This is a genomic window from Pedobacter nyackensis (assembly GCF_032678475.1).
Classification (GTDB): Bacteria; Bacteroidota; Bacteroidia; order Sphingobacteriales; family Sphingobacteriaceae; genus Pedobacter; species Pedobacter nyackensis_A.
Map to the genome: position 1 here is coordinate 1 of NZ_JAVTSF010000003.1, position 115,343 is coordinate 115,343.

The following is a 115,343-nucleotide window of genomic DNA, read 5'->3' on the forward strand; positions in this document are numbered from 1 at the left end:
CGCCGACAAACTATAACACTGTATTATTTGTTAATTGTCCTTAACTCACTATTTGTCAGATAGAAAAACTTTAGGCTGCTTAAAAAACATCGTATCTTGCAGCTCCAATGACAACGGAAGCATGGGGCGACAAGCGCAGCCAGCCCTGGTCAGCGGCCCGATCGATCCTGCCTGGGTACGGTTTGGAACAAACAGGTAGATTCCAGGTACCTTCTAGGTACATCATAGGTACCTCATAGGTGTAAACACATACGAAGTACCTGGAAGGTACCACTGAGGTCCGAATGATCTGCCAACGCATACCAGACCAAGCTCCACCAAAACAAATAACAACACACTCATTAACAAACAATTAATTAACAACATCTTCCCCACGTGTCCTTCACAAAAAAGGAATTGTTTATCGCTGTGAGCTGGAAGAGGCGTGAATAAGATGTAAAAAACCAGATATTGCCAATTTGTATCAGGTATAAACTCCTGTATATAGTATATATATACCAATAGAGATTCGGCAATTTTTAGCACAAAAAAAACCTGCAGTAAAACTACTGCAGGGCTATACCTAAATTTAACTACTGTTAATGCAAAAACCAGGTACAAGTTATAAAAAATACGGGTTTGGTAGGGATTTGTACAACCTATCCCCACCTTAAACACGAGTGGATGCCACTTTTTTATCTATACACCCAACTCCTTATCCAGATATTCTGAAACCTTTTCTACTGCGCTATCTATTGTACCGCTCAAAATGGTGATAAACGATCCCCATTTCGCGGTAGCAATTAAGTATTTCAGACAGTCATCCCCATTGTTATTGATGATGATCTCCATATCTGGCTTGACTTCGGTAATCCCTTCTATTAAAATATCGATCAGGTCTTGCTGATTACTTCCACGAAGGTACTTTTCCTGGCAGATCATGATCTTATCGAACATTTGTGCAGAAATACGTGCCGTTTCTTTAATGTCTTCTCTCCTTCTGTCGCCAGTAGCACAAATTACACCAACATGCTCTGTGGCCTCAATAGATTTCAAATAGGTTTTAATTCCATTGAATCCATTTGCATTATGCGCAAAATCGACCATTATTTTGAATTCCTTAAACCTGAATGTATTCATTCTGCCAGGAGTTTGTGCTGCTGAAGGGATAAATGTTTCGAGTGACATACGGATATCTTCAATTTTGTAGCCCCATAAGAAAGTAGCCAACGTAGCAGCAAGCACATTTTGAATCATAAACTCAACGCTACCACCAAAGGTTAAAGGAATATGACTTACCTTTTCGACCCTTATTTTCCAATCGCCTTTTTTAATAGTTATATAACCATTCTCGTAAACTGCTGCAATACCACCTTTTTTACTATGCTCTGCAACGGCAGGGTTATTTTCGTCCATACTGAAATAAGCCACATTGCAATCTGCCTTTGCCGCAATTTTAAGACAATACTTATTGTCGGCATTTAACACTGCCCAACCACTTCTTTTTACAGCGCCAACGATAACTGCTTTTACCTTTGTCAGATCGTCCAGTGTATGAATATCTGATATGCCCAGATGATCTTCCTGTATGTTGGTGACCACACCAATGTCGCAATGGTTAAAGCCCAAACCCGCCCTTAAAACTCCTCCACGTGCTGTTTCCAGTACGGCAAACTCTACCGTAGGATCTCTCAATATAAATTCAGCGCTCACAGGGCCTGTGGTATCACCTTTCATCAACATCGTATTCTGAACATAAATACCATCTGAAGTGGTAAAACCAACCCTGGTACCATTACTTTTTACAATGTGGGCGATTAGCCTGGTTGTAGTTGTTTTTCCGTTAGTACCTGTTACTGCAATAATCGGAATCCTTGCCGATTTACCCGGAGGGTAAAGCATGTCTATTACCGGGGCTGCGACGTTTCTTGGCAGGCCTTCGCTTGGCGCAAGATGCATCCTGAAACCAGGTGCTGCATTTACCTCCAGTACCACACCACCGTTTTCAGGAAGTGGTTGCGTAAGGTTTTCGGCCATAATATCTATACCACAGATATCCAGTCCGATTACCCTCGAAATACGCTCACAGATAAATACATTTTGTGGGTGTACCAGGTCTGTTACATCAATAGAAGTACCTCCTGTACTTAAATTAGCTGTAGATTTCAGGTAAACGATCTCGCCGTTTGCCGGAACAGTTTCTAATGTGTAGCCTTTCTTTTCCAAAAGATCTAACGTGTCCCTGTCAATTCCTATTTCAGTTAAAACATTCTCATGTCCATACCCTCTTCTAGGATCTTCGTTTTCTTTGTCGATCAATTCCTGTATGGTACTCTGACTGTTTCCTTTTACATGAGCCGGGACACGGAGTGCCGCAGCAACCATTTTATGGTCGATCACTAAAACCCTGAAATCATATCCTGTAATAAACTTTTCAATGATGATTTTACGGGAATAGCTTTTCGCATATTCAAAAGCCGCATAAGCAGCTTCTTCAGTTTGCACATTAATAGATGCGCCCTTTCCGTGATTTCCATCAAGGGGTTTAAATACCAGGGGATAGCCTACTTTTTTTATGGCATCCGGCAGGTCCTCAATAGCAGAAATGGTTACGCCTTTTGCGACAGGAATTGCAGAATCCTTTAAAATTCTTTTGGTCTCGTCCTTATTACAGGCGATATCAACTGCAATGCTATTTGTCCTTTCGGTCATGGTTGCTCTAAAACGCACTTGATTTTTGCCATAACCAAGCTGTACCAGTGAGCTCTTATTTAATCTGATCCAGGGAATATCTCTGGAAATTGCCTCATCGACAATAGATCCAGTGCTTGGCCCGAAACGTTCTATTTCCCTCAATTCGCGCATACGCTGTATATCGGCTTCCAGATCATATTCCTGATTGTTGATGAGTGCTTCGGCAATTCTTACTGACGCTTCCGCGGCATATACTCCGGCTTTTTCTTCAATATAACTAAATACAACGTTATATATACCCTCGGTTTTTGTCTGCCTTGTCCTACCGAAACCAGTGTCCATACCAGCGAGGGTCTGAATTTCGAGCGCAATATGTTCGATGACATGTCCCATCCAGGTTCCTTCTGCGATACGTGCCAGGAAGCCTCCGGGCTCACCTTTTGAACAACGATGTGTGTATAAACTAGGGATCAATTGAGCGATACGCTCCCCAAATCCTTCGATCACATTTGTTGGCCGTTGCTCCATCTCTTCTAGATCCAGACGCATCTGGATTAATTTTTTCCTGTTAATTGACCATATATTCGGTCCGCGGAGCACCTGTATGCCTAAAATATTCATGCTGAAAATTATTTTTTTGTGTTGATTGTGACCATATTACGGGAATCACCTAAGGGTATCTTGATACGGTCAAATGGAGAGATTAAAGTATACATATTTTTCTGGATCTATACTATGCCATATCAGAATGTTTATATCTATTTATTTAGGTCAAAATACACATCGAATGTTAAGTAAAAGTTAAGATTAAAGTGTGTTTTTATTAATTTAAAAATGCTGATGTTAAGCCGAATGACCATATATTTGGAAAAAAAGGAAATTAAAGCGGCGAGATGACTCCAAAAGGGAAATTAATAATTATAGGTGGCGCAATAGATACAGGTAGTTTCACCGAAACTACATTTGGATTGCCACAAAACATGAACTTTTTTGAAAGAGGTATTTTAAAAAGGATTACTACAGAATCACTAATGGGTACAGCATCTCGTTTTGAGATCATCACTACGGCATCTTTAATACCTGAAAAAGTAGGCGTAGAATACATCAATGCTTTTGCACAGCTTGACGTTAATAATGTAGGTGTGCTGAGCATCGCTAGTCGTGAGCAGGCTAACGCCAAAGAAAACTGCGCACGTGTAGAGGCTGCAGATGTGATCATCTTTACCGGGGGTGACCAACTGCGTTTATCTTCCATTTTTGGAGGAACTGAGATTCACCGGATTTTACTGGAAAAATATCAGAACGAGCCTATTGTCATTGCAGGAACCTCTGCCGGAGCAGCTGCAAGTTCAAAAAATATGATTTATCAAGGTAGCAGTAAGGATGCCTTATTAAAAGGTGAAGTAAAAATTACAGGCGGACTGGGCTTTATTGATGGTGTAATTGTAGATACCCATTTTGTTCAGAGAGGGCGCATCGGCAGACTTTTATATGCAACTGCGAGCAACCCTGGCATATTGGGGATAGGATTAGGAGAAGATACTGGCCTCTATATATCAAATGGCAATATGATGGAAGCGATCGGATCGGGTATGGTGATTCTTGTTGACGGCAGAAACATGTCGGACACCAACCTGACGGATGTAGAAATGGGACAACCAGTATCTATAAGTAATATGACCGTACATACCATGTCGGACGGAGACGTATATGACCTTAACCTCCATCACCTTACCATTCATCATCCAAGATCAATTTCAATAGATTAACCATAATGAAGATTATTATTCATGGGGGCTTTTTCAGTGAGTCGGCAACCAACCAGGAGACTAAAAAAGCCAAACAGGATGCACTGGCAAGTATTGCAGTACAATCCTATACTTATCTAAAAACCCATACCGCGCTGGAAACTGTTGTTTTTGCGACAGCACTGCTGGAAGACAATGATCTTTTTAATGCCGGCCTCGGCTCACAAATACAAAGCGATGGCAAAGTAAGGCTTAGTGCTTCGCTAATGGATGGCATGACGCAAAAGTTTAGTGGCGTAATCAATATTGAAAACGTGCAGCACCCCATACAGGTATCGGAAAGACTACTTTCTTACAATGACCGCGTACTCAGTGGAGAAGGTGCATTGACATTTGCCCGTAACAATGGTTTTGAATTCTATGATCCCATTACTCCGCAACGTCAACGGGAATACGAAACAAAAAGAGAAGAATCTTTGCGCAAAGGAACCGTGGGTTGTGTTGCTTTAGATCAACATGGCAACCTTGCTGCAGCTACATCTACTGGCGGTAAAGGATTCGAAATTCCATGTCGTGTTAGTGACTCGGCAACCGTGGCGGGTAACTTTGCCAATCAGCATGCAGCTATTTCCTGCACTGGTGTTGGCGAGGATATTGTGAGCGCAGGACTGGCCACAAAAATTGTTACACGTGTAACGGACGGTTTCACCTTAAAGGCTGCCTGCGATAAATCATTTCAGGAATTAGCAATCATTGATGGTTTCGCCGGTGTTATCGGCATCGCTGCCAATGGAGAGGTTTACCATACAGATTCCCATCCTTATATGGTTTGGGCCGCATTTGACGGAGCCTTAAAAGTTTTTAGCTAATCAAAGAATTCGTCTTTTATGTTTACGCATTTTCTTCAACCAGATGATTAATCCAGTGACCGGAAGACTAGCAGAGATGAGACTGGCGGCACAAGCTACAAGCTTGCCGAATAACCCAAACAGGCGACCAGTATGAAGGTCATAATTTGTAGCCTCTACCAGGTCTGCTCCATTAAAATCCTTATAAAGTTTTGCCCTGATTAGCTGGCCATTGGCCTCATCAAAGAAAAACGTATTCTGATTACGTGCCCAACGATAAGGATAAATCAATCGAAGTCTAAGCTCTCCTCCTTTTCTTACGGAAAAACTTGTTGACAAAGCACCGGGGTATTTCTGCGTTATGTCTTCGTACAACTTATTGTAACGTTTAGCTAAAGGATCAATCACAACCGGCTTAGCCGAATCAATCGTTTTACCGCTTGAAAGTTTTGATCCTGTAAAAAAGCTTGCGGCCATTTTTACTTCTTTGAAAGCAAAAAACAATCCAGTTAGTGAAATGACAAGTAATATCCCTGACGCATAGAAGCCAAGCACATTATGGAGGTCATAATTTACTCTTTTAAAGGATCCTTTCCATTTAATGTTGAGAGATTGCTTAATTAAACGACGCTGAGCGGGAAACCAAAGAACTAGTCCCGAAATCAGCATGATTACAAAGATCACTATTGACCAGCGTTGAATGAATTTGCCTGTCTCCCCTAACAATAAGGTCATGTGAATTTCCTTTGTAGTATCCAACCAATCGTGTGAACCTTTATAAACCAATCTCCCATTATAGGGGTCAAAATAGTAAGTCTTCTTTTTCGATCCTATTTCTACAGTGGCGTTTGGCTGATTATTATTAACCCTTATTACACCGATCTTTTCTCCAGGTGCAATCTTTTCAAAGTTTCTGATGAGCTTATCAACTCCTACAAAGGGCTTGTCCTGCAAGGGAACGTACAATCGTTCTTTTTGAGTGGCTGCCCTGATCTCTTCTTCAAAAACATATATACAACCAGTGATACTAACTATAAATACAATGAGGCCGGTACCTAAGCCCAACCACAAGTGTATTTGTCTGATGATATCTTTAAATCTCTTATGCATTCATTAAAAGGAATAACCAACAGCGAGGTTAAATCTGCGTCCGTTTCCTCTCACGTAGTTGATACCGCTACCGTAAAATTGAGAAATACTTGGATAATAAGTTTTATTCAAGACGTTTTCAACACCGAGATTTACCCTCAGTGAAGGAATAAACTGATAACCCGCAGCCAGATTAAACAAATCGAAAGCGCTCACAGGTCCCTCGCCAATTAAGTACTTACCACTGGCATTAGGCTTAAATTTATCTCTACTGCCAATTCTCATCCAGTTTACATCGATGAGCAATTTTTCAATTCCTGAGTATTTTAGATACGCCGTTGTTTTTGATGGTGGTATTCTTGTTGTGTTTAAATAAACGTCCTTAGGGCCATCAAACTTCCCGTCATCGTCCACATCACCTTTTCCTTCCACCTTTGCGTAATTTCCTCCTATGGTCAATGATTCCAACAGTTGATAATCCGCCTGAATTTCGTATCCATAAACCCTTTCAGGAATTCTCTGTGAAATATATTTACCATTAACTTCTAATAGATTTGCCCCTAGTTTTGAGGTACTGTAATAATAAGCTGCGCTTAAGTTAAATTTACCCAGGTTACTACTGAATCCGCCCTCATAGTTATTTACGATAATTGGCTTGGTTTCTAACTGAGCCAGCGTATTACTTTCCGCAGCCCTGAGTACCCTACCCAATTCAAATACCGAGAACGATTGTGCGTAACTGATGAAAGGATTAAAAAATTTAAATTTAGAATACCTTGCTCCAGCGTTAAATACAAGTGCATTGTAATTTAAAGTCCCTCCTTTTACAGCGATGCTTCCTTCTCCGTTTGCTCCTGTTGCCAGGGTATTGAAGTCATCCACATCAATATTGATGTTCTCCATTCTAGCGCCAGCTTTCAGCGTCAGGTCCGTAAATAGATTTGCTGAGGCCTGAAAATAAGGCGCAAAATTTACCATATTCATTTTTGGCACCCAACTTCTACCATCTACCAGGTTTTGTGCAGTTTTATCATTCATCAAATCCAATCCGTAATTGACCTGCATTGGAACAAGGTGACTAATCCTGAATGGCGTGTTCAGACTTACCCTTGCACCTTTTTTAGTAGAAACAATAGCCGACTGTCCACCTTCATAAAAGGAAGCGGAGTTCGAATAAATAGTATAGAAATCCTGATAATACACATTTGCTGTCAAGTCTGTGTTTCCGAATATCTGTTGATTGGTATACTGGAGATTCGCATTGTGATTAAAACGTGTTCCTTCATCTACACCTAACCTGGTTCCAGCCACACCTATTGCAGGAGTAGAACCATAAACACCAGCTTTAGTAATATACCTTGAATCCTGTCTTGAACTAAAATAATTGTACATAAGCTGCAACCTTTGTTTGGCAGTAATGTCGTACCCTAACTTTACAAAACCATTATACGACTTTGTTTCTCCCAAACCGTATTCCGGAGAAATGACCAGGCCTTCTGCATCACGAAACACGCCCGTTTTTTCGAACATGCCACTCACAATGTAGTCGAACTTGTTAACGCGCCCGTAAAATTGCTGAGTTGCGCGATAGCCAACAGTACTATCTCCTTTAAGATTACCTGTTAAGCCTATTTGTGAATATCCACCAAACTCCTTTCCAGTGTTTGCTTTCTTGGTAATGTAGTTAATTAATCCCCCTTCAGCGCCATTACCATATATAGCAGTAGCACCTTTAATCACTTCTACACGTTCAATCACAGAAGGATCAATACTTCTGATATCTCTTCCTCCTGCTCTTAATGGCGTAGACTGAGGGATACCATCAATAAGCACCAGCACATTTCTTCCTCTTAAAGTTTGCCCCGAATTTCCGGTCTGATTGGTAGAAGCACCAAGCCCAGGCACACTATAGGACAGAATATTTGCTAAATTAGGGCTGATAATAGATTGTGTCGCTATATCTTTTGCGGTAAGCACAGTAACGGATGATGGTGTTTGAGCCAGAGACTCAGCTCTTCTACTCGCAGAAACAATCACTTCATGCAAATCTGCATTCGCTTCTGTCAAAATGAAATCAATGGCTGATACATCGTCTGCTTTCACTGATACTTGCTTTTCCTGTACCTTATATCCGGTAATAGATACCTTTATGATTTGGTTCCCTACAGGTACTCCGGTTAAAACGAATTTTCCAGATTTGTCTGAAGTCGACTTTATTTTTAGTCCTTTTACCTGAACATTCGCAAAGGGCACAGCCTGCATCAAGCTATCTGTAACTGTTCCATTTATGGTACCTTTTGTATTTTGAGCAAACAGGTATAAGGGAGAGGTTAATAAAAGAAATAACAGCGCGATGTTAATCTGGATATCTTTCATCAGAGTCAAGTTTATTTGCGCGCAAATATAGGTCTATTTAGAATTAATACAAATAAAAACAAACGAAGTTTAACGAAATATTTGCCGAATTCACCACTAAAATCATGCGAATGACCGACGACGGAAGCCGTGAAGATTAATATAGAAATGCAAGGATTAAAAAAAGAACGAGGAATATAAAACAAAAGGCAGGAGTCCAACCCCTGCCTTTTGTTTTTCGCGCTTAAAAGAAAATCACCTTCTCAGAAGAGACCTAAGGCGCTTTTGCTTCTTCAGCAAAAGATGCCAGGCTCTGAAGAGAACGGTTATTTTCTCCTATTACTTAAACATATTTTTCAATGCTTCCAATTTCAACTGCAAATCACCTTCAGGAAGTGCTTTTTCCTTTTGTCCACCTTTATGCTGTGGTTTTGAAGGCTTACCATGTTGATCAGATCGTAAAGCACCTGCCTGTTTTTTCGACCTGTCAGCATTCCCTCTATGATCGTGTTTTGCTTTAGCAACCAACTCCTTTTTCATAGATAAAGAAATCCGCTTTCTCGCCACATCCACCTCGACAACTGTAACTTCTACCTTTTGGTGTACTTTTACCACCTCATTGGCATTAGAAACGAACTTGTCCGACATCTGGCTGGTATGTACCAAACCATCCTGGTGCACGCCTATATCCACAAAGGCACCAAAATTCGTAATATTCGTTACAATACCCGGCAATTTCATTCCTACCTTCAGGTCGGCAATTTCATTTACCCCATCAGTAAAGCTGAATACCTCGAACTGTTCCCGCGGATCTCTACCCGGTTTTGCAAGCTCCGCAAGAATATCATTCAACGTAGGCAAGCCGATATCCTCACTCACATATTGCTGAGGTTTAATCTGCTTTTGTAATGCTGCATCTTTAACCAGCTGGTTTACGCTACAATTTAAATCTCGAGCCATTTTATGCACCAAAGCGTAGCGCTCCGGATGCACTCCACTTGAATCTAAGGCCGCTTCCGCATCTCTGATTCTAAGGAACCCTGCCGCCTGCTCAAATGCTTTGTCGCCCAAACGAGGCACTTTCTTTAAACTCTCCCGGTTCTTAAATGCACCGTTCTCATTACGATAATTAACGATGTTCTGAGCCAGTTGCGGACCTAAACCAGATACATAAGCCAGCACCTGCTTAGAAGCTGTATTTAATTCTACACCCACAGCATTCACACAACTCATTACCGTATCATCCAACGAAGCCTGTAATTTGTTCTGATCAACATCATGCTGATATTGTCCTACGCCTATCGACTTAGGATCAATTTTTACCAGTTCGGCCAATGGATCCATCAACCTGCGGCCAATAGAAACCGCTCCCCGAACAGTAATATCCTGCGTAGGAAATTCTTCTCGGGCCACTTCAGAAGCTGAGTAAATTGACGCGCCATTTTCACTCACCATCACCACGACAATACCAGGGATATTCAGGCCACGAACAAATACTTCCGTTTCGCGACCTGCCGTACCATTACCGATAGCTACAGCTTCAATTTCATATTTAGTGCAGAGCTCCATGATTTTGTCGCCCGCCTTTCTAACATTCCCTTGTCCCGTATGGGGGAAAATGGTTGTATTTTCTAATAATTTACCCTGCCTATCCAGGCATACCACCTTACACCCTGTTCTGAAACCAGGATCTATAGCTAGTACATTTTTTTGTCCCATTGGAGCCGCAAGTAATAACTGCCGGGCATTTTCTGCAAATACTCGAATCGCTTCTTCGTCAGCTTTTTCTTTAGACAGGTTACGTATTTCTGTTTCCATTGCCGGGCCCAGTAACCTTTTATAACTGTCTTGTACTGCCAGTTTAACTTGTTGTGCGCAATCGTTATTACCTCTAACAAACTGACGTTCCAGAATCACGATTGCTCCTTCTTCCGCAGGCATAGCTTCCAGCTTCAGGATACCTTCGTTTTCTCCCCTGCGTATAGCCAGTACCCGATGCGACGGTGCTGTTTTCAGCGGCTCTTCCCAGTTAAAATAGTCTTTATATTTGATCCCCTCTTCTTCCTTTCCCTTAACAACAACGGATTTAAAGGCAGATTTCTGTTGGAAGTAATTCCTCATCGATGTTCGGGCTTCGACGTGCTCATTTACCATTTCGGCAATGATATCTCTTGCTCCTGCCAAGGCATCGGCTAGTGATCCTACACCCAACTCATCATTTAAAAACTTACCAGCCTCCGTTTCGGGCGATATCTTGCCTTGTTCCAGGATTAATAAAGCCAATGGTTCCAATCCTTTTTTTCGCGCTTCTGACGCTCTGGTTTTACGTTTTGGCTTATATGGTAGATAAATATCCTCTATGGTTGCGATATTTTCGGCGGCATTGATCTGCGCCTCCAATTCAGGACTCAGCTTATCCAACGCAGCAAGGGCCTTTAAAATAGCATCCCTACGCTTATCCAGCTCTCTTAATTGCTGAAACCTATCGCGGATGCTTGCAACCTGCACTTCATCCAAACTTCCCGTAGCCTCTTTACGATACCTGGAAATAAAAGGAACAGTTGCTCCCTCATCCAGTAATTCAATAGTAGCGATAACCTGCTTTTCCGTTACTGCCAGCTCGGCAGCAATGATTTTAGAATGATTGCTCATTTATTTTTGTTTGATCTCCCAACGTACAATTGCAGGCAAAATTAACCCTAACAATTGACATCTCAAATAAATATATTGTTAACAAAAAATCCTGCCGGTATTACCGACAGGATCCTATATCATAATGTGCTCACAAAAGAGACAATAGCTTATTTATTCACGTACAATACTTCCTTTACTGCTTTAATAACTTTCTCTGCGTTTGGCAAACTTGCAGCAATAAGTGTTGGCGCGTAAGGTAATGGTACATCTGCACAAGTAACACGCTGAACTGGCGCGTCTAAGTAATCAAAAGCATTCTTTTGAACGTTAAATGCAATTTCAGAAGAAATTGAAGCCAATGGCCATGCTTCTTCTACAACTACCAAACGGTTGGTTTTCTTAACAGACTCAATAATTGTTGCGTAGTCAATAGGACGTACAGTACGTAAATCGATTACTTCAACATTGATTCCTTCTTTAGTCAACTCTTCAACTGCCGGGTTTACTACACGGGTAAGCATTTTACCGAAAGTTACGATGGTCACATCAGTGCCTTCCTTAACGACATTCGCTTTACCGATTGGCAGGTAATATTCCTCTTCAGGAACTTCACCTTTATCACCATACATTACTTCAGACTCCATAAAAATAACCGGATCCGGATCTAAAATTGCTTGTTTAAGCAAACCTTTTGCTTCGTATGGGGTTGAAGGAACTACCACTTTTAATCCCGGACAGTTTGCATACCAGTTCTCGAAATTCTGAGAGTGCTGAGCACCTAACTGACCAGCATTACCTGTTGGGCCACGAAATACAATTGGAACAGGAAACTGTCCACCGCTCATAGACAACATTTTAGCTGCACCGTTAATGATCTGATCTATAGCAACCAGAGAGAAATTAAAGGTCATAAACTCTACAACCGGGGTCAATCCGTTCATTGCAGCACCTATTGCTATACCGGCAAAGCCCAACTCAGCGATTGGTGTGTCAATCACACGTTTATCGCCAAACTCATCAAGCATACCCTGACTAACTTTATAAGCACCATTGTATTGCGCAACTTCCTCGCCCATAAGGAAAACGTTTTCATTTTTACGCATTTCTTCGCTTAAGGCTTCACGCAAAGCTTCTCTAAATTGAATCTCTCTCATTGTATATTCAAATATTAACTGCGACAAATATAAGTATTGTAATGCAATTATAAAGTAGTGTTTTAATTACACTTTGGAACCTTCAAATCGGCTAAAATAATTTGGCATTTTACATTCCGCACAGAGTTAAATATGGGGAATAAGCAAAACCAGCTTCATTCTCTGTAGGCATGAAAGGTCGTTGCTCATCAAATAGTTCTGAAAGTTTGGCCTCCAGGAAACCTACAAATTCAGATTTTATGCTCTCCAGCTTCTCTCCGTTCAATTTTATTTTTTCTCTTCCTTCGATAAAAAATGTTCCTTCTTTACGCATATTACGGATACTATATAGATTCGGTTCAACCCAATCAACAGCATTTGCTTTTTCAAAAACATAAGTGTAAAACAGGGTCTGAATTAAAGCCTTATTCTGCTTGTTCCCATTGGTATCAAAAACATCTGCCAGATTACTGTATCTTAAAACATCACTGCCCGTTTTATAATCTACAATACGTGTAGTCCCGTTTTTCCGGTCTATCCGATCTATAATCCCATGCAGCGTAATACTTTTCCCGACCCCATTAACCTTAAAGTTAAAACTGACTTTATCCTTTTTTTCAAGTGCCAGAACTTCGAATGGAGCTTCGTTTTCATCATAATCTAAAATCAGGTTCGCATACTCTTCTACGATAGCGAGTACCACCTTCTGCATTCCGTTATGATTAACCTGTAGGCTTACGTTCTCAAACATGACTTGTGCAAAAGCTTTGATCGCCAGCTCTGGAACTCTTTTCCGGTTTGCGGATATGCGTTCCTTTGTGAATATTGGATCTTCAGCCATTAAATCGCCATAAAAAGTTTCCAGCACATAATGCAGCATAGACCCAATATAATTAGCTTCCAGGTTTTCTGAGATCTCTTTCGGTTCCTCTATTTTGGCTACATACTTGTAAAAAAACTGAAGCGGACAATTCACATAAGAAGTCAAAGCCGAAGCCGACAAACCTATTTCCCCGGTCAGGTATTTGTTCAATACCTCCATCACCTTTTCATCTTTCTGAATAACTACGGGTATTTTTTTCTCCGTCGCAATGCTTTGTTTATGCTCAAGATAATTGAATTGATAACCACTTTCATATTCCAGCTGCCTTAAAAAACGCGTAGGCTCACCAGTATTGGTGTCATCGGCCTGCGCATTATACACCAGGCTCACTTTACCTGAACGCTGCAATAGCCGATAAAACATATAGGCTGAAATGGCATCCTGGTTTTCAAGAACAGGTAACCCGTAGGCCCTGCGGATGCTATCGGGGATAAAACTAGGCGACACACTGGTTTGCGGCAATAAGCCCTCATTAACACCTAATATATACACCTGCTCAAAATCAAGATTTCTGCTTTCCAATAATCCCATGACTTGTATGCCCTGAAGTGGCTCTCCAGTTAAAGGCACTGCAATTCCCTGAACGGCTTTCTGAATAAGCGACAAAATAAATGATAACTCCTTTGAACTCGTTAAGCCAGGTAAGTAAGTACTCAATGCATCATGAAGTCTATTCAACTCCTTGATTGTTGCCACAAATAAATCTGCCTCCGTTTGTCGCAATGTCTTATGGGCCAGCTGTTGTTCTAGTATATGTTTAAATATTGCCTGCAAGGTATTCGTGGCTTCGACACTACTTTTCACACGGGTAAAAAATGTAGCCAATAACCCTTTTTGTCCTTGTAGCCTTGTCAGCGGCACCTCCGCCAATTGTTCTGCCAGTAACTTTTGTTGAATCTTACTCCGCATCTGCTCAGTAACACCCGTTAAAGGATGCGATAAAAAAGCATCCACCTCACGGTGATATACTGTGTCTTTGTCACCCTGGATCAACTGGGCCTGTACATTTAACCATAAATCGGCCAAACCAAAAATGGATGAAGCCACCAGTGGATATCCCATCGTCACATTTATATTCACAGCATGCTTTTCCACACCTTCATCATAATGTGTAGGAATTGTTTGTAAAACTGGCAACAGCAAACTCTCATCCGCAAGGATAAGCGCAATTTTACCTGCATTATTCTCTTCTTTTAACAGCGGGTAATCAGCCTTCAGCGCGGTACTCAATATCTTCGCCTGGGCAACCTGCCCCTGTGTTTTATAAACATCTACAGTTTTTGGATTTGCTCGGATCAATGATCTGCTTTCAGCCAGTGCATTGACCAATCCAATAACCTGCAGGTTTTTTCTTAAAAACAACCCAGCTTCCTGCAATGGATCATTTATATAGTAAGTATCTGTATCAAAATAGAATAAGGTTTTGCCTTGGTCCTGCCAAAGCTTAAACACTACAGCTTCAGCCCTGCTCAAAGCGTTAAAACCAACAAACACCAGTTTACCATATGTTTCTGTAAATCCGGGAAGCGTCGCTTTACCTTCAGCAAGCTGCCGGTAAATATTTCCCATGGTCGTTAAGCCCTGCACTTTCAACGCCTCATGATAATCCCGGTACAATTCGGGCATACGTTGCCACATTTTAATAAATTGGATCTGCTGTTTTTTATGCTTCCCTTCCGAATAAGAACTCCAGAAACCTTTTAAAAATTCCTGCTGTTCTTCACTCAGGTAATCGAACTGGTAATCAATTTCAGCAAACTCTTCCATTTGCTCGAACAGCTTACCGGCATTAACAAGGTCATTATCTATCTGCGAAAAATCACTCAAAATAATTCTTGCAATGGGATAAAACTTAGCAGGCTCAATCTTACTCTCGCCGCTTCGCAACGCCAGTTTATTGTACTGCTGATACAAGGTGAAAAACTGCGTAAATACATCGGCGACTTTCAATTCAGACGAAGCTGCAAAAAACTCCTGTATGGTAAAAAAAGAAGGGCTCCAGAACGGTTTATTGATAATTCGTGCCAGGTGGTCCTGAAGGTAGGCAACCGGACGTTTATTGTTAAAAACGATTGCAGCATGCTGTAAATCATCTCCCAGTTTCAAAACCAGATCTTCTGCTACTTCTCTTAAAAACGGTTTCATACTTAAATCCTTCATCCTTTACACCAGTTTCAATTGTCCGCTCAACGCATAAAACAAATAAGTTTTCACATTCGTATAACCCATAGCCATTAGTAAAGACTTATAATGGTCAACCTGTTCCACATGCTTATCACTTTCCTGCTGCGTGAATTTATAATCAATAATAATCACTTCATCACCATTCACCAGCACTTTATCCGGACGGTAGCTTTTGCCTTTTGTATCTATAATACTACGCTCATTTAAGCTCTGCTTACCTTTGCCTAAAATTTCCTGTAAGCCTTTATGCTGTAATACTGAGATAGCCTGTGCTTTTAAAAACGGAAGTTCATCAGCTTTAAAAACCCCATCCAGCAACAGTGTTTTCAATACAGAATCAACAGCATTTACATCACTGGCCACAGCCAGCACTTCATGCAATATGGTACCTGTCCGTCCTGCACTCTCGCCTGTTAACAAGTCTATTTCCCTTCGTTTTAAGTTCGCATCAAAAACCTGGCTCAAACGATCAGAAACCGGATAGAAATCCATTTCAATCTCCTGTACTTTAAGGATTCTCTCTTGTTGAACCGGTACCTCATCGTCAATTAAATACTGCCCCTCGTCCGACAACCGATCGGCATAAACTTTATACAACAGGTCACCAATATTCGTAACCGTATCTGTCTTTTTACCCATTGTATTTATATAGAGATACTCTTTTGAGCGGGTTGTAGCCACATAGAGCATATTTAGGGCATCCATATTATTATACAGCAACTCTTCAAAATAAGGCTTCGCCACACTTGACCGTCCCAATTCTTTATTATATTTTAACGGAATACTATGTAAATGATGATATGGTGTATCTGCCGCCGGCACCCAAAAAATACCATTTGGCTTACCATTGATATCCCAGTTACAAAATGGCAGCATCACTGCTCTGAACGCCAGCCCCTTTGATTTATGAATGGTAATCACCTGAACTGCATCGGTATTGTCCGAAGATGGAAGCGTTTTCCTTGCACCTTCCTCTTCCCAAAAAGTAAGGAAAGCAGCTATACCTCGTTCCCCATGTAAGGCAAAGCTGCCCATTAAATCTCTTAACGCAAATAAATAAGGTAAGTTTGCAACATGCTTTTTTTCATGCAAACCAAAAGCAGCAATTATTTTTTCAAGTAAAGCCGGCAAAGGCTGCTGCATCCATCCTAACCAATTCTCACAAAGTTCAGCGGGCAACAAGCCCGCAAGCTGGGTAAGGTTTTTAAATTTTAACGAAAAGTAATGATGAGGCTCAACTGTCCTTCCCTGTAGCCTTGCAAATAAGCTAATACAGTTTGCTTTAAATAAAGCCGTGTTTTCTGACAGACCGCCCATTACCTGCAGCGTATTGATAATCAGTTTTACTGCACTGTTGTTGTTTAGCAACAAGGCTTCTCCCGAAATCACATCAATGCCATGACCCATCAGTGTTTCCACTGCCGCAACGGCTTCAGAATTAGAGCGAACAAGCACACAGATATCTCTTGGTTTATAATTTTTAACCTTGATAAGTGTGTCCAGCTCTTCAATCATTTTAACCAGCGAGAGGTCTCTAAACGTTGTTTTAGTTAAAGCATTACCTTCCAGGTCGGTCTTCAACACATTAAAACTAATCGTACCTCCAGCCAATGTAAAAGGCGTTGTCTTTTGTGTTGCTTCTGCATATACATCGGTAACAATCCGATCAAAGCCACGTTCCTTCCACCACTGTAATACTGCTGCCACTTCCTGTTCAGCAATAGTACCGTTTAAATTGGTCTGCATTAGTTGTGGCAAATGCTTAAAGAGATAGTTATTAAACTGAATGATATTTTGAGTACTGCGATAATTTTCTTCCAAACTATCTTCCAGCACATTATGAGCTTTAACATCAATTTTTGCCTGCTGATGAAGGATATTCCAATCACCATTACGCCAGCGATAAATAGATTGTTTGGTATCACCAACAATCAAATGGTCAATCAGCTTTCCACTCGGTGACGCAATAGCGTTGCTGAGCAAGGATTTAAAGCTACCCCACTGATTGGCCGAAGTATCCTGAAACTCATCAAAAAGGAAGTTACGGAATCGGTTGCCCATTTTTTCCCAAATGAAAGAAGGGTTGTCATCCGCATCATCTGTAATTCCCTTCAATAATGTCTGCGCATCACTGATGAGTAAATTAGGACTTTCTTCTCTATAGTCTTTCAGCAAAACAGCCATTTCCTGCATTAAACGTAGGTAGTACAAGTTCTTATTAAAAGCCTGGGCTAATACATAACCTGGCAATCCTTCCTGGTAAATCTGTACCAGTTTAGACAAAACAGGGTTTAATTCATTATACGAACTACTTTCATGACCTTTCTGAAACCATTCTTCAGGCTGATCAATCAGTTTTGTCAGTCCACTTATTTTAGACAGATCTCCAGCAGCAATTTTCGAAAGATTATTTAGTGGGGATCTGGATTTACCCTTTAAACTAGAGGTATCGATCCCTTCAACTTCAAAAATCTGTTGTGCTTCCTCTGCCAGTTCTTTTACTTTATTTTCGAAAGTCTCAATACCTAGCCTGGTAACTTTATTATAATCCTTAAACAGGCTATCCAGATCAGCTGCCTCACCCAATTCCTTGATCGCATTTTCGAATGGCTGATATCTTTCCTTAAAGATTTCATTGGTCAGATCAATCAGCTCCTTACGATAATTCCAGCTCAGGTTATTATTGATCCGATCAAGCGCCAGATCAATGATCCATTGTAATAAAACAGGATTTTTGTCAAGCGCTTTATCTAATCTTTCGGCCAGTTCATTTTTTACCTTGTCGTAATTCATTTCCAGACCATAACCTGCATCTAATCCGAGTTCAAATGCAAATCCCCGGATCACTTTTTGTACGAAACCATCAATAGTGCTCACCGAAAAGCGGCCATAGTCGTGCAAAATTTTCCGGTATATTTTATCAGCCCGTTGTTTCAAAACCGCAGCGTCCATATCAGGATGTGCCTTCAAAACAATTTCCCTATAGTCGTTTATCTTTTTTGAAGGATCTCCCTCTGCAAATCCTTTTAATACTTCCATGATCCGGCTTTTCATCTCTTCCGTAGCTTTATTTGTAAAAGTTACGGCCAAAATTTCCCGGTACTTCGTTTCACCAGCTAACAGCAGGGTTAAATAATGTGCTGTTAAACTGAAGGTTTTCCCTGATCCGGCGGAAGCTTGTAATATTTTTAAAGGCTGTTGAGGCATTAGGTAAAGCTATTAATATTTTTAATACCGGCAGACAAAATAATAGTTTAACAAAGACGCTATTATTATCATTGTATTACCATAGTTCACATATAAATACTTAAAATTGTATATAAATTTAAAAAGATGAATCGAATCATATTAGCATTGTTCACATTTCTAATCATATCTGGCGTGAGCTTAGCCCAGGAAAAAAAAGACGCCAATTCAAAGCCTGCAAAAATAGAGATTTACAATCCTAAAGCCGATGCAAAAGCTGAGCTTAAAGCCGCTGCAACAAAAGCAAAAAAAGAAGGTAAACATGTCTTTGTACAGGTGGGCGGCAACTGGTGCGGCTGGTGTATACTATTTCATAAACTGGTTGACGCGACCCCGGAATTAAAAAACTACTTAAACAACAATTATGAAACCGTACTGGTAAACTATAGCCCGGAGAACAAAAATGCCGATGTAATGGCAAGCTTAGGTTATCCTGGCCGTTTTGGATTTCCCGTATTCGTCATTCTTGATGGTAATGGCAGCGTACTACATATCCAGAACTCTGCCTACCTTGAAGAAGGCAAAGGACATAGTGTTAAAAAAGTGATGGAGTTTTTACAAGGCTGGACAGCAGCAGCTATTAAACCAGAAAACAACAAATAATAGCGCTAAATCAGACTTTCTTTTTCTTTTTAGCAGCAATTCTTGGTGGTCTTTCTGCCATCGTAATCGGCTGTCCCAGGAAATCTCTGATGACCACTGATGCGCAAACACCACCAAAAGCTGCTGGTAGATAAGAAACAGTGCCATAGGCAGAACGCTTAAAGTTGCTCCCATCAGTCATCACAAGGGAGTCTTTCATCACTGTTTCAGTAGAAAATACAGCTTTGATCTGGTTATAATTTTCAAATCTTTTTAATCGTTTTCGCACATACTGTGCGAAAACGCATTGATAGGTATCCGGCAACCAGGTCACTCTCAAGAGTGTAGGGTCCATTTTACCCCCTGCCCCCATTGAACTGACAATGGGAATGTTCTTTTCCAATGCTTTTGACAAGAGTATAACCTTTGGTGTAAGGCTATCAATACAATCCATAACATAATCAAAATGTTGCTCCATCAGCTCTCTACATTTTTGAGGTGTTAAAAAATCACGTATAACATGTAATTTAAGTTCCGGATTAATAGCCATTAGACGCTCTTTCATAATATCTGCTTTAGGAACACCATGATTGGTAGATAAGGCCGGTAATTGTCTGTTCCTGTTACTTGGATCAACAACATCTCCATCTACAATCGTCATCTCACCTACTCCTGAACGACATATAAACTCGGCGGCAAAAGAGCCCACACCACCAAGGCCTACAACCAACACATGCTTTTGTTGCAAAATATCGATCCCTTCGTTTCCAATGAGTAAAGCCGAGCGCGATAACCAATTTAAATCAGACATATTAAATAAGCTTTATTTTTTCCCAGCTGGCAAAAATAAGCGCTTTCAACGTTTCAACTGTACAGTTTTTTAAATTTGCTGCCGCCTGGTAAATTTCTTCGATGTTCCTGTCCCCATCATCGGTCTCCAGAAAAAAGACCTCAGTATGCTTAAGCATAGCCGCAGCACCAGAATCCGCATTCAATATAGCAGGGCCAAAAGAAAGATAAAATCCCTTGTCTAGCAACTGCCTGCCCAATTCTTCTTTTTTATTGAAGCCGTGAACAATAAGCGGAACACTTATCTTCATTTCCTTTTTTAAAGCCATCAATTCATCAAAACACCTTACACAATGGAGAATAACCGGCTTATCAAGCCCATTCGCAAGATTTAACTGCTTCCTCAAAATAATCAGTTGATTTTCCAGTTTTTCACCTTTTAACCGATCTAGTCCACATTCACCAATGAGTTTGATCTTTGTTTCCTTTGCCATCTCCACAAACCTGCAATAATCAGCCTCCAGATGCGCCATTGTTGCGAACCAGGGATGTAACCCTACAGAAATCTCCTGACCCGCAGGTAACACGGGCTGCTCCTTTCCGGTTAAAGAAAGACTTAGAATGCTCCTTATTTTGGCATCCTTACACAGCTTATGGGTATGGATATCTAAGAATTGCAAAGCTACATGTTAAAGTCCATCACCAAACTTAAAAAAAGAGCTTGCGGTAACCGGCAATTTGCCGGTAGCAACTACCTGATTTTTTATTACCGAGGCGGCCGCCTTTTGCATAAAATTGTCTTTCTGATAAGCAATGACCAAGCCTTTGCTATTCTCCAATCCGGATAAAGCAGTAAGGTTATAAGGGTTCGCAAATAAGGCAAAAACCGCATTACTTAGCGACATATCTTTAATAAACATCTTCAGATCGGCACTCAATATCATTCCATTGCCCGGACGCGCTCGGGTATCATGGATTCCGATAATAATCTGATCAAATGCTTTAACACCTCGTAACACCTTTGCAATTTCGTCCGCGTTAGCATTCTTGTCTAAAGTATAAAAAACAGCTTTTTTATAATATGCACCAAGTTCATGCTGAAACAAGGTTACTTCCGGTGTACCGATACTGATGATTACTGTCCGTTTTTCTGCATTGAGCTGCTGAATATTTTCCTTACCTCGCAATAAAGTCATGGATGCCTCAGCAAGCTGTTGTAACAGCAGCTGACTTTCGGGACGATTTACTCCCTCAAATACATTATTTTCATCAATTGCTTTTTTAACATTTAATCCAGCCCAATACTTCGCAGCAAGAATCTTTTTTACACTCTGATCAATCTGTGCCATGCTTATTCTATCTTTCCTAATCGCCTTCCTCACCAGTTTAATTGCTCTTGCACTATTTTCTGAAAGTTCCAGAATATCATTACCAGCAATAATACCCATTACATCTGCTTCACCATCCTTAAAATTTTTCACTACACCTTTCATCTCCATGGCATCTGAAATAACGATGCCTTTAAACCCAAGTTCTCCTTTTAAAACTCCGGTGACTATTGGTTTTGACAATGTGGAAGGCATATTGGCCGTACTGTCTAGTGTGGGAATATTCATGTGTGCAATCATTACGCCTGCCGCACCGTCTTTAATTAATTCTTTGAAAGGGTAAAGCTCCAGACTGTCCAAACGTGCTTTTGTAAATTTCAATTGTGGCAGATCATAGTGAGAATCAACATCCGTATCTCCATGGCCAGGAAAATGTTTAATGCTAACCAGCAAACCACCATCCTGCATCCCATCCATATAAGCCGCAGCTTTGGTGGCGACATTATATTTGTTCTCACCAAATGAACGGAAATTGATAACGGGATTTTTCGGATTGTTATTTACATCTACATCAGGAGCAAGATTCATGTGCATGCCGATACGTTTATAATCTTTAGCAACCTCCAGTCCCATTTTATAAATCAGATCCTTGTTCTGTATAGCACCCAATGCCATTTGATAAGGATAGGAGATAGTACTGTCTAAACGCATACCCAAGCCCCATTCTCCATCAGAAGTAATCAACAATGGCACCCTCGCAAGCGATTGATATTTATTAGTTAAAATTGCTTGTCGCCCCGGCCCCCCTTGAAAAAACACCAATCCACCAATACGTTCTTTCCTGATGACCACCCCTACTGAATCTTCATATGCTTTACCAAAATTGGTATGTGCTCTTACAAAGAACATCTGCGCAATTTTTTGTCGTTTACTTAAACCTTTAAATACTGAATCAACCCATTCATTCGGCCCTGCAAGTGTTTCGAGATAGGTTTTCTTTTGCGCCCGGGCACTAAAAGCTATTGACAAAAGGGCTAAACTGACTATGAAAAAATGCTTAACATTCATTAGTGCAACGATTGGTGAACTCTCAAAGTTAAACAAAAGTTCTACTTCAGCCGCTTTAAAAACCTTCCTCCAACCATCAGCCTTCCGCTCATCCTTACAATTGTATCAAATTTGATACAATTGTAAGGATGAGCGGACAATCTCTGTTTTGAATTATATAGATGTTAAAACAGCTAATTAACAGCGCTGTATCAAATTATTAAGCGCTATTCTGTAAAATTTAATTCGCAATCCTCATAAATGGCACATTTCTTTCCTATACACCGGTAACACATATTCCGGAATCCCTATAAGCACTGAGTCTTATGATGATTTCATAACCTTAAAAATATGTCATTATGAAAAAGATAATTATTCTGGCCTTAGGCCTATTTGCAGCAGGTGCTGCCAACGCACAGAGCCCGATTAGATTGGGTATTAAAGGAGGTGTAAATCTTCCAAACATCATTAAAGATGATGGCAACAATGACTTTAAAACTAAAGTAAATACAGGTTTTAATGCTGGTATTACATTAGACATTAACCTTATAAAAGGCTTAGCATTTACACCCGAGTTGTTGTACTCGACCAAAGGTTATAAAGCAGAAACTGTCTTCGGAGATTTTACGCAGACCACTCACTTTATTGATATACCAATTTTAGCGAGTATCAATATTGGCGGAAGTGGCTTAAACCTGGTCGCTGGCCCACAGGTATCATTTTTATTGTCTACCAAAAACAAATTTGAAAACGGTTTAGGTTCTACTGAACAAGAGATTATCGAAAATAACTCAGACAGGTTTAAAAAGAGTCTTCTTGGCGGCTTGATTGGCTTTAGATATGATGTTAACGAAAAGTTTGACATTCACGGTCGTTATGCCCTCGACTTTCAGAAAAACAATGAAGATGGTTCAAGAGAGACTCCAGAATTTAAGAACCAGGTATTTTCTGTAGGAGTTGGAGTTAAATTCTAATCTAAGAGTTACGACACTATATATCCCAATCCATCTACCTATGGAAAACCCCGGCCACTAAATTAGTGCCGGGGTTATTTTTTGCAGTATTTTAGCTCGAGAAGTGCATTGATATTTAAAAAATAGCACAATTTCGTATTGCATCTTTTACTTTCGATAATGATTGTTTATACTTACGTTTTATTACACATTATTGCAATTATAAACTATGAGCAAATTTATTTTATCCTTTGATCAGGGAACGACCAGTTCAAGAGCGATTGTATTTAATAAGGACGGCGGCATTATATCCATAGCGCAAAGAGAATTTGAGCAGATCTATCCTCAACCAGGATGGGTAGAACACAACGCGAGCGAAATATGGACTACTCAGATCTCTGTAGCTACAGAAGCGATTGTAAAAGCAGGCCTTACACCTACTGATATAGCAGCTATTGGCATTACCAATCAACGCGAGACCACCGTGTTATGGGATAGAAAAACCGGAGAGCCACTTTGCAATGCAATAGTATGGCAGGACAGACGTACTTCCTCCTATTGCGATGAACTGAGGCTAAAAGGACTGGCAACAAACATCCAGGAGAAAACAGGGCTTATTTTAGATGCATATTTCTCTGCCACTAAGATAAAATGGATGCTCGACAACGTACCGGGAGCCCGTGAAAAGGCTGCTGCCGGAGAAATTGCTTTCGGAACCATCGACTCGTGGCTGATCTGGAATTTAACAGATGGGAGGGTACATGTTACAGATGTAAGCAATGCCTCCAGAACCATGATCTACAACATCCATACACTTAATTGGGACCAGGAGCTATTGGATCTTTTCGACATTCCTGCAAGTATCCTACCAGAAGTAAAATCATCGAGTGAGGTATATGGAGAAACTACTGGAAATGTTTTAGCAGCAAAAATTCCTATTGCCGGAATTGCCGGCGATCAGCAGGCAGCCTTATTTGGACAAATGTGTACGCATGAAGGAATGGTAAAAAACACATATGGTACGGGATGTTTTATGTTGATGAATATTGGCGATACTCCTACCGTTTCAAAAAATAACCTGGTTACCACCATTGCCTGGAAGATAAATGGAAAAGTACAGTACGCTCTTGAAGGCAGTATATTTATTGGTGGTGCAGTAGTACAATGGTTAAGGGACGGACTGGGAATCATCAGTACTTCCGCAGAAGTAGAACAACTTGCACTTAAAGTACAGGATACCGGAGGCGTATATCTGGTCCCTGCATTTGCGGGCCTTGGAGCCCCACACTGGAACCAGGATGCAAGAGGAACAATTACTGGCATTACCCGCGGAACAACAGCTGCGCACATTGCCAGGGCAGCTGTGGAAAGCATTGCGTTCCAGACGATGGAGGTACTTAAAGCTATGGAAGCCGATTCGGGGCACGCTATAAAAGAGCTAAGGGTAGATGGAGGTGCAACGGCCAACGATATGCTCATGCAGTTTCAGGCCGATCTGTTGGATACGACAGTGATCCGCCCTGAAGTAACAGAAGTAACGGCTTTAGGCGCCGCGTACCTTGCTGGTTTAGCTGTAGGTTACTGGAACAGTATGGATGACATTAGCGGACAGTGGAAAATTGATAAAAACTTTAATGCAGGCGAAGCAGAAAACATCCCTGAACGTATTAAAGGGTGGAACAGGGCAGTCAAAGCCGCAAAAGCCGCCGCAGAAAACTAGTATATTTATAAACGAACTTAACTGAATCAACATGTCTCCTTTTATAGCTGAAATACTCGGCACAATGTTTATGATTTTACTGGGCAACGGGGTTGTTGCCAATGTGGTTTTAAAAGGAACCAAAGGAAATAGCGGAGGATGGATGGTGATTACCACAGCCTGGGCACTTGCGGTATTTGTAGGTGTAGTTATTGCCGGACCTTATAGCGGTGCGCACCTAAACCCTGCGGTAACTATTGGCCTCGCCATTAGCGGCAAATTTAGCTGGCTGCTTGTCCCAAGCTATATTGCCGCACAATTTATTGGCGCCATGTTAGGCGCCTTTATGGTATGGCTTTTATTCAAGGATTTCTATGCTGGAACGGAAGACAAAGGAGCAAAACAGGCCACCTTTTGTACAGCACCTGCGATTCCAAATACGATTTCCAACCTTATCAGTGAGATCATTGGAACATTTGTATTGATATTTGTGATATTTCATTTTACAAATGCAGAAATGGGCGTCGATAAAAATCCGATAGGACTAGGTTCTATTGGCGCATTACCAGTAACCTTATTGGTTTGGGTTATTGGCCTATCACTCGGTGGAACAACTGGTTATGCCATTAACCCGGCAAGAGATCTTGGTCCACGGATTATGCACGCCATTTTGCCCATCGCTGGTAAAGGAGGTAACAACTGGGGATACGCCTGGATTCCGGTTATAGGCCCGATAATAGGTTCTGCTCTTGCGGCAGCCCTTTATCTCTGTGTTAAAATATAGAACCACTTAAATAAACTAACTTTAAAAAAGGCGGTCACATAAAAAATATGGCCGCCTTTTCTGTTACTTAGTCAACAAAGTACTATTCTTTTTAAGTCCGAAGCGAGCAGGCAAATTCGACTGTGTACATACCGCAGCCTTTTTACCTGTTGTCCGTATATGCCTATTCAGCAAAGTCTTACCATTTGAAGCAATTGCATGGTTGATTTCTGTTAAAGAAGGGACCCCGGTTTTCTTCCAGACCGGCTTACCATCGCGATACAGGATTAAGGTAGGTATAGTTGTGATCTGATATGCTTTTATGATTTCGGGATTCGCATCAATCTCGAGCACAAAAGTCTTCACTTTATTTCCGGGTGTATTTGTTAAGGAATCCAATACCGGGATTACCTTTTTGCATGGAGGACAATAATTGGATCCATAGTCGACCAATACAAGATTTTTAGATGTCAGTATACCTTTAAAATCAGCCGGTGTAACCCTGCTTTTATGATTTTCCCGAACCACAACTTCATTCCCTGAACCAATCCAGCTGGCTATGCCTGGTGATAAAACGTATATCTCCCGGAACCCCTCTTGTCTTAATAGTTGTCCAATGCCAGAGGAGCGGCCGCTTTGTATCGAATAAATAAACACTGGCTGATCCTTTTCCAGTTGATTAAAGATCTGCTCGAAACCTTTTACAGACGGATTTACATTTATTGCCCCTTTCAAATGAACCTGATCAAATTCCTCCGCCGAACGGGCATCCAAAATCTGCGGGTTCTTTTGCTCAGCTATTTTTTTGCTGAAGACTGCGACAGTCGTCAAAAACTCTTTCTTTGATTCTCCTGGATTATTTTGAGCATATCCCAATGTAGAGACACCAAATAACCATGCTAATAATATACTTCTGATTGCTTTCATAAATCATGTTGTTTAATATCTTTTATTAAAACCCAAATCCAGCACCTGCAATTGGCTCCTGAACTTTACTTCTTCTAAAATCTTTCATGCTTTTTGGCTCCTTATCTTCGAGCGTTGCAAAATCAACAACTCCTGTCTTTTTTGCCCAATCAAAGTATTTCACGGAGAGTTGACTTACCACATCATGATTTTGCCTCGCCAGATTGGTCGTTTCACCTCTGTCAGCCTCCAGATCGTACAACTCCCAATTGTAGGATGGCCAATGCGAAACTAGTTTCCATTTACCTTCCCTGACTGCTCTGTTTCCTGCACGCTCCCAAAATAAAGGCTTACCTCTCTGTACTTCTTTTTGCTGTCCAAATAAAACAGGGACCAGACTTTTACCTGCCAAAGGATTGGAAAGGACATTATTGTACTTAACAGGATATTTAACTCCGGCCAATTCATAAAAAGTAGGCGCAAGGTCGATAATATGTCCCGTTCCCTTAGCAATAATACCCGCAGGTATTTTAGCAGGATACCAGGCGATAAAAGGTGAATTTATTCCTCCTTCGTACAGGTAATCTTTAAAAGCCAGAAATGGGGTATTTGATAAATATGACCAGTTTTTACTTTGCGACTCATAAGAGCCCGTAGTACCTACCGGCCCACTGTTTTTCCTTGCACTGTTATGCCATTTTACCAGATCTTCAGCTGGCGCCCCATTATCGGAAACAAAGAAGATAATGGTATTATTAATTTCCCCATTCTGTTCCAGCTTTTCCAACACCTTTCCTACGCCCTGATCCATACGATCAACCATCGCTGCAAAGACCTCCATCTTTTTTGCCCATTGTTGTCGCTGGTCATAAGACAGGCGGCTCCAATCATATATATCTTCATCCTTCCTGGATATTTTAGTATCAGCACCAACAATTCCCAATTGTTTCTGACGCTCAAAACGTTCAGTCCTCAGCTGGTCCCAGCCTTTATCATACTTACCTTTGTACTTCGCTATATCGTCTGGTAAAGCCACCAGCGGCCAATGAGGGGCCGTATAAGCCAGATATAAGAAAAATGGATTATCTTTTTTGCTTTCATCATCAATAAACTTCACTGCATTTTTAGTGATCAGGTTAGTCTGGAAATAATCAGACAGTATAAACCCTTCATTATCGGTAACAACGGTCTTCTCTTGCGGAGCACCTGAGCCCGCAGAATCGTTATCACGAGGGTACACATCGCCAAATCCACGCTGCCAGGGCAGACTTACATTGTTTCCGGACACATGCCACTTACCAGATGTAATCGTATTGTAGCCATTTGATTTCAGGACCTCAGCCAGTGTTAAAGATTCAGCATTGATGTACCCCTGGTAAGCAGGCAAACCCAGGTCATTAGAAAAATAACCTACTCCGGCCTTGTGCTGATACTGCCCCGTAAGTAAAGATGCCCGGGTTGGCGCACAGATAGAATTGTTATAAAATTCCTGCAAACGTAAGCCTTGTTTGGCTAGCCTATCCAAATTAGGTGTATTGATTTCTGATCCGTAGGCACCCAGGTCGGAATATCCCAGATCATCAGCCAGAATAAGAATGATATTAGGTTTTTTCTTAGGCTTTTGTTTCGCATGGACCTGTATGGACAATGCTGCAAGTACTAAAATTAAAGTCTTTTTCATGTTATTTCTTATTTAATTTTATTTTTAGAAGCCAGTTCTTACAGGTGCTGAATTCCGTCCCTGTTGTACGCCTCTTAATTTATTGTAATCCACCACGTCATTCTTTTGCGCCCAAACCTGATACTGGACTTTCAGTTTCTGAACGACCTCTGGATGTTGTGCTGCCAGATCAATATTCTCTGCCCTATCCTTTTCAATATCATACAATTCATATTTTCCATCACTGGTAGAAACTAGCTTCCATTTCCCATCCCTTACCGCTTTGTTACCTCCTCTTTCCCAAAAAAGCGGTTCACCCCTTTCTAACTTATCAACTTGCCCCGTTAAAACAGGCACCAGACTTTTTCCTGCTAAAGCATTTGTTGTTATGCCTTTATACTTCGCAGGATACTGCACACCTGCCAGCTGATAAAATGTTGGTGCCAGATCAATTAAATGTGCTGTGCCCTGGGCAATGGTATTAGCCTTAATACTCTTAGGGTACCAGGCAATAAAAGGCGCACTAATTCCTCCTTCGTAAGGAGTTCCTTTATAATTACGAAAAGGAGAATTACCTGTTTGTGACCAGTTGCTATTTTGCACTTCATAAGAGCCTGCCGTACCAACCGGGCCTGTATTTCTTGAGGTGTATAGTCTTAAGTTGTTTCCACCCTGTGCACCGTTATCAGAGATAAATACGATTAAGGTGTTTTCATCCTTTTTAAGTTCTTTGAGTTTAGACAATACACGTCCAATGCCCTGATCTACCCTATCAATCATTGCCGCATATACCTCCTGTCTGGTCTGCCAGTATTTTTGCTCATCATAGGTCAATTTATCCCAGCTTTGAAGTTTATCATCCTTAACCGCGATCTTCTGATCTTTGTCAATCACCCCCTCTTCAATGGCATTTTTATGCCTAAGTGTTCTCAGTGAATCCCAGCCAATACTATATCGTCCTTTGTATTTTGCGATATCTTCCGGCAAAGCCTGCAAGGGCCAATGCGGCGCATTGTATGCCAGATAAAGGAAGAATGGTCTCTTTTCCTCATTTTGCTCATCCAAAAATTCCAGTGCATTGTTTGTAATTTCTTCCGTCAGGTATCTATCCTTTGCCAGGTAATAAGGCTTGTTGTTCTTAAGCAGTTTTACGTCCTCTTTTCCATTCTCATTGATTTCGTAATAATTACTGGCACCTCCGATAAACCCAAACGACTTGTCGAAACCGCGTTGTGCTGGCCATTGATCCTCATCATCACCTACATGCCATTTACCTGAAATGATGGTTGAATAGCCTCCGTTTTTAAGTACTTCAGCTAGCGTTAAAGACTCTTTGTTTAAGAATCCCTGGTAAGCCGGCAACCCAAGGTTTACGTTAAAATAGCCTACTCCGGCCTTATGCTGATATTGACCGGTTAATAAGGATGCACGGGTAGGCGCACAAATCGAGTTATTATAAAACTCCTTTAATTTAAGCCCTTCAGAAGCCAATTTGTTGATGTTTGGTGTTTCCAGGTCTGTCGCACCATAAGGACTTGTATCTGAAAACCCCAGGTCATCGACCAATACCAGGATAATGTTAGGCCGTTGTTTTTTTTGAGCAAACAACGATGCATTTGCAACCAGAGTAAGCGCTATCGCACCTACCATAATTTTGCCAAAGCTGATATATCTTTTCATTGTTTAAATTGTTTTATTGGTGATGAAACTATTTTAGTGAACACGTTAATAATTGACCCAGTCCGGGTGCTGTTTCAGTTTAGAGTTTAGGTTAAGTTCGCGCTGTGGTGTTGGGAAATGAACATGTCTTGGCGCGGCAAGCGTTTTGCCCGCAGCTTTAAGCGTGTTTACATAATAGGTTGGTCCACGGCGAGCGAGATCAAACCAGCGCTGATACTCAAATACCAGTTCTTTTCTGCGTTCCAGAAAAACAGCATCTCTGAACTGATCCTGGTTTAATGCCGGAACGATATCCTGCAGCTTGCTGATATGTGCCCGCTGTCTTACTTTATCAATAGCCCAGTAACTCTGCTCTGTAGGCCCATACTTTTCATTTAAAGCCTCTGCATAAATCAATAAGACTTCGGCATAACGTATGATAGGAAGATTTTTTGAAGACTGGCTCTGACTACCTACTACAGACTCATCATAGTATTTGTGGAACTGGGGAGTTGCCAGAGTATATACTTGCCCATTTACCGGACTGGTTATTTTAGTCACAAAAGTAATGGCCTTTCTGGTGTCACTCTCACTAAAACTCTCGTACAACCCACCTGCAACATGCAGTGCATCAGCATAATCTCCATTAATCCCGGGAACATCTGCGGGAGCGGATCTGCTTGCCAAACTATTTCCCTGGAAGCCTGCATTACCTTTAAACTGCGCAGAAAATATATGCTCTTTCCCGTTCTTTTTTGCTACAGCAAAAACATCTGAAAAATCTTCGAACAAATCGTAACCTTCATGATCAACTACATCTTTGCTTTTAAGAATGGCATTGTCCCAGTCCTTCTGAGTTAAATACACTTTAGAAAGTATGCTTTTCGCAGCACCTGATGTCGCCCTACCTATGTCGGCAGCTCCGTACTCTGCTATTTTTGGTAAATTTTCTGCATCCTTTAAATCTGCTATAATTTGTTTGTAGACATCTGCTTCTGAAGATTTCTCTACAGCCAGACTTTCAGGAGAAAGGGAAGTGGTTTCATGCAAAACCAAAGGCACCGGGCCAAACCACCTAACCAGGTTAAAGTAATGAATTGCCCGCAGGAATTTAGCTTCATTGATTAAGCGGGTTCTTATCTTTTCATTAATTTTTGAAGCCTCGATCAGTGCGATCTTATCAATAGCAATGTTGCTTGCGTTGATGCCATCGTAACTTTGCCTCCATAGCTGTTCCATCCGGTCATTGGAAGAATCATGAGTAAGCCCTGAAATTGCCCTTACATGTGCATTTCTTGCCCGCGGGCCGGCTTCATAATCATCAGTAGCCATTTCCACCCCAATCTGGAATAAACTGTTGTACAGCGCCTGACCGGATTCGTATAGTTTCCGGTATAGCCCTGTCACAGAGGCAATGGCCTGGCTTTCGTTTTGATAAAATTGTTCGGTTACCAGAAATGATTCTGGTTTTTCGTCAAGCGTAGAGCAACCTGCTAAAATTAGCCCGTATGCAATACTGAATAGTATGAGTAATCTTTTCATATGAATTTATGTTGATTATCTAATTTTATAATGTGCAGCAAGCTTAAAAAGCGACTCTTAGGCCTGCAAGAATAGTTTTTGAAGTGGGATAAATACCTGAGTCGGTACCAGGCGAAACGTTGCTTCCCGAAGTAACTTCAGGATCAAAGCCAGAATAATTGGTCCAGGTTAACAGATTTTGCCCGGTAACATATACGCTTACCGAATGCAGGTTCAATTTGTTGGTTAACTCTTTTGGAAGCGTATAACCCAGCGTAACAGACTTAAGCCTCAGAAAAGACCCATCTTCTACAAAACGATTGGAAAAAATAGGTGCGGGGTCTAGCTTTGCACGAGGAATTGTTGTGCTTGGATGAGCTGCTGTCCACCTTTCCAATGCAACTGTTGATGCATTTTGCTGACCAGTAAACATCTCCAGGGTTTGTCGGTTGCCATTGATGATCTTGTTTCCATAAGATCCCTGAAGAAAAACCGAAAGATCAAACCCTTTCCAGGAAAAGTTATTGCTAATTCCAAAGATGAAATCAGGTTGGGCATCACCGATAACAGCCCTATCCGCGGCAGTTGTAAAAGTTCCATCGCCACTTATATCTTTGTAAAGTCTGTCACCAGCCTTTGGTGCCGCACTCCCTGTAAACTTACCTTTGGCTGATTCTTCTCCGGTTTGTAAAATACCATCTGTTACGGTTCCATAAAATGTACCAAGAGGCTTCCCTACCTGTATAATGTAATTTCCACTGATGTAAGAAGAGGCGCCATTACCAATAGTAAGCACCTTGTTCCTGTTGACAGAGACATTCAGATCAGTATCCCAATGGAATTCTCCCGTAAGGTTCTTAGTTCTGATCCCCAGCTCTAAACCTTTATTTTCCACAGAACCATAATTTTGCAGGGAACTGGAATATCCGGTTGTCCAGGGTATCTCTACATTTAACAAAAGATCTGTTGTCTTTTTATAGTACCCGTCTAAGGTTAGCAATAGCCTTTTGTTAAAAAAAGCGATATCCAGGCCTGTGTCATATTGGTAAGTAGTTTCCCAGCCCAGGTTATCATTAGGAATTCTGTTTGCTGCAAAACCAGTCAGCACGCTTCCACCAAGCAGATAATTTAAGCTGTATAATGTTGATAGCGATTGATACTGCCCGATTTCCAGATTTCCTGTCGTTCCGAAGCTGGCGCGTAACTTTAAATCATTGATTTTATCTAGCAAAGGCTTAAAGAAACCCTCATTACTAATTCTCCACGATGCCGCAACGGACGGAAAGCTCCCCCATTTGTTATTTTTGCCAAACCGGGAGGATCCATCCTTACGAAGACTGGATGTTAAATAATATAGATTGTTGTAATTATAATTTACCCTAGCCAGGTAAGAATGTAATACCCAGGAATAAACATCAGAATTCGGCCTGACAAGAGTAGATCCACTTTGAAGACTATTGTAGGTTAAGTCATTTGATACAAATTGCTCAGCTCCCGCTTTGAAGCTCTCGTTACTGGCTTCCTGCTGGGTGAACCCGATCAGTGCATCAAAATTGTGTTTGCCTATACTTTTGTTATAGGTAAGCGTATTTTCGTTGAGCCATGAATAATAGTTCAACGCCCCAAGAGATGCGGATCCATTACTCGTTTTTCCTTCATAAATGGTTGATGGCACGTAGTATTTATCCTTTTGATTGCTGACATCGGCCCCAAGCAGAACTTTAAAGTTTAAGTCTTTGATGATAGAATATTCCCCAAATGCAGCCCCCAGTAACCTGTTTACAGTAGACTTATTGATCGTTTCCTTAAGTGTCGCAATTGGATTAGCAAAAATATTCTCGAAAGGATTACGCAATGTATAACTACCATCCGGATCATATACAGTTGCAGTCGGCGGCATTATAAGTAAAGAGCCAATTATGCCTGAAGGAGCAACGTTAGCATCAGATTTATTTGCCGTAAGGCTGGCACTAACTTTAAATTTATCTGAAGGTTTTGCATCTACATTTGCACGAAAGCTTATCCTCGAAAAATCAGTGTTTTTAATAATTCCATCCTGTTTAAGATAGTTCCCCGAAAGTAGGTATTGTACAGTCTGGCTCCCTCCGCTTATCGACAATTGGTGATTTTGTGTAGGCGCATGTTGGAAGGCCTCCTGCTGCCAGCGTGTGCCCCCTCCCAGTTTATCAATCTCTGCCTGCGCAAGGTACTGATATGCTCCACCTGCAGGTTTCGCATCAAACAGCACCTCATTCCTTAGTATGGCAAAATCCTTCGCACCTAGAACATCAATGGTTTTGAGTACACTTTGGGTGCCAAAACTAGCTTCGTAAGCAATGGTATTCCTCTCAGCCTTTCCTTTTTTTGTTGTAATAATCACAACTCCATTCGCTCCTCTGGAACCATAAATCGCCGTTGCAGAAGCATCTTTAAGGATATCGACACTTTCAATGTCACCTGGGTTGATACTTGCAAGTGGATTTGTAGGTGTACCACTTAGCACTCCTGTAGAAGAAGAACTATTGTATACGGGGAATCCATCAATCACATATAAAGGTTCGTTTCCTCCCTGTATGGAAGCCCCGCCCCGAATTCTGATGCTGACTCCACCACCAGGCTGTCCGGAGGTCTGTGTAACCTGTACACCGGCAGCTGCACCTTTCAAAGCCTGGTCAATAGAGGTTACAGGCTGTTTTAATGCAGACTGAGATACGGAAGACACTGCCCCTGTAAGGTCACTTCTTTTCTGTGTTCCATAACCTACTACAACTACACCGTTGAGTTCATTTACCTGTTCTTTTAATTCAATTGTGATGGGCGTTCCGTTGGCGATAACACGAAGCTTTTCATAACCTATATAACTTATGATTAGGGTATAGGGAAATTTCTGTCCGGTCACGAAGTCGAACTTACCCCGACTGTCAGTTTGTACCTGGTGGGTAACCCCTTCAATCTGAACGATTGCTCCTGGTATGGGTTCTTTCGTTTTCTGGTCGACTACCGTACCACTTAATGTGGAATTGATTAGAGGCTGTATCTGTGCAAATGAAAGTGTAGGGGTAACAATAATTATTAAAAGGAAGCTATTGATAAACAACACTCCTTTCAACAAGGCATAAACATTTATTAAATGCTTAGCCTTTTTAAAATTTTGCATAATTTTAAAAAGTTTTAATTAATGATCTATTGATTAAAGCAGCTGGCATTCAGTAAGTGATTGGCGTTGCGTACTGAGTGCTCATGATAAAGGCAGGTTAAAGCCTGTCTTTATCTTTTCATAAAAAATGTAAGGTTAGTTGTTCTGATTAGCAACAACAACAGATGGGGAGTCCCATCATATTTAAAGAATATGGAGCGCTAATATTTCTGAAGAGTAATTTTTTTTCCATGTGATTTCTAAACTTTTTATAAACGATTTACACTGCAAATTTAGAATCATTTATCACAATATCAAAATTAATCTATAGAATTAGTAGTCTTTTTATTTAAAGCCCGTTTAAACTGAGTGTAAATCACTTTTAATAATTTAACGATAGGTTATTTACAACTAAAATACTGTTAACACCGCCTTCAAATAAATTAGCATAAGCGCTTGAAGCAAAAACGATTGTAAGATGGGTAACAGGTTCGCCAGCTAAAGCAAATAGCCCATTCTCCGGGAATTGATACCCTGGGGTTTCAGCAGGCAGATTTCCATATAACAACGGGATGGTAATACGCGTAAAAGTGCTCGCGGAATCGCCTGACCGAAACCAAGCCGTAGCTATTCTCTTATTCACGTTGTTATTTCTATTTTCGAGTAATAAATAGATATCGCAGCTATCTTTTTTTACGAGTTCCTGCCCCCTTCCGTTTTTATATGGTGTACCCGGAGAATATTTAAAATCTACACTAAAACTTTTTGGCCTTGCCGTAAAAGCAATTCCAAATTTAGGAGAGTTAAGCGGATTGCTGATATCGAGTGTAAAAGTTCCCGTAAACAACGTTGCAGCCCCCATACGTTGTCCTGTGACTTGCCCAAGAACACCTAAGTCTCTGGTAACCATTTGGGCAGCAAAATCGCCACTACTCACCTCAACAGGTGTTGTATTGGCGGCTCCTAAAGTAACAACACCTGCATTTCCGGTAGCCCAGTCTGTGTTCATATCCATGCCTGGTTGTTTATAGTTCTTCCCTGGCGGAGTATACCAGCTATCAAAGTTGGAATTGGTAATTTGAGGTGTTGCAGATTGGCGGGTTACTTCAACCTTATAAACGGCAATGCTCCCGTCTTCAGCAGTTACAGTGTAATTAACCGGATTTGTAAAGTCCTGTGGTATATTTACGCCAGGTGTAATGTGGGCAAAAGTAGAGAGCCTTATAGAGTCGGGATACAGCTTTGTTAGATCAGATGCTGCATCAACAAGAAGCTTTATCGTCAGTTGATCATGGTCAATAACCGTTGTAGCCGATTGCCCTGGCATTGTAAAATAAAGAACCTTCTTATAAGTTGATTTACCAAAATATGTTTCCTTTACACAGCCGGAGAGGAAGATTCCAACAGCAATTATTAAAAACGATATGGGCCTGTAAACGTGTAAACTCATAATGGTTTTATTAGAAGTAAGTAGAAAAACCAAAGGCAACTTTCAAAACGTTTATTTTAAAATTAAGATCTGTTGTCGCCACTTTTGAGTCGGGCATATCAGAAATCCGGCTTCGTTCAACGGTCCGTTTTACCCCAAAAATGTCGACTGTCGTTTCAAATGCAAAATTCTTAACAATAAAAATAATAAGTCCTGGTCTCAGCCCAATACCATAGGTATTCCTCGTCGTATAAGTACGTGTTAAAATATCATCTGTAGTACTTTCCTTTACCAAATGATCAAATAAAAACTGCAGCTCGGTTTGATTGATGATATAAAACCTATTCTTGTTGTCGAGGGGGATAAAGTTCTTAATATAGGGCCTGATCCCATAATCATTTGAGAAGCTTTTGTTAAATGTCAATCCACCATCACTCTTTTTAATGATATTATTGTCCTTTGATTCTCCATAAGAAAGGCCTAAACCAACACCAAGGTCTTTTTTGATAATGTATCCTCCATCGGCTCTAATATCCCAGCTATTTTTCTTCTGGTCGATATAGTTTACAAGGATATTATTATCATTAACGGCATTTCTACTACTCAAAGAAAAGGTTAGAATAGAAAACTTCAACCCTTTACTAATGCTGATTCCATCTGGTTTCTCATTTGAACCACCTTTTTCCTGGGCATATAAAAAGGACTTACCAAGTAAGCTAAATAAAAAGATGAAGAGGAATTTCGTAGGCTGCAATTTTTGACTTTTTTATAAAACAGATATTGACACCATTTGTTTAGTGCAGTGGCAAAAAATAAATACGATCGCCATTAAAGAAGCTTCTAATTAGCGGGTTCCTTTTGCAATTTTGTTATAGTATTAAGCTATTTTGGCGAAGACAAGATTACGTTATACTTTCCACGGCATTATTTACTAATTTGTCTAGACAAATAAACCAAATGTAGTATCACAATGAAAAAACTCAAAGGCATTATATGTTTAATCACACTAGGTATATTTATATCTAGCGCTTACTCTTGCATAGGGCAAAGTAAAACAAAGCTGTCAAAAAAACCACTCGTCGTATTTGTAACTGGTGATCACGAGTATAGCGGAGAAGAAACGCTGCCGATTATCGCTGCAGAACTGGAAAAAAATTACGGGATGCGTACCATCGTGTTAAAAGCTGCTCCGGATCACAATTCCGAAGAAAATATCCCGGGATTAGATGCCTTAAAAGAAGCAGATCTGGCGATATTTTATTTACGCTGGAGACGTTTACCAGAAGATCAGGTGAAGTATATTGACGATTATCTGAATTCCGGCAAACCGGTAATGGGCTTCAGGACAACTACACATGCTTTTAATTACCCAAAAGGACATCCTCTTGAAAGATGGAATGCTTTTGGTGAATTTGCATTGGGGGCTCCTCCGGGATGGGGAAAAGGAGGCCATACGCATTATGGCCATAACTCTAGTACTGATGTCTCCATCGTACCTGCACAAGCCAAGCACCCCGTGTTAACGGGGGTAACGCCAAACTTTCATGCCCGTTCATGGTTATACCGTGTGTTGCCAGACTATCCTTCCAAAGGATCTACCTGGTTGATGATGGGGAAGTCCGTAAATCCAGATAAGGCAGCCATAGAAAATCCCGTTGCATGGACCTGGAAAACTGCTGCTGGAGGAAAAGTGTTTACCACGACCCTCGGCCATCCCGAAGATTTTAAAGAAGAAGGCTTTCAAAGACTGGTTATAAATGCCATTCACTGGACAGTAGGAAAGCCAGTTCCGAAAAAATGGGCTGGGAAAATGGACATAAATGTTCCATACAGACAGTAACAAGATATTATTTACACAATTTTAACCTCAAACCAAATACCGAACACATTTATGGAACTTTCGATACACAACTGGATGCGATCCGAAACAATAGAAACTACTATTCGCAGAGCTTCCAGTCTGGGTTATACTAAACTTGAAATTGCAGGAAGCCCTGAGCATTATGACACCAATCATGTAAGAAAACTATTAAAGGATCATGGATTATCCTGCTGGGGTTCAGTTACACTGATGTTGGAAGATCGCAACCTGGTTGCTAAGGACGAAGCCCAGCGGGCAAAATCGGTCCAATATGTAAAGGATGTGGTTCGAATGGTGAAAGAACTAAATGGACATATGGTTTCGGTGGTACCAGGTACCGTTGGAAAAATAGTACCTGACGGAAGACCAGAAGAGGAATGGCAATGGGCCGTTAATTCGCTGAAAGAAATATATGAATATACAGAAGCCTCAGGTATATTAATTGGGATAGAACCTATCAACAGATTTGAAACTTATTTCATTAACAGGGGCGATCAGGCATTAGCCCTGGCACAAGCTGTAGGCCCTAACTGTGGGATATGCCTGGATACTTTCCACATGAATATTGAAGAGGACGATATATACGAAGCGATCAGAAGAGCAAAAGGAAAACTGGTAGGATTTCACGTTGCAGACAACAACAGAATGGCCCCTGGAATGGGTAATCTGAACTGGAACAAAATCATCGATACACTTCAGGAGGTTGGATATAATGATGTATTATCAGTAGAATTTTGTTCACCGCTAGACCGTACACCTGCCAACCCTTACCCCAACTCTATTGATGAAAACCCTGAAAATCTATCTCAGGAACAGAAAAAATTCTTAGAAGATCATGGTAGTGCTTCAGTCTCTGAAGAGTTTTACACCATGCTCACAAAAAAATCTTTCGATACCTTATCAAGCCTGATCAATAGGCATTAAACAACCTTCATAACCATTAAAAAAACAAATTGAAAACTGATGAAAATAACGAATGTAGAAGCATTTTGGCTACGTTGTCCAATTCCGAAAGAAAAGCAACACTTTTCTGATTATGGATTACTAACCAATTTTGACATGACGCTTGTTGTAATTACAACAGAAGATGGCCTTCAGGGTTTTGGTGAGGCCAAGGCTGCTGTTGGATCTTCAGGAGTATGCGCCTCTATTGTAAGCTGTATCGAAAATGAGCTTAAACCTATTTTACTAGGCAAAGACGCCAAAAATATAAATCGACTTTGGGAAGAGATGTATAATGGCACACGCGATCATTATGCCCTTTCAAGAGGCAGAAGGTTTCCAATTCTGGGAAGAAGAGGCCTAACCGTTTCCGCCATGAGTGGAATTGACACAGCATTGTGGGACTTGAAAGGAAAAGCATTAAACGTTCCTGTTATGGATTTACTAGGAGGCGCTTGTCGCGACCAGATGCCTGCTTATGCCAGTGGTGGTTGGGCTGATGCCGAAAACATAGGCGCGCAGTTGAATGGGTATGTGTCTAAAGGTTTTAATGCCGTAAAGATGCGTGTGGGTATTATGGATCAGACTGTCCAGAATAGTATTGATCGCGTAAAAGCAGCGAGAAAAGCATTAGGTCCTAATATAAAACTCATGGCTGATGCACATGGAACCTTTAGTGTTCCTGAGGCTAAGCAATTTTGCCGCGGCGTAGAAGACTGTAATCTGTACTGGTTTGAAGAACCTATTAGTCCTGACAACAGGCATGGAACTGCAGAAGTAAGAGCAAGTACAGCCATTCCAATAGCTGCCGGGGAGAGTGAATACACCGCCTTTGATATTCGCGATCTGCTTGAAGTAAGAGCCCTGGATGTGATACAACCTGATGCAGCTATTATTGGAGGGATTTCAGAGACGATGCGTGTAGGGCATCTTGCAGCCGTTAACCAGCTTGAACTGGCACCACACTGCTGGGGTTCCGCATTCTCATTTATGGCCGGACTAAATGTAGCTTTTGCTTCTCAATCCGCAACCATTATTGAATTTTCACTAGGTGGAAACCCAATGATGTATGATTTAGTAAAGGAGCAAATTGAAGTTACAAATGGCGTAATTGGTGCGCCAACTGCCCCTGGACTAGGCCTAACACCAAACTGGGATTTTGTAAAAGAATTCAAACAAAAAATTTAAAAAAGCTAGTTAAATTGTATCTATAAATTTTCACATATGGCACGTGCAATCAAAATTAATCACGTTACACTAATTGTCGATAACCTGGAAAAAGCGACTGAGTTCTACCAAAATGAACTAGGTTTAGAACCCCTTGCAGCCTTTAGGTTTGACTACCCTGTTATGTTTTTCAAATTTAACGATGAACAGCAACTTCATCTTTCCGAATGGGAAGATAAAACCTCTTTTCGCGGACATATCTGCGTACAAGTTGATGATTTTAACAGCATTTTCTTTCGTATGAAAGAACTTCAGGTTATTGATATAAATCCTTGGGGGAAGGTACGAAAATTACCAGACGGAGCCATGCAAATGTTTGTACGCGATCCTGCCGGTAACCTTGTAGAAATTTCGTCAACGCCAGGAACTGATGTTGATCCGCTGATATTTCAGGATGAACTTTATGAAGAGGGATTATATGTGTCCAATAGAAATGATTTTAGAGGATATAAATCTGATGACGCCACTTTATACCATAAATAACGAAATACTATTAGATGAAAAAAAGTGTTTTACTGCTTGAAACTATAGCTGATGAAGCCTTAACCATTCTTCAGGAACATGTGAATGTACTTCCTGCGTATGATGATGATGCTTTAAAAGACATGTTAGGGCGCCATGAGATACACGCAGTAATTACCCGTGGAAAAGGTCAGGTCAATAAAGCATTAATGGAAGCCTGCCCGGATTTACAGGTAGCCGCAAGATGTGGAGTTGGGTTGGACAATGTAGACGTACAGGAAGCTACAGCCCGAAACATTATGGTGATCAACGCTCCAGGTTCAAATGCAGCTACAATTGCTGAACATACCTTATCTCTGATGTTGATGCTCATGCGTAACCTATACGAGTCGGTTGCTCAGGTTAAACAACACAATTGGAACTGGCGCAATCAGTACTCCGGAGATGAACTAAATGGAAAAACGCTGGGAATTCTTGGATTGGGAAACATAGGAAAACGTGTTGCCAGACTCGGAGAGGCATTTGGCATGAATGTACTGTATTGGAACAGATCCGTTCAAAATGTACCTTATACTCAGTTATCCATGAATGAAGTACTCCAACAATCCGACGTAGTGAGTCTTCATTTACCTTTTACTTCGGAAATAGGCACAATAATAGGAGAGCAACAGCTTGCATTAATGAAGCCCAATTCCTTATTGATTAACACGGCTAGGGGAGCACTTATTGATCATGATGCACTTGTAGATGCGTTAAATGAACGGCGGATTTCAGGATTCGCGGCAGATGTATTACCAGAGGAACCTCCTGCCCAGAACTCACCTATCCTGAATCATTCCCGTTCTATCATTACACCACATTCAGGCAGTCTTACGGCTTCTACCTACAGACAGATGTGTGTGCTCACCGCAAAAAATGTGGTAGCCGTACTTACAGGCAACCAGCCTGACACCAATAGCATATTCAATTTCAATTCACTTAACGCCCGCGTTTAGTGAGTCCTCGGAAAACGTTTAGAAAACATTTTCCGAGGATTTTATTTATTTCGCCTCTAAAGGATATTGTTTAAGCAATTCTGCAGGTGAGTAAAAGTCCTTTTTATCTTTCGTCGCATTTCTTATTGCTTTTACTTTCTCCGGAGATACAGATGATGCTTTGTTACCAAAAGAGTTTCTCACATAGGTCAGTACCGCCGCGACTTCATCGTCTTTTAACATACCTCCAAATGGAGTCATGGGTACTTGTCCTTCATATTTCTTCCCTTTAACCACCATTGGTCCGTGCAAACCTTTTAACACCAGTTTAATTAGACGATCCTGGCTTCCAGTTACCCATCTTGTCCCTGCAATTGGCGGAAAACCAGACGACGGCAAACCTTTACCATCCGGCTGGTGACAAGTGATACAAAATCCTTCTCTGGCAAAGATTGCCTTTCCCTTTACATAAAGTGTACGTTCTGCACCTGTAAAGGTTGTTGCTACTTTTTCTACTTTTTTCTCTACCCCAGACTTTCCGTTTAAATGCGCTACAGCCATATCATAAGCAGGCTTCATCCAATCGTCAAGTGTATTTTTACCTGCTTCCATTACAATAGGCAAGCCTTTTTCTGCGGGCAGCCAGGAGGCGGCAGTGATCACTTCAAGACGTACTCTACCATGCGGATCATTGGCCGATTGCATTAATAAATCCTCTTGATCCAGGACTTGATGTCCTGTATACCTCAATACTCTTATTGCAGCAGCCCTTGCATGATAATCTTTAGCTTTTAACAACTGACGGAGTAATGGCTGATCGACTTTATTTAGCCCCCAGGTCACCCAAAGTGCCTCCAAAAGATGATGCTCATACTTAGCGTCATTTTTATCTAATTTCGCTATCCAGACTTTTAGCTGAGGAAGCACCTCCGAGGCTTTGCGCCCTCTTAACTCAGCACGGGTGCGATAACGAGCTCTGTACTCTGGCAGTTTAAGATTATCCAGAAGTTCCGAAATTTCGGCATTTGCAATTTTGGCCGGCTTTACCAAAGGACGGGAAGGATAGGTAATCCGATAAATCCGTCCATGCACATGGTCTCTTAACGGATCCCGCGCATTGTGTTGCATGTGTCCGATTAGAATATTGTGCCAATCTGCTACATACAAAGAACCATCAGGAGCAATCTCCAGGTCGACTGGTCTAAAGTTTTTATCCTCTGATGTATATAGATCCTGTCTGTGTCTACTTTTATAACCCGTTCCATCATCAGTCAGCGTATGCTCTTTAGTACCTAAAAACCCGATGGTGTTATTGATTAGAAAATCACCTTGCAGCTCATCAGGGAAGTGACGGCTAGAAATAAATTCGAGACCCGAAGTAGGACGTACGCGGTGCTCGGGTTGAAGCAAATCTCTCGATTCGGTTGTTATCACTCCGTATCTTGGTTTTATTGTAGCTGGCATCATCCAACGCACATCAGGCCCAGATGTTGCAGCATAGAAGTTCTGCCCCCAGTCATCAAAAGCAATGCCCCATGGATTTGGCACATAAGGCTGAGCAGTACGTTCCAGATGACGGCGCTGTGGGCTATAACGGAAAAACCCGCCATTAGTCGCTCTGACAGGTCCGTAAGAGGTTTCAATATTAGAATGCAAAAATATCCCTTCCCCCATATATATAGCACCAGAAGGATCAACCGTAAAAGCATGTATATTGTGATGGGTATCATGATCGTCGAAACCACTTAAGAGGATTTCTCTGGTATCTGCCTTATCATCGCCATCCGTATCCTTTAGCAGCATAAAGTTGGTCCCTTGCGATAGATAAACTCCATCATGTGTAATTTCAAATCCTAATGGCAGGTGTAAACCATCGGCAAAAACAGTTTGTTTATCAGCTTTACCGTCGTTATCCGTATCTTCTAAAATAATCAGTTTATCATTTGGCTTAGCATCTCCAGGTTTATAATGAGGATAGCTAGGCATAGTTGCCACCCATAAACGCCCTTTGTTATCAAAAGTGATCTGGCATGGATTAGCCAAATCCGGGAACTCCTTTTCCGACGCAAAAAGATCTATCTTAAATCCAGGGGCTACATTAAACTTATTAAGTGCATCCTTGCCATACAAATACTCCAAACTCCCATTTTTACCCGGGTTATAATTTGTTTTGATGACTGGAACGGGAGTCGTTTTTTTATCGGCCGCCGCCAGATCCATTTTTTTGCCAGTCAGCGCTTGCCAAATCGCTGTATCCCTTATTGCAGTCATCTCACGGATCTTAGCCGTTTCAGCAGGATAATTTTCCGGACCAAAGGGATCATATCTCCGTCCAAAAGCATGTACTCCATTTGGCATCTTAATATCATTATGCCACATCCAATTCTTCTCTTCCACTGCTGCACGAACCAGGGCACGATTTTCTTCGGCCTTTGCAGGACTTTTACCAAAAACCAGGTCAGCTAACAGCGGTGCAAAACGGGCATACCCTTCATCGCTAAGCTGAGATCCGTCGATAGTCAGTGATTTTCCCGAAACATCAAACCATTTCTTCGTAGGTGAATAGACATCTACAAAATGTACGTTATTGTCGGCCGCTACAACTTTCATCGCCTCGGCATACAAAGCTAGATTCACGTTTTCCTTTTTCCCGTTAGGCAAATCGAATTGTTTTGAAAGATCCTCAAAAGCAATTGGTGATACAATAGCTAATTGTGGTCTTGTCGTACCATTGTATTTTTGGTTGAGCGTGTGTTTAATAAAGGCATCAAGTTCTCTTTTATAATTCGCCAGACCTTTTGCACCTTCAAATGACTCATTATAACCAAAGAATGCAATAATCACATCTGCTTTCAGTCTGCCAAGCCACTGATCTTCAGTTTCAAAATGCCCCTGACTATCTGATGGCTGAGCCAATTCTGTCTGAAATTTTTCGGCTCCAGGAAAAGCCCAGGGTGAAACCCTGCTAGCGTGCGGTCGGAAACCTGGCGTATTCCCGCCATCACACATATTTCGTATGTAGAGATTGAAATCCGGATAACGTAAATGCAGCTCGGTTTCAAAATACCCATAATTCATCATTCTAGAGCCCAGATTGTTCCCTATAAGGACAATACGCGCATCTTTTTTTAATTGTAATGAAGGAGGGCTTGATAATGTGAATTGCAGGGTGGTAAACGCAACTACTGCTACAGCTAGAACTTTGAAAATACCTTTGGTACTACTTTTTACGAATTTGAGCATCTAAAATCTTATGATATAGGTTATTATAACTAAACATAGTTATTTATACCTTAAAAGTAAAATCTTAATAAAGGAATAAGTTGTATTTGGGATCTTACCAAGTAAATCCGGGATTAGTGTAAAGCCGTGCAAGGGCCTTACACATTAATAATGCACTTATTCAGTTGACATAACATCAGTTAGGTTGGCTGAATAAATACATCTTTTGAGCTTACAGATTATTGACTTCAAAACCACCATAACTGATCATTTCGGCGTTATGTGAGACAATCAGATTAAGATTTAATCTTTCAATAAGCGCTTTGGCCTGAGTGATATTTCTGTGCATATCATTTATGCCTCTAACTTCGATACCTTTAGCCAACAATTTAAACTTATTGGGTTCAAATTTATCAATGAACTTTTGCAGGTCTGAACTAATCTTTATTTCTTTTTTTTCCATGTTAAATCTCATCTTGCTATTACTGCAAAACAAGACAAACAAGTTTAACTTAATGATTGGATCATGTTATCTTTTTCCCTAAACTAAAAATGTCCGTATCATGAAGTTCATGATACGGACATTTTTTACAACGTTAATTTGATGAATTTACTCTCCTTTTTTCATTTTATCAAGCGTCGCCTGATAATCACCTTTTTTCTCTGCCGGCACTAAATTCACCGCCTTTTGCTGCATGGCAATTGCTTCATCTTTTTTACCCAGCTTGTAAAGCAGATTTGCATAGGTATCTAAAAATGCAGGTTCTTTTTCCTGTGTTTCTTCAACACTGCGCTTACTCCATGCCATCGCAGATGCAACGCAATCAGCGTCTTTACAGTTTTCAAAAACTGCCCAGGCAAAATTATTCAACATTTCTGCATTTACCTCTGAGCCATATTTTTTCATATAGTCCAGCACTGCAGGTTGAAACTTATCCCACTTTTTTGTTCCCTGGTAAAACTGAACTTTCAGCAGATCTGTTGACTTTCTCATATCAACCGTAGGATATTTAGCGTTAGCTGCTGTAATCAGAGAATCTATATTTGCAGTTGGTTTTCTTAATCCGGGATAAATATGCTCATTAAGAATAACCTTACCCAGGATTTCATTTGCTTTTCCTTTTCCAAGAACAGCATCCACTCTTTTAGGCTCTTTTAATATCAACGCAAAGCCTTTGCTTTTACTGTCTTTTAGGTATTTACTTAAAAACTCCAAATTCGCTTTTGTATAAGGGTCTTTTTGTGTTGCCAGATAAGCAGCTGCGAATTTTGTGGCATTTTCTTCATCATATGCAGCCTCGGCAATAGCAACCAGTTCTTTTAGTTCCTCTGGAGATGGATTAGCTGCGTTGTATTTTTTTAACATTGTATAATACTGCGTTTCAGGGCTCAATGCCTTTGTCGCTTTAGCTATAAACCCATCCGCATCTCCACCACCAACAATTCTGTGTACCAGTTCTCCCTGGGGTGAAAAAATCAGAAATGTAGGATAAGCTCTTATTTTGAACTCCTTGTCTATTAATTCAGCGTCTGCATACCAGCTTTTCACTTCTTCGCTGTCGTCCTTTGTTTTGTCGAACTGGACTTTTACGTTCACAAAATTTTTATTGAAGAAATCGCCTACTTTTTCCTGAGGAAAAATTGTGCTGGTCATGTACTTACATGGGCCGCACCAAGTAGTAAAACAATCCACAAAAAGGTATTTGTTCTCTTTTTTAGCTTTTTCTTTTACTTGCTGCCAGGAAAGTCCATGTTCAAAATGAGTCCCTTTGTCTTGTGCTGACCCCAGGAAAGGAATAAGCAGGAATAATAAAATTAGTTTTTTCATGATTTTTTGATTTGTCGGTTTTTAAAATTAAACAAAATCAAAGTAAAGACTTTCAGCATACTAAAGATTTTACAAAAACCTCTTTAACAAAATATTAACGGTAGATTTTTATGGATCAATTTATTCCAGAATGGTACGACATCAACAAAAAAGGTCTTTAGATTTTATCTAAAGACCTTTTTATTTTTACTGCGGAGAGCCAGGAACTTGAACCCAAGCCTTGAAGCACATTTAAACCTCGATTTTCAGTTTTTTTTTAAAAAGTGCCACGAATTCGCCACGATTCTCCACAACCCCTCCAATTTCTTCATAAGATGCCCTACCCACCTCTCTTTTCATTCTAGCATCAATCTATTAACGCCGCAAATATACAGAAAGCTTAGAATTTCCAACCTATTAATTTTTAGACTCTTGGGATAATTTCAACTTAAGCTGTTTCATATCCTGACTAATTTGTCTATCTAACACCTTAGCATAGTGTTGAGTTTGTCGAAGAGAACTATGCCCCAGCATTTTCGAAACTGTTTCGATCGGCACACCATTTGCCAAAGTGATAGTGGTAGCAAATGTATGTCTGGCCATATGAAATGTAAGCCGTCTTGATATTCCACTAAGTGCTGCAATTTCCTTTAGATATTCGTTTGTTTTTTGATTACTAAATATCGGAAGTAGGCTATCGGTCCTAAGGCAAAATTCATCCCTTTCATACTGATGTAATATGGATTTGGCTTCCTCCAATAAAGGTAACCTAATGATTACACCTGTTTTCCTTCTCTTTATTGTAAGCCATAACTCATTATCAAAGCCGTCCTGAATAGATGCAGATTTTAACATTCGGACGTCTGAATAAGATAGACCCGTATAACAACAAAACAAAAATACGTCCCTAACGAACTGCAATCTGTCCACTGTAAATTTTCTAAGAGCAATACTCCGCAATTCCCTGGGGCTCAATGGAACAATAAGAACTTCAGATTTTCTTATTTTATATCCCTCGAATGGATCAGATCTGAGAAATCCCTTCCTTATTGCATAGTAAATAACTGTTTTTATATTCGACAAATATTTTAATGCAGTATTATTACAGCACTTCTTTTCCACCCGAAGCCACAGGTCGTAACCCTCTATAAATTCATAATTTAATGATTTAAGAAGTATATCTGTCTTATCATATTTAGCTCTTAGGAAATCTCGCATATGCAGAGAGGCGACTTCGTATTTCTTAACTGTCGTTAGAGTACATATCATTGCCAGAGCTCTATGCTTCATGTTTTTAAGAAATGTTGCAAAAATCGTCATTAATGTGATTTGTTCCTCACCTCTTCCAAGCAATGTTTGCTTTATCGCTTGGGCCGACACTGCTATTCCACTGTCTATCATCCGGCTCCTAATCTCATGACATCTGACAGATATCGTGTCCAGTATATTGTTTAATGAAATGGCATCTTCTTTTCTACCTCTTGCTCTGTTTTTACTTCTGTCCCATCTCCCAACCTCCCATTTTCTTCTGGTCGAATATTCTGTTGTACTACCATACATTGTTATTCTCAAATAGACATAACGATATGCATCGTCTCTATTTTTTGGGCGTTTCAGAAAAAAACTCAAACCGATGCCTTGCACTGACATATTGAAAAAATTAACACCACATTAATTTACGAATTTTTATCCCTTTAGAAGAGACTTAAATCAATAATGATGGATTACTAGCAATAGGCAACTTTAAAGCAATGGTTGAAATCCTTCATATCCTTGTGCCTTCAGTATTGCCGCAGTTTCCTCCCTATATCTTTTGACAGCTTCGGGATCAAAGTACCGCGTTTCAACGCAATTACCATTTTCCTGAAAGGTCGTGCCCATGCAATACAGGCTCGAAAGAACGTGCGGCTGGTATGTACCATTCAAAAGAGCAAGGATGTCAAATGCAAATTCTGAAAAATATCTCTCCGAATAGTTCAACAAAAGGCTGAAATGTGCATCTTCTCTGTATTTTAGGGACTTTGATGTTGCCCAAAAAGCCAGCGAGGTATTAGTATCTGCCTGGGAGGCAATATTTTCGTTTCGAAAGAATATCTTCCCAGCATCTCGCTTGTATTCCGTTTCCGCACGGAGTATGATGCCACCGAAAAATCTCCGAATCATTGTAGCCTCCACTAGTTCATCCATCGCCGCAAAATCCTTTTCATCTTCTTTTCGAAGCTCGAAAAAGACAGTTGCACAGAAAAAATTCGCCGGAAGATATAGTTTGCCTCTACTATTTGGTGGATCAACGCGTGCCAATAATGGTTTTAGCTTTGAAAGCTGTTCGACTGCTTGCTTAACGGACTTTCCATTGAATGAGGATTTTACTTCTATTACCGCACGAACATATTCTACCGGGATCGCAAAAGATTTTCCTTGTTCCGAAGAATCTGGATTGTCCTCAACCCATAAAACAGGGGACTCTAACTGGTCGTATATAATCACATCGTAATGCACCATGTACTCGGAACTAGAGATCCCAGGCGAGATGATGAACCCTGAGGTAACTCCATATCGCTTGGGTAAGAATTCGCTCAACCACCTTCTAAATTCGGCTTCGGCGACAAGACCATGCCTGGTCTTTACCTGCCTATTGCTTTCTTGTTCCTTTGCTATGTCATAAGCCATAAGCATTTTAGTTCTAGCAGTCAGGAATTGTTTCCAGCCTTGGGTTGGCATCTTTACCTGTAGTAAAGGTTGGTTCTTTTCGTTAGCCATGGTCATTGATTATAATTTCTAATTTACGGATTGATCGATAAAAACCGGCAATCAGAATCTATTGCCCTTGCGGATATCACTAACAACAATTTCCTTTAACTCGTATTGAGATAATTCCAGAAAGCTTCCGAAGCTTTTGAAGAGAGAATAATAGTCCGTTTCAACGTCTGCATCTGCAAGTATTTTAATCATGCTACCCGGCAGACTAAAAGCGTTGTTGAAAGAATCGAAATTTTTAGGTTTTGCGGTAAGGGCATAATAAAAAATCTTATAGATGCTTTCCCGTATATCATTTTGGGTAAATTGACGAAATTTTTCAGGTTCGGGTAATGCAGTATAGTTGCTATTGGGTGTTTGCGCGATCTCAATCAAACTTGGTTTTTTATGGTTTTTCGAAGTTTTGTGTCTCTTTGTTCGTTCGTAATATTCTGGTTTATAAGTTTCAATCTGCAATCCTATTTTCTTTAACAGATTAATTTCCGGGGCATTACTTTTAACACGAACCTTAAAGTTAGCCCAGGTAAAATCCCTTTTAAGTAACCATAGTTTATTTGATTTGATTGCATTAATAATACCGCTAAGCTCTATACTTTTACTGTACGAGTGATAGCGCATTTCTTCCCCTAGCTCATAATAAAAAACTTCTTGGGGAAGTACATCTATAAATTCTGTCGGCAGAAGAAACCAAGATATTTTCAAGTCCTTAAAGTCAAATTCACTAAGCAACTGGTCTAAAAAACCTATTCCCTTTTCCTCAATATAAGATCCTAATAACCATCGGTAGCCTTTCTCTGAAATGGCTTGTATTTCTTTTATTAAACGAACACTATCTCTCCAGTCCGCATATCCTTTATCTTCGAAAACAGCCAAAGCCCATGGTATATTCAGTAAAGTATAGTCATGCCTTTGATAATATTTTGTCCAAAACGCTGATATGGATGCAATGTCAATACTACGATTTTGGTATAAGGAAAGACGCATAAAATCTAACAGTCCTTTCCAAGTATCAAAACTTCCTTTTGACTTGTTTTTTTCTAAGTACTCTCTCAGAGACAATTTCATGAAATCATTTTGATTTCCGCATTCTCCCATAGCCAACAACCTTTTTCGTGCGGCTTCCAGAATCCATCTTGCATAATAATCTTGATATCCACCTTTAATAACAATCGGCTTTAAGAGATCTTCCGCAGTTTTCTCACTACCTTTCATAAAATTATCAATAGTAGCAAAGAACACTTTAAAATTGTTTCTTTGATCAAAATTCACATAAAGATCCGCCAAAATGTAAGCTAAATTATCTTGGTAATTCACGTAATCTCTATTCTCGATTATGCGTTGGATACTTTTTTGAGAAAGGGGTCGCATATAAGGACGAAAGAAAGCTTTTTCTTCCAGTAGTTCATTTTCGAGTTCCTGATAAAATCTTTGAATATCATACATATCATCACTCTTCAGGTTTTCCAGAAATGACCCATCGCTCGTTTTCAAATAGTAAAGCATACCATAGAGATACCTGTTACTAGTAATACTCTCTTCGTTATAACCATTTTTGAATAGTGTTTTTAGATACGTGTAGTTGAATCCGTTAAGCGTTGATGTATGGTCACGTATGACGAGACAAAAGATTAATGCGAGATCATAATACTGATTAATATTAAGATCTTCTGGATCAAGGCTAATTAACATCTCTCTTATATGACCGTAAAACTCCCTGGTTGCTTCATAGTCAATCATGTCACTCATTTGAATTTGAAAATATTCAAGCGATGCATATTTTATTACAATTGACTTTATTTGTTCAACTGAAAAATCAAAATGGATTAGTCGTGACTGAAAACATTTTTCACCCGACATGACGGAATTATATGCTAGACTTAATACCTTTTGCGAAATAGCTGAATAGTTGATTTTTGTATTTCTTAGATAGGTAAGCAAGCTGTCATGAAACAATGTAACCCTATTAAGGCGAAGATCAAACAGGTACGGACGTTCATCTATAAACTCATGAACAATTGACGCAGTTTCCTCTCCAAGGAAAAGATCAACTTCTGATCTCATGATGTAAGCACTGGTACAAAGAAAAAGAGCTAGAGCCTGTTTTCCATTTTCCTTTCCAACTATTTCGTCATAATAACTATTGACATCCGGAAATTGTCCAAAATCGGGAATTTGCCCGTATTTTTTATAATGTTCTGCAATGTACCTTACCAATATAGGATAACCATTGGTTATTGAATATATTTTCTCCGCATCGCCATATTCATCGAAATGATATAGTTCCTGGAGAACTTGTTTAGTTTGGTTAAAGTTCCAGTTTCCCAACAACTGCTTTTTCCATTCTAGCTGCCGTTTTAAAGGCCTGCTCAGTACAATGATATCGGAGCTTTCTTTCAATTGATCAAAGAATAGAATATAGCGTTCCAGATCACTTCTGTTATAGTTCTCGACGTGATCCAGTCCGTCTATGACAACAGTTGATCCAAGCTCTTTTATTTTATTTATAATATCGTCTTCCGTACGGCTGATGTAGTCCGTAAATAGTCGCTTTGATATATCTACGAGGAAATTTTCAAACATTAAACGTTCCTGTTTATGTGTGTCCTGATTGGACGTCCAGAAACGATAAACAATCGTACTGTCTATCGTATTGATTAGATGGTTCACCAAATGGCTTTTTCCAATTCCTGGCTTACCTTCAATCAACAATAACTTCTCATTACTAAGTATAGCTCTTGCCACATCAACAGTGGGTTCGGTAAGCTTTGTACTGTAAAAATTGACCGTTGGCAAATCCTGTCTGGATATTTTGAATTCTCTTTTATCCAGTTTATCATCAAGAAACTGATCAATAATATTCCTTCTCCAACGATCCACTTTATATAGCTCGTCAACAACTTTATCAATCTCTATTCTGCTAAGTGAAACGATATGCACACCATGATGTAGCTTTGAACTAAATCCCAGGATCTCATTATCGACATCTACGTCAATACCTTTAAAGAAGATAATGTTTATGCCGGTAGAAAGCCTGTGTAATTTACCTTGAATCTTTACACTGTCGCCACTTATTACTAAATCATTTAATGAAACATTCTCAAAATCTTTAATCTGAAAAAAGTAGTTTTCACCACCTACGACGACATTAACATCATCAAATTTATGCTCTGCATCAACCTCAATTTCTAAACGTTCAATTGTTCTCCTTGCATCCATTAAAGAAAGCAACAGAGAAGTAACTCTATGCTGGTAGGTGTAACCAATTAAAGCATGTTTCATTTTGTTATACTAATTAATCTTTTGGCTAAGTTCTTTTATCGCCTTAACAGAAGGTTCCCCGTATATAGGATGCTCAGATAAATTACGCAACAAATCCACATCGACTAAACTCCCTAATCTTTCTAACAAATATATTGCTTTGGTATTCGCATCATTTCCATGACTGAAATTTTTGATGTTCTTTTGCCAATCTAAATTTTGTAACGCGAACCTACAGACATCAATTATAGCTACTTGCGATTGATCTTCAATAAATACAATTGAATCACTTTCAAAAATATTTCTAAAACTTGCTTGAAGAATGTTATGCCGGCATTCATACAAAGTGTCAATCACGTAAATATTTGATGAATCAAAGAACATAGATTCTGCCTTCCGAGAAAAATCTTTTACTTGTTGAGCGGTCAAATCTTTTCGATTGTTCCAATAATATAATTCCGCTGCTGCGAAAAGAGATTTTTCAGCGATTCCATCTTCCGCTGCGAACCTACTGACTAATGGGTAATTGTATTTTGCCAATATAATATGCGAAAGTAGAAACACTCGAATAGAATCCTGTGGAAAAGACTTTTCAATAATTGGATTTTCTGTCCAGTTTGAAATTAGAGGGCATATCTTCTCTTTAAGTAACTTGAACGCCTCAACAAAGAGTATTGTTCCAAAAAAAACACTAGTCTGACCTTTGAGGGCCATTTGATAAAAAAGTTCTTTTTTACTAACCTCCAAATTTGAAATCGCAACCTGATAGGCATAATCATAAGGGTGATCAAATTGACAGTTGTAGAGCCCATTCGCCTCTCGCCAGTTATCCTCTGAATTTACATCATTTAAAATTTTATCAATCTGTTCAGCAACTGTTGGGATATAACTGTTTGCATCTTCCTCTAATGCCCCGATTTGCGAAAGTGCATCAAAAATACTGGTAGACATCCAGGCATCCTGAGTTTCACTATGCATACTGTTTAGGGCCTCTATAAATTCTTGTCGCTCTTCTTCTGTTCTATGGAAATAACTAGCCCTATCAAGAATTTCATGTATCAATTGAGACGGAACACTTTGCCATTTGTTTCTTATTACATCTAAAGCATACGGATATAAATACTTAAGTCTTTCGTCCCATCGCAACAATACTAAGATGAAATAGAACTCACCGTAGTTCAATGACCTATTCCTAACCAGTGTCTGAACCATCTCATCTGTAAAACTTGCCTCATTATTAAATGTCGCAAATCCAGAATGTAGACCAGAAATAATGGAAGCCATTGCTGTTTTTGAACTTGATATCCCAATGTATGTTGCCGAAAAAGTTCCATACCTAACACTAATACCTTGTTGTTTGCCTTCTTCCCATAATTTTTTAACCGCAGCTTGCCTTCTCCCATCCATTATACCAACCAAGCTATAAAACTCCTGTAAAAATTCCCCCTGGACCAGCCTATACGGGAGCAAATTAATTAAAGCATATTGCTCATTGCTCCAATCCAACAAAGTAGCTTTGATAAAGCCTATGCCAGCGACCTCCTCTTTATTTAATTCATATTCGACTTGTGTGATTTCTTGATCTATTCTTTTTAAGATTTCAGTTAGCTTTCTTTCAATCCATTTTTTACAATATTCGCCACCATCACCCTGACACAGAGCATTTAATAAACCTATGTCTGTAATACTCTCCAGAACTTGATCAAGTATACAGGAATCATCTATAGACCCGATGATCAATAGTTTCTTATCGTAATTCCTTGGAGAGTTGATTTGAGCAATAATTGACGGCGCATCTGGTGAAAAACGAATTACACTTTCCGCAACAAAGAAATTGAAGAACATTTCGTGACCAAAACTGACTTTACCCAAAGTTCTATCTAGAATTTTTATTGCCAAACACGCATCATAAATAGGCTGTGAAATGGTGTTAGCCCGTAAAATATCATCTATTCTTCGTTCTGGTAAACTGAAAGATATACCATCAGATAGCATCCGAGCAATATGTGCTAAAAACAAAAAAACATTGGATTTTTCTTCACCAAGTTTCTGTCCAATAAAGGCCTCGAATAAAGTAAAGCGGCTTACAGCATTAATATCATCAACTGCAATTTCGCCAACCATTTTGGCTTCAAGAGCACTAGACACAGTATTTAGTATAGGATCCAGTTTAGTATTAGCAAATTTACCACTATAGACAGTGGCAATTGCTCTTTTCGTTTCAAATGAAGGGTAATCAACATCAATTTGTAATAGCCCAAGAGGATCAAAAAGCGAGTCTTGCTTTTGGCTACTAATTAAAATTTTTATTTGGTAATCATTTTTTAACTTTTCAAGCTCTAGCAATAATTTTGGCTTTTTTGTAGGTTCACACTCGTTAAGACCATCAATGATAAATAACACTGGGAGTTTTAAGATCCATGATGTTTCAAAAAGGTCTGTGCCTGAACTGAATCCAAAAGCGGTAATAGATTTTTCAAATAAGGAATTTAAGTCCGTTTCATAATATTTACTTTCCAATATTATAGCAATCCCTTGTTCAAGAAAGTTAACTGCTAGTTTTCTTGAAAGAATGGATTTCCCACAGCCAGATGGTCCTAAAATCAATATCCCATCATTATTTAAAATGATACTTTTCAAATCATTTGTCGAAATTTCAGCAGTATCCATTTTGCATTCGAATTGAACAAATTCATTTAAGGAATCCTGATGAATACCGGTTAAAATTCGTTTGTAGAATGTGAATTTATCTAATGGAGAATTAAAATCAACAACTAACTTTTTATCATTGTTTTGTCTAAAGGAATTGTCAAATTCTCGTCTTAGTAAGTTTTTGATTTTATTAAATCTTTCCTCCTCCTTATAATAAAGTTGTTCGATTAACTTTATTAAGTCTTCTGGATAATATATGTCAGTTTTTGGATCAAAAATTTCCATAAAACCCGCAAATTCTTTTACGTTTTTCCTAACATTCTTTTTGTTGTTTATGATTAGAAACCGAATACCGTTTGGAAAGCGATCCTTAAACTTTTTGTCTTGGAATGTCTTAAGGCTAGATAACACCTTAGTATTATCAGTTTGCGAAGTAACTTGAAAAGCTACCATAGCCTTCTCGTCATCCCCTAAATCTATGCCAGGATAGTTAACTTTTTGCTTATTAAGATCACGAAGCTCAAAATCAAATATCAAATTGAGTAAGGATAGTGCTGTCCCTTCAGAGATTTTATTAATATTAAAATAGCCTGTAGTATTTGCAAGAACAACTTCTGTTACCCAAGTGGTGAAATATTTTCTTATTTCAAGGAAAGCCTTTTCTGAATTTGGCATTGTGGTGAGCATTATTTAAATAGCAATGAAATTGACCAATCTCGACAAATCGCGAGAGAATTATAAATATAAAGAAATGATTTTCCTCGACAAGTTTCACTTCCAATAATATGCATCAAATTGATGCCAATAGCTAGGGAGTCGGCAGTAATTCTAGTTTTTCTAAATCCTTCTGTTTGGGAACACGCTTTCTATTTTTCCTGTCAAGAATAGCTGTGCCCTCAACTTTAAGAAACTTTCCAAGTTTCTTGTTGCGAAGTCCATTCCGCCGACGATAAGCCTTCAGACACCCTGAAAAAAGCAATCTCGTTAAATTCTAATGGAGACAGCCAAACGTAAGCTGCTTACAGGAAATAGAGAAAAGAAAAATAAATAATTATATATTTATACTAATATTTAATAACGCTCAATGACTTTAAGAACCATACGAATTGCCAATGTGAAGGGGATTGCTGATCGAACTTTTTCCCTTAATATCATCCCCAATAAACCGAGCCTGCTGTATGCACCCAATGGCTTCGGCAAAAGTTCTTTCGCCATAGCTTTCGATTCACTTACGGGGCCCAGACTCTCATTGCATAAAGATCATTACCATAAGGGAACTGATGCAAATCTACCTTCACTGTCCATTGATTACCAAAAAACGGATGGTACCGTTGCGAACCTACTTGCCGACAGTACCACTAATACCATTAAAACTGAAATAGATTGCTTTGTTATCAACAATAAAGTAAGGCCTAAAAGCACACCAATGCAATTTAATGGTAGGACTCAGCATACTGCATCATTAAATATTGATACAATAGAACTTATTGGGTCTATTCCGGTCGATACTGACTTGGGGTACAATGTAGGAGCTATTCGTGGTCGTTTTGGAAACAACGGGAAAGTATTGCCTAATCTAGAACCTGCCCTAGCCAAACGTGCTTTCGTCGTGATATTTAATGACGGTATTAGACATTTATCGAGACTAACACAGATTCGGAATTCTGAGGCTATTCAAAGTTTCAAAGATAGAATAAATCAACAAGTTGGCACATCCGATCAGATTTTGAACTGGATAGAAGCCAACGAGCTTGCAGTCCTAGATGAAATATTGCCATTAAAGGAATTAACCGATCAGATTATGGATTTGGATTTAGGTTACACGCGGAGGGCTGAACGCGTCCTTGCAGTCTTGGAAATGCTTGATCTGTATTCGGGAAACACAGCCAACTTCAAACCGGCTTGTGACCGCAAATTATATATACAGGAGAAAAAATCTTACATTGAATCATTTAAGGCTTTTAACTCTACATGGAAAGATATACGACCACGGGAAAAAGGGGGTAAGCTCATTATTGAATTCCCGAAAGCGCATAATATATCCAATGGCCAACGTGACATCTTATGTCTGGTCGCCTTACTGGAGGTTGCGCGGCGCAAGCTAAAGAAGGATGCTTCGATCCTGATTATTGATGAGGTATTTGATTATCTGGATGAAGGAAATCTCATAGCAGCCCAGTATTATGTTACCGAATTCATTAAGGACTTTAAAAATCAGGGACGTAGAATCTATCCGTTAATATTGACCCATCTCAATCCAGGTTATTTTAAGAGCTATGCTTTTAGTAAAATGAAAACATACTATCTGGATACCAGAACAGCAACTGTCAGCCTAGCATTTAAAAACCTTATCATACACAGGGAAGACCCCACAATCGCAGACGAACTTTCGCGATGCCTTTTACATTATCATACCGATAATATTAACAAACGCGCTGAGTTTACGGCATTAGGATTACGGCCTACCTGGGGAGAAGGAACTAATTTTATAAATCATCTACAGGCAGAGATGAATAAGTACCTTACTGATCAACCGGATTATGATCCGTTTGCGGTATGTTGTGCCTTACGTAGACGCGTTGAAGAAAAAGTCTACCAGAATATCCCAGGGTTGGTGGAAAAGGATACCTTTTTAGCTACCCATCAAACAAAAAATAAACTGGAATATGCCGAGAGCATAGGTGTTTCTGTACCTGAGTACTACTACCTATTGGGAAATGTATATAATGATGGTTTGCATTGGAAAACAGATAGAGACAATGAATCACCACTGAAAGCTAAACTCGAAAACGGTACGATCCGAAAATTAATAAACGATATTTGTGGATAGAGCAGATCACTTAATTTATCTAAAAAGAAGCATATATCACTAAGAAAAGCTGTCAACTCCCAATTCCTGATGAAACTATTCCATTTTAAGCAATTTCCCCAGTCTTTTCAGCTCGTTTTTCTGCGGAGCATGCTTCCCATTTTCCCATCCATCTACAGTTGAAGCATCGACTTCAAGAATCTCCCTAGCTGTGCGTGTGTAAGCCCATATAGGCTTTTATTTTGCCCTGAAGTGGGTCATATCGACCTCAAACGGCAGATACCCCAGAAACTTGGTAATGTGAGGTAAAAACTGAATTTTAGGCTTACTCCGGTTTTTTCCCAATTTATAATGCTGTCTTCTGAAAACCCCGAAAATTCTCGCCACGTCCTTTGGAGCAGCTTTAGCTCCATTCGCTTCTTCTTTATGTGATCCCCCTATAGAAACAGGTTTTTTAGGGTAAATAACAGGCATTGGTTTTAAAATTTGACGTTCAAAACGCAAAAAAGGCGACGCAACCTCATACATGCGTTGCCTTTTTTGCGTGACATAGAAAGGCACGCAAGCGTCATTTTAACCTGAAAAAGACGCCCAGAATGACGCACGATTCGGATTGCTAAATACAACAAACTCTCCAACTACTTTTAAGGAAAACCCATCTTAAAGCACTTTAAATGCCTATCCAGATCTAGGTTCGAATTTTTTCACCCAGTAAAATCGATCGATCACCCTACAACACGAAAAAACAAATAAACAACTGAATTAAAGACAGTTACAAAACAAATTAAGCATAAAAAAACCGCCTTTTGGGCGGTTATTATTTTCAGCGGAGAGCCAGGGATTCGAACCCTGGATACCCTTTTGGGGTATACACACTTTCCAGGCGTGCTCCTTCGACCACTCGGACAGCTCTCCGTTTTGCAGATTGCAAAAGTAGAAAAATTTTTGAATGCTAAGGAATTTTAATCAATAACAGTAACTTTTAACATATTCGTTTTGCCTTTACGCTCCATTGGGATCGCAGCTGTATTGATAATTACATCACCACTTTTGATCAATTTCTTAGCCTTAAGCAAGTTATTTACATCCTGAATTGTTTCGTCCGTACTTTCGAATTTATCATAATAGAATCCTTGAACACCCCACAATAAACTCAGGCTGTTTAACAAACTCTTATTGCTGGTGAAGATGTAAGTATGTGCTTTTGGTCTGTGACTAGAGATTTCAAATGCCGTATATCCACTTAAAGTCATTGAAACAATACCAGCAGCATTGGTTTGTTTAGATAAGAAACATGCTGTATCACAAACTGCATCACTTAAGAAACTATCCGCTTTTGGCTTCAAAAACTTCTCCGGATGGAAAGGATAATTGTTTTGCTCAATATTTTGAATGATTTTCTGCATGGTCTCAATAACGATCAAAGGGAACTCTCCTACAGAAGTCTCTCCGCTTAACATTACTGCATCAGCACCATCTAGTACAGAGTTCGCCACATCATTCACTTCAGCGCGTGTTGGCCTTGGTGTAGTAATCATACTTTCCAGCATTTGAGTTGCTACAATTACAGGCTTCGATGCTGCACGACATTTTTGAACGATCATTTTTTGCAACAATGGGACTTCTTCCATTGGCATTTCAACTCCAAGATCTCCACGGGCAACCATGATCCCGTCAGATACCGCAATAATCTCATCAATGTTTGCGATTGCCTCTGGCTTTTCAATTTTAGCAATTACACGAGCACTTTTTCCTCTTTCTTTGATGATATCTTTTAATTCGATGATATCTTCTGCATTACGAACAAATGAAAGACCGATCCATTCTACATCGTTTTCGAGAACAAACTCAAGATTTTTACGGTCTTCAATTGTAAGTGAAGGAATAGAAACTTTTGTATTTGGAAGATTTACGCCTTTTCTTGAAGTCAGAATACCACCATGTACAATTTCACATACCACCTCGTCAACAAGGTTTGTTTCCAGCACACGCATTTGCAATTTTCCATCATCTAACAAGATAATCTCTCCTGCTTTAACGTCTTTCGGGAAAGATTCGTAAGTTATATAAATTCTTTCTTCGTTACCGATACACTCCTTTGTAGTAATGATAGTTTTAGCGCCATTAACCAACTGAATACCACCATCTTTAACAATCCCAATTCTAATCTTAGGCCCTTGCAAATCCGCAAGAATACCAACATTATAACTGTATTTTTCATTGATGTTTCTAATGGTATCCAGAACTTCCTGGTGATCTGCCTGCGAACCGTGAGAAAAGTTCAAGCGACAAACATCCAGTCCTGCATTAAACATGCTATATAAAACTTCTGGTTTAGCTGAAGCGGGGCCTAACGTGGCTACGATTTTTGTTCTAGAATGAAATGGTTTCATTGAGTTATTTAAATTTATTACAGACCAACAAAACGAGCGTTTATCAATACAGAAAACCGATGCCAGTCTGATTTATTAAAGTTATCTGTTTGGTTATGTAAAATCAAATATAGTGTATTTTGTACACCTTCAATATAAAATTTACATTACTAAATTTTCTTTCGATTTCAACTTCAAAGGATCTATCTGCGCAGCCACCTGAATATCAGGAAGTTTATTCAATCCGGAAATAATATAATTCAAGTCTTCCTTATCAATATACTGATGAATAATCATAAAAAAATCAACCTTATTCATCTCCGGAATTAAAAATCCTTCGGCATTTCTATTGTTAATTATGTAATACTCTATCTCTCCCTGCTCTACAAAAAAATAATATTTGGAAAAAGCCAGTGGCTCTTCGTCGATATTAAAATAAACTTCATGGTCGTCTATCTTTTCAAAATCAAAATTTAGTCTTGTATTAATTTGATGACACAGCACATAATCCTTTAAAGATGCGGTAATAGCAATTAATACAAAATCGAGATCTAATGAAAGTTTTAGGTAAGTTTTGTTCAAAACAGAATATTTTACTGAAATACGAAATTATAAAACTAATTTTACATTGATGTTCAAAATAAAAACATTAAAATTGGAAGAGAAATAAAAACATTTGAAATGTGTAAGAATTTATTTTTCTTTGCACTGAATTATTTAACCATTAAATTATAACATTATGTCTGATATTGCTTCAAGAGTTAAGGCTATTATCGTTGAAAAATTAGGTGTGGATGAAAACGAAGTTACACCAGAAGCTTCTTTCACTAACGACTTGGGTGCGGATTCTTTAGATACAGTAGAACTTATTATGGAGTTTGAAAAAGAATTCAATGTAGCGATTCCTGATGATCAGGCTGAGACCATTGGTACAGTTGGTCAAGCAATTGCTTACTTAGAGAAAAACGTTAAGTAAAAATACGGTTTCCGTATAATCCGTATAAATGGAATTAAAAAGAGTAGTAGTTACAGGGTTAGGTGCACTCACTCCAATTGGCAATACCATTCCAGAGTTCTGGGATGGTTTGATTAATGGGGTGAGTGGTGCCGGCCCTATTACGGGTTTTGACACGTCAAAGTTCAAGACAAAATTTGCATGTGAGCTTAAAAACTTCAATCCTGAAGACTTTTTAGATAAAAAAGAAGCCCGCAAGTTAGATCCATTTGTTCAATACGCCATCGTTTCAACTGACGAAGCTGTAAAAGATGGTAATTTCGACTTTTCACAACTGGATACCAATCGTGTAGGGGTAATCTGGGGTTCCGGAATTGGTGGATTTAAGACTTTTCAGGATGAAATGAAGAACTTCTTTTTAGGTGATGGCACGCCTCGCATAAATCCGTTCTTTATCCCGAAAGTTATTATTGACATAGTTCCAGGTCATATTTCTATAAAATATGGACTTAGAGGCCCAAACTTTGCAACAGTTTCTGCCTGTGCTTCGTCTACGAATGCCATGATTGATGCTTACAATTATATTCGATTGAATATGTGTGATGTCATCATAAGTGGGGGTTCTGAGGCGATCATTAATGAGGCTGGTATTGGTGGATTCAATGCAATGCATGCCCTTTCTACGAGGAATGATGATCCTAAAACAGCTTCCAGACCGTTTGATAAAGACCGTGATGGTTTTGTTGCCGGCGAAGGAGCAGGAACAATTATTTTGGAAGAACTGGAACATGCTAAAAAACGTGGGGCCAAAATCTATGCTGAATTAGTAGGCGGTGGAATGAGTGCTGATGCGAACCATATTACAGCACCTCATCCTCAGGGCTTGGGCGCCAGAATGGTGATGCAGAACGCTTTAAACGACGCGGGATTAACTACAGCTGATATTGATTACATCAATGTACATGGCACCTCAACTCCACTAGGCGACATTTCAGAAAGTAGAGCTATCGTGGATTTGTTTGGTGAAGATGCTTACAAGCTGAACATTAGTTCAACGAAATCTATGACGGGACATTTATTGGGTGCCGCAGGTGCAATTGAAGCTATCGCTGCAATTCTTGCAGTGAAAAATGATATTGTTCCTCCAACCATTAATCACTTTAATGATGACCCGGAATGTGATCCGAAATTAAACTTCACTTTTAACCAGGCGCAAAAACGCACCATTCGTGCTGCTCAAAGCAATACATTTGGTTTTGGTGGTCATAACGCGTCTGTAATTTTCAAAAAGTACGAAGAATAAGTCGCTTTATATGGAAGCGACGGTAGTTGCTCCCTTTAATTTTTTAATATTTAATGCCATTATTTGATCTCTATAAGCTTTATCTTTCACCTGATAAAGTCTTTATAAGAAAGTTAAAAAACATTTTAGGCTTTGTGCCTGGAAATGCTATTTTGTATAAAATGGCATTCAGGCACAGGTCTGTGGCAAAAATCTTAAAGAATGGAAGCAGGAGTAGCAATGAACGCCTGGAATTTTTAGGTGACGCCATACTCGGCTCCGTAATCGCAGAATTACTCTTCAAAAGCTATCCGTATAAGGAAGAGGGCTTTCTGACCGAAATGCGCTCTAAAATTGTAAACCGGGCTAACTTAAATCAACTCGCCCGGAAGATGGGGTTTGATCAGCTCATCGTTTTTGATCAAAAGGCTGTAAATGTGCAAACCAAACATCATTCGATGCTTGGCGATGCCTTTGAGGCGTTAATAGGTGCTATCTACTTAGACAAGGGCTATAATTTCACTAAAGATTTCCTACTCAAAAGAATCGTAAAACCTTACATCGACATTCATACACTTGAACTTACAGAAACTAATTTCAAAAGTAAGCTCATCGAATGGTGTCAACGTCACGGGAAGGATATTACCTTTGATATGGTTCAAAATGAAGAAGGAGAAAGCGCTAAATTATTTACCATTCAAGCCGTTATTGAAGGTGAAAGTTACGGCATAGGTCGTGATTATAACAAGAAAAATGCCGAAAAACTAGCGGCAGAAAAAACCTGCGAAGCCCTTTCAATCTAATCTTTCTTAGTTTTTTCTAAGCGTATCTGTATACTTCCTATACGAATCCCTAATGTGTTTGATCGCATCATACTGCGTCCAATTTTTCGCTTTTTCATACTCAGGACGATAATCGAGCATAAATTTTTCCAGATCCTGTCCTTTCAGATCAGTATTATTTTGGATTAAAAACTCATTAAAGAATCCGTCAATTTGACTTTGTTGCAATTCCGTTTCATAATAACGACCGAACCTTCTTGCATTCTTTGGCGTCCTCCCAATCAATTCATAAACTGCCGTTAAAGGTTTAAAGAGAAAAGCCAGAAATGGCGGTTTCCCCTGATAAAATGAACCTTTATTTTTATAGTCACGTTTCAGTTCCTGTAATTCCTGTTTTTTTGATTGTCCACTGATATCTACCTGTCTCAACATCCGTCCTCTTTCCAGGTAAACAATCATATCCTTACTTCCTGTAACAACAACTTCCGCATCCGAAAAATCTCTTTTAGTCACCAACAGGGTATCGCCTGCTATAGCTTTAATCTGGAACAATCCGAAATCATTACTGGCAACTTTAAAACCTGAACGTTTATTTGCAATCTCTGCTCCTGCTATTCTATTTGATGTGCCTTTTTCGAATACAACTCCTCCCAATACAAAATCCTGCGCAAAAACAGCGGGAGTCGCACTTAGGAAAAATGCGCAAAATAATAAAATATTTAGTGGAGAAAACTTCATTACAGATAAAATAATGATGTAAAACTAACCATTGTTTATCAAATACCTTAGTTAAAAAAAGTTAAATGGGTAGGAAAAGCCAATAAATTATATCTTTGCACATGATAAAATCAATGACAGGATATGGCCTGGCCTCTACAGATCATCAAAATGTAAAATTCGCAGTAGAGATAAAATCCTTAAACAGTAAGTTTTTAGAACTCAATCTAAAACTACCTAAAGCCTTTTCAGACAAGGAATTGTTATTACGCAACGTTTGTAGCAAGGAAATCGAACGTGGTAAAGTAAGCGTTTCAGTAAATATTGAACGTGGAGAAGAAGCTTTAAAAGGTGCCACCATCAACGCCGACCTATTGAGTAAATACTATAAGCAGTTGGAAGAAATTAACATCAGCTTAGGTGCAAATTCAAACAACCTTTTACAGGCTGTACTTAACTTTCCCGATGTAATCAGTTACGTAGAGGATGAAGTGAGCGAAGGTGACTGGGCTATTTTAAACAACACTTTCATTAAAGCTTTAGAAAACTTCAATCAGTTCAGAGAAACAGAAGGTAATGTTTTAAAATCCGACCTGGAGCTTAGAATTAAAAACATCCTTGAGTTGTTTAATCAAATTGAAGTACTAGAGCCTCTAAGAATTCCGCAGATTAGAACCCGCTTAAATCAATTTTTAGAAGATAACGTTGGAAAAATCAATGTTGATCAGAACCGTTTAGAACAGGAATTGATCTACTATATTGATAAATTAGACATTACTGAGGAGAAGATCCGCTTAAGAAGTCACTGTGATTATTTTACAAGTACTTTAAAAAGTAAAGATGCCAACGGCAAAAAACTTGGTTTCATTTCTCAGGAAATTGGTCGCGAAATTAACACTATGGGTGCTAAAGCCAATGATGCTCAAATCCAACAGCTGGTTGTAGGCATGAAAGAAGAACTTGAAAAGATTAAAGAACAATTATTAAACGTTTTGTAAGTACCAATGAAACAAGGTAAACTCATTATATTTTCTGCACCATCAGGAGCAGGTAAAACGACTATCGTTAAACACCTACTTACGAAGTTTCCGTTTCTAAGTTTCTCCATATCGGCTACCACCCGCGAATCTCGTGGTGATGAAGTAAATGAAAAGGACTATTATTTTATATCTAAGGAAGATTTCCTTCACCGGGTTGCCCGCCAGGAATTTGTAGAGTTTGAAGAGGTATATAGTGGAACTTTTTACGGCACATTAAGATCGGAAATCCAACGTATCTGGGATAATGATCAACATGTTATTTTCGATATTGATGTGGAAGGCGGCTTACGATTAAAAAGAAAATATGAGGACGATGCATTGGCCATTTTTGTACAACCACCGTCGTTAGAAGTATTAAAAGAACGTTTAACCGGCAGAGGCACAGATAGTGCAGAAAAACTACAGGAACGCTTTATTAAAGCTGAAAAAGAGCTGGCTTACGCTGATAAATTCGATGTGATCCTAAAAAACTACGATTTACAAACAGCTTGTCTTGAAGCAGAAAAATTAGTAGGAGACTTTTTAAAGAAATGAAAACAGGACTCTTCTTTGGTTCATTTAACCCCATTCACATTGGCCATTTAATTATTGCCAATTATATGGCTGGATTTTCCGGACTTAAAGAAGTGTGGCTGGTAGTCTCTCCACATAATCCCCTAAAAAATAAAAACAGTCTTTCGAACATGTACGACAGGCTGGAGATGGCAAGATTAGCTACAGAAAACTCTGACAAGATTAAAGTCAGTGATATTGAGTTTAACCTTCCTCAACCCTCTTATACCATTGACACTTTAGCTTATTTACAAGAAAAGTATCCCGGTAAAGAATTTGCACTAATAATGGGGGCCGACAACCTGGCCTCCTTTAAAAAGTGGAAAAACTATGAAGTCATTCTAAAAAACTACCAGATCTACGTTTATCCAAGACCCGGGTTTGACCTTACGGAATGGGTAAACCATCCGTCAGTCACTATTACGGAAACACCGCAAATGGATATTTCTTCTACTTTCATCCGTAAAGGGATTGCCGCTGGTAAAAATGTACAGTATTTTGTCCCTGATAACGTACTGTCTTTTATAGACAGCAAAAGCATGTACCGTTAAGTTCTATATATCAAAAATATAGTCGGCTTTTTATGAAGGTCGATCCTTTCCTGACGCCACTGACCAACAGACATAGTTTTCACATACTCATCTTCTCCAGTTAGGTTACAAGCCACACACAACAAGGTTTGCGCAGCAGTATTTTTAAGAATATCCTCAAACAGGTGATTGTTACGAAAAGGCGTTTCAATAAACATCTGAGTTTGTTTTTTAGTCTGTGCCAACTGTTCCAATTCCTTAATGCGCTTTCCTCGTTCTACTTTATCTATTGGCAGGTAACCATTAAATGTAAAGCTCTGTCCGTTGAATCCGGACGCCATTAAAGCCAGTAAAATGGAACTTGGCCCCACTAATGGCACCACCTTAATTCCGCGTTTATGCGCTTCCAGAATAACTTCAGCACCAGGATCAGCTACGCCAGGACAACCCGCCTCACTCATCAACCCTACATCTTTACCCGTCATCAGTTCTTTAAAATAAGGCACCATAGAATCGTTGCGCTTATGTTTTCCATAATCATGAATAATGAGGTCGCTCTGAGGAATCTTAATTCCTGCTTCCTTTAAAAACTTTCTTGCTGTTTTTTCATTTTCAACGATATATGTACTTAGTGTGTTGATGGTATCACCCAAAAATGCAGTAAAAGATTTTTGAGCAGCATTATCTGCAAGCGGAACAGGGATTAGAAATAAAGTACCTTTTGTCATTCTCAATTGTGATTTTACCTACAAAATAAGAGAATTATTTACTGTAAAGCGCATAATTCCTGATATAAATAGTGTAGATGATATGTAATCTTAACCTATAAATACGTTATACACTTATAAAAAACGTAATTTGTATAAATTATTTTTTAATTAAAATCGCCCATAACATTAGTTTAGCAAATTTAATTACGACACACAACAACATCGCAATGTAATATTTTAATAGACAATTTAATCTTTTAACATATTTTGGAACTCAAATTGATACAATAAAAGCGTTAGGTAAATTTTAATACACACACAAATGAAAAACATGATCAAATTACCGGCAATTGTATTTGGGCTAATGCTCTTACTAACCGGCAGCACACAAAAGGTTATGGCACAGGGAGAGGATGTATCTATGCAGTCTTTCTATGATGAGTTGTCTCCTTATGGCACCTGGATCCAGGACCCTCAGTATGGATACGTATGGAGACCAGATGTAGAACAAGGGGATTTCAGGCCTTATTATACAAATGGACGCTGGGCAATGACCGAGTATGGAAATACCTGGGTTTCAAATTATGATTGGGGTTGGGCTCCATTTCATTACGGAAGGTGGGTTTACAACCGTTACAACCAATGGGTTTGGATTCCGGATACTACCTGGGGACCAGCATGGGTAAGCTGGAGAAGTGGTGGCGGATATTATGGATGGGCACCGATGGGCCCGGGCATGAATATCAATGTAAACATCAATATTCCTGATCTATGGTGGGTATTTATTCCTCAAAGAAATATTTACTATGATAGTTTCCCCAGATATTATTCGCGTAGAAATGTAACAATAATACATAATACGACTATCATTAATAACACTTATGTAAACAACAGACGCACGTACTATACTGGCCCAAGGGCTGATGATATCAGGCGTGCTACCAATAGAGACGTTAGAGTTTACAATGTGAACAATACTGGTCGACCAAGCAGAAGCAACATTAATGGAAACAGTGTAAACATTTATACCCCAAGACCAAGCAGAGGTAATACAAATGCAACTGCCAGGCCGAGAGAAGCCATAAGGGGCGAAGGTTATACTACAATCAGAGGAGACAGATCTTCGGCTTCAACAGGCGGGACAAGCCGTCCTTCAAGGGGAGATTCACAATGGAATAATAATGACCGTGGTAACGTGAATCCTTCCAGAGAGAACAACAGGCCAGAAGCGACAACTGGAGCAAGAGAAGGAAGACCTGTATTTGACAACAACTCAAGGCCTTCCAGAGGGGAGAACCGTGAAAATAACGGAGGAACACAACCAGTTGATCGCGGAGAACGTGGAAACAGAACAGACCGTGGAGAGCGTCCTGAACGCGCGGAACGTCCGGTTCAAAGAGCAGAGGATCCAAATCCGCAACAACAGCCTCAAAGGCCTGAATATACTCGTCCACAACGTCAGGAACAACCTCAACGACAAGAAAGACAACCGCAAGAACAAAGAGCTGAGACTCCCCGCCCTCAAAGACAAGAACAACCACAACGTCAGGAAAGCAGACCGGCTCCTCAGCCACAACAGCAAAGACCTGAACGTGTACAACAAAGTGTTCAACCTTCCAGAGGTGGCGAGAGCAGAGGTAGTCAAGGCGGTGGGAGATCTGAAGGATCTAGGCCGACCCGTGCCGGAAGGGGTTAACCAACCAAGCTAATTTTGGAAAAACCGACGATTTTAATCGCCGGTTTTTCTTTTATATATTATAATTATCTTTGCAGCCGCGTCAAACGCACAGGCTTAATTCTTTATGATTCACCCAGAAATAGAAAAACGAAAAACATTCGCCATCATTAGTCACCCCGATGCCGGCAAAACAACCTTAACAGAGAAGTTCCTGCTATTTGGAGGCGCCATCAATACGGCCGGAGCCGTAAAACGAAACAAGGCGAACCAAAGTAACACTTCCGACTTTATGGAAATAGAAAAACAGCGTGGAATCTCTGTGGCGACTTCTGTGATGGGATTTGAATACAGCGATAAGCGTATCAATATTTTAGATACACCCGGTCACAAAGATTTCGCCGAGGATACTTACCGTACCCTATCTGCCGTAGATAGCGTTATCCTCGTAGTTGATTGTGTAAAGGGCGTGGAAGAGCAAACAGAAAAATTAATGTCTGTATGTAGAATGCGCAATACCCCCGTAATCATTTTTATCAATAAAATGGACCGTGAAGGTAAAGACGCTTTTGATTTATTGGACGAGATAGAAAGTAAATTAAATATTAGCCTTTGTCCATTATCATGGCCAATTGGTCAAGGACATACCTTTAAAGGTGTCTACAGCATATATAACAAACACTTAAACCTGTTTGAGCCTGATAAATCAAAAATCAGTGCACCTGTGATTGAAGTTAGCGACCTGAACGATGAGAACCTGACTAAATTCTTAAAGCCAAAAGAGCTTGAAGGTTTAAAAGGCGACCTGGAACTTGTACATGGCGTATATGGCGATCTGGATAAGAGCATGTATACAGAAGGCTTACTTGCTCCGGTATTCTTTGGTAGCGCCATCAATAACTTTGGGATCAAAGAACTGCTTGACACTTTTATTAATATCGCACCAAGTCCGAAAGGCCGTGAAGCTGAACAACGCGAGGTAGCAGCAGAAGAAAAGAATTTCTCTGGCTTTGTTTTTAAAATCCATGCTAACCTTGACCCAAAACACCGCGACAGAATTGCCTTTTTAAGGATTTGCTCGGGCAAGTTTGAAAGAAATAAATTCTATTATCACACCCGTCAGGATAAGAAGCTAAAGTTTTCTAATCCGATGGACTTCATGGCCAATGAAAAAAGTATTGTAGAAGAAGCATGGCCAGGTGATGTGGTTGGTCTTTATGACAGTGGAAACTTCAAAATAGGCGACACGCTTACTGAAGGAGAAAAACTTCAATTCAAGGGCATTCCCAGCTTCTCTCCTGAAATATTTAAGGAATTGGAGAACAGAGATCCATTAAAAACGAAACAACTGGAGAAAGGCATACAGCAACTTACTGAAGAAGGTGTAGCGCAATTATTCATCATGCAACCCGGAAACCGTAAGGTGGTTGGAGCTGTTGGTGAACTTCAGTTCGAAGTAATTGCTTTCCGTCTGGAGCATGAATATGGTGCGAAAGCAGCCTTCAGGATGTTAAGTTATACCCGTTCAAACTGGGTAACATCAAAAGACAAAACTAAACTGGCGGAATTTCTGAAAAGGAAACAAGCACATATTGGTGAGGATAAGGATGGTAATGCGGTTTACCTTGCCGACAACGAATTCATGATCAATATGACAATGCGGGATTACCCGGATATTGAATTCCATAAAACATCAGAATTTAAATAAGAAAAATTAAATACACAAAAAGGCCGGACGATTACTAATCATCCGGCCTTTTTGTGACCAATAAAACATATTGTTAAGCCAACAGCTTTTTTATCGCCTGATGTGTTTTTTCAAATTTAAACTGCGAGAGTACTTCTGTCATCATTCCTTCAATTTCGGTATTGCAAAGATTCCCTATACTGCCTTCATGTGTGTGGTTAACCGCTTTTCCAGGAGAAAAAGTTCCTTTGTCAATAGACTCACCAACAATTTTATAGGCCTCTCTAAACGGAGTCCCGTTTAAAGCCAGCTCATTTACCACCTCTACACTGAATAAATAAGCATACTTTTTATCTTCAAGGATATGATCCTTAACAGTAATATTTTGCAGCATAAAAGTGGTCATTTCCAAACACTCGTTTAAAGAGGTAATTGCCGGAAAAAGGTTTTCTTTTAGCAATTGCAGATCACGGTGATAGCCTGAAGGCAGGTTCGTAATCATCAAAGCAATTTCATTAGGCAAAGCCTGAATCTTGTTGCAACGCGAACGGATCAACTCAAACACATCCGGGTTCTTTTTGTGTGGCATAATGCTCGATCCAGTTGTCAATTCATCAGGAAAACTGATAAAACCAAAATTCTGATTAATGAACAGACAAACATCCATCGCCATTTTTGCTAATGATGCCGCGACAGAAGACATAGCCTGCGCCAATACCCTTTCCGTTTTTCCCCTACCCATTTGTGCATAAACCACATTATAGTTTAAACGTTCAAAGCCCAGCAGCTGTGTCGTCATCGTCCTGTTTAAAGGGAATGAAGATCCATAACCCGCAGCAGAGCCCAATGGATTTTTATTACAGATTTTCCAGGCAGCCAGCATCATCTCCATATCATCAACAAGACTTTCCGCATAAGCACCAAACCAAAGTCCAAATGAGGAAGGCATAGCGATTTGCAAATGTGTATAGCCTGGCATCAGTTTATCCCTGTGCGTATTACTCAATGAAATCAGCTGCTCGAACAATACATTTGTATTGCCCACCATCTCTTCAATACAACTTCTGAAATACAACTTCAAATCAACCAATACCTGATCATTGCGGGAGCGTCCGCTATGTATTTTTTTACCAGCTTCACCAATACGTTGTGTCAGTAACCACTCCACCTGCGAGTGCACATCTTCAACTGTATCTTCAATTACAAACTGTCCTGCTTCTATTTCTGCATAAATATTTTTAAGTGCGGCCTGAATCTCCACAAGTTCATCGGCGGTAAGCAGACCAATACTTTCCAGCATTTCTACATGCGCCAATGAGCCAAGCACATCGAAAGCAGCCATCTGTAAATCCAGTTCCCTGTCTTTACCCACCGTAAAAGTTTCAATATCCTTATTTACGTCAATGTTTTTTTGCCAGATTTTCATTTATCTAATATTTATATTCTATTTCCCTTTTATTACGGGTTCCAACATTTTTATATAGAGCGCTATTCCCTCTTCGACCTCGTTCACATAAACATATTCATCAGCCATATGCGACCGTGCAGAATCACCAGGCCCAACTTTTAAAGAAGGAATACTTAGCAGCGCCTGATCTGACGTTGTTGGAGAGCCATAAGTAGTTCTGCCCAAAGCGACGCCCGAAACAACTATCGGATGTTCCTTATCAATAGAAGAAGGTTTTAACCTTACAGAACGGGGCTTCACATCACAATCTACATTTGTCCGGATGATCTTTAATACTTCTTCATTTGTATAAGCATCGGTCACCCTCACATCAACTGTAAAATTACAAGTGGCAGGTACCACATTATGCTGAGATCCGGAATTGATAATTGTTACCGACATTTTTAAAGGGCCAAACATTTCAGACACCTTTGAAAAGCGATAGCTTCTGAACCAGTCAATATCTTTTAAAGCTTTATAAATGGCATTATCTCCTTCTTCGCGTGCAGCGTGCCCCGCTTTTCCATGCGAAGTACAATCGAGCACCAGTAATCCACGTTCTGCAATAGCCAGGTTCATTTGGGTCGGTTCGCCAACAATCGCAAATTCCAGCTCACCAAGATCCGGCAAAACGTATTCCAAACCATTGTTACCTGATATCTCCTCTTCTGCTGTTGTTGCCAGACAAATGTTATAAACTAAATCTTCCGACTCATAGTAATACAAAAATGTCGCTACAAGCGAAACAAGACATCCTCCTGCGTCATTACTTCCTAAGCCATACAATTTACCATCTTCAACAGTGGCATCGTAAGGATCTCGTGTATAGCCCGAATTTGGCTTTACTGTATCATGATGTGAATTTAAAAGCAAGGTAGGTTTAGCTGCGTCAAAATATTTATTGTAAGCCCAGATGTTGTTTAGCTTACGGTTTGTCTTAATATTTCGCTCTTGCAAAAAATGTTCAATTGCATCAGCTGTCTTATCCTCTTCTTTGCTAAAGGACTGGATACTGATTAATTGTTTCAGTAAGGCTATACTATCCTTTTGCAGTTGCTCAATCCCCATATTATTCTTTTGTATATAATGCTCCGGCTTTAACCGCCGAAAGCTTAATTCCTTTTATTAAAGATGAACTGAAACCATTGTGTTCCATTTCATTTAACCCGGCAATAGTACATCCTTTAGGTGAAGTTACCTTGTCTATCTCCTGCTCCGGATGCGATTGCATTAACAACAATAAATCTGCAGCACCTTTTGCCGTTTGAACAGCCATTTTCAAAGCTTCATCGGCGTGAAAACCTATCTCCACCCCACCTTGCGAAGCGGCTCTGATCGCTCTTAAAAAAAAAGCAATACCACAAGCGCAAAGCGCGGTTGCGGAAGTCATCAGGTCCTCATTTATTTTGACAACAGAACCTACTGTTTCAAACATGCGGGTTACTTCCTCCACGTTCTCCGCAGTTGCATTATCAGTAGCCACACAAGTCATCGATTGTCCGATTGCAATTGCAGTGTTCGGCATTGCCCTGATCACCTGTACATCATCTCCAAGTTTACTTCGGATATCTATACAGCTTACACCAGAAGCAACAGAAATAAAAACGTGTTTTTTTGCATCAACAACATGGTCAATCTGCGACAACAAACTATTCAATTGTTGTGGTAATACCGCTAAAACAACGATATCTGCACCGGCAACCACAACTGCATTATCAGCACTTACCACAAATCCTTGTTCGGACAGGCTACTTAAACCCGAAATATTTCTTCTCGTTAAACTGATCTGACCCGGTTCGGCATAGTTAGATTTCACCAATCCCTTGGCTAAAGAAACACCAATGTTTCCACTTCCTAAAATTGCAATCTTGCCTTTAAACTTGTTCATAATTACTTGATTAATCTGGTTCCGAAATTATTTCCGCTAATTTGTGGTAATTCATCTGCTTTACCAATATACACCGCCGACACTCCACTTTTTATGGCTTCAAAAGCATTATGCAATTTAGGGATCATTCCTCCCGAAACCACACCTTCATTCTTTAAAGTATCAAATTGCTCCATCCTGATCTCGCTCACCAACGAGTTGTTATCATCAATGTCGCGCATTACACCACGTTTTTCAAAGCAGTAAACCAATGAAGTTTCGTAAGACGAAGACATTGCAACAGCCACAGCCGAAGCGATCGTATCGGCATTGGTGTTCAAAAGCTGAGTATCTCCATCATGTGTAATGGCACAAAGTACGGGTACCAATCCTGCATTTAGCAGACTGCTCAATGTTTCCGTTGAAACCGATGACGCATCAAGGTCGCCCACAAAACCGTAGTCGATATCCTTTATGGGTCTTTTTACCGCTTTGATCACATTACCATCTGCACCAGTAAGCCCGATTGCATTACAGCCTTTTGCCTGCAATTGTGCTACCATATTTTTATTGATCAGTCCGGCGTACACCATCGTTACGACCCGTAATGTTTCGATATCCGTTATACGTCTGCCATCAACCATTTTTGCTTCTACTCCCAGCGACACGCCAAGTTCAGTTGCAATCTTTCCACCACCGTGAATTAAAATCTTATCTCCGGGGAGTGCTGTAAAATCCAGTAAAAACTGATGTAGTTTCTCCGAGTTGTCAATTACATTTCCCCCAATTTTAATTACACTGAGCTTCTTCATATTATAGCTTTTCTAAAATTTGTTTCAATACTGCTTGCGCTGCCCACAACCTATTCCCTGCCTCATGTATAACCAATGAATTAGGTCCGTCCAGTATTTCCGAAGAAAGTTCCAGATCACGGCGTACTGGCAGGCAATGCATTACCTTTGCATCATTAGTATCTTTTAATTTATCGTTGTTCAACATCCAGCCTTCCGGATAAGGAAGTACTTTACCATAGTCTTTATAGCTGGACCAGTTTTTCACATAAATATAATCTGCACCAGCTAAAGCTTCATCCAGGTCATGCGTAATATAAGCACCTGGCGTAAAATCTTCATTCAGTTCATACCCAACCGGCTGTGCAATGGTAAAGTCAAGCATTCCATCCTCCTGCGCTTTGCACATCCATTCTGCGAACGAGTTAGGCACAGCTTGTGGTAAGGCCTTGATATGTGGGGCCCAGGCCAAAACAACTTTAGGTTTAGCAGCACCTTTCCAGGTTTCTTTTATAGTAACCAGATCTGCCAAACTTTGCAAAGGGTGACGTGTTGCACTTTCCAGGCTCACCACCGGAACGTTACAAAACTTTATAAACTTATTGAAGAAATCCTCATTATAATCCTCATCCCGGTCCCGCAACTTAGGAAAAGAACGTAAGCCCAGCACGTCACAATACTGCCCCATTACTGCTGCAGCTTCCCGAATATGTTCCACTGTGGTACCGTTCATTACAATACCATCCTGAGTTTCCAATGCCCATCCTTCTTTGTCCATGTTCATCACCATCACATTCATCCCTAAGTTCAGGGCTGCTTTCTGGGTGCTTAAACGGGTACGCAAACTTGGGTTTAAAAAAACCAGACCAAGGGTTTTGTTCTTACCCAGATGCTGATGGGCATAAGGGTTTTCCTTAAGTGCCAATGCGTCTTTTACCAATTGGCTGATGTCGTGCACATCATTTACTGAGGTGAATTGGTTCATCCTTTTAAAGCAGTTTTAAAATCATTTAAAAATTGATCAGCCTGATCCTTAGTTAAATTCAAAGCGGGCAATAGCCTGATTACATTAGGTTTTGCCTCACCGGTGAAGATCTTATATTTAAAAAGAAGGTCTTTTTTTATGTTTGATAAGCTTTCAGGTAAATCTATACCGATCATTAAACCACGTCCACGCACTTCATTTATTCCTTCTATTTTTTTCAACTCATCAATCAGATAAGTACCAACCTCAGCTGCATTTTTCAGCAAGTTGTCCTGATCAATAATTTCCAGAACTGCCAAAGCAGCAGCACAAGCCAAATGGTTACCACCAAAAGTAGTACCCAACATCCCATGCCAAGGCTTAAACTTAGGCGCAATAGAAATTCCCGCTACCGGAAATCCATTACCCATACCTTTTGCCATGGTGTATATGTCCGCATCAACACCTGCGTAATCATGCGAGTAAAACTTACCCGTTCTGCCATAACCGCACTGCACGCTGTCGGCAATGTAAAGCGCATTATATTCATCACAAAGTGAACGGATCTTTTGCAGGAAGCTAACCGAAGCTTCTTTAATTCCGCCAACACCTTGTATACCTTCAATAATAACCGCAGTAATTTCATTCCCAAACTCCGCAAAAGCATTGACTAAAGCCGCTTCATCATTATGTGGAAGGAAAACTATATTGTCAGTCTCATTTACAGGTGCAATAATTTTAGGATTATCGGTAGCCGAAACCGCTAACGAGGTTCTGCCATGAAAAGCACCTTTAAAAGCAATTACCTTTTTTCTTCCGTTATAAAACGAAGCCAGTTTCAGCGCATTTTCATTTGCCTCGGCTCCTGAATTGCATAAAAATAATTGGTAATCGGCTTTTCCAGACACTCTACCCAGCTTCTCGGCAAGTTCAACCTGCAGCGGGATTTTAACGGAGTTGGAATAAAAACCAACTTTGTTTAACTGATCAGTTAAACGGGCAACATAATGTGGGTGAGTATGACCGATAGAGATCACTGCATGACCGCCATACAGATCTAAATATTCCTGTCCATTTACATCCCATACAGTACTTCCGGATGCTTTGGTAATTTCTATATCATTGAGTGGATAAACGTCGAATAAGTTCATTTTTTAAGTTTTTAATTGATAAATGGAAAAAGTTACTGAAACCATTTCAGTAGTAATGAGCAATAGCGCACCGGGTTTAATTAAAACGCCGATGCTTTAAGCCGCAGTCCTGTACCCTCTTCCAACCCAAAAATTAAATTCATATTCTGTACAGCCTGTCCACTTGCACCTTTTAAAAGGTTATCAATTACACTTACAATAAATAGCTTACTACCATGCTTTTCAACATGCACCAATCCTTTGTTTGTATTCACAACCTGCTTTAAATCAATATTCTTTTTGCTCACATGCGTAAAAGTATGTGCTGCATAATAATCTTCATAAATACGTTGCGCTTCTTCTGCTGTGAGGTCACTTTCCAAATACATGGCTGCTAAAATACCCCTGGTAAAATCACCACGTTGCGGAATAAAGGTCAACACCTGATCAAAAGCACCATCCAATTTTTTCAGGCTTTCACCAATCTCGTTCAAGTGCTGGTGTTCAAAGGCTTTATAAACGGATAGGTTATTGTTGCGCCAGCTAAAATGCGAAGTACCTGATAAACCTTGCCCGGCACCTGTAGACCCTGTCGTAGCATTAATATGCACTTCACTTTTCAATAGCCCTTTTGCCGCCAATGGCAGCAAACCCAATTGAATACAAGTTGCAAAACAACCAGGATTAGCAATATAGCTGGCTTTCTTAATTTGTTCACGGTTCAGTTCAGGCAGTCCATAAACCCAATTGGTTCCTGCATTGGCTTTTAATCTGAAATCCTGACTTAGATCAATGATCTTAATACTTTTATCGATGTCATTCGCCTCAAGGAACTTCTTCGCATCTCCGTGTCCAACACATAGAAACAACACATCAATAGCTGAAGAAAGCTCAGCAGTAAAACGAAGGTCTGTATCACCAAACAAGTCGGTGTGTACATCAGAAATCAGGTTTCCGGCATTGCTATTGCTATGAACAAACTTAATTTCAACAGCGGGATGGTTAATCAGGATACGAAGCATTTCGCCTCCTGTATAACCCGCACCACCAACTATACCTGCTCTAATTTTCATCACCGTTCACTTTATGCCAGATCATTACCTGGTTGCCAAAAATCTTAGAAAATCCTTTTACATCTTCACCGCTCCAGGCATTGTTCATTTCGCCGTAGCTACCAAATTTATTACTCATTAAATCATGTGCAGACTCAATTCCAATGATATTGAAACGATAAGGTAACAGTTCTACAAACACTTTTCCACTTACTACTTTTTGTGTATCTGCTAAAAATGCTTCAATATTGCGCATAATCGGATCATGAAACTGTCCTTCGTGCAACCAGTTACCATAAAAAGTAGACAATTGCTCTTTCCATGAAAGCTGCCACTTTGTTAATGTGTGTTTCTCAAGCGTATGGTGTGCTTTAATAATCACAATAGGAGCCGCAGCCTCAAAGCCAACACGTCCTTTTATACCTATAATCGTATCGCCCACATGAATGTCCCTGCCAATACCATAAGGCTGGGCAATGGCCTGTAGCTTCTGAATGGCAACAACAGGACTTAAACTCTCACCATCAATGCCCACCAGCTCACCTTTTTCAAAAGTAAGTTCCAGTTTACGCGGTGTAGTCTCCGAAACCTGTGTCGGCCATGCCTCTTCAGGTAAAGTTTCATGAGAAGTCAGTGTTTCTTTTCCACCAACAGAAGTTCCCCATAAACCTTTATTAATAGAGTATCTTGCTTTTTCAGCACTATACTCCACACCATGGGCGTTCAAATATTCTATTTCCGCTTCGCGGGATAATTTTAAATCTCTGATTGGCGTAATGATTTCAACGTTAGGGATGATGATATTAAAAATCATATCAAAACGCACCTGATCGTTTCCGGCACCTGTACTACCATGAGCAACATAATCAGCACCAATCTTTTTCACATAGTTGGCTATCGCTGTTGCCTGGCTTACACGCTCTGCACTAACAGAAAGCGGATAAGTAGCATTTTTCAAGACATTACCAAACACAAGGTATTTAATACAGCCGTTATAATAATTTGTAGTTTCATCAACCACTGCATGAGAAGCTACACCAAGGGCGTAAGCACGCTTTTCTATTTCCTTCAGCTCTTCATCAGAGAAACCACCTGTATTTACAATTACAGAATGAACTTCAAGTCCACGATCCTGAGCCAGGTAAATGCAACAAAACGAGGTATCCAAACCTCCGCTAAATGCTAAAACAACTTTCTTCTTCATCTTATATAACAGCTATTTAAATAAAATACTAAACATTAAAAACAGGGATTTCATTCCCTTTTTACCCTGGGGCCTTGTCTTCAGGATCAACCTTTGCTTGATACGCATAAAACGTTCATACAACTTTGGCTTCTTATGCAATTCTTCGGCAAACTTCTTTGCTACATCGTGCTTTTGCTCAACCGGATCGTACAACATCGCTGTACACATACAGTTTTTACGTTCCTTCATTTTTAAAATTTCGAAGTTAACGCAGCTCTGGCATCCTTTCCAGAACTCTTCATCCTGAGTAAGTTCCGAATAAGTAACTGGCTCATACCCAAGATCAGAATTGATCTTCATTACAGCCAGACCAGTTGTTAAACCAAAAATTTTAGCTTTAGGATACTTTTGACGTGAAAGCTCAAAGATCTTTTCTTTGATGGCATGTGCTAATCCTGCCTTACGGTATTTCGGACTAACAATTAGGCCTGAGTTGGCCACAAACTGTCCGTGGGTCCAGGTTTCGATATAACAAAATCCTGCCCATGAGCCGTCCTTATGGAAAGCAATTACTGCTTTACCATCGGCCATTTTATCTGCTACATACTCCGAAGAGCGTTTAGCGATACCTGTACCTCGTGCTTTGGCCGACTCAGCCATCTCTTCACAGATTTCTTCTGCAAAGACACGATGTTCAGGAAGTGCAACCTGCACTATAAAATCGTTTATATTCATTAATATGATAACGAAAAAATATAAATGTTCTGATTAATTGTTTTTTGAGAGGCAATCCTCTTCGTAAATGACCTGGTATTAGGAATTTACTCAGATCCGCGGCGTATAGGTTTGCCGGTTCGTAGTCACAAAAAACACGGGTTGTAAACGTTCAATAAACAGACTTCTTGAAGCAATGTTCTTTGCTTCAACAATAGAAAGTTTATGCGTTGCGTGTTTGATCATTTTCTGTTTATAATAATTATTTGAATGAGTTGAGGCGCAAAGGTTTAAATAAATATTGAGTTGTGCAATACGTTTTTTATTTTTTTACATTTTTCAGTATTTTTTTTTGATAAAAAAGCCATTTAGAGCATCTTACAATCCGCCCCTCATATTTTAATAATAAAAAGCTCATTTTAATTTAACGCCGAAATCTGAAATAATGTGACAACAGATCCGAACTTCCCTCCATCATCCCGATAATCATGTCGGCACCAATAACCGAAAAAGTAATACCATTCCCACCAAAGCCCAGCAGAAAATAACTATTCGGAAATTTCGGATGCGTGCCAATATAAGGCAAGCCGTCCTCTGTTTCTCCAAAAGTTCCGCACCAGCAAAAATCTTCAATAAATGCAATATCGGGAAGATACTTTCTTAACGTTTTAACCAGTTTATCTTTCTTTTTGCCAAGCAATAAATCGCGCCTCGTTGCATTTTTGAAGTCAACATCTTCCCCACCGACCAGCAAACGTCCATCTGCTGTCGTACGCATATACAAATAGGGGTCGTCAGTATTCCAAAACAATGTTTTTTCACAAATGGCCGGATGTTTATCTTCCCTCTCGCTAATCATAGCATAGGTACTTTTCAAGTTCACAATTTTGTCGGGCAACATCCCCTGGGTTTCATAGCCAGTACAATAAATGATTTTTTTAGCGGTGACCTCTGCCCCTGTATGCATCAGGGCACGAATACCATTCTTTTCGTATTTAACTTTTTTCAATTCGGTTTTATCAAACACACTTAAGCCCCTGTCCACATTGTAATGCAATAGATCATGAGTCAGACAAAAAGCATCCACACTTCCTCCATCCTCAGACAAAATACCTCCCTCACCAATTATTCCATAGATAGCTCCCAATTCTTCCCTATTGAGCCACTTCACATCAAATCCAGCTACCAAACGGGCCTCATATTCTACTTTTAACCATTTTACATCTTTACTGTTTCCTGCAAAATAAACCGATTCCTTTTTCTCAAACCCACAGGTCGACTTAATTTCTCCCACCAAATCTTCCAGCTTATATATCGCATCCCTGCAGGCCATATAACTTGCAATTGCTCCCTGCTCACCAATCAATTGTTTTAGCTTATACAGCGGCACATCTATTTCGTATTGGAGCATAGAAGTAGTCGCAGATGTACTGCCATTCGCAACCTCCCTCTTATCAATCAATAACGTCCTATACCCCTTTTTTATGGCCGCATGTGCCATTAACGCCCCTGTTATACCTGCTCCTACAATCAAAATATCAACATCCAGATTCTCTCTTAAAGAAGGGTAAGAATGTTTCATCCCATTTTTCACTAACCAGAAAGGCTCATTTGAACGTACATCCATAATTTTAATCTTGCTTTTATAACAGCGAAGCACTCCATCTGTTTGATTTTACCACTTTCACACGCAACATATTTCATCTGTTTGCATATATTTACCTAACACAATGAAACCTAAAAGCCCCCGACACCCTTTACATGAAGAAGTGCCTGATCATCCTATGTCTGATAATTCCACGAACGGTCTTATCACAAGACCTTAGTCTTGCCAAGTCCATAGTCGACACCCTCACCTCCAAAACCATGTGGGGAAGAGGATACACCAATAATGGGCTTGAAACTGCAGCCAGTTACATCAATGCGCAATTTGAAACCTATGGTTTAAGTCCGATGAACGGGCAAACCTTTAAACAATCTTTTTCCTTTCCTGTAAACACATTTCCAGGCAATATGGAGCTGCGCATAAATGGCAAATCATTTACCGCAGGGCGAGACTTCATCGTCATGCCGGAAAGTATAGGCCTTAAGGCCAGTGGAAAACTGGAACAAAAAGACAGCAGTGTATTTATTTCTTCCGCCAATAGAATCGTAATGGTGCTAAAAGATAAACTAACCTGGTCTGTCAGCAATAAACAGGCAGACTACACAGGAATTGAGATACTGAAAGCCCTTGTGAAGGATCCCGAAACCATTGATATCAATATAGAAAACCAATTTATCCCTGATTTTAAAGCCGAAAACATTATTGGAATGGTAAAAGGGACGAAAGTCCCCGACTCCTTCCTGGTATTTACAGCGCACTATGATCATTTGGGCGGAATGGGCCGCGACACCTTTTTCCCTGGCGCGAACGACAATGCAAGCGGGGTATCGCTATTACTAAATATGGCCCGCCACTACGCAGTAAACCCAGCCCCCTACAGTATGGTTTTCATTTGTTTTGCGGCGGAAGAAGCCGGCTTGATCGGGTCAAAATATTTTACCGAACAGCCACTTGTTGATCTCAAAAAAATCCGCTTTCTCATCAATATGGATATGGTTGGCACAGGAGAGACAGGGATTACGGTAGTCAATGCAAGCTATTATCCGAGAGAATTTGACCTCATCAATCAAATTAACAAAGACCATAAATACCTTGTTCAAATCAATTCCAGGGGCAAATCAGCAAATAGCGACCATTACTTTTTTACCGAAAAAGGAGTCCCTGCATTTTTCATTTATACCACCGGCGGAATAAAGGCCTATCATGATGTGAACGATCAGCCTGGCACACTTCCTTTTACAGAATACAACGACCTGTTCAACCTGTTTGTCGACTTCAACAAGAAAATAGTAGAATAGCTCTTTTTCATTTTAATCAACCTATTTTAAACCAATTTCCCTTAATTTCGTTGTTATATAAAAAACAACCTGATTATGTTCGATAAATTGATGGCGGCACAACAAAAGGCCGATGAAATAAAAAAACGTCTGGATACCATTTCTGTTTTTGGTGAAGTAGAAGGAGGCGCCATACGCATTACGGCTACCGCTAATAAAGCAATAACCGCAATAGAAATTAATGAAGATTTTTACAAACAGGCCGACAAAGAGGAGCTGGAAGAATTACTTTTAACAGCGATCAACAAAGCTTTAACACAGGCAGATGTAGTAAGTGCTACAGAAATGCAAGCCGCAACCAAAGATATGCTTGGTGGCCTGGGCGGTATGTTTGGACAATAGTCTTTTTTAACCTTAAAAATAAAGATGAAGTATACTTATTATGGTCAATCTTGTTTCCTCCTGGAAGCAGATGGCAAAAAGTTCCTTTTCGATCCTTTCATTAGCCATAATCCATTGGCAAAAGATATTGACGTAAAAAGCATTGAGGCAGATTATATCCTGGTGAGCCACGGTCATGGTGACCACGTTGCCGATCTGACGGTCATTGCCAATCAAACCAACGCTCAGGTTATTGCCATGGTAGAAGTAGCCGACTGGATTAAAAAACAAGGTGTAAAAAATGTTACTGATATCAACTTTGGCAAATCGAAGTTCGACTTTGGCACCTTAAGAACGGTTTGGGCAGTACATTCAAGCAGTAATCCCGATGGTAGCTATGGTGGAAATCCTGCAGGGTTTGTATTAGAGCTGGAGGGAAAAACTGTATACTTTGCCGGAGATACTGCACTTACCTTGGAAATGAAGATTCTTGCAGACCTCTATAATCTGGATTACGCCATTCTGCCTATTGGAGGACATTACACCATGGATGTTGACGATGCATTGGTTGCGACTAAGTATCTTGACTGTGATAAGGTAATTGGGGTACATTACAATACTTTCCCACCAATACAAATCGACACTGAAGAAGCTCAGGCTAAATTTAAAAGAGAAAATAAAGTCTTGCTTTTGCCCCAGATAGGTGAGACTATTGAGCTATAAGCATCTTGAACTTCAATAAGTATTTAAAAAGCTAGTATAGGATAGCCTCTTTTTATCCTATACTGGCTTCAAATGCCAAGCCTTAGGTTTTGTAAAAGCACGCAACCCCTGGTGCGATAATGTGGCTCCTACACCTGAATGCCGTCTGCCACTCCATGGAAGGCCGGCACTTACCCTATCACAGCAATTCCAATACCCCGTTCCCGAATCCATCTGAGAAAGGATATGCTTTGCCCTATCCATGCTTCCCGAATAAACGGAGGCAGTTAAACCGTATACGGTATCCTGCATCAGATAAACGGCTTCGGCATCGTCATTCACCTTCATAATACCAATAATGGGGCCAAAACTCTCTTCCTGCATCACCTTCATATGATTGGTTACATTTAACAGCACAGTAGGTTCAAAATAATTACCTTTTTGCCCCTTTCTTTTGCCCCCAGTTAAAAGTACAGCACCATGTTGTAACGCTTCCTTAACCTGTTGCTCCAATACTGTTATTTGTTCTTTTCTTGTCAACGCCCCAAGATAAACACCAGCTTCTGTTGGCGCACCTACTTCCCAGGATTGCACTTCCTTCAAAAAGGCAGCAATATAATCGTCGTAAACTTTTTCCTGCACATAAATGCGTTCCACTGCACAGCAGCTCTGACCGTTATTATAAAAAGCGCCATCAGCTGTCGCAGTGGCAACAGCTACAATATCTTTTACATCATCAGCAACATATAGTGGATCTTTCCCCCCGAGTTCAAGCTGGCAAGGCACCATCTTTGGAGCCACCCGCTCATATATATACTTCCCGGTTTTATAAGATCCAGTAAAAAAGTATCCGTCAAAATTCATATCCAGCAAGTGTTCGCCAGTCTCTTTTGCCCCTATAGCCACCTTAAATACATCATCAGGTAATCCGGCTTGCTTTAATAATTTTTCTATTTCCAGTCCGGTTAAGGTTGCATACTCCGAAGGTTTGTACATCACCGCATTTCCTGCAATTAGTGCAGGCACAAAAACGTTTACGCCCACCAGATAAGGATAATTCCAGGCCGATATGTTACACACAACACCCAATGGATCATAAGATATCTGTTCCTTCAACCCTGGCGTATCCGCTACAATTTCATCGGAAAGATACTGCAGTGCATGATCCAACATCCATCGAACCCTTCCTCTTGCCCCGTTGATCTCATTACGGGATTGCGATAACGGCTTGCCCACTTCCGAAGTCAACACCACAGCGAGGCGTTCTACTTCCAATTCGAGTAGCTCGTAAAACTTTTCGATGATCGGCAAACGTTGCTCCAGACTTCTTGCTGCCCAGTTTTTTTGCCCCATCTTAAGCAAATTGCGCTTGTGGGCAAGCGACTTTCTATCATCTTCCGTTACTGTTGCTATAATTTCTTCTGTTGCGGGGTTAATAATGTTCATCGTTTATGACTTTTGACTTCCTTAATAAATTGTTCTTTAATTTTTTGTGACAAAGGATTGAGTTCCTTTTCTTTCATTCTTTCTGGATGCCATTGTACAGCGAGCATAAAAGCCTTATCGGTTTTATCTTTAAATTCCAATGCTTCAACCAGGCCCTCTTCAGTGTCGGAATTGGCACTAACCATTAAATTACTGCCCAGATAATTTGGATCAACCCCTTGATGGTGGGCGCTGTTCACTTCTCCTTTTTCTATACCGGCTACATTATATAACAAGCTATTCTTTTTAATATTTATCCCGTGAATTTTGTCCTGGGCACCCTTTTTATGGATCTTATTTACCTCTTCGCCATTGTCTTCAAATACTTTTCCTCCCTCCAGGATATTGATGTATTGCATCCCCCTACAAATACCCAACACCGGCACCTTTGCCTTTTGCGAATACTCATAAATCAATCGTTCAAACTCATCCCGCTCAGGCAAAAACGTATCCGGTTTATGAGGATATTCTTCTGCCCCGCCGTATATAGCTGGTAGTACATCAATACCCCCCGTTAAAACAAAACCATCGCATTGCTCAAAGTCGTTTGTATTATTTTTATGAAAAGAAAGCTCAACAAGCTCAACCTCAGCAGATAATTCCTCTGGCATAAACCAATTCCAGTAATTCTGAAAGTTAGTTTCAGTATAGCTTATTCCAATCTTTTTTTTCATTTAGGCTTGGTATTATTTCAGGGGAGCTTCTCCAGACAATGTTATTTATAATTTAAAGCGCCTTTAGATATAGTTGTTTAAAATCTTCCCGGCTTACTGGTTTAGGATTATTAGGGTGTGCAAAATCGGCAAGGGCCAAATCTGCAAGTGTCTCTATATGTTCTGATTTGACGCCAATATCTCTTAAATGATGGGGTATACCTACCTTATCATTCAATTCAAAAAGATAATTCACTACCGCTTCTCCAGTTTCTTCTCTTAACTCCAGACTTCGGGCTATTCTCCTGAATTTATCTTCAAAACCAGCAATATTGAACTCCATTCCATACGGAATATTTACTGCATTAGCCAGACCATGGTGTGTATCAAGTAATGAAGAAAGCGGATGTGCAAGGGAATGTACCACGCCAAGTCCCTTTTGAAAAGCAATTGCCCCCATCATAGAGGCCATTAGCATTTTGCTCCTGCTTTCAATATCTGGTTTATTTGTTGCCTTTTCCAGGGAATCCCTTATTAATGAAATACCCTCAAGCGCTATCCCATCACATAGCGGGTGTAGATTTTTTGCCAGAAATGCTTCCATATTATGTGTAAGCGCATCCATCCCGGTTGCAGCGGTAATAAATGGCGGTAAATCCATTGTAAGTAAGGGATCGGCAAATACAATCTGCGCCATCAACTTAGGAGAGAATAAAATCTTTTTCTGGTGTGTTTCATCATCAGCAATAATTGCACTCCTCCCCACTTCACTTCCAGTTCCTGAGGTAGTCGGAACGGTAATAAAATGAGGGACATCACTGGTTACATATATGTCGCCACCGATCAGATCATCATATTTAAACAAATCTTCACGATGGTTTACGCGTAACACAATTGCCCTGGCCACATCGAGTGCTGCACCACCTCCAATACCAATTATGCTATCTCTGGAAGTACTATCCCACACATCCGTTCCTCTATACACATCAGATTTTAACGGATTTTTATGAATGTCGTTGAACACTTCAACGGAAATATGATGGGCCTGCAAATCTGCGACAATAGCTCTAAAAAATGGCAAAGAAGCTACTGTCGGGTCGGTAACGATCATTGGCCGCTTTAATCCATTCTTTTGCAAATAGGCAGGTAATTCCTTTATAGCTCCGGCCCCAAAACGAATAGTGGTTGGAAAATTATACTGGTATACTTTATCGAATGTCATATATGCTTACTTATTAGTCAATTAATCCCTGATTTAAATAATTTCAAAGTAGCGCTTAAGCTCCCAGTCTGTTACCACTTTAGCGTACTGTTTCCATTCCCACTCTCTGGTTAATGTAAAATGCTCAACAAACGGATCTCCAAATAGTTCTTTTGTCACCGTCGATTGCTTCATTTTTTGAGTAGCTTCATGAAGATTGGCTGGTAATACGCCATTTGAAAGATCTTTGTAACCATTTCCTTGAGTAGCTTCCTTTTCCAGCTTCATATTGTTTTTAATACCATACAGTCCCGCAGCAAGGCAGGCAGCCAAAGCCAGATAAGGATTGGTATCAGAACCCACCACTCTTGTTTCTAAGCGTGTGGCCTTAGCATTACATGGCAATGCCCTCAAAGCAACTGTCCTATTGTCAATACCCCAAGTTAAGGTGGTTGGAGCCCAGGCACCTTCAACCAGCCGTTTATAACTATTAATAGTCGGAGCAATCATTGGGAGTATCTGTGGCAAACAATATAATTGCCCTGCAATATAGCTTTTCATCAGGTCACTCATCTTATGCTTATCTTTTTCATCATAAAACAAGTTATGAGTTGAATCCTTATCCCATAAACTTTGATGTACATGTCCGCTGCAACCCGGCAGGGTTTCGGTGACCTTTGCCATAAAAGTAGCCATAATACCATGCTTATAGGCAATTTCTTTTACTGCAGTCTTGAACAACACCGCCTGGTCTGCTGCCTGCAAAACAGGAGCATACTTAATAGCTGCTTCATAAACTCCCGGCCCCGTTTCTGTATGTAATCCCTCGATAGGTATTCCAAATTTGCAGAGTAGATCAAAGAGATCTGTCATGTATTCATTTTTTAAGGAACTGCGTAAAATGGAGTAACCAAACATTCCCGGGCTTAGGGGGGTAAGATTTTGATAGCCCTTTTGATGTGCCGTTTCTGGTGTCTCTCCAAAATTAAACCACTCGAATTCCTGTGAAAAGTAGGGCGAGAAACCACTTTGTTGGGTATCTGCTAATACCTTTCGGAGTAATTGCCGCGGACAAGTATAACCTGGCGTTCCATCCTCATCAACAAAGTCACCAAGAAAAAAAGGAATATCATTTTCCCATGGAATTTTACGGAACGTACTTAGGTCAAGTTTTACCAAAGCATCCGGATAGCCGGTATGCCAGCCTGTAAATTTCGTATTATCGTATGCGACGTCAGCCATATCCCATCCAAATGTAACATCACAAAAGCCTAATCTTCCTTCTACTGCAGAAACAAACTTTTCTGAAGAGATATACTTACCTCTTAAAACACCATCAATATCCGCAACGGCGAGTTTCACTTTCCCTGATGGATGCTGTTTTACATACGCTAATATTTCTTGTGTTGTCATTCAATGGATGGTTTAAATATTCTATACAGCAAAAAAGTCACTATCAATATGGAGAAATAAATAAGTCCAAGTTTAAAATTGAAAACCAACATTGCAATAATGGATACTATTGCAATAATTAGCGAAATGATTGGAAATACAGGATAAAAAGGAGCCCGAAAGGGTCTCGGCAGTTCCGGCTCCTGCTTTCTCAAAATGACGATGGAAATCATTGAAATAATATACAGCGTAAGCGCTCCAAAAACAGATACAATAATGATCTCTGATGTTTTTCCTGAAAGTAAAGCGAGAATCCCGATAACCATATTTCCTATCAGGGCGTTGGCGGGGGTATTAAAACGCGGTGATATTTTACCAAGAAAGGAAGGGATGTTATGCACCCTGCCCATTTCATAAGTTGATCTTCCCGCAGCAAGTATTAGTCCGTGAAAAGACGCAATCAACCCAAACAGACCGACTGTGATCAGCAGATGGTACATCAAGTGATTGCTTCCTGTTATTTTCGCAAGTGCCAAAGGAAGCGGAGAATCTGATGTTTCTCCACTTATTCCGTTTTTATAAACTATAGCTTCCCATCCGGCAATGCCGGTCGCTGCAATAAATATTAGAATGCATAATATTGCCAATGTAAAGATAGCCCATCCAAATCCTTTGCTGATATCCCTTTGCGGGTTCTTCGTTTCTTCAGCCACATTGGCAATCCCTTCAATCCCCAAAAAAAACCAAATGGCAAAAGGGATAGCAGCAAACACACCTCCCCATCCATTGGGCATTGCATTATGGGTAAGGTTTGCTATCTCAAACTGTGGCAGGGCGATACCTGAAAATAAAACTAACTCACCTACAGCGAACACAGTAATGATCACCTCAAAAGATGCCGCTGCTTTTACACCATATACGTTGAGGCCCGTAAATACAAAATAAATTGCGACAGCACTGGTTAGAATAGGTACCTGAGGAAAAAAAGCATTGAAATAAGCACCAATTGCAAATGCGATGGCTGGCGGAGCAAGTATAAACTCTACAATTTGAGCAATTCCAGCTATAAAACCGATATTTTTCCCCATTGCCCTGTTTGCATAATCAAAGACCCCGCCTGCCTTAGGTATTGCACAGGCCAGTTCCGCATAGCTGAATGTAAAAGTTACATACATGACCATGATGACAATAGTAGCCATAGCCATCCCGCCTGTACCACCTTTCTCCAGCCCGAGATTCCATCCAAAATACATACCCGAAATGACATACCCAACTCCAAGCCCCCAGAGCATAAAAGGGGTGAGTGTTTTTTTTAAACCCTTGTTTTCGGTCATTTGATGATTTCGGCTACATGATTACAAACACAAGATAATTAACTCTTTAACAGAGACACATAACCAAAAGCACGCCTAAAGAGCTACCATTTAGGTAAACTAATCTATCAAAATAAAATTAATATTTTACAATTTATTTTGGATTAACCATCAACAAAATTTTGACCATAACATATTTACCCCTCGCCGCAATCAACGAAGATAAACACCTGATTCAAAATTAATTAATGTGCTTCCAGCCAGTTATCCCCCTCACCAATCTCTATTTCAATTGGCACAGTAGTTTTGATCGCCGTCTTCATTCTATGCGCAATAATTTTCTTCATGGCTTCAACTTCTGTTTTCAGCACATCAAAGACCAACTCATCATGAACCTGCATTGTCATTTTAGATTGCAGCCTTTGCTCTTGCATGTCTTTGTGAATATTAATCATCGCCACCTTAATCATGTCCGCAGCAGAACCTTGTATAGGCGCATTGATCGCATTTCGCTCTGCAAAACCACGAACAGTCTGATTCGCAGAATTAATATCGCGCAAGTACCTTCTTCTACCCAAAATGGTTTCTACAAAGCCATTCTCTCGGGCAAAATTCATTGTATCCGACATGTAACTTTTTATTCCCGGATACTGGGTAAAATACTGCTCTATAATCGCCGCCGCTTCTTTTCTTGGTATTCCTAAATTTTGTGAGAGTCCAAAAGCCGACTGTCCGTATATAATACCAAAGTTTACTGCTTTTGCATTTCTACGCTGTGTTGAATCCACATCTTCTATGGCAATCCCATAAACTTTAGCTGCTGTTGCAGTATGGATGTCTATACCTTTGTTAAATGCTTCCAGCATATTTTCCTCCTTACTGATCTCGGCTATGATACGAAGCTCAATTTGCGAATAATCGGCAGAAAGCAACACATGGTTTTCATCCCTTGCAATAAAGGCCCTACGTACCTCCCTGCCCCGTTCAGTACGGATAGGTATATTTTGTAGATTAGGATTATTTGAGCTTAACCTTCCCGTTGCTGCAACAGCCTGGTTAAAACTGGTATGTACACGTCCGGTTTTAGGATTTACCAGTAAAGGCAAGGCATCCACATACGTCGACTTTAATTTTTGCAACTGACGGAAATCCAGAATGTCCTGTACGATATCACTTTTATGAGCCAAAGCAAGCAACACATCTTCTCCTGTTTGATATTGTCCTGTTTTAGTTTTTTTAGCTTTAGGATCAAGCTGTAATTTATCAAAAAGCACTTCACCTAGTTGCTTAGGCGACGCAAGGTTAAACTGAACCCCGCATTTATCGTAAACATTCTGTTCAAATTTTCTGATATCCAGCTCAAGCTCCTTAGAGTAATTGATCAATGTATCTATATCAATTCTAACACCCTCTTTCTCAATATCTGCTAGCACATATATTAAAGGATTTTCTACTTCTGTTGCCAGCTTTTCTGCATTCAAGGTCTCCAACAGAGGCTTAAATACGTTGGCTAATTGCAAAGTAACATCAGCGTCTTCAGCGGCATAGTCTACTACCTGCTCTACCGGAACGTCACGCATATTACCTTGTGATTTACCTTTAGCACCAATTAGCTTTGTTATAGAAATAGGGGAGTAATTCAAATAATTCTCTGCAAGCACATCCATGTTATGTCTTGTATCCGGATCTATCAGGTAATGCGCAAGCATGGTATCAAATAGTTGACCTTTTATATTCACGCCGTACCATTTCAGTACCAGCATATCATATTTAATATTCTGACCTATTTTAACGATACCTTCATTTTCAAGCACAGATTTAAATTCATTAACCAGTTGTTGCGCTTCTTCCCTAACAGCAGATACGGGAACATAATAACCTTCTCCAGGTTTAACACTAAACGATAGTCCTACCAATTCAGCAAGATTAGCATCTGTCCCGGTTGTTTCCGTATCAAAAGAAATCCTTTCCTGTTGTTGTAAAAGATCAACCAATGATTTACGCAATTCCGGTGTATCGGCCAGCATATATTGGTGAGGTGTATTTTCTATTGTGTTGAGCGGCACCGTAAATTCCGAGGTGGGTGGCGGTGGAGGTACGACTACAACCTCTACCTGCCGTATGGTTGTTTCTGTCACATTTCCAAAAAGATCGGTTTGTTGCGACACTATTGTGGATGATCCCCGACTAAAGTCTTCACCAAAAACCCGTTTACCGATAGTCCTGAACTCCAGTTCTGCAAACAGCGGCTCCAGTAATTCGCGGCTTGGCGCTTCCAGTTCCAGTGATTTTTCATCAAACTCAACCGGAACATCCAATATAATTGTCGCCAGCTTTTTCGAGATTATACCCTGCTCAGCATAGGTTTCTACATTCTCCCTTTGCTTTCCTTTCAGCTCGTGCGAATGCGCAATGATATTTTCCACAGAACCATATTGCTTAATCAGTGACTTGGCTGTTTTTTCACCGATACCTGGAATACCCGGAATATTATCTACCGCATCACCCCAAAGGCCTAAGATATCAATTACCTGCTCTACCTTTTCAATTTCCCATTTGGCAAGCACTTCTTTTACCCCCATTATTTCCATTTCGTTCCCCATCCGTGCAGGTTTATAAATGAAAATATTGTCGGACACCAGCTGTGCAAAATCCTTATCCGGCGTCATACAAAATACCTGGAAGCCATTTTTTTCAGCCTCTTTAGCCAAAGTACCGATAATATCATCGGCCTCATAACCATCTTTGGTAATCACCGGGATACGGAATCCCTCTATCAGTTTAAAAATATAAGGCAAAGCGGCCGAAAGATCTTCAGGCATGGCTTGTCTATGTGCTTTATAAGCTTCGAAATCAGTATGTCTTTCCGTAGGTGCTTCTGTATCAAAAACTACGGCGATATGAGTTGGGTTTTCCTTTTTAAGTACTTCCATTAAAGTATTGGCAAATCCCATCACTGCCGAAGTGTTAATCCCCGTTGAAGTGAACCTTGGATTTTTACTCAATGCAAAATGCGCTCTGTAAATCAACGCCATACCGTCAAGAAGAAAAAGTTTTTTCATATTTTCTAAATCATGTTACCCCGATAAAGGTACTAATACTCCGACATATTGATCCATGATCAGTAAATTTTATGCTTATTTGAAAAAATAAGCCTCCGGGTAAAAACCTAAAAACTACACCTTCTGCTTAAACATCAGCTGCCTACAAAGCTCGTATCTCAGTTATAGAAAGCTTGGTAAGCTTCGCGATTTTTTCAATTGTAAACTTATCTTTCTTCATTTCACGGGCAATATCTAATGCTTCCACATGACGCCCTTGCACTAAGCCTTGCTCCAGCCCTTTTTCAATTCCTTGTTCAATACCTTGTTCCAGCCCTTTCTCGAGCCCTTGTATAAGTCCTCTTTGTATTCCTTCTCTTAAACCTTCTTCAATTGCTTCTTCCCGGTAAATCAGTGCTACCGTCTCTCTAATTCCTGGCATATTTATTTGTCCTCCTGTCAGTTTTATGATCTCCCGATCAAATTTATTATTTATCTCATCACTCTTTACAAAGAGTATATTCTTCAAAAACAGAACAAAGTCCTCTATCTGTTTCTTTGTATATTTACCACTGGCAATCAACCTGCGGGCAATAATCGATCTTTCTTTATTTAGCGCCTCCTCGGATATCTTCTTTTCCAGATGAGCCTTCTTCGCCGCCAGGACTACCAATGCAAAAGGATTGTCCCAATCCAGCAGTCCCTTATCACTGTGCTGAAAAATCTGATAAGAATTATACCTATATACTATTTCGGTACCCAACAGGCTATAGTTATAAGCCGAAGGGTGACGTTGATCTGCCGAGCCCGTAAATACTGCGAAGGCGACAACAGGTTTATTAAATCTATCAATCGCCCGGTAATAATACTCAAACATCCGATAGCTGAACCTTTCATTACTCTCCCCTTGAATTTCCAGATGAAGCAGGATCCATTGCTCCTCCCCATCAAACCGGTACACCCGGGCCAGCATATCCGTTGTTTTTGTCCCACCATGCAGCAGCCTGTCTGGTGTAATTTCAAGCAACTCCTTATCTACAAAATCCACTCCCCTCCCCATATCGAATATATCATCAGCATCTTTAAAGAAAAAACGTAGCAAATGCGCAAAGCAATCCTGAAACGCAGCCTTTAATAAGGAGTCATGCTTTTTACGCGGCACTTCTATTTCAACTTTGGCAATTTCTCTGCTTACACTTTCTGATTCTTCTGACATCTTCAGCTGTTTAAGTATGTAAACAAACGTAGTAAGATCAGAAATAGAAATCCTTACCGATCTGAAATTCAGCAAAATCCCTTAAAAAAACAGTCTATCCCCATATAATATATGTTTACACACAAGCTTCATCCCACGCTACAAAATATTATTCCGCACAACACAAAGCTTAAAGAGCCCAGGCACCCACAATCCCAAACAACAATTCCAACAACAAAATTAAATACGACAATACTCACTAAAAACTTTACTCTCCGTCCATAACAAAAACAGAATAATTTCCGTTATTTGATCATGATGAGAAGTATAAAAACATTTGCTTTAATGCTGATCCTTTCTATCGCAGGAATTGCGGCAAAAGCACAAGATGCCATAGTTATTTCGGACGGCAACTTTGTAAGGGGCACCATACAAGGCGCTGATTTTTCAACCGTAATACTTAAAAATGATGATAATGGCACCCTTACACCATACAAAGCAAAAGACATTAAGGAGTTCCTGTGGAATGGAGACACCTATGTAAGTAAACCCATTGTAGTAAAAAAACGTATGGAAATTGGCTTTTTTAAACTAATTGAGCAGGGAACAGTAAACTTATATAGTGTAGGTGGCAGTTCCGCTGTCGAAGAAGTTCAACCAAAAAAAGCACGCATACGTCCGAGTATAGGTATAGGTGGTGGCACAGGAGGTTTTGGCGGACTGGGAGGTGGTGTAGGCATTACCATTGGTGGCGGCAGAAACAGGGACGAAGCTCAGCCCAAACAAGCAAAACCTACAGCCTATTTCTTAGAGCGTTTTGGCACAGGACCAATGGTAGAGTTACCAGTAAATGCAGGGAATTCCGATAGCAAAAATCAGCAGATTAAAAGTGTATTACTACAAAAGCTAAGCAATGATGAAGACCTTGCCGAACGCATAAAAGCTACAGAAACCTTTGACACCAAGCTGATCAGGGCTTTTGTCGCTGCTTATAACGACATGCACAAATAATTACCTGCAGATACAATCCGCTATATGGTCGTTCACCATCCCGGTTGCCTGCATGTGTGCATAGCAAATGGTGGTGCCAAAAAACTTGAAGCCGCGCTTTTTCATATCCTTACTAATTGCATCGGATATTTCAGTTCTGGCGGGCACATCCGCTAAGGTAAGCACCTTGTTCAAAATCGGCTTTTTACCGGGGATATAGCCCCACATGTAATCCGAAAAAGACCCAAATTCCTTTTGTATGGCCATAAATAACTTTGCATTGGTTATGGCCGCTTTTACTTTTAGCTTATTTCTGATGATCCCGGTATCGTTCATCAACCGTTCTTCATCTGCCTCAGTAAATGCAGCAACTTTCTCCACGTCAAAATCGGCGAAAGCCCTTCTGTAACCATCTCTTCTTTTTAAAATGGTGATCCAGCTCAGACCGGCCTGTGCGCCTTCAAGAATTAAAAATTCAAACATCACCTTATCATCGTAGACAGGCTTTCCCCATTCTTCATCATGGTATTTAACGTACATCGGGTCAGTTCCACACCAACCACATCTAACTTGTTCTTCTGCTAAATTTCCCATTTTACAATTCAATTAACGGATCCCAGAAATGCTTTTTAAAATTTTGTATTTTATCCCCTTTTACAACAATCCCCTCCTGCTCTAATAATTCCTGCATCAGATCAGGCGTTTCAAAATGGAACTTTCCGGTCAACAAACCTGCGCTGTTTACCACCCTGTGAGCCGGAATCGGTGGATGCGCAAGTTGCGCATTACTCATTGCATAGCCGACCATGCGTGCAGATCCTCCGGCACCGAGGCTTTTGGCAATAGCCCCATAAGAAGTTACCCGTCCTTTAGGGATCAGTCTTACCAATTCAAAAACCTGGTCGTAAAATGATTGTTCCATTGCCTTAGCTGTTTTTACCCAAAGGGGATTTATTCCAAAGAGAACTGTATATAGTTAATGCTCTTGTCGTGTTTTAAATAGATACGCTCATAATGCGTTTTGATAGACAATACCGCATCATAAAACTCCGATTTATACAACTGGTCTGTTTTTTTATGAATTTTCAAACCTAGTTCTTCTACTTTTTCTACTGTATAAAGGTATAAGCCATCATTATCCGTTTTCAAATTAATTTTACCTCCCGGTTTTAAAAACGTCTTGTACTTATCCAGAAATCCAGGAAAAGTAAGGCGCTTCTTTTCGCGACTTTCCTGTGGTTGCGGATCAGGGAAAGTAATCCAGATTTCATCCACTTCATTTTCAGCAAAAAAGTCCATGATATCCTCAATCTGAATCCTCAAAAAAGCCAGGTTGGCAATACCTTCATCCATTCCTGTCCTTGCACCTCTCCAGATCCTGTTACCTTTAAGGTCTACTCCAATAAAATTCTTTTCCGGGAAAAACTTCGCCAGGTTAACGGAATACTCACCCTTACCACATGCCAGTTCCAACACAATTGGATGGTCATTTTTAAAATGTTGTGATGCCCATTTACCCTTTAGTTCTTTGCCAGCTTCCAGCTGATAAACATTCGGAAAAGTATCTATTTCGGCGAACTTTCTTAATTTATCTTTACCCACTACGTAATAATTTTTTATACAAACTTAGACAAATTGTATTTTATACTCCTCGTCCTCCTGAATTTAATTTACCAGGGTTTATCCGTGTTTTGCTTTAAAGTGTTACGCCCCGTCATCCCGGCCCAGGCTAGGATCTCTCAATAGCAATAGTCGCCTTCTCTTTCGAGGCCCTGACCTGCGTCAGGATGACGACAGTAGAAAGCGTACTTTTTAAGGAGCCTTAATCTCAGTATGACCACAAGAATTAGTATTTTTGCAGCATTATTTAGGTATACGTGGAAAAAAACGCAAGAATTTACGTTGCAGGACACCGGGGAATGGTTGGTTCTGCTATTTATAGAAAACTACAAAAAGAGGGTTACACCAACCTGATTGTAAAAACTTCTGCTGAACTTGACTTACGCGATCAGCAGGCGGTTACCGATTTCTTTAACGCTGAGCAACCTGAATACGTTTTTCTGGCGGCAGCGAAAGTAGGTGGAATTATTGCCAACAATACCTACCGTGCCGACTTCCTCTTCGAAAACCTAAGTATACAGAACAATGTCATTCACCAGGCTTACAAAACCGGTGTTAAGAAATTGATGTTCCTTGGCTCAAGCTGTATCTACCCTAAGCTGGCACCTCAACCCCTAAAAGAAGAGTACTTGCTTACGGGCCCCCTCGAAGAAACCAATGAACCTTATGCCATTGCTAAAATTGCAGGTATCAAAATGGCCGATGCTTACCGTGCACAATACAACTGCGATTTTATTTCTGTAATGCCAACTAACCTCTATGGTTATAACGACAATTATCATCCGCAAAACTCCCATGTATTGCCTGCATTAATCCGTAAATTTCATGAAGCCAAAGTAAATGGCAGTAAGGAAGTGAACATCTGGGGGTCTGGTACACCAATGCGTGAATTCCTTTTTGCAGATGACCTGGCTGAAGCCTGCTACTTCTTAATGCAGAATTATAGCGAAGCTGGATTAATCAACATTGGAACCGGCGAAGACCTGACCATAAAAGACCTTGCCCTGCTCATCAAAAAGACAGTAGGATTTGAAGGAGAATTAACCTTTGACAGCAGCAAACCTGATGGTACACCACGCAAATTAATGGACGTATCCAAATTACACGCGCTAGGCTGGAAGCACAAAGTGGAACTTGAAGAAGGCATTCAGCTGGCTTATCAGGATTTTTTAGCTAAAAATAGTTAAAATTGATACATTTGCTAAAGACAAATAAACTTTAGCTATATGACATTAGTTCAACTGGAATACATTGTAGCGGTTGATACCTACAGGAGTTTTGTAGGCGCTGCCGAAAAATGTTTTGTGACCCAACCTACCTTAAGTATGCAGGTCCAGAAACTGGAAGAAATGCTCAATGTTAAAATATTCGACCGCAGCAAACAACCTGTAGTTCCAACAGAAATTGGTACCCAGATCATAGAACAGGCCCGCCTGGTCCTACAGGAAAGCCAGAAGATAAAAGAGATCATCAGCGACCAGCAGCAGGAAGTCACCGGAGAACTTAAGGTCGGTATCATCCCCACCGTTGCCCCATATCTTCTGCCTAAGGTTATCGCTGCAATGATGGAAAAATACCCTGATCTGAACCTGGTCATCTGGGAATACACTACAGAAGACATCATACATCACCTGAAAACAGGAGTACTGGATTGCGGAATCATGGCTACGCCCCTGGGCGATAATGGTGTTGCCGAGACGCCACTTTATTACGAAAACTTCGTTACCTATATCAGCAAAAACAGCAAGCTACATAAAAAGAAGGCTATAGATGCAGACGACCTGGAAGATGAAAACATCTGGTTGCTAAATGAAGGACATTGCATGCGCTCGCAGGTATTAAATATCTGTCGCTCTACCAAACAAAACAGGCTTCAGGGCTTAACTTACAATACTGGCAGTGTAGAAACACTCATCAGAATGGTCGACATGAACAATGGCGCCACCTTATTACCAGAATTGGCTTTAGAAGAATTAAGCAGCAGGCAACTCAGTAAAGTAAGACATTTTAAATCTCCGGAACCAGTAAGAGAGATCAGCCTGGTCACCCATAAAAATTTCATCAAAAAAAGAATGTTAAATGCATTGAAGGAAGAAATTTTGGCTGTTGTCCCAAAAACGATGAAGCAGAAGAAGAAAAAAGATGTTGTCGGAATATAAAGTATAAATTAGGAGATCTGCTCAAGGGATGCATTTACATAGTACATCCAGATATGAATGGTATCTCCGTCAAAGTTGTCATGTCTTCATTACAAAACGCTGAAGCTGCAAAGTTTTCCCATTTGATGTTTACCATACTGTTTACCGAAGCATGGATCCGTTTGCCTGTCACTTGGCGCATCTTTACTTGACTCTGGCAAACTTCTCAGCACCTCCATGCCACGCCAGGTTAAACCAACTACGGTGCCTGGAAAATAAATCTCTGACCCCACTTCACCATTCTAAAATCCCAAGGTAACTACCTCACTATAAATATCAATGGGAATCATTTAAAATTGGCATGAGGGAATCACCTTAGCGCGGTAAAAGAAAACCTTAACCAATCTACAATCAACCCTATTTCAACACAACACCGTCCTGAATAGAACTAAATATCTTCCCATAATCCTGCACCTCACTGCGCTCGCCCATGCTGATCAGAAAAATTACCTTCTTCGAAGAGGCCTCAGGCGCTTTTGCCCTTCCGCAAAAGATGCCCAGCCTCAGAGAAGAACGGTTATTTTTCCCTTTTGTCATCCCAATGTTTTTATTTTTCGCACTTCAAACTTTTTAACAACATTCTCCGTTATAGTTGCAGTTTGTTTGGTTTAGGTTGATCTGTGGTGGATCAACCATCTTATAACAGGGATAGTCGCTCGACTTATCCCTGTTTCTTTTTTAAGACTACTTTAACTTTTTCGATTTAATATTTCGACAATAATATCCAATAAAGATACCGCTCAAGTATATTTTATTAATTCTAGCTTATTTAAACTATAACCACACGTTTAAATACGCAATTTTGTTTGAAATACCTCTTACAAACCCTTCCTTTGGCACAGTTTTTTCTAATGGCTGTGTTAATCATTTTTAACACAATTATTTCACTATGAAAAAAGCAATCATCTTACCTATTTTATTATTATTCACAGTATTAGTTACTTCATGCAGCAAGGACAAAGACAAAGAACCAGAAGGAACAGATAAATCCGCTCAGGTATCACAAACTTATCAGGGCAAATTATCAGTGGGTTCTGCTGATTTCAATAACGTAAAAATTAAAGTAACCAGAAAAGCGGCTAATGAAGTTGCTATTGAGCCAGTAAGCGGACAAGCATATGGCACTTTCGCAACTTTAACATTTTCAAACTTCTTATATTCAGATGCGACTAAACAATACGCATCTTCTTCTGGAAGCAGCAGAGTGGTAATATTCTCTTTCCAGTCTAATTCAGATATAGAAATGTCGCTGGTAAATAACTTTCAGGATGCAGCGTTCAGTTTTGAAGGCACAAACGTAAAATAACATTCACCATCCCTGTTAAAAGCCACGTAGTCTCTGCATTACGTGGCTTTTTTTATAAATAGATCTTATCCCCTAAACTATTCGGTGTCATTTTTGTTTATATTACAAACACATCAAGTGCAATTGCGGCACATGATAAATAATAAGAATCAAAACTAGAATTACGATGAAGAAAGAAACCAAAATAATTGCAGGTGTATTGGCTGGTGCCGCCTTAGGCGCAGCTATAGCGTTAATATTAACCTCTGATAAAAACGGAGAAATGAAAGATAAAATGTCCGACTGGTTTTGTGACCTCTTAGACGCATCAAAGGAAAAACTGGCTGATGTAACCGACCAGGTAAGAGACACCATTTCAAAAGTAAGGGCATAATTTAGATTAATGAAGATCGCTTTTCATGGGGCGGCCCGTGCCGTTACAGGTAGCAAACACCTGATTACATTAAACAGTGGCACCCAGGTTTTATTAGACTGCGGCCTTTTTCAAGGGATGGGCGACATCACTGATCAGCTAAATGAATCATTTGGTTTTGACCCTACCCGGGTTACTTACCTTATTTTATCCCATGCACATATAGATCATTGCGGCCTCCTGCCCCGTTTGGTGGCAGAAGGCTTTAGCGGACCTATTTTCTGCACGCCTGCAACCAGGGACCTTGCTGAAATACTGATGCTTGATTCAGCTAAAATACAGATGCAGGATGCAGAATATGCCAACAGGAAAATAAAGCTGGTGGAAGATCAGGAAATGCCGCTTTATACAGATAAAGATGTGCAGCAAACCCTACAGCAATTTAAAACCATCCCCTACGAGCAGGATTTCAAAATAAACGAACAGCTATCGGTACGTTTTACCGATGCCGGTCATATTGTGGGCAGTGCTGCTGTACACTTGCAGATTGAGGAAGATGGTAAGCAAACCCGCATTACTTTTAGTGGTGATGTTGGACGATACGGCGACCTGCTATTAAAAAGTCCACAAACTTTCCCACAGGCAGATTACATCATCATGGAATCTACTTACGGCGATTCTTTACATGCCGACCTGGAACCGATTGAAAACATGCTGGGCAAAATAATAACCCAAACCTGCATTGAAAAAAAAGGCAAGGTAATTATCCCTGCGTTTAGTGTTGGCCGCACACAAGAGCTATTATATGCCTTAAATGCATTGGAACTAAAAGGCATACTTCCCGATATTCCATATTATGTGGATAGTCCACTTTCGCTGGAGGCAACCGAAGTTTTAAAAAGCCATCCGGAAGTATACAACAACGGCGTAAAAGAAGTCCTAAAAATTGATCGTGACATTTTTGGTTTTAAGGGCCTGAGGTTCATCGAAAGTGTAGACGAATCTAAAGCCTTAAACAACGACCCACAGCCTTGCGTTATCATCTCTTCGTCGGGAATGGCAGAAGGCGGAAGAGTAAGGCACCACATCAGGAACAACATCAGCGACCGCAAAAACACCATTTTAATGGTGGGCTATGCCAGTCCCGGTTCATTGGCAGGCAGATTAATGGCCGGCCAGAAACGAGTATGGCTTTTTGGTCAGGATTATGATGTGATTGCTGAAATCAGGTCTATCAAATCAATGAGTGCTCATGGTGATTACGAAGATCTTTTACAATTCCTTTCTGTACAGGACCCTAAAAAAGTGAAACAGGTATTTTTAGTGCATGGTGACTATGATGTACAGCAAAAATTTGCGCCACGCGTAATGAATGCAGGATTTAAAAATGTAGCCATCCCGGAGTATCATCAGGAATTTGAGCTTTAAAAGCATTCTCTTTTCTATCTTTGCGGCATGGACGTTTTTGGAGAAGCCTTAAAAGATCAGTTTTTAAAACCACCCGCAGAAACCTTGTGGGTACATAATTCTTACGATGAACCTGAAGAAATGCCAGTCGACATTTACTTCAGAAATGAAAAGGAGATGCCTGAACTGGAACTTAAAGCACTTGACCTTTGTAAAGGAAAAGTACTGGATGTGGGTGCCGGTGTAGGTAGCCATGCTTTAATTCTTCAAAAGCGAGGCTTCGACGTTACCGGTATGGACATATCTGCCCCAGCGGTAAACATCATGAAACAGCGGGGCTTAAAACAGACCATGGAAGGTAATATCCTTACCTATCAAATACCCGATGGGGAGAAGAAATACGATACCCTTCTTTTTATGATGAACGGAATTGGTCTTACGGGATCTATTCCCGGATTAAAATCTTTCCTTAATCAAGTTAAAAGTTTAATTAATAAAGACGGTCAGCTGGTCTTCGACAGCTCCGACCTTTCATACCTATACCTTGAGGTTCCTTTTCCTGAAAACGGTTATTATGGCGAAGTAAGCTTCAGGTATGAATATAAGAGTATTAAAGGCAACTGGTTTAAATGGATTTATGTAGACCAGAAAACACTTATTGATATCGCTAAAGCCACGGGATGGCACGCAGAGATCATATTTGAAGACGATTCAGATCAATACCTGGCAAGGTTGACCCTTGCCAGATAAAGTCAATAATTATGCTTTCTCTTCCCAGATTGCAGCAATATTAACGATCGTTTCAACTGCTTTTTCCATATCCTGAACCGATGCCCATTCCTGTTTACCATGGAAAGCATGCTCTCCGGCAAAGATATTAGGACAAGGCAAGCCCATGAACGACAAGCGTGAACCATCGGTACCACCTCTGATACTTTGTTGCTTTGGCGTAACCCCTGCACGTTTTATAGCTTCAACACCATACTCAATAATCTGAGGGTGCTGGTCCAGCACCTGCTTCATATTGCGGTATTGCTCAGTAATCTTTAATTCATACGATGAGTTTGGAAAATCCTCAATGATGTTCTGCACCGTAGCATCTAACAACTCACCATTGGCTGCAAGTTCCTCATCATTAAACGCACGAAGAATAAAGCGTGCCTCAGCTTGCTCCACATTACCGCTAATGCTAACCGGATGGATAAAACCCTCTTTCAACTCTGTTGACTCAGGAGAAAGACAATCTGCAGGCAATGAACTAATCACATCTGATAATATTTTAATTGCACTCTCCATTTTACCTTTGGCAAAACCAGGGTGTGCACTTACACCGTTAATGGTCAATACCGCACCATCAGCAGAGAAAGTCTCATCTTCAATAGAGCCTAAAGTCTCGCCATCAATGGTATACCCAAAATCGGCACCGAGTTTTTTGATATCCACTTTATCTACACCACGACCAATTTCCTCATCAGGCGTAAATAATATTTTAATGGTACCATGCTTAAATTCAGGATTCTGCATAAAGAATGCTGCTGCCTCCATAATTTCCGCCAGTCCGGCTTTATTATCGGCACCTAAAAGCGTAGTACCACTTGCGGTAATAATATCGTTACCAATCTGATCTTTCAGATCACGGTGTTCCTTCATTTTTAAGACAATAGAATTGTCATCCGGCAATACCAGGTCCTGTCCCTGATAATTCTCGTGAATGATTGGCTTTACATTAAAACCACTGCAATCAGGAGAAGTATCCATATGCGAGCAGAAGCAAATTACAGGTACTTTCTTATCTGTATTTGAGGGAATGGTTGCATATACGTAACCATACTCGTCCAGGTGCGCATCAGCTATGCCAAGCTCCAGCAATTCTGCTACCAGCACCCTACCTAAGTCTTTTTGTTTCTCGGTTGATGGGATAGTTGGCGACAGCGGATCAGACTGGGTATCTATCTGTACATATTTTGTGAACCTGTTTTGAAGGGATTTGTTTTTATTTATATATTTTAGCATACTCTTATAAAACTCCAAAGTTATATAAAGATTATAGTTTTGTCTACACACTTAAATAAGAAACGCTTGAAATCAATTTTAATCTCCTTCCTGGCACTACTAACCTGCTTAAAGACCAATGCACAATCAAATTTTTACAAAATGACCATTGGTGGAGGGGCAGGACTTACGCAATCTTTTACGGATGTGGCAAAACACGACTTTGGCCTGGCCGGTTATGGGACATTTGATTACAACTTCACACCTTTCTTAAGTTTAGGATTTGAGGGACAGATGGGCGAAATTAATGGAGGAGATGTATACAAAGACCCCTACAACAGACAATTCATCAACAGGTACAAAACCTTTAACTTAAATGGAAAAGTATCCCTCGGAGCATTGATTAACTATGAACGAACCGGTTTTTCGAATGTCATTAAAGGTCTATACGTAGGTGCGGGGGCTGGTGTTGTAATGAATAAAATGCGTTTCGTTGTCCGGGAGAACCCCGAAAGCGGTTATATATACCCAGGATACGACAGTTCAAAAGACCTGCTGGTCCCTTTAAATCTGGGCATTAATTTTAATATTAGCAATAAATATGGCTATTACAAATACGCGATTAACGTAAATTACCAAAGCAACATTACATTAGGCGAAGGTTTGGATGGCTACGACGACTCGCCTGTTAAATTCAAAAATGGGTACACCGATATTTACAACTATTTTTCCATCGGTTTAAAATACCATTTCGGCTCTATAGGCCTTTCTACCAAAACACTTTATTAAACTGAAATCATTACCCATGGAATACCTAATCAATACCCCGGTTGCCTCTATCATCTTCATATTAACAATTGCCACCAGCATATATGCTTTTAATGACCATGCATTGTATGGCAAGTTTATGCTGCACCCTTACAGTGTATCGCGCAGGGACAAGCTGTACACCTTAATTACCAGCGGATTTATTCATGCCGACTGGATGCACCTGATATTTAACATGATCACATTTTTCTCCTTTGGCTTTGCACTGGAAAGATATATTGGCTCGTTAAATTTTGGAATCATTTATTTTGTGAGTCTTATTGCCAGTGATATTCCTTCAGTAATTAAGCATAAGGATGACATGTGGTACAACAGCTTAGGAGCTTCGGGAGCAATTAGCGCGGTTTTATTTAGCTGCATCTTATTTTTCCCTTTCTCCACCATGTATATCATGCCAATTCCTATTCCTATCTGGGCTATTGTATTTGGTCCTTTATACCTGGTGTACTGCGTTTATGCGGCTAAACAAGCGGGAGATAACATTAACCACGACGCACACTTTTTCGGTGCACTATCGGGCTTAATCTTAACCGTTCTATTGGTTCCCGGTACCATTCCCGGTTTCCTGAACCAGATATTGGCTAAGGTCAGTTAATGGGTTTCGGGCAAGGAAGCTGGTTCAAAATAGCTCATGGGCCTTGTCGGATCTTTAATAATTTCGAACAAGGTATGTCCCCAAGGCTTCCAGAAATCCTGTAACACCTGTGCATAGGTTTTATGCTGCCAGTGGTCGAACAACGATTTGTTCAATGTTCCCCTTAGCGGCATTGCATCAATATAAATTGCACCTTCAACTGGCATAATCGCATATTCCGGCAGGCGGTTAAACAAATAGGCAGAGTAAAAGAAACGGGCGCAAAGCTCTTCAAACTGAGGCGCCGATAAAGCCGAACTCCCAATCTGATCAAGCAGTTCCTGGTGGTATTTTTTATTGGTACCATTATCCTGCAGACAAGCAATAATCCCAAAATCTTTGAGTTTTAAAGAGAAAGTTAGTGTATTGATCTCGTCCCTGAAACTGAACGCAGTATCCTTGTCTTCCAATGGAACCACAACAATAGACCATGGTGTAAAATCTTCAAATACGACTTCACGGTATATGCTCTGGATCATGGTATTCAGGTTGCCAAACTTATGCATCAGGCCCTGCGACATATTTACGCCATCATCACTCAATTGCTGCAAACGAACCGCAGCATTCATCTCTATATAAATCAGACTGTATATAAACTTGCCTATCCATTTAAACAGATCAACTTCCTCCAGCTTAGATACCCCTTCATAGCCCTGGGCAAAAGCCGCAGCAATTTTACCTTCCAAGGGCTGCACAAACTTGGTTAGCACTTCAGTACTGCAAGGCACTTTTAGTGTATTATACGACCTTACACTTTCATCAAGCAATTTAATCTGCTCCTCGCCACTAAAATTTGCCACTTCAAGCAGCCAGGCAGGTAATATATTAATTTCCTCAATCGGCGACTTAAACAGGTCTCCGCTTAAAAAGCAGTTTCTGTACTTAAAATCAAAGTTTTTAAAGGGCTGGTATATCGTGCTATTCATACTGGGCACAATATTAGGTATATTATTTTTACATTCGCCCTTGCTCACTTTTTTTAACTTTTATATTACCATTGTTGCACTATGAACATTGCCTATACCGCATATAATCTTGAACTGAAACATCCTTTCTCCATCGCAAAGTTCTCCCGGACAAGTACTCCGGTTATGCTCATCAGGCTAACTTATAAGAATCCAGCGAGCACAAATAACGATGAGTGCATTGAGCAGGTCGACGGTTACGGTGAAGCTTCAATGGTGCCTTACATGGGAGAAAGTGTAGAAACGGCTACTGCATTTCTAAAAAAGATAGACTGGAACCGCTTTACCTTTCCTTTTAACTTTGAGGAGATCATCGTTTATCTGGATAGCATTGATAAGGGTCAACCGGCCATAAAAGCAGCTATAGATATTGCGCTGAATGACATCAACGGCAAATTATTAAATAAAGCCTGCTATGAAATTTATGGTGCTGATCCTTTAAAAATGCCACTTACCTCATATACCATCGGAATTGACAGTCCAGAGGTGATTAAAGAAAAAGTTGCCACTGCAAATGGCTTTAAGGTATTAAAAATTAAACTTGGGAGAGATAACGACAAAGAACTGATCAACACCATAAGAACAGTGAGCGATTTACCTTTGTACGTTGATGCCAACCAGGGCTGGACAAACAGAAAACAGGCCATTGAAATGATTTACTGGCTACACGACCAGGGTGTACAACTGATAGAACAGCCTATGGACAAAGCCGATCTGGATGGTAACGCCTGGCTTACCGGCCGCAGTCCTATACCGATTTTAGCAGATGAAGCCGCGCAACGTTTAACCGATTTAGATGGTTTAAAGGGTGCTTACCACGGCATTAACATTAAGCTAATGAAAAGTGGAGGCATGTACGAAGCACATCAGATGATCCTGAAAGCAAGAACTTTGGGAATGAGGGTATTGATTGGCTGCATGAGCGAAACCTCCTGCGCTACACTGGCAGGCATGGCTTTGGCACCATTGTGCGATTGGGCTGATCTTGATGGGCCATGGCTCACGAAAAACAACCCTTTTAAAGCGCCCGAAATGATTGAGGGGAAAATACAGCTAAACGACGGGCTGCCGGGTTTAGGATTGGAAGGGATAAACCCTTCCTTATTTACATCCTGATTGTCTTCGTCTACTTCCTGTTTTTAAGACTAGCGCGGACTTCTTTTGCCAACTGTATTTTTAAGTAAATAAAAAAAGCTCCGGTAACCAGAAACAGGGGGAGAACTAAATACTTTGCGTTGTTATAAGCCCACACCATTCCAATAATGGAAAGAATAATGCCCAGGTTATAAAAAACGTTTATTGCGATCTTCTTTATCATGTTTAATAAACTGGCATATTTGGATCAAATGCCTCCTGCCATGCCAGGATACCGCCTTTTAAGTTATATAAATTGGTTAAACCCAACTGGTGCTCTAATTGCATCACTGCTGCAGCACTTCTTTTACCGCTTCTGCAATGAATTATTACCGGCTTGTCTTGCGCAACCTGGTCTGCCTCAATTAAAATACCTCCTAAAGGGATGTTCAAGCCATTAAGGTTTGAAGTCTCGTATTCAAACGTTTCCCTAACATCAATCAGTTGAAAATCTTCATTATTGTCGATTTTTTCTTTCAGCTCCTGAACGGTTATTTCTTTTATCATGTCATTCGATTTTTTCAAAGATAATTAAATCGAATGTCATCCTAAGACTCTTGTATCTTAAAAGATACAAAAAAGCGGTTAGGGCAATTTTTTAGGCTGCCGTCATGCTGAATTTATTTTGCTTCGCAGCTACTTCGTGGTCAGCATCTCGCACTTGCATGGCTATGGTTCAATGCTATCAAATAAGTCAATCCACATAGGATTTATACTGTTAATTATGTTTACCTTCCAGGCTCTTTTCCAATTTTTGATTTGTTTTTCTTTAGCTATTGCCTCTTCAATAGTGCTGAACTGTTCATAATAAAGTAATATACTACAATTGTACTTTGCTGTAAACGAATCAGGATAGTACTTATCCTTATGTTCTTTAATTCTAAAGTACAGATCAGAAGTTAGTCCAGTATACAAAACGGTATGGCTTTTATTGGTTAAGATATATATGCAGCCTCCTCGTTCCATTAAGTGAATATAACGATATAATCTTTCTCTTGAGGGATGCTGAAATAAATTCAGCATGACGAGACGCTTAGCTAACTACTAAAATTCTGTAACAACTAAGTGGCCTGTGCGTTTAATAGTTAGTCTTTATTAACTTTGATTTTTTACATCATGAATGCTATATCCCGTTTTTTCTGGTTCTGCTCCGGGGCGCATATTTCAACCCTGGAAAAACACCCTACAGAACACAATAAATACATAGGTATTGGTGCAACTATATTCTTTACAGGATTGTTCGCAGCATTATCCGGTGGCTATGCCATGTACTTTGTTTTTAAGGGGGACACAGGGGCCGTAATATTCGCTTTGTTATTCGGCATCATCTGGGGCCTCGCCATCTTTAATATGGATAGATATATCGTATCCAGCATCAACAAAAGCGCCAGCACCGCTAAACAAATTTTACAGGCCACGCCCAGGATCTTGCTGGCCATTATGATCGGAATTGTCATTTCAAGGCCTTTAGAACTTAAAATATTTGACAAGGAAATCAAAGAACGCCTTAAAGTAAGTTACCTAAATAATCAACGCTCAAAAATTGATACCCTTAACGCTGCTTTCGGGAACAAATACCTCATAGAAATGGGTAAGCTGAATGACGCGAAAGCACAGAGAGACTCTATGGCTAGTGCAATCAAAGCAGATCGCCAGAAACTGAACTTTGAAATTTTCGGAAATAAAACCACCGAAACCTCGGGTGTAATGGGCTACGGACCTTATGCAAAAAGAAAGGAAGCTGAATTAAAACAAAGGGAAAAAGACCTGGATACTTTAACAGCTGATGTGCGGAACCTCGAAAAATTCATTGATGACAGAAAACAGTTTGATGGCCTTATGACGGAGAAACTTTATACTGGAAAACAATTGGACAGCCTGACCAGTATTGCCGGCTTTGCCGACCGCAATTGGGCACTTGGACAACTTAACTTTAACAAGGATGGTAGCCGGGATACCAGCACTGCCCTGGCGGTAGCTTTTATCGGTTTATTATTTATATTCTTTGAATGTCTCCCAGTTTTCGTAAAATTGATGAGCAGCAGAGGACCGTACGACAGATCTATAGATAATATTGAAACGGCCCAGATATACGAGTCAGATAAAGATAAAGACTTTGAAATTACTGTAATTGATGGGGTACATGATACCCGGATAAGCACCGAAATAGAAAAAAGAATAAACAAACTGAAAGAACAATGAAGAAAACCCTTTACACCTTAATAGCCCTATTGTTTACACAATTTGCATGGGCACAGAACATCAACAAAATCATCAGCAGGGAATATGTAGACCACCTGATCAAAACGCTAAGCAGCGATGAAATGGAAGGCCGGGCTATCTATACTGCAGGAATTGACAGGGCCGCCACTTTTATTGAATCGGAATTTAAATCTATTGGATTAATACCACTGGAAGGCGAAACCGGGTTCAGACAAACATTTGAAAGAGAAGGGAAGCCCTTGTTTAATGTTGCAGGTATGATTCCAGGTAAATCTAAAACCAAAGAGCTGGTGGTATTTTCTGGTCACTACGACCACCTGGGGATTATAAAAGGAGATGAGCAAGACAGTATAGCCAACGGCGCTGATGATGATGCATCGGGCATTACCGCAATGATTGCCCTGGCTAAATATTACAAAGCACTAAACAACAATGAGCGTACACTGATTTTTGTTGCTTTTACCGCTGAAGAATCAGGAGGTTTTGGCTCCAGGCACTTTTCAAAAAAATTAAACCCGGATGATGTGGTGGCGATGTTTAACATTGAAATGATCGGAAAAGAAAGCAAATTTGGAAAAAATGCAGCATTCATAACTGGTTTCGATAAGTCTGACTTTGGCAAAATATTGCAGAAGAACCTGAAAGGAACAGAATTCACTTTTCACCCGGATCCTTATATCCGTCAGAACCTGTTTTATAGAAGTGATAATGCCACCCTTGCTGCATTAGGCGTCCCGGCACACACCATTAGTACTGATCAGATTGATATTGATAAATTCTATCATACCGTAAAAGACGAATACAGTACTTTAGATACGGAGAATATACTGGCGACTATTAAAGCCATTGCAAAAAGTGCAATCAGTATTATAAAAGGTACAGATACACCAACCAGAATACCAAGATTGGTTGAAGCGCACGACTAAAGCGCCTTCTGCATTACATAATCATTCATCAGGAAACCGTTGCCAATATCAAGGTCAACGGTTTCTTTTATGGTAAACCCCGCTCTTTCATAAAAAGCAGTAGCCTTATTATCGCGGTTCACATTTAGCTCGAGCGATACGCCCCCCGCTCTCCTTACCAGATTTACAACTTCGTTGATCAGTAACTTACCTACACCCTGTCCATGCGTTTCAGGCAGCACATATAACTTGTGCAGTTTAAAAATATGATTAGCAGGATCGACATTAGAGAAAACGGCAAAACCAAGGTCTTTGCCATCCTGCTCAGCCATCAGAAAAGCATATCCTTGTTCAAGCTGAGACAACAGCTCGCCTCTATTGTACATCTTTTTGAGCATATAGGTGATCTGCTCCTCACTAATGATGCTGCTATACGCTTCGGGCCAGGTTTTATTGGCAATATTCTGAATGCTTGGTATGTCCTCTTCCTTCCCTTTCCTCAACAAAATCATAATACTTCACTGATAAATAAATACTCCGTTGTAAAACTAAACTCAACAAAACCATCATTCAACACCACAAAATCACCATTCTCCTCCTGCTTAAGATTGCTGGTTTCAAAATATGACATCACCTCAATTTTAAAAACACTGCCTTTAGGCTTCCACACCTTAAAGCCTGATTTTATGCCATAAGCTTTTTCAGTTGCCGTAAAGACAACAATATTAATTTCGGCAATGTAACTCCCCAGCTCTCTTAAATTACTTTTAGTATCAATTACATTCACAGCCTGGTATTGCTCGGCAATCAGGAAGTCAAGAACAGCATCCAGCGCTTCGGTTTTTACCTCAATTTCTTTAGTATTCTCCTGAAAGTTCTGCAGTCCGGATGAGTTTACAACAGCATCCACCTTTAAGCCCATACTAATTACTTTTTCGTACTCAGTATCATTAACGATCAATGTTGGGCTCCACTCTAACAGCTGACCTAAATATTCTTCGCTGAAAGCACCTAATTCGTGAATATAAAGTGCTGGTTCTTGCTTTTCTCTGATGATATGGTGTGACGACATAAAGCAAATATATTCTAATATTAGAATAATCAGAACAAAACAGATGTCAAATACATATCATTCCAAAGCTCAGATCAGGATTTTCACTAAAGCTTTAGAATTTTACATCATAGTTTTTCATCGGACTTGTTTCTATCGACTTTATGCTATCCTTATATTTTACTTTACAAACTCCTCCATTCCTGGCATATATTTTTGCAGTTGTCAGTTTACCACCCTTCCAGGCCATATCTACCACAAAACCTCCACGAGCAACCATACCTTTAATCTCACCATCAGGCCATTCAACCGGCAATGCTGGCAAAAGTTCAATATATCCCTGATGACTTTGCAACAACATTTCAGCGATACCAGCGCCACCACCAAAATTACCATCGATCTGAAAAGGAGGGTGAGCACCAAACAAATTGGCATAAACGCCACCGCCGCCCATTTTTATCGTTGCATCATTTCCTACAAAACGCATGAGCTTTTTCACAGCATCATAGGCTCTTTCGCCATTTTGCATCCTTGCCCATAGATTAATACGCCAGGTGATTGCCCAACCTGTTCCATCGTTTGTCCTGATCTCCAGCGACCTCCTTACAGCGTCGGAAAGTGCTGGGTTAGCTGTACTGGTGATACTGGTACCAGGGTACGCGCCAAACAAGTGCGACAAGTGTCTGTGACGAGGATCCTGATCTTTCCAATCGTGATACCATTCCTGCAGGTTACCCTCTTTACCTACCTGATAAGGATATAATTTTTCCAGTGCCTCTTTTACCTTTTTCTGGAAATCAGGGTCTACGCCCAAAACAGCTGCCGATTTAAGATAATCCGTAAATAGTTCTCTTATCATACTAAGGTCAGCTGTACCTCCATAAACAGTCTCCCCGCGGTATCCCTTATCAGTAATGTACACATTTTCAGGAGAGGTGGAAGGTGCAGTAACCAGGTTTCCTTTCTTATCAGGAGTAAGAAAATCAAGACAGAACTGAACCGCGCCTTTCATCAGTGGGTATGCCTGATTCTTAAGATAAACTTTATCAGGATTAAAAGCATAGTGCTCCCATAAATGGGTTGACATCCACACTCCTCCCATTGCCCAGTTTGCCCAACAAGGGTCTCCCTTTCCTGAGTCGCCCACAGGATTTGTCATTGCCCAGATATCACTATTGTGGTGACAAACCCAGCCATTTGAATTATAATAGTTTTTAGCGGTGAGGGTACCCGTTTTGGCCAGACGCTCTATAAACTTAAACAGCGGCTTATGCATTTCACTCAGATTTCCTGTTTCCGCACCCCAATAGTTCATTTCAGCATTGATATTTGTGGTATAATTACTGCTCCATGGCGGTCTCACAGCTTCATTCCATAATCCTTGTAAATTGGCTGGAAGACCACCGGATCTCGACGAACTGATCAATAAATACCTGCTATACTGATAAAACAAAGCAATCAGGCTGTTATCCGTCTTTCCCGTTGCGTAGCGATTGAGCCGGTCTATAGTTGAAAGTTTTTCGTTTTCAGTATCTCCCAATTGAATGGAAACCCTGTCAAAGTATTTTCTAAAATCCTTTACATGTGCCTCCTTCAATTTTTGATATCCCTTGTTCAGCACATTTTTAAAATAACCGTTTGCTACTGCATTTTCATCTTTACCTTCTAAAGCCGGATCCTTATCAAAGCCATTAAAGCTGGTCGCCATAGAAAGCACCAATACTGCTTCCGTTGCATTACTAATAACGAGGGAAGTATCTGATGTAGCCTGCTTACCATCCGTTTTCAGCACCCTCAATACCGAAGTAAACCGCATTGCATGTAGCGTGTCGTTTACTACTGCATTCGGAATATTTCCTCTATAATTGGGCTCTGTATGGGTCGGGGCCCAGCCTTTCATCGTCAGCACATTATTTTTGCCCCTGCTTTTTGCAATTAATTTACTATTGAAACTGGCAGAAAAATTAAGCTTGTTTTTACCTTTTGCAGTTAACCTGAATACCACTACCTGATCGGGCTGCGATATAAAAGTTTCACGGGTATAAGTCGTGCCATCCAGCTGATAATTAACCGTAGAGATCGCATTTTGTATATCCAGTTCTCTTTTATAACCGGTAACCTCCCCTTTATGGTTGAAATTAAAAAACAAATAACCCAATGGCATATATGCTTCCGAAAAGGGGCCTTGCATAAACCGTTGTAAACTATCTGCTTTTTTATAATTTTCAGCAAACAGCGCCTCCCTGATGGGGGCCAGATAGTTTTTGGCCTCAGGATTTATCTTCGCAGCATCAACAGGCTTGCCAGACCATAAGGTAGCTTCATTTAAAGAAATTCGCTCCTGCATCACACCACCATACACCATTGTACCCAAGCGGCCGTTACCTAAAGGCAAAGCCTCCTCGAACTGGTTCGCTGGTTTTGTATACCATAATTTTAGCGCTTTATTTTCTTGTGAATAACATTCACCTGAGATCAGGATAAAGGCTGTTAAAGCAAAGAGGCATTTGATTTTCATTAGTATATATTTTATTTTTTATGGGTTATGAAGCTATCTGATTTAAAATCCTTTCCGTCCATTTTATCCAGTTTTATAGTCGGCTTTTCAATATCAAATTTGTTTCCTTTAATAACCACGCCAGTACAGGCGATTAAATTAAATGCAGGACGAGCGTTGCCCTTTGGCATAAAGTCAGACTGCTCCACTTTGTTATTGATAAAACTTAAGCCTTTAGTACTTCGTGCCGAAAGCAGCGGATAATCATATACCTTGAAGGTATTATTTTCTATACGGATATTCTTATGCACATAGTATCCTGGTACCAGCTGATGATTTTGAGGATTAATATTGATCACGTAATTATTCGGAGCGGAATTAAACCCACATTCTATAAATTGGTTATTACGGATGGTCACATCATTTACAGGTCCTGATTCATACCAGCCCTCAGCATCGTTCTCAATTAGAATAGCATGCATTCCGGTTCTGTAATACACATTGTTTTCTATTAGCACTTTACGCCGCGTTGTGATCAGCGTACCACGGGAAATGGTTCTTTCGAAGCGCGAATTTTTAATTGTCACTGAAGGTGTCCAGGTTACATTTTCAAGCGCATCTCCAGGTTTCAGTTCAGCAGAAAAAGGCTTCTGCATTTCAACCAGCATTTCTCTTTCAGAAATCAGTTTTGCTGATTTAATGACCCCTTGTGCAAAAATCTGCAATGAATTACTATGCAGGTAAGCCACAGTATCTCCCGGTATAAATGCATCGAAACCATAACTCTGATGATGCATGAAGCGCAACTTCAAGGTCGTAGCAGATACAACTTCTGTAACCCTCAAATGTGTACCATGTACGTTTACCGGATCATCATGCATGCCATTAAACCTACAGTTACTGATGGTAATCTGTCCTTTGCATCCAGAGAAATGCATTCCATCTGCCGAGGAAGCAATAACCCGCCCGCTACCTTTTTCCGGCTCTACATAAACACTATCGTAAGTCAGGTTCTCTGAAAACTGAGAAACAATCCCCAGACCATGCATTGAATTCATGTGTACGTTTTGCAGTCTGATATTCTTTGACCTATAGTTGAACGCACCAACGTAATCACGATAGGTATCCCGAACTGTTAACACATCATTTGGCCTGGCCCTGAATTTTGAAAAATCACCAGTAAACTTTACAGTATTCGGATCAATTTTTTCAGCCTTACTTGTTAAAAAGGGATCCCATTTACTATAAAACATAGTTCCATCCGCAGGTCGTACCAAAATAGCGTGATAATTTCTGGTAACCCACT

97 protein-coding genes and 1 tRNA gene (1 of these 98 running past the window's edge) are annotated in these 115,343 nt (G+C 40.1%); 35 read left to right on the forward strand and 63 right to left on the reverse strand.

From position 1 onward, the window contains the following. Window positions 1-79: 79 nt before the first annotated feature. Entirely contained in the window at window positions 80-226 is a 147-nt protein-coding gene (locus R2Q84_RS10985) for a hypothetical protein (RefSeq protein ID WP_316816590.1), read from the reverse strand. A 452-nt stretch (window positions 227-678) separates the two neighbouring features. Then, a complete protein-coding gene (gene cphA, locus R2Q84_RS10990; RefSeq protein WP_316816591.1) occupies window positions 679-3,294 on the reverse strand; it encodes a cyanophycin synthetase in 2,616 nt (871 codons plus the stop codon). Between the two features lie 272 nt (window positions 3,295-3,566). Between cphA and R2Q84_RS10995 the strand changes: the two genes are divergently transcribed. Together R2Q84_RS10995 and R2Q84_RS11000 are read left to right on the forward strand one after the other, a co-directional pair. Then, the gene (locus tag R2Q84_RS10995) at window positions 3,567-4,442 is read left to right on the forward strand and encodes a cyanophycinase (RefSeq protein WP_316816592.1); all 876 of its coding nucleotides are present in this window, start codon (window positions 3,567-3,569) and stop codon (window positions 4,440-4,442) included. Between the two features lie 5 nt (window positions 4,443-4,447). Beyond that, entirely contained in the window at window positions 4,448-5,290 is an 843-nt protein-coding gene (locus tag R2Q84_RS11000) for an isoaspartyl peptidase/L-asparaginase (RefSeq protein WP_316816593.1), read from the forward strand. Here R2Q84_RS11000 and R2Q84_RS11005 read toward each other — a convergent pair whose 3' ends face one another. From R2Q84_RS11005 to R2Q84_RS11030, 6 genes are all read right to left on the reverse strand, one after another. Next, a complete protein-coding gene (locus tag R2Q84_RS11005; RefSeq protein WP_316816594.1) occupies window positions 5,291-6,379 on the reverse strand; it encodes a PepSY-associated TM helix domain-containing protein in 1,089 nt (362 codons plus the stop codon). A gap of 3 nt (window positions 6,380-6,382) precedes the next feature. Further along, window positions 6,383-8,734, reverse strand: a complete 2,352-nt coding sequence (locus R2Q84_RS11010) for a TonB-dependent receptor (RefSeq protein ID WP_316816595.1) — start codon at window positions 8,732-8,734, stop codon at window positions 6,383-6,385. 318 nt (window positions 8,735-9,052) lie between these two features. Next, a complete protein-coding gene (locus R2Q84_RS11015) occupies window positions 9,053-11,365 on the reverse strand; it encodes a Tex family protein (protein WP_316816596.1) in 2,313 nt (770 codons plus the stop codon). A gap of 149 nt (window positions 11,366-11,514) precedes the next feature. Beyond that, window positions 11,515-12,501: a pyruvate dehydrogenase complex E1 component subunit beta gene (locus tag R2Q84_RS11020; RefSeq protein WP_316816597.1), complete on the reverse strand. Its 987-nt coding sequence runs from the start codon at window positions 12,499-12,501 to the stop codon at window positions 11,515-11,517. Window positions 12,502-12,610: 109 nt separating this feature from the next. Further along, a complete protein-coding gene (locus R2Q84_RS11025; protein WP_316816598.1) occupies window positions 12,611-15,508 on the reverse strand; it encodes a PD-(D/E)XK nuclease family protein in 2,898 nt (965 codons plus the stop codon). An 18-nt stretch (window positions 15,509-15,526) separates the two neighbouring features. Continuing rightward, on the reverse strand, window positions 15,527-18,754 hold the full coding sequence (locus R2Q84_RS11030; protein ID WP_316816599.1) for a UvrD-helicase domain-containing protein: 3,228 nt from the start codon (window positions 18,752-18,754) through the stop codon (window positions 15,527-15,529). A 126-nt stretch (window positions 18,755-18,880) separates the two neighbouring features. Between R2Q84_RS11030 and R2Q84_RS11035 the strand changes: the two genes are divergently transcribed. Beyond that, on the forward strand, window positions 18,881-19,396 hold the full coding sequence (locus R2Q84_RS11035) for a thioredoxin family protein (protein ID WP_316816600.1): 516 nt from the start codon (window positions 18,881-18,883) through the stop codon (window positions 19,394-19,396). A gap of 10 nt (window positions 19,397-19,406) precedes the next feature. Here R2Q84_RS11035 and R2Q84_RS11040 read toward each other — a convergent pair whose 3' ends face one another. The 3 genes from R2Q84_RS11040 to R2Q84_RS11050 are packed head-to-tail and all read right to left on the reverse strand — an operon-like array spanning window position 19,407 to window position 22,560. Next, window positions 19,407-20,186 (reverse strand): tRNA threonylcarbamoyladenosine dehydratase, encoded by a 780-nt coding sequence (locus R2Q84_RS11040; RefSeq protein ID WP_316816601.1) that lies wholly within the window; start codon window positions 20,184-20,186, stop codon window positions 19,407-19,409. A gap of 1 nt (window position 20,187) precedes the next feature. Beyond that, complete coding sequence (locus tag R2Q84_RS11045; RefSeq protein WP_316816602.1) at window positions 20,188-20,844, reverse strand: TatD family hydrolase; 657 nt, start codon at window positions 20,842-20,844, stop codon at window positions 20,188-20,190. Between the two features lie 9 nt (window positions 20,845-20,853). Then, entirely contained in the window at window positions 20,854-22,560 is a 1,707-nt protein-coding gene (locus tag R2Q84_RS11050; protein WP_316816603.1) for a glycoside hydrolase family 3 protein, read from the reverse strand. Between the two features lie 338 nt (window positions 22,561-22,898). On the opposite strand from R2Q84_RS11050, the gene R2Q84_RS11055 reads away from it, so the two are divergent. The 3 genes from R2Q84_RS11055 to R2Q84_RS11065 all read left to right on the forward strand — a co-directional run bounded on the left by R2Q84_RS11055 (window position 22,899) and on the right by R2Q84_RS11065 (window position 25,975). After that, complete coding sequence (locus R2Q84_RS11055) at window positions 22,899-23,513, forward strand: porin family protein (protein WP_316816604.1); 615 nt, start codon at window positions 22,899-22,901, stop codon at window positions 23,511-23,513. 208 nt (window positions 23,514-23,721) lie between these two features. Then, window positions 23,722-25,212 (forward strand): glycerol kinase GlpK, encoded by a 1,491-nt coding sequence (glpK, locus tag R2Q84_RS11060; protein ID WP_316816605.1) that lies wholly within the window; start codon window positions 23,722-23,724, stop codon window positions 25,210-25,212. 31 nt (window positions 25,213-25,243) lie between these two features. Beyond that, window positions 25,244-25,975, forward strand: a complete 732-nt coding sequence (locus R2Q84_RS11065; RefSeq protein ID WP_316816606.1) for an MIP/aquaporin family protein — start codon at window positions 25,244-25,246, stop codon at window positions 25,973-25,975. 63 nt (window positions 25,976-26,038) lie between these two features. On the opposite strand, the gene R2Q84_RS11070 is transcribed toward R2Q84_RS11065, so the two are convergent. The 7 genes from R2Q84_RS11070 to R2Q84_RS11100 form a co-directional block, all read right to left on the reverse strand. Further along, window positions 26,039-26,881, reverse strand: a complete 843-nt coding sequence (locus R2Q84_RS11070; RefSeq protein WP_316816607.1) for a thioredoxin domain-containing protein — start codon at window positions 26,879-26,881, stop codon at window positions 26,039-26,041. A 25-nt stretch (window positions 26,882-26,906) separates the two neighbouring features. After that, a complete protein-coding gene (locus R2Q84_RS11075) occupies window positions 26,907-28,541 on the reverse strand; it encodes an arylsulfatase (protein ID WP_316816608.1) in 1,635 nt (544 codons plus the stop codon). Between the two features lie 24 nt (window positions 28,542-28,565). After that, complete coding sequence (locus R2Q84_RS11080; protein WP_316816609.1) at window positions 28,566-30,200, reverse strand: arylsulfatase; 1,635 nt, start codon at window positions 30,198-30,200, stop codon at window positions 28,566-28,568. 45 nt (window positions 30,201-30,245) lie between these two features. Beyond that, window positions 30,246-31,721 (reverse strand): RagB/SusD family nutrient uptake outer membrane protein, encoded by a 1,476-nt coding sequence (locus R2Q84_RS11085; RefSeq protein WP_316816610.1) that lies wholly within the window; start codon window positions 31,719-31,721, stop codon window positions 30,246-30,248. A 43-nt stretch (window positions 31,722-31,764) separates the two neighbouring features. Then, the gene (locus R2Q84_RS11090; protein WP_316816611.1) at window positions 31,765-34,857 is read right to left on the reverse strand and encodes a TonB-dependent receptor; all 3,093 of its coding nucleotides are present in this window, start codon (window positions 34,855-34,857) and stop codon (window positions 31,765-31,767) included. A 361-nt stretch (window positions 34,858-35,218) separates the two neighbouring features. Further along, window positions 35,219-36,286 (reverse strand): PCMD domain-containing protein, encoded by a 1,068-nt coding sequence (locus R2Q84_RS11095; RefSeq protein ID WP_316816612.1) that lies wholly within the window; start codon window positions 36,284-36,286, stop codon window positions 35,219-35,221. A gap of 10 nt (window positions 36,287-36,296) precedes the next feature. Further along, window positions 36,297-37,019 carry a hypothetical protein gene (locus R2Q84_RS11100; RefSeq protein WP_316816613.1) on the reverse strand — a complete coding sequence of 241 codons (723 nt, stop codon included), beginning with the start codon at window positions 37,017-37,019 and terminating at the stop codon, window positions 36,297-36,299. A 216-nt stretch (window positions 37,020-37,235) separates the two neighbouring features. On the opposite strand from R2Q84_RS11100, the gene R2Q84_RS11105 reads away from it, so the two are divergent. The 5 genes from R2Q84_RS11105 to R2Q84_RS11125 are packed head-to-tail and all read left to right on the forward strand — an operon-like array spanning window position 37,236 to window position 41,752. After that, complete coding sequence (locus tag R2Q84_RS11105) at window positions 37,236-38,105, forward strand: ThuA domain-containing protein (RefSeq protein ID WP_316816614.1); 870 nt, start codon at window positions 37,236-37,238, stop codon at window positions 38,103-38,105. A gap of 51 nt (window positions 38,106-38,156) precedes the next feature. Next, entirely contained in the window at window positions 38,157-39,050 is an 894-nt protein-coding gene (locus R2Q84_RS11110) for a sugar phosphate isomerase/epimerase (RefSeq protein WP_316816615.1), read from the forward strand. 39 nt (window positions 39,051-39,089) lie between these two features. Next, window positions 39,090-40,256 (forward strand): mandelate racemase/muconate lactonizing enzyme family protein, encoded by a 1,167-nt coding sequence (locus R2Q84_RS11115; RefSeq protein WP_316816616.1) that lies wholly within the window; start codon window positions 39,090-39,092, stop codon window positions 40,254-40,256. Between the two features lie 36 nt (window positions 40,257-40,292). Beyond that, complete coding sequence (locus R2Q84_RS11120) at window positions 40,293-40,778, forward strand: VOC family protein (protein ID WP_316816617.1); 486 nt, start codon at window positions 40,293-40,295, stop codon at window positions 40,776-40,778. Between the two features lie 14 nt (window positions 40,779-40,792). Continuing rightward, window positions 40,793-41,752, forward strand: coding sequence for a hydroxyacid dehydrogenase (locus R2Q84_RS11125; protein WP_316816618.1), 960 nt, complete (start codon window positions 40,793-40,795; stop codon window positions 41,750-41,752). A gap of 45 nt (window positions 41,753-41,797) precedes the next feature. Here R2Q84_RS11125 and R2Q84_RS11130 read toward each other — a convergent pair whose 3' ends face one another. The 7 genes from R2Q84_RS11130 to R2Q84_RS11160 form a co-directional block, all read right to left on the reverse strand. Next, window positions 41,798-44,974 carry a PVC-type heme-binding CxxCH protein gene (locus R2Q84_RS11130; RefSeq protein ID WP_316816619.1) on the reverse strand — a complete coding sequence of 1,059 codons (3,177 nt, stop codon included), beginning with the start codon at window positions 44,972-44,974 and terminating at the stop codon, window positions 41,798-41,800. A gap of 211 nt (window positions 44,975-45,185) precedes the next feature. Continuing rightward, window positions 45,186-45,416: a hypothetical protein gene (locus tag R2Q84_RS11135; protein WP_316816620.1), complete on the reverse strand. Its 231-nt coding sequence runs from the start codon at window positions 45,414-45,416 to the stop codon at window positions 45,186-45,188. Window positions 45,417-45,563: 147 nt separating this feature from the next. Then, window positions 45,564-46,781 carry a thioredoxin family protein gene (locus R2Q84_RS11140; protein ID WP_316816621.1) on the reverse strand — a complete coding sequence of 406 codons (1,218 nt, stop codon included), beginning with the start codon at window positions 46,779-46,781 and terminating at the stop codon, window positions 45,564-45,566. A 396-nt stretch (window positions 46,782-47,177) separates the two neighbouring features. Further along, entirely contained in the window at window positions 47,178-48,410 is a 1,233-nt protein-coding gene (locus R2Q84_RS11145) for a site-specific integrase (RefSeq protein WP_316816622.1), read from the reverse strand. A gap of 93 nt (window positions 48,411-48,503) precedes the next feature. Next, the gene (locus R2Q84_RS11150) at window positions 48,504-49,520 is read right to left on the reverse strand and encodes a DUF6602 domain-containing protein (RefSeq protein ID WP_316816623.1); all 1,017 of its coding nucleotides are present in this window, start codon (window positions 49,518-49,520) and stop codon (window positions 48,504-48,506) included. Between the two features lie 51 nt (window positions 49,521-49,571). Beyond that, complete coding sequence (locus R2Q84_RS11155) at window positions 49,572-52,796, reverse strand: hypothetical protein (RefSeq protein ID WP_316816624.1); 3,225 nt, start codon at window positions 52,794-52,796, stop codon at window positions 49,572-49,574. 9 nt (window positions 52,797-52,805) lie between these two features. Further along, on the reverse strand, window positions 52,806-56,102 hold the full coding sequence (locus R2Q84_RS11160; protein ID WP_316816625.1) for an SMEK domain-containing protein: 3,297 nt from the start codon (window positions 56,100-56,102) through the stop codon (window positions 52,806-52,808). 409 nt (window positions 56,103-56,511) lie between these two features. Between R2Q84_RS11160 and R2Q84_RS11165 the strand changes: the two genes are divergently transcribed. After that, a complete protein-coding gene (locus R2Q84_RS11165) occupies window positions 56,512-58,257 on the forward strand; it encodes a hypothetical protein (protein WP_316816626.1) in 1,746 nt (581 codons plus the stop codon). A 216-nt stretch (window positions 58,258-58,473) separates the two neighbouring features. On the opposite strand, the gene R2Q84_RS11170 is transcribed toward R2Q84_RS11165, so the two are convergent. From R2Q84_RS11170 to R2Q84_RS11185, 4 genes are all read right to left on the reverse strand, one after another. Beyond that, window positions 58,474-58,764 (reverse strand): hypothetical protein, encoded by a 291-nt coding sequence (locus R2Q84_RS11170; protein WP_316816627.1) that lies wholly within the window; start codon window positions 58,762-58,764, stop codon window positions 58,474-58,476. 299 nt (window positions 58,765-59,063) lie between these two features. Next, window positions 59,064-59,151, reverse strand: a tRNA-Ser gene (locus R2Q84_RS11175). A gap of 47 nt (window positions 59,152-59,198) precedes the next feature. Beyond that, window positions 59,199-60,629 carry a pyruvate kinase gene (pyk, locus tag R2Q84_RS11180; RefSeq protein WP_316816628.1) on the reverse strand — a complete coding sequence of 477 codons (1,431 nt, stop codon included), beginning with the start codon at window positions 60,627-60,629 and terminating at the stop codon, window positions 59,199-59,201. 141 nt (window positions 60,630-60,770) lie between these two features. After that, complete coding sequence (locus tag R2Q84_RS11185; protein WP_316816629.1) at window positions 60,771-61,190, reverse strand: IPExxxVDY family protein; 420 nt, start codon at window positions 61,188-61,190, stop codon at window positions 60,771-60,773. 157 nt (window positions 61,191-61,347) lie between these two features. On the opposite strand from R2Q84_RS11185, the gene R2Q84_RS11190 reads away from it, so the two are divergent. Genes R2Q84_RS11190 through rnc form a run of 3 tightly spaced genes read left to right on the forward strand, consistent with a single transcriptional unit; the run spans window position 61,348 to window position 63,648 of the window. Next, window positions 61,348-61,584, forward strand: a complete 237-nt coding sequence (locus tag R2Q84_RS11190; protein ID WP_008241990.1) for an acyl carrier protein — start codon at window positions 61,348-61,350, stop codon at window positions 61,582-61,584. A 28-nt stretch (window positions 61,585-61,612) separates the two neighbouring features. Further along, window positions 61,613-62,866: a beta-ketoacyl-ACP synthase II gene (gene fabF / locus R2Q84_RS11195; RefSeq protein ID WP_316816630.1), complete on the forward strand. Its 1,254-nt coding sequence runs from the start codon at window positions 61,613-61,615 to the stop codon at window positions 62,864-62,866. Window positions 62,867-62,919: 53 nt separating this feature from the next. Further along, window positions 62,920-63,648, forward strand: coding sequence for a ribonuclease III (gene rnc / locus R2Q84_RS11200; protein WP_316816631.1), 729 nt, complete (start codon window positions 62,920-62,922; stop codon window positions 63,646-63,648). Between the two features lie 6 nt (window positions 63,649-63,654). On the opposite strand, the gene R2Q84_RS11205 is transcribed toward rnc, so the two are convergent. Next, the gene (locus tag R2Q84_RS11205) at window positions 63,655-64,365 is read right to left on the reverse strand and encodes a hypothetical protein (protein WP_316816632.1); all 711 of its coding nucleotides are present in this window, start codon (window positions 64,363-64,365) and stop codon (window positions 63,655-63,657) included. A gap of 113 nt (window positions 64,366-64,478) precedes the next feature. Between R2Q84_RS11205 and R2Q84_RS11210 the strand changes: the two genes are divergently transcribed. Genes R2Q84_RS11210 through nadD form a run of 3 tightly spaced genes read left to right on the forward strand, consistent with a single transcriptional unit; the run spans window position 64,479 to window position 66,487 of the window. Then, the gene (locus R2Q84_RS11210; RefSeq protein WP_316817175.1) at window positions 64,479-65,342 is read left to right on the forward strand and encodes a YicC/YloC family endoribonuclease; all 864 of its coding nucleotides are present in this window, start codon (window positions 64,479-64,481) and stop codon (window positions 65,340-65,342) included. Window positions 65,343-65,348: 6 nt separating this feature from the next. After that, window positions 65,349-65,918, forward strand: coding sequence for a guanylate kinase (gene gmk / locus R2Q84_RS11215; protein ID WP_316816633.1), 570 nt, complete (start codon window positions 65,349-65,351; stop codon window positions 65,916-65,918). Next, the gene (gene nadD / locus R2Q84_RS11220; protein ID WP_316816634.1) at window positions 65,915-66,487 is read left to right on the forward strand and encodes a nicotinate (nicotinamide) nucleotide adenylyltransferase; all 573 of its coding nucleotides are present in this window, start codon (window positions 65,915-65,917) and stop codon (window positions 66,485-66,487) included. Before gmk ends, nadD begins: the two co-directional genes overlap by 4 nt. Here the strand turns inward: nadD and R2Q84_RS11225 are convergent. Continuing rightward, the gene (locus R2Q84_RS11225; protein WP_316816635.1) at window positions 66,484-67,194 is read right to left on the reverse strand and encodes an SAM-dependent methyltransferase; all 711 of its coding nucleotides are present in this window, start codon (window positions 67,192-67,194) and stop codon (window positions 66,484-66,486) included. The genes nadD and R2Q84_RS11225 overlap by 4 nt on opposite strands. Window positions 67,195-67,498: 304 nt before the next feature. On the opposite strand from R2Q84_RS11225, the gene R2Q84_RS11230 reads away from it, so the two are divergent. After that, window positions 67,499-68,872 (forward strand): DUF6600 domain-containing protein, encoded by a 1,374-nt coding sequence (locus R2Q84_RS11230; protein ID WP_316816636.1) that lies wholly within the window; start codon window positions 67,499-67,501, stop codon window positions 68,870-68,872. Window positions 68,873-68,978: 106 nt separating this feature from the next. Further along, entirely contained in the window at window positions 68,979-70,559 is a 1,581-nt protein-coding gene (locus tag R2Q84_RS11235; protein WP_316816637.1) for a peptide chain release factor 3, read from the forward strand. A gap of 73 nt (window positions 70,560-70,632) precedes the next feature. On the opposite strand, the gene argH is transcribed toward R2Q84_RS11235, so the two are convergent. From argH to R2Q84_RS11290, 11 genes are all read right to left on the reverse strand, one after another. Beyond that, window positions 70,633-71,964 carry an argininosuccinate lyase gene (argH, locus tag R2Q84_RS11240; RefSeq protein WP_316816638.1) on the reverse strand — a complete coding sequence of 444 codons (1,332 nt, stop codon included), beginning with the start codon at window positions 71,962-71,964 and terminating at the stop codon, window positions 70,633-70,635. Between the two features lie 18 nt (window positions 71,965-71,982). Next, window positions 71,983-73,053 (reverse strand): M20 family metallo-hydrolase, encoded by a 1,071-nt coding sequence (locus tag R2Q84_RS11245; protein WP_316816639.1) that lies wholly within the window; start codon window positions 73,051-73,053, stop codon window positions 71,983-71,985. Between the two features lies 1 nt (window position 73,054). Beyond that, a complete protein-coding gene (proC, locus tag R2Q84_RS11250) occupies window positions 73,055-73,873 on the reverse strand; it encodes a pyrroline-5-carboxylate reductase (RefSeq protein ID WP_316816640.1) in 819 nt (272 codons plus the stop codon). A 2-nt stretch (window positions 73,874-73,875) separates the two neighbouring features. Further along, window positions 73,876-74,664 (reverse strand): acetylglutamate kinase, encoded by a 789-nt coding sequence (gene argB, locus R2Q84_RS11255; RefSeq protein ID WP_316816641.1) that lies wholly within the window; start codon window positions 74,662-74,664, stop codon window positions 73,876-73,878. A gap of 1 nt (window position 74,665) precedes the next feature. Beyond that, window positions 74,666-75,628, reverse strand: a complete 963-nt coding sequence (locus R2Q84_RS11260) for an acetylornithine carbamoyltransferase (protein ID WP_316816642.1) — start codon at window positions 75,626-75,628, stop codon at window positions 74,666-74,668. Further along, window positions 75,625-76,758: an aspartate aminotransferase family protein gene (locus R2Q84_RS11265; protein WP_316816643.1), complete on the reverse strand. Its 1,134-nt coding sequence runs from the start codon at window positions 76,756-76,758 to the stop codon at window positions 75,625-75,627. Before R2Q84_RS11265 ends, R2Q84_RS11260 begins: the two co-directional genes overlap by 4 nt. A gap of 80 nt (window positions 76,759-76,838) precedes the next feature. Then, window positions 76,839-77,810, reverse strand: coding sequence for an N-acetyl-gamma-glutamyl-phosphate reductase (argC, locus tag R2Q84_RS11270; RefSeq protein ID WP_316816644.1), 972 nt, complete (start codon window positions 77,808-77,810; stop codon window positions 76,839-76,841). Beyond that, on the reverse strand, window positions 77,800-78,993 hold the full coding sequence (gene argG, locus R2Q84_RS11275; RefSeq protein WP_316816645.1) for an argininosuccinate synthase: 1,194 nt from the start codon (window positions 78,991-78,993) through the stop codon (window positions 77,800-77,802). The genes argC and argG overlap by 11 nt, the downstream gene beginning before the upstream one ends. A 12-nt stretch (window positions 78,994-79,005) precedes the next feature. Further along, window positions 79,006-79,710 (reverse strand): GNAT family N-acetyltransferase, encoded by a 705-nt coding sequence (locus R2Q84_RS11280; RefSeq protein ID WP_316816646.1) that lies wholly within the window; start codon window positions 79,708-79,710, stop codon window positions 79,006-79,008. Between the two features lie 90 nt (window positions 79,711-79,800). Continuing rightward, on the reverse strand, window positions 79,801-79,935 hold the full coding sequence (locus R2Q84_RS11285; RefSeq protein WP_262711001.1) for a hypothetical protein: 135 nt from the start codon (window positions 79,933-79,935) through the stop codon (window positions 79,801-79,803). A gap of 178 nt (window positions 79,936-80,113) precedes the next feature. Then, entirely contained in the window at window positions 80,114-81,316 is a 1,203-nt protein-coding gene (locus R2Q84_RS11290; RefSeq protein ID WP_316816647.1) for an FAD-dependent oxidoreductase, read from the reverse strand. A 134-nt stretch (window positions 81,317-81,450) separates the two neighbouring features. Here R2Q84_RS11290 and R2Q84_RS11295 point away from each other — a divergent pair, with 134 nt between their 5' ends. The 3 genes from R2Q84_RS11295 (at window position 81,451) to R2Q84_RS11305 (ending at window position 83,676) form a co-directional block, all read left to right on the forward strand. Continuing rightward, the gene (locus R2Q84_RS11295; RefSeq protein ID WP_316816648.1) at window positions 81,451-82,593 is read left to right on the forward strand and encodes a M28 family metallopeptidase; all 1,143 of its coding nucleotides are present in this window, start codon (window positions 81,451-81,453) and stop codon (window positions 82,591-82,593) included. A gap of 75 nt (window positions 82,594-82,668) precedes the next feature. Next, a complete protein-coding gene (locus tag R2Q84_RS11300; protein ID WP_316816649.1) occupies window positions 82,669-82,974 on the forward strand; it encodes a YbaB/EbfC family nucleoid-associated protein in 306 nt (101 codons plus the stop codon). A gap of 24 nt (window positions 82,975-82,998) precedes the next feature. After that, a complete protein-coding gene (locus tag R2Q84_RS11305) occupies window positions 82,999-83,676 on the forward strand; it encodes a metal-dependent hydrolase (RefSeq protein WP_316816650.1) in 678 nt (225 codons plus the stop codon). Between the two features lie 57 nt (window positions 83,677-83,733). Here R2Q84_RS11305 and R2Q84_RS11310 read toward each other — a convergent pair whose 3' ends face one another. From R2Q84_RS11310 to R2Q84_RS11340, 7 genes are all read right to left on the reverse strand, one after another. Continuing rightward, window positions 83,734-85,101 (reverse strand): aldehyde dehydrogenase family protein, encoded by a 1,368-nt coding sequence (locus R2Q84_RS11310; RefSeq protein WP_316816651.1) that lies wholly within the window; start codon window positions 85,099-85,101, stop codon window positions 83,734-83,736. Beyond that, window positions 85,098-85,814 carry a gamma-glutamyl-gamma-aminobutyrate hydrolase family protein gene (locus tag R2Q84_RS11315; RefSeq protein WP_316816652.1) on the reverse strand — a complete coding sequence of 239 codons (717 nt, stop codon included), beginning with the start codon at window positions 85,812-85,814 and terminating at the stop codon, window positions 85,098-85,100. Before R2Q84_RS11315 ends, R2Q84_RS11310 begins: the two co-directional genes overlap by 4 nt. A gap of 52 nt (window positions 85,815-85,866) precedes the next feature. Continuing rightward, window positions 85,867-87,015, reverse strand: a complete 1,149-nt coding sequence (locus R2Q84_RS11320) for an iron-containing alcohol dehydrogenase (RefSeq protein ID WP_316816653.1) — start codon at window positions 87,013-87,015, stop codon at window positions 85,867-85,869. Window positions 87,016-87,048: 33 nt separating this feature from the next. Next, a complete protein-coding gene (locus tag R2Q84_RS11325) occupies window positions 87,049-88,407 on the reverse strand; it encodes a glutamine synthetase family protein (RefSeq protein WP_316816654.1) in 1,359 nt (452 codons plus the stop codon). Then, window positions 88,404-89,720 carry an ethanolamine permease gene (eat, locus tag R2Q84_RS11330; RefSeq protein ID WP_316816655.1) on the reverse strand — a complete coding sequence of 439 codons (1,317 nt, stop codon included), beginning with the start codon at window positions 89,718-89,720 and terminating at the stop codon, window positions 88,404-88,406. Before eat ends, R2Q84_RS11325 begins: the two co-directional genes overlap by 4 nt. A 224-nt stretch (window positions 89,721-89,944) precedes the next feature. Beyond that, complete coding sequence (gene polA / locus R2Q84_RS11335; protein WP_316816656.1) at window positions 89,945-92,761, reverse strand: DNA polymerase I; 2,817 nt, start codon at window positions 92,759-92,761, stop codon at window positions 89,945-89,947. A gap of 142 nt (window positions 92,762-92,903) precedes the next feature. After that, window positions 92,904-93,956, reverse strand: coding sequence for a hypothetical protein (locus R2Q84_RS11340; RefSeq protein WP_316816657.1), 1,053 nt, complete (start codon window positions 93,954-93,956; stop codon window positions 92,904-92,906). A gap of 294 nt (window positions 93,957-94,250) precedes the next feature. On the opposite strand from R2Q84_RS11340, the gene R2Q84_RS11345 reads away from it, so the two are divergent. Next, window positions 94,251-94,946, forward strand: a complete 696-nt coding sequence (locus R2Q84_RS11345) for a hypothetical protein (RefSeq protein ID WP_316816658.1) — start codon at window positions 94,251-94,253, stop codon at window positions 94,944-94,946. On the opposite strand, the gene R2Q84_RS11350 is transcribed toward R2Q84_RS11345, so the two are convergent. The 3 genes from R2Q84_RS11350 to trmB are packed head-to-tail and all read right to left on the reverse strand — an operon-like array spanning window position 94,947 to window position 96,527. Beyond that, entirely contained in the window at window positions 94,947-95,519 is a 573-nt protein-coding gene (locus tag R2Q84_RS11350) for a DNA-3-methyladenine glycosylase I (RefSeq protein WP_316816659.1), read from the reverse strand. Window position 95,520: 1 nt separating this feature from the next. Continuing rightward, window positions 95,521-95,847: an MGMT family protein gene (locus tag R2Q84_RS11355; RefSeq protein WP_316816660.1), complete on the reverse strand. Its 327-nt coding sequence runs from the start codon at window positions 95,845-95,847 to the stop codon at window positions 95,521-95,523. 29 nt (window positions 95,848-95,876) lie between these two features. After that, window positions 95,877-96,527, reverse strand: a complete 651-nt coding sequence (trmB, locus tag R2Q84_RS11360; protein ID WP_316816661.1) for a tRNA (guanosine(46)-N7)-methyltransferase TrmB — start codon at window positions 96,525-96,527, stop codon at window positions 95,877-95,879. Window positions 96,528-96,802: 275 nt separating this feature from the next. On the opposite strand from trmB, the gene R2Q84_RS11365 reads away from it, so the two are divergent. Next, on the forward strand, window positions 96,803-97,732 hold the full coding sequence (locus R2Q84_RS11365; RefSeq protein WP_316816662.1) for a GDP-L-fucose synthase: 930 nt from the start codon (window positions 96,803-96,805) through the stop codon (window positions 97,730-97,732). A 39-nt stretch (window positions 97,733-97,771) separates the two neighbouring features. Further along, window positions 97,772-98,704: a hydrogen peroxide-inducible genes activator gene (locus R2Q84_RS11370; RefSeq protein WP_316816663.1), complete on the forward strand. Its 933-nt coding sequence runs from the start codon at window positions 97,772-97,774 to the stop codon at window positions 98,702-98,704. 89 nt (window positions 98,705-98,793) lie between these two features. Here R2Q84_RS11370 and R2Q84_RS11375 read toward each other — a convergent pair whose 3' ends face one another. Both R2Q84_RS11375 and R2Q84_RS11380 read right to left on the reverse strand, forming a co-directional pair. Continuing rightward, entirely contained in the window at window positions 98,794-98,976 is a 183-nt protein-coding gene (locus R2Q84_RS11375; protein ID WP_316816664.1) for a hypothetical protein, read from the reverse strand. 124 nt (window positions 98,977-99,100) lie between these two features. Then, window positions 99,101-99,280, reverse strand: a complete 180-nt coding sequence (locus R2Q84_RS11380) for a hypothetical protein (RefSeq protein WP_316816665.1) — start codon at window positions 99,278-99,280, stop codon at window positions 99,101-99,103. 352 nt (window positions 99,281-99,632) lie between these two features. On the opposite strand from R2Q84_RS11380, the gene R2Q84_RS11385 reads away from it, so the two are divergent. From R2Q84_RS11385 to R2Q84_RS11400, 4 genes are all read left to right on the forward strand, one after another. Continuing rightward, window positions 99,633-100,049 carry a hypothetical protein gene (locus tag R2Q84_RS11385; RefSeq protein ID WP_316816666.1) on the forward strand — a complete coding sequence of 139 codons (417 nt, stop codon included), beginning with the start codon at window positions 99,633-99,635 and terminating at the stop codon, window positions 100,047-100,049. A 166-nt stretch (window positions 100,050-100,215) separates the two neighbouring features. After that, complete coding sequence (locus R2Q84_RS11390) at window positions 100,216-100,422, forward strand: YtxH domain-containing protein (RefSeq protein WP_316816667.1); 207 nt, start codon at window positions 100,216-100,218, stop codon at window positions 100,420-100,422. Between the two features lie 9 nt (window positions 100,423-100,431). After that, complete coding sequence (locus R2Q84_RS11395) at window positions 100,432-101,829, forward strand: MBL fold metallo-hydrolase (protein ID WP_316816668.1); 1,398 nt, start codon at window positions 100,432-100,434, stop codon at window positions 101,827-101,829. 27 nt (window positions 101,830-101,856) lie between these two features. Next, window positions 101,857-102,558, forward strand: a complete 702-nt coding sequence (locus R2Q84_RS11400) for a class I SAM-dependent methyltransferase (protein ID WP_316816669.1) — start codon at window positions 101,857-101,859, stop codon at window positions 102,556-102,558. A 9-nt stretch (window positions 102,559-102,567) separates the two neighbouring features. Here the strand turns inward: R2Q84_RS11400 and pepT are convergent, their stop codons facing one another. After that, window positions 102,568-103,821 carry a peptidase T gene (pepT, locus tag R2Q84_RS11405; RefSeq protein WP_316816670.1) on the reverse strand — a complete coding sequence of 418 codons (1,254 nt, stop codon included), beginning with the start codon at window positions 103,819-103,821 and terminating at the stop codon, window positions 102,568-102,570. A gap of 66 nt (window positions 103,822-103,887) precedes the next feature. Between pepT and R2Q84_RS11410 the strand changes: the two genes are divergently transcribed. Both R2Q84_RS11410 and R2Q84_RS11415 read left to right on the forward strand, forming a co-directional pair. Then, window positions 103,888-104,589: an outer membrane beta-barrel protein gene (locus R2Q84_RS11410; RefSeq protein WP_316816671.1), complete on the forward strand. Its 702-nt coding sequence runs from the start codon at window positions 103,888-103,890 to the stop codon at window positions 104,587-104,589. A gap of 16 nt (window positions 104,590-104,605) precedes the next feature. Continuing rightward, a complete protein-coding gene (locus R2Q84_RS11415; protein ID WP_316816672.1) occupies window positions 104,606-105,223 on the forward strand; it encodes a rhomboid family intramembrane serine protease in 618 nt (205 codons plus the stop codon). On the opposite strand, the gene R2Q84_RS11420 is transcribed toward R2Q84_RS11415, so the two are convergent. Beyond that, complete coding sequence (locus R2Q84_RS11420; RefSeq protein WP_316816673.1) at window positions 105,220-106,188, reverse strand: hypothetical protein; 969 nt, start codon at window positions 106,186-106,188, stop codon at window positions 105,220-105,222. The two genes, R2Q84_RS11415 and R2Q84_RS11420, sit on opposite strands and share 4 nt — an antisense overlap. Window positions 106,189-106,269: 81 nt before the next feature. On the opposite strand from R2Q84_RS11420, the gene R2Q84_RS11425 reads away from it, so the two are divergent. Beyond that, entirely contained in the window at window positions 106,270-107,343 is a 1,074-nt protein-coding gene (locus R2Q84_RS11425) for a dipeptide epimerase (RefSeq protein ID WP_316816674.1), read from the forward strand. A 10-nt stretch (window positions 107,344-107,353) separates the two neighbouring features. On the opposite strand, the gene R2Q84_RS11430 is transcribed toward R2Q84_RS11425, so the two are convergent. The 3 genes from R2Q84_RS11430 to R2Q84_RS11440 all read right to left on the reverse strand — a co-directional run bounded on the left by R2Q84_RS11430 (window position 107,354) and on the right by R2Q84_RS11440 (window position 108,384). Next, window positions 107,354-107,545 (reverse strand): DUF6358 family protein, encoded by a 192-nt coding sequence (locus R2Q84_RS11430; protein ID WP_316816675.1) that lies wholly within the window; start codon window positions 107,543-107,545, stop codon window positions 107,354-107,356. Window positions 107,546-107,547: 2 nt separating this feature from the next. Further along, window positions 107,548-107,865, reverse strand: coding sequence for a rhodanese-like domain-containing protein (locus R2Q84_RS11435; RefSeq protein WP_316817176.1), 318 nt, complete (start codon window positions 107,863-107,865; stop codon window positions 107,548-107,550). Between the two features lie 165 nt (window positions 107,866-108,030). Then, window positions 108,031-108,384, reverse strand: a complete 354-nt coding sequence (locus R2Q84_RS11440) for a GIY-YIG nuclease family protein (protein ID WP_316816676.1) — start codon at window positions 108,382-108,384, stop codon at window positions 108,031-108,033. 93 nt (window positions 108,385-108,477) lie between these two features. Between R2Q84_RS11440 and R2Q84_RS11445 the strand changes: the two genes are divergently transcribed. Together R2Q84_RS11445 and R2Q84_RS11450 are read left to right on the forward strand one after the other, a co-directional pair. Continuing rightward, window positions 108,478-109,563: a DUF4407 domain-containing protein gene (locus tag R2Q84_RS11445; RefSeq protein ID WP_316816677.1), complete on the forward strand. Its 1,086-nt coding sequence runs from the start codon at window positions 108,478-108,480 to the stop codon at window positions 109,561-109,563. Beyond that, complete coding sequence (locus R2Q84_RS11450) at window positions 109,560-110,510, forward strand: M20/M25/M40 family metallo-hydrolase (protein ID WP_316816678.1); 951 nt, start codon at window positions 109,560-109,562, stop codon at window positions 110,508-110,510. Before R2Q84_RS11445 ends, R2Q84_RS11450 begins: the two co-directional genes overlap by 4 nt. Here R2Q84_RS11450 and R2Q84_RS11455 read toward each other — a convergent pair. The 4 genes from R2Q84_RS11455 to R2Q84_RS11470 form a co-directional block, all read right to left on the reverse strand. Further along, a complete protein-coding gene (locus R2Q84_RS11455) occupies window positions 110,507-111,001 on the reverse strand; it encodes a GNAT family N-acetyltransferase (RefSeq protein WP_316816679.1) in 495 nt (164 codons plus the stop codon). The genes R2Q84_RS11450 and R2Q84_RS11455 overlap by 4 nt on opposite strands. Next, on the reverse strand, window positions 110,998-111,561 hold the full coding sequence (locus R2Q84_RS11460) for a thiamine pyrophosphokinase (RefSeq protein ID WP_316816680.1): 564 nt from the start codon (window positions 111,559-111,561) through the stop codon (window positions 110,998-111,000). Before R2Q84_RS11460 ends, R2Q84_RS11455 begins: the two co-directional genes overlap by 4 nt. Window positions 111,562-111,655: 94 nt before the next feature. Next, a complete protein-coding gene (locus tag R2Q84_RS11465; RefSeq protein ID WP_316816681.1) occupies window positions 111,656-114,058 on the reverse strand; it encodes a glycoside hydrolase family 95 protein in 2,403 nt (800 codons plus the stop codon). Window positions 114,059-114,069: 11 nt separating this feature from the next. Then, a protein-coding gene (locus R2Q84_RS11470) for a right-handed parallel beta-helix repeat-containing protein (protein WP_316816682.1) crosses the window boundary here: on the reverse strand, window positions 114,070-115,343 show its 3' portion. Its footprint extends 532 nt past the window's final position; 1,274 of the gene's 1,806 nt are visible here — the last part of the coding sequence; its start codon lies off the right edge, out of view; its stop codon occupies window positions 114,070-114,072.

Excerpts from the sequence above, each read along its gene's own strand:
- R2Q84_RS11050 (WP_316816603.1), bottom strand. The coding sequence starts at position 22,560 with ATGAATGTTAAGCATTTTTTCATAGTCAGTTTAGCCCTTTTGTCAATA.
- R2Q84_RS11400 (WP_316816669.1), top strand. The coding sequence starts at position 101,857 with ATGGACGTTTTTGGAGAAGCCTTAAAAGATCAGTTTTTAAAACCACCC.
- R2Q84_RS11355 (WP_316816660.1), bottom strand. The coding sequence starts at position 95,847 with ATGGAACAATCATTTTACGACCAGGTTTTTGAATTGGTAAGACTGATC.
- R2Q84_RS11035 (WP_316816600.1), top strand. The coding sequence starts at position 18,881 with ATGAATCGAATCATATTAGCATTGTTCACATTTCTAATCATATCTGGC.
- R2Q84_RS11190 (WP_008241990.1), top strand. The coding sequence starts at position 61,348 with ATGTCTGATATTGCTTCAAGAGTTAAGGCTATTATCGTTGAAAAATTA.
- R2Q84_RS11450 (WP_316816678.1), top strand. The coding sequence starts at position 109,560 with ATGAAGAAAACCCTTTACACCTTAATAGCCCTATTGTTTACACAATTT.
- R2Q84_RS11055 (WP_316816604.1), top strand. The coding sequence starts at position 22,899 with ATGAAAAAGATAATTATTCTGGCCTTAGGCCTATTTGCAGCAGGTGCT.
- R2Q84_RS11110 (WP_316816615.1), top strand. The coding sequence starts at position 38,157 with ATGGAACTTTCGATACACAACTGGATGCGATCCGAAACAATAGAAACT.
- argC (WP_316816644.1), bottom strand. The coding sequence starts at position 77,810 with ATGAAAATTAGAGCAGGTATAGTTGGTGGTGCGGGTTATACAGGAGGC.
- R2Q84_RS11150 (WP_316816623.1), bottom strand. The coding sequence starts at position 49,520 with ATGGCTAACGAAAAGAACCAACCTTTACTACAGGTAAAGATGCCAACC.
- R2Q84_RS11460 (WP_316816680.1), bottom strand. The coding sequence starts at position 111,561 with ATGTCGTCACACCATATCATCAGAGAAAAGCAAGAACCAGCACTTTAT.
- R2Q84_RS11005 (WP_316816594.1), bottom strand. The coding sequence starts at position 6,379 with ATGCATAAGAGATTTAAAGATATCATCAGACAAATACACTTGTGGTTG.
- R2Q84_RS11440 (WP_316816676.1), bottom strand. The coding sequence starts at position 108,384 with ATGCTGAATTTATTTCAGCATCCCTCAAGAGAAAGATTATATCGTTAT.
- R2Q84_RS11380 (WP_316816665.1), bottom strand. The coding sequence starts at position 99,280 with ATGACAAAAGGGAAAAATAACCGTTCTTCTCTGAGGCTGGGCATCTTT.
- R2Q84_RS11265 (WP_316816643.1), bottom strand. The coding sequence starts at position 76,758 with ATGAACTTATTCGACGTTTATCCACTCAATGATATAGAAATTACCAAA.
- R2Q84_RS11030 (WP_316816599.1), bottom strand. The coding sequence starts at position 18,754 with ATGCCTCAACAGCCTTTAAAAATATTACAAGCTTCCGCCGGATCAGGG.
- R2Q84_RS11115 (WP_316816616.1), top strand. The coding sequence starts at position 39,090 with ATGAAAATAACGAATGTAGAAGCATTTTGGCTACGTTGTCCAATTCCG.
- R2Q84_RS11285 (WP_262711001.1), bottom strand. The coding sequence starts at position 79,935 with ATGATCAAACACGCAACGCATAAACTTTCTATTGTTGAAGCAAAGAAC.
- R2Q84_RS10985 (WP_316816590.1), bottom strand. The coding sequence starts at position 226 with ATGATGTACCTAGAAGGTACCTGGAATCTACCTGTTTGTTCCAAACCG.
- R2Q84_RS11245 (WP_316816639.1), bottom strand. The coding sequence starts at position 73,053 with ATGGGGATTGAGCAACTGCAAAAGGATAGTATAGCCTTACTGAAACAA.
- R2Q84_RS11070 (WP_316816607.1), bottom strand. The coding sequence starts at position 26,881 with ATGAAAGCAATCAGAAGTATATTATTAGCATGGTTATTTGGTGTCTCT.
- R2Q84_RS11015 (WP_316816596.1), bottom strand. The coding sequence starts at position 11,365 with ATGAGCAATCATTCTAAAATCATTGCTGCCGAGCTGGCAGTAACGGAA.
- R2Q84_RS11095 (WP_316816612.1), bottom strand. The coding sequence starts at position 36,286 with ATGAGTTTACACGTTTACAGGCCCATATCGTTTTTAATAATTGCTGTT.
- cphA (WP_316816591.1), bottom strand. The coding sequence starts at position 3,294 with ATGAATATTTTAGGCATACAGGTGCTCCGCGGACCGAATATATGGTCA.
- R2Q84_RS11155 (WP_316816624.1), bottom strand. The coding sequence starts at position 52,796 with ATGAAACATGCTTTAATTGGTTACACCTACCAGCATAGAGTTACTTCT.
- fabF (WP_316816630.1), top strand. The coding sequence starts at position 61,613 with ATGGAATTAAAAAGAGTAGTAGTTACAGGGTTAGGTGCACTCACTCCA.
- R2Q84_RS11300 (WP_316816649.1), top strand. The coding sequence starts at position 82,669 with ATGTTCGATAAATTGATGGCGGCACAACAAAAGGCCGATGAAATAAAA.
- R2Q84_RS11040 (WP_316816601.1), bottom strand. The coding sequence starts at position 20,186 with ATGTCTGATTTAAATTGGTTATCGCGCTCGGCTTTACTCATTGGAAAC.
- glpK (WP_316816605.1), top strand. The coding sequence starts at position 23,722 with ATGAGCAAATTTATTTTATCCTTTGATCAGGGAACGACCAGTTCAAGA.
- R2Q84_RS11120 (WP_316816617.1), top strand. The coding sequence starts at position 40,293 with ATGGCACGTGCAATCAAAATTAATCACGTTACACTAATTGTCGATAAC.
- argG (WP_316816645.1), bottom strand. The coding sequence starts at position 78,993 with ATGAAGAAGAAAGTTGTTTTAGCATTTAGCGGAGGTTTGGATACCTCG.
- pyk (WP_316816628.1), bottom strand. The coding sequence starts at position 60,629 with ATGAAACCATTTCATTCTAGAACAAAAATCGTAGCCACGTTAGGCCCC.
- R2Q84_RS11345 (WP_316816658.1), top strand. The coding sequence starts at position 94,251 with ATGATGAGAAGTATAAAAACATTTGCTTTAATGCTGATCCTTTCTATC.
- R2Q84_RS11080 (WP_316816609.1), bottom strand. The coding sequence starts at position 30,200 with ATGAAAAGATATATCAGCTTTGGCAAAATTATGGTAGGTGCGATAGCG.
- argH (WP_316816638.1), bottom strand. The coding sequence starts at position 71,964 with ATGAAAATCTGGCAAAAAAACATTGACGTAAATAAGGATATTGAAACT.
- R2Q84_RS11290 (WP_316816647.1), bottom strand. The coding sequence starts at position 81,316 with ATGGATGTACGTTCAAATGAGCCTTTCTGGTTAGTGAAAAATGGGATG.
- R2Q84_RS11420 (WP_316816673.1), bottom strand. The coding sequence starts at position 106,188 with ATGAATAGCACGATATACCAGCCCTTTAAAAACTTTGATTTTAAGTAC.
- R2Q84_RS11305 (WP_316816650.1), top strand. The coding sequence starts at position 82,999 with ATGAAGTATACTTATTATGGTCAATCTTGTTTCCTCCTGGAAGCAGAT.
- R2Q84_RS11130 (WP_316816619.1), bottom strand. The coding sequence starts at position 44,974 with ATGCTCAAATTCGTAAAAAGTAGTACCAAAGGTATTTTCAAAGTTCTA.
- R2Q84_RS11310 (WP_316816651.1), bottom strand. The coding sequence starts at position 85,101 with ATGAACATTATTAACCCCGCAACAGAAGAAATTATAGCAACAGTAACG.
- R2Q84_RS11140 (WP_316816621.1), bottom strand. The coding sequence starts at position 46,781 with ATGAAAAAACTAATTTTATTATTCCTGCTTATTCCTTTCCTGGGGTCA.
- R2Q84_RS11135 (WP_316816620.1), bottom strand. The coding sequence starts at position 45,416 with ATGGAAAAAAAAGAAATAAAGATTAGTTCAGACCTGCAAAAGTTCATT.
- R2Q84_RS11010 (WP_316816595.1), bottom strand. The coding sequence starts at position 8,734 with ATGAAAGATATCCAGATTAACATCGCGCTGTTATTTCTTTTATTAACC.
- R2Q84_RS11025 (WP_316816598.1), bottom strand. The coding sequence starts at position 15,508 with ATGAAACCGTTTTTAAGAGAAGTAGCAGAAGATCTGGTTTTGAAACTG.
- eat (WP_316816655.1), bottom strand. The coding sequence starts at position 89,720 with ATGACCGAAAACAAGGGTTTAAAAAAAACACTCACCCCTTTTATGCTC.
- R2Q84_RS11125 (WP_316816618.1), top strand. The coding sequence starts at position 40,793 with ATGAAAAAAAGTGTTTTACTGCTTGAAACTATAGCTGATGAAGCCTTA.
- nadD (WP_316816634.1), top strand. The coding sequence starts at position 65,915 with ATGAAAACAGGACTCTTCTTTGGTTCATTTAACCCCATTCACATTGGC.
- R2Q84_RS11390 (WP_316816667.1), top strand. The coding sequence starts at position 100,216 with ATGAAGAAAGAAACCAAAATAATTGCAGGTGTATTGGCTGGTGCCGCC.
- R2Q84_RS11315 (WP_316816652.1), bottom strand. The coding sequence starts at position 85,814 with ATGAAAAAAAAGATTGGAATAAGCTATACTGAAACTAACTTTCAGAAT.
- R2Q84_RS11320 (WP_316816653.1), bottom strand. The coding sequence starts at position 87,015 with ATGACATTCGATAAAGTATACCAGTATAATTTTCCAACCACTATTCGT.
- R2Q84_RS11210 (WP_316817175.1), top strand. The coding sequence starts at position 64,479 with ATGACAGGATATGGCCTGGCCTCTACAGATCATCAAAATGTAAAATTC.
- argB (WP_316816641.1), bottom strand. The coding sequence starts at position 74,664 with ATGAAGAAGCTCAGTGTAATTAAAATTGGGGGAAATGTAATTGACAAC.
- proC (WP_316816640.1), bottom strand. The coding sequence starts at position 73,873 with ATGAACAAGTTTAAAGGCAAGATTGCAATTTTAGGAAGTGGAAACATT.
- R2Q84_RS11395 (WP_316816668.1), top strand. The coding sequence starts at position 100,432 with ATGAAGATCGCTTTTCATGGGGCGGCCCGTGCCGTTACAGGTAGCAAA.
- R2Q84_RS11160 (WP_316816625.1), bottom strand. The coding sequence starts at position 56,102 with ATGCCAAATTCAGAAAAGGCTTTCCTTGAAATAAGAAAATATTTCACC.
- R2Q84_RS11295 (WP_316816648.1), top strand. The coding sequence starts at position 81,451 with ATGAAGAAGTGCCTGATCATCCTATGTCTGATAATTCCACGAACGGTC.
- pepT (WP_316816670.1), bottom strand. The coding sequence starts at position 103,821 with ATGCTAAAATATATAAATAAAAACAAATCCCTTCAAAACAGGTTCACA.
- R2Q84_RS11340 (WP_316816657.1), bottom strand. The coding sequence starts at position 93,956 with ATGTCAGAAGAATCAGAAAGTGTAAGCAGAGAAATTGCCAAAGTTGAA.
- R2Q84_RS11350 (WP_316816659.1), bottom strand. The coding sequence starts at position 95,519 with ATGGGAAATTTAGCAGAAGAACAAGTTAGATGTGGTTGGTGTGGAACT.
- R2Q84_RS11415 (WP_316816672.1), top strand. The coding sequence starts at position 104,606 with ATGGAATACCTAATCAATACCCCGGTTGCCTCTATCATCTTCATATTA.
- R2Q84_RS11385 (WP_316816666.1), top strand. The coding sequence starts at position 99,633 with ATGAAAAAAGCAATCATCTTACCTATTTTATTATTATTCACAGTATTA.
- R2Q84_RS11165 (WP_316816626.1), top strand. The coding sequence starts at position 56,512 with ATGACTTTAAGAACCATACGAATTGCCAATGTGAAGGGGATTGCTGAT.
- R2Q84_RS11090 (WP_316816611.1), bottom strand. The coding sequence starts at position 34,857 with ATGCAAAATTTTAAAAAGGCTAAGCATTTAATAAATGTTTATGCCTTG.
- R2Q84_RS10995 (WP_316816592.1), top strand. The coding sequence starts at position 3,567 with ATGACTCCAAAAGGGAAATTAATAATTATAGGTGGCGCAATAGATACA.
- R2Q84_RS11445 (WP_316816677.1), top strand. The coding sequence starts at position 108,478 with ATGAATGCTATATCCCGTTTTTTCTGGTTCTGCTCCGGGGCGCATATT.
- R2Q84_RS11075 (WP_316816608.1), bottom strand. The coding sequence starts at position 28,541 with ATGAAAAAGACTTTAATTTTAGTACTTGCAGCATTGTCCATACAGGTC.
- R2Q84_RS11085 (WP_316816610.1), bottom strand. The coding sequence starts at position 31,721 with ATGAAAAGATTACTCATACTATTCAGTATTGCATACGGGCTAATTTTA.
- R2Q84_RS11455 (WP_316816679.1), bottom strand. The coding sequence starts at position 111,001 with ATGATTTTGTTGAGGAAAGGGAAGGAAGAGGACATACCAAGCATTCAG.
- polA (WP_316816656.1), bottom strand. The coding sequence starts at position 92,761 with ATGAAAAAACTTTTTCTTCTTGACGGTATGGCGTTGATTTACAGAGCG.
- R2Q84_RS11280 (WP_316816646.1), bottom strand. The coding sequence starts at position 79,710 with ATGAATATAAACGATTTTATAGTGCAGGTTGCACTTCCTGAACATCGT.
- R2Q84_RS11370 (WP_316816663.1), top strand. The coding sequence starts at position 97,772 with ATGACATTAGTTCAACTGGAATACATTGTAGCGGTTGATACCTACAGG.
- R2Q84_RS11325 (WP_316816654.1), bottom strand. The coding sequence starts at position 88,407 with ATGACAACACAAGAAATATTAGCGTATGTAAAACAGCATCCATCAGGG.
- R2Q84_RS11465 (WP_316816681.1), bottom strand. The coding sequence starts at position 114,058 with ATGAAAATCAAATGCCTCTTTGCTTTAACAGCCTTTATCCTGATCTCA.
- R2Q84_RS11430 (WP_316816675.1), bottom strand. The coding sequence starts at position 107,545 with ATGATAAAGAAGATCGCAATAAACGTTTTTTATAACCTGGGCATTATT.
- R2Q84_RS11225 (WP_316816635.1), bottom strand. The coding sequence starts at position 67,194 with ATGACAAAAGGTACTTTATTTCTAATCCCTGTTCCGCTTGCAGATAAT.
- rnc (WP_316816631.1), top strand. The coding sequence starts at position 62,920 with ATGCCATTATTTGATCTCTATAAGCTTTATCTTTCACCTGATAAAGTC.
- R2Q84_RS11425 (WP_316816674.1), top strand. The coding sequence starts at position 106,270 with ATGAACATTGCCTATACCGCATATAATCTTGAACTGAAACATCCTTTC.
- R2Q84_RS11000 (WP_316816593.1), top strand. The coding sequence starts at position 4,448 with ATGAAGATTATTATTCATGGGGGCTTTTTCAGTGAGTCGGCAACCAAC.
- R2Q84_RS11205 (WP_316816632.1), bottom strand. The coding sequence starts at position 64,365 with ATGAAGTTTTCTCCACTAAATATTTTATTATTTTGCGCATTTTTCCTA.
- R2Q84_RS11260 (WP_316816642.1), bottom strand. The coding sequence starts at position 75,628 with ATGAACCAATTCACCTCAGTAAATGATGTGCACGACATCAGCCAATTG.
- R2Q84_RS11170 (WP_316816627.1), bottom strand. The coding sequence starts at position 58,764 with ATGTATGAGGTTGCGTCGCCTTTTTTGCGTTTTGAACGTCAAATTTTA.
- R2Q84_RS11020 (WP_316816597.1), bottom strand. The coding sequence starts at position 12,501 with ATGAGAGAGATTCAATTTAGAGAAGCTTTGCGTGAAGCCTTAAGCGAA.
- R2Q84_RS11105 (WP_316816614.1), top strand. The coding sequence starts at position 37,236 with ATGAAAAAACTCAAAGGCATTATATGTTTAATCACACTAGGTATATTT.
- R2Q84_RS11065 (WP_316816606.1), top strand. The coding sequence starts at position 25,244 with ATGTCTCCTTTTATAGCTGAAATACTCGGCACAATGTTTATGATTTTA.
- gmk (WP_316816633.1), top strand. The coding sequence starts at position 65,349 with ATGAAACAAGGTAAACTCATTATATTTTCTGCACCATCAGGAGCAGGT.
- R2Q84_RS11235 (WP_316816637.1), top strand. The coding sequence starts at position 68,979 with ATGATTCACCCAGAAATAGAAAAACGAAAAACATTCGCCATCATTAGT.
- R2Q84_RS11230 (WP_316816636.1), top strand. The coding sequence starts at position 67,499 with ATGAAAAACATGATCAAATTACCGGCAATTGTATTTGGGCTAATGCTC.
- R2Q84_RS11145 (WP_316816622.1), bottom strand. The coding sequence starts at position 48,410 with ATGTCAGTGCAAGGCATCGGTTTGAGTTTTTTTCTGAAACGCCCAAAA.